This window comes from Mesorhizobium sp. WSM4833 (assembly GCF_055811095.1).
The window spans coordinates 1-115343 of record NZ_JBVVQG010000003.1; the positions used below are offsets into that span (position 1 = coordinate 1).

Annotated in this window: 102 protein-coding genes and 1 tRNA gene (1 of these 103 running past the window's edge); 62 read left to right on the forward strand and 41 right to left on the reverse strand. The window is 63.3% G+C overall.

What is annotated here, in order from left to right; translation table 11 throughout:
- Window positions 1-77 precede the first annotated feature (77 nt).
- From AC0L2D_RS05980 to AC0L2D_RS05995, 4 genes are all read right to left on the reverse strand, one after another.
- On the reverse strand, window positions 78-887 hold the full coding sequence (locus tag AC0L2D_RS05980; protein ID WP_473540588.1) for an ABC transporter permease: 810 nt from the start codon (window positions 885-887) through the stop codon (window positions 78-80).
- Window positions 887-1600: an ABC transporter permease gene (locus AC0L2D_RS05985; protein WP_196815384.1), complete on the reverse strand. Its 714-nt coding sequence runs from the start codon at window positions 1598-1600 to the stop codon at window positions 887-889. Before AC0L2D_RS05985 ends, AC0L2D_RS05980 begins: the two co-directional genes overlap by 1 nt.
- Before the next feature lie 155 nt (window positions 1601-1755).
- Window positions 1756-2556 (reverse strand): transporter substrate-binding domain-containing protein, encoded by an 801-nt coding sequence (locus AC0L2D_RS05990; protein ID WP_224618378.1) that lies wholly within the window; start codon window positions 2554-2556, stop codon window positions 1756-1758.
- A 53-nt stretch (window positions 2557-2609) separates the two neighbouring features.
- Window positions 2610-3425 (reverse strand): ABC transporter ATP-binding protein, encoded by an 816-nt coding sequence (locus tag AC0L2D_RS05995; protein WP_013528188.1) that lies wholly within the window; start codon window positions 3423-3425, stop codon window positions 2610-2612.
- Window positions 3426-3638: 213 nt separating this feature from the next.
- On the opposite strand from AC0L2D_RS05995, the gene AC0L2D_RS06000 reads away from it, so the two are divergent.
- The 4 genes from AC0L2D_RS06000 (at window position 3639) to AC0L2D_RS06015 (ending at window position 7606) form a co-directional block, all read left to right on the forward strand.
- Window positions 3639-4511, forward strand: a complete 873-nt coding sequence (locus tag AC0L2D_RS06000; protein WP_024501898.1) for a dimethylarginine dimethylaminohydrolase family protein — start codon at window positions 3639-3641, stop codon at window positions 4509-4511.
- Window positions 4508-5155, forward strand: a complete 648-nt coding sequence (locus AC0L2D_RS06005; protein ID WP_473540589.1) for a TetR family transcriptional regulator C-terminal domain-containing protein — start codon at window positions 4508-4510, stop codon at window positions 5153-5155. Before AC0L2D_RS06000 ends, AC0L2D_RS06005 begins: the two co-directional genes overlap by 4 nt.
- Entirely contained in the window at window positions 5152-6729 is a 1578-nt protein-coding gene (locus tag AC0L2D_RS06010) for a 5-guanidino-2-oxopentanoate decarboxylase (protein ID WP_473540590.1), read from the forward strand. Before AC0L2D_RS06005 ends, AC0L2D_RS06010 begins: the two co-directional genes overlap by 4 nt.
- Window positions 6730-6898: 169 nt before the next feature.
- Window positions 6899-7606 carry an SDR family NAD(P)-dependent oxidoreductase gene (locus AC0L2D_RS06015; RefSeq protein ID WP_063171055.1) on the forward strand — a complete coding sequence of 236 codons (708 nt, stop codon included), beginning with the start codon at window positions 6899-6901 and terminating at the stop codon, window positions 7604-7606.
- 97 nt (window positions 7607-7703) lie between these two features.
- On the opposite strand, the gene rpsA is transcribed toward AC0L2D_RS06015, so the two are convergent.
- The 3 genes from rpsA to aroA form a co-directional block, all read right to left on the reverse strand.
- Window positions 7704-9401, reverse strand: coding sequence for a 30S ribosomal protein S1 (gene rpsA, locus AC0L2D_RS06020; protein WP_013528183.1), 1698 nt, complete (start codon window positions 9399-9401; stop codon window positions 7704-7706).
- Window positions 9402-9616: 215 nt separating this feature from the next.
- Window positions 9617-10261, reverse strand: a complete 645-nt coding sequence (cmk, locus tag AC0L2D_RS06025) for a (d)CMP kinase (RefSeq protein WP_032898722.1) — start codon at window positions 10259-10261, stop codon at window positions 9617-9619.
- 67 nt (window positions 10262-10328) lie between these two features.
- Complete coding sequence (gene aroA / locus AC0L2D_RS06030) at window positions 10329-11687, reverse strand: 3-phosphoshikimate 1-carboxyvinyltransferase (RefSeq protein ID WP_027164217.1); 1359 nt, start codon at window positions 11685-11687, stop codon at window positions 10329-10331.
- Window positions 11688-11893: 206 nt separating this feature from the next.
- Here aroA and AC0L2D_RS06035 point away from each other — a divergent pair, with 206 nt between their 5' ends.
- Both AC0L2D_RS06035 and AC0L2D_RS06040 read left to right on the forward strand, forming a co-directional pair.
- Entirely contained in the window at window positions 11894-12283 is a 390-nt protein-coding gene (locus AC0L2D_RS06035) for a TIGR02300 family protein (RefSeq protein WP_013528180.1), read from the forward strand.
- A 172-nt stretch (window positions 12284-12455) separates the two neighbouring features.
- Window positions 12456-12531 (forward strand) — tRNA-Ala (locus AC0L2D_RS06040).
- A gap of 192 nt (window positions 12532-12723) precedes the next feature.
- Here the strand turns inward: AC0L2D_RS06040 and dgoD are convergent.
- Together dgoD and AC0L2D_RS06050 are read right to left on the reverse strand one after the other, a co-directional pair.
- Entirely contained in the window at window positions 12724-13872 is a 1149-nt protein-coding gene (gene dgoD, locus AC0L2D_RS06045; protein ID WP_024501895.1) for a galactonate dehydratase, read from the reverse strand.
- An 8-nt stretch (window positions 13873-13880) separates the two neighbouring features.
- Window positions 13881-14570: a FadR/GntR family transcriptional regulator gene (locus AC0L2D_RS06050; RefSeq protein WP_050596413.1), complete on the reverse strand. Its 690-nt coding sequence runs from the start codon at window positions 14568-14570 to the stop codon at window positions 13881-13883.
- 257 nt (window positions 14571-14827) lie between these two features.
- On the opposite strand from AC0L2D_RS06050, the gene AC0L2D_RS06055 reads away from it, so the two are divergent.
- The 7 genes from AC0L2D_RS06055 (at window position 14828) to AC0L2D_RS06085 (ending at window position 22680) form a co-directional block, all read left to right on the forward strand.
- Entirely contained in the window at window positions 14828-15817 is a 990-nt protein-coding gene (locus AC0L2D_RS06055; protein ID WP_024501894.1) for an arabinose ABC transporter substrate-binding protein, read from the forward strand.
- Window positions 15818-15887: 70 nt separating this feature from the next.
- Window positions 15888-17399 (forward strand): L-arabinose ABC transporter ATP-binding protein AraG, encoded by a 1512-nt coding sequence (gene araG / locus AC0L2D_RS06060; protein ID WP_027164219.1) that lies wholly within the window; start codon window positions 15888-15890, stop codon window positions 17397-17399.
- A gap of 11 nt (window positions 17400-17410) precedes the next feature.
- Entirely contained in the window at window positions 17411-18361 is a 951-nt protein-coding gene (gene araH / locus AC0L2D_RS06065) for an L-arabinose ABC transporter permease AraH (protein WP_063171058.1), read from the forward strand.
- A gap of 13 nt (window positions 18362-18374) precedes the next feature.
- A complete protein-coding gene (locus AC0L2D_RS06070; RefSeq protein ID WP_063171059.1) occupies window positions 18375-19265 on the forward strand; it encodes an aldose 1-epimerase in 891 nt (296 codons plus the stop codon).
- A complete protein-coding gene (locus tag AC0L2D_RS06075; RefSeq protein WP_473540591.1) occupies window positions 19258-20037 on the forward strand; it encodes an SDR family oxidoreductase in 780 nt (259 codons plus the stop codon). The genes AC0L2D_RS06070 and AC0L2D_RS06075 overlap by 8 nt, the downstream gene beginning before the upstream one ends.
- Window positions 20038-20050: 13 nt before the next feature.
- Window positions 20051-21763 carry an IlvD/Edd family dehydratase gene (locus tag AC0L2D_RS06080; RefSeq protein WP_127368307.1) on the forward strand — a complete coding sequence of 571 codons (1713 nt, stop codon included), beginning with the start codon at window positions 20051-20053 and terminating at the stop codon, window positions 21761-21763.
- An 11-nt stretch (window positions 21764-21774) separates the two neighbouring features.
- A complete protein-coding gene (locus AC0L2D_RS06085; RefSeq protein ID WP_473540592.1) occupies window positions 21775-22680 on the forward strand; it encodes a dihydrodipicolinate synthase family protein in 906 nt (301 codons plus the stop codon).
- 14 nt (window positions 22681-22694) lie between these two features.
- Here the strand turns inward: AC0L2D_RS06085 and AC0L2D_RS06090 are convergent, their stop codons facing one another.
- The 4 genes from AC0L2D_RS06090 to AC0L2D_RS06105 all read right to left on the reverse strand — a co-directional run bounded on the left by AC0L2D_RS06090 (window position 22695) and on the right by AC0L2D_RS06105 (window position 26235).
- Window positions 22695-23441 carry an SDR family NAD(P)-dependent oxidoreductase gene (locus AC0L2D_RS06090; protein WP_337123067.1) on the reverse strand — a complete coding sequence of 249 codons (747 nt, stop codon included), beginning with the start codon at window positions 23439-23441 and terminating at the stop codon, window positions 22695-22697.
- Window positions 23442-23507: 66 nt separating this feature from the next.
- The gene (locus tag AC0L2D_RS06095) at window positions 23508-25019 is read right to left on the reverse strand and encodes a UxaA family hydrolase (RefSeq protein WP_473540593.1); all 1512 of its coding nucleotides are present in this window, start codon (window positions 25017-25019) and stop codon (window positions 23508-23510) included.
- Window positions 25020-25211: 192 nt separating this feature from the next.
- The gene (locus tag AC0L2D_RS06100) at window positions 25212-25541 is read right to left on the reverse strand and encodes an L-rhamnose mutarotase (protein WP_063169853.1); all 330 of its coding nucleotides are present in this window, start codon (window positions 25539-25541) and stop codon (window positions 25212-25214) included.
- A 19-nt stretch (window positions 25542-25560) separates the two neighbouring features.
- Window positions 25561-26235, reverse strand: coding sequence for a GntR family transcriptional regulator (locus AC0L2D_RS06105; protein WP_013528167.1), 675 nt, complete (start codon window positions 26233-26235; stop codon window positions 25561-25563).
- 324 nt (window positions 26236-26559) lie between these two features.
- Here AC0L2D_RS06105 and AC0L2D_RS06110 point away from each other — a divergent pair, with 324 nt between their 5' ends.
- The 15 genes from AC0L2D_RS06110 to AC0L2D_RS06180 all read left to right on the forward strand — a co-directional run bounded on the left by AC0L2D_RS06110 (window position 26560) and on the right by AC0L2D_RS06180 (window position 42915).
- Complete coding sequence (locus tag AC0L2D_RS06110; protein WP_473540594.1) at window positions 26560-28062, forward strand: sugar ABC transporter ATP-binding protein; 1503 nt, start codon at window positions 26560-26562, stop codon at window positions 28060-28062.
- On the forward strand, window positions 28059-29057 hold the full coding sequence (locus AC0L2D_RS06115) for an ABC transporter permease (protein WP_245268583.1): 999 nt from the start codon (window positions 28059-28061) through the stop codon (window positions 29055-29057). Before AC0L2D_RS06110 ends, AC0L2D_RS06115 begins: the two co-directional genes overlap by 4 nt.
- Window positions 29057-30052, forward strand: a complete 996-nt coding sequence (locus tag AC0L2D_RS06120) for an ABC transporter permease (RefSeq protein ID WP_473540595.1) — start codon at window positions 29057-29059, stop codon at window positions 30050-30052. Before AC0L2D_RS06115 ends, AC0L2D_RS06120 begins: the two co-directional genes overlap by 1 nt.
- A gap of 14 nt (window positions 30053-30066) precedes the next feature.
- The gene (locus AC0L2D_RS06125; protein ID WP_013528163.1) at window positions 30067-31005 is read left to right on the forward strand and encodes a sugar ABC transporter substrate-binding protein; all 939 of its coding nucleotides are present in this window, start codon (window positions 30067-30069) and stop codon (window positions 31003-31005) included.
- Between the two features lie 241 nt (window positions 31006-31246).
- On the forward strand, window positions 31247-32419 hold the full coding sequence (gene ssuD, locus AC0L2D_RS06130) for an FMNH2-dependent alkanesulfonate monooxygenase (RefSeq protein ID WP_473540596.1): 1173 nt from the start codon (window positions 31247-31249) through the stop codon (window positions 32417-32419).
- On the forward strand, window positions 32416-33876 hold the full coding sequence (locus AC0L2D_RS06135) for an FAD/NAD(P)-binding protein (protein WP_473540597.1): 1461 nt from the start codon (window positions 32416-32418) through the stop codon (window positions 33874-33876). The genes ssuD and AC0L2D_RS06135 overlap by 4 nt, the downstream gene beginning before the upstream one ends.
- Before the next feature lie 161 nt (window positions 33877-34037).
- Entirely contained in the window at window positions 34038-35138 is a 1101-nt protein-coding gene (sfnG, locus tag AC0L2D_RS06140; protein WP_473540598.1) for a dimethylsulfone monooxygenase SfnG, read from the forward strand.
- Window positions 35139-35250: 112 nt separating this feature from the next.
- Window positions 35251-36186 carry an ABC transporter ATP-binding protein gene (locus AC0L2D_RS06145; RefSeq protein WP_473540599.1) on the forward strand — a complete coding sequence of 312 codons (936 nt, stop codon included), beginning with the start codon at window positions 35251-35253 and terminating at the stop codon, window positions 36184-36186.
- On the forward strand, window positions 36183-37082 hold the full coding sequence (locus AC0L2D_RS06150) for a branched-chain amino acid ABC transporter permease (protein ID WP_032898718.1): 900 nt from the start codon (window positions 36183-36185) through the stop codon (window positions 37080-37082). Before AC0L2D_RS06145 ends, AC0L2D_RS06150 begins: the two co-directional genes overlap by 4 nt.
- A 3-nt stretch (window positions 37083-37085) precedes the next feature.
- Window positions 37086-38126, forward strand: a complete 1041-nt coding sequence (locus AC0L2D_RS06155) for a branched-chain amino acid ABC transporter permease (RefSeq protein WP_473540600.1) — start codon at window positions 37086-37088, stop codon at window positions 38124-38126.
- 64 nt (window positions 38127-38190) lie between these two features.
- Window positions 38191-39528: an ABC transporter substrate-binding protein gene (locus AC0L2D_RS06160; protein WP_224618396.1), complete on the forward strand. Its 1338-nt coding sequence runs from the start codon at window positions 38191-38193 to the stop codon at window positions 39526-39528.
- Between the two features lie 79 nt (window positions 39529-39607).
- Window positions 39608-40414: an ABC transporter ATP-binding protein gene (locus AC0L2D_RS06165; RefSeq protein ID WP_473540601.1), complete on the forward strand. Its 807-nt coding sequence runs from the start codon at window positions 39608-39610 to the stop codon at window positions 40412-40414.
- A 24-nt stretch (window positions 40415-40438) separates the two neighbouring features.
- Window positions 40439-41686 (forward strand): SfnB family sulfur acquisition oxidoreductase, encoded by a 1248-nt coding sequence (locus tag AC0L2D_RS06170; protein WP_473540602.1) that lies wholly within the window; start codon window positions 40439-40441, stop codon window positions 41684-41686.
- A 64-nt stretch (window positions 41687-41750) separates the two neighbouring features.
- The gene (gene msuE, locus AC0L2D_RS06175; RefSeq protein WP_473540603.1) at window positions 41751-42311 is read left to right on the forward strand and encodes an FMN reductase; all 561 of its coding nucleotides are present in this window, start codon (window positions 41751-41753) and stop codon (window positions 42309-42311) included.
- A 118-nt stretch (window positions 42312-42429) separates the two neighbouring features.
- Complete coding sequence (locus AC0L2D_RS06180) at window positions 42430-42915, forward strand: hypothetical protein (RefSeq protein ID WP_013528152.1); 486 nt, start codon at window positions 42430-42432, stop codon at window positions 42913-42915.
- A gap of 14 nt (window positions 42916-42929) precedes the next feature.
- Here the strand turns inward: AC0L2D_RS06180 and AC0L2D_RS06185 are convergent, their stop codons facing one another.
- From AC0L2D_RS06185 to AC0L2D_RS06210, 6 genes are all read right to left on the reverse strand, one after another.
- Window positions 42930-43469, reverse strand: a complete 540-nt coding sequence (locus AC0L2D_RS06185; RefSeq protein ID WP_473540604.1) for a hypothetical protein — start codon at window positions 43467-43469, stop codon at window positions 42930-42932.
- Window positions 43462-46338, reverse strand: coding sequence for a sarcosine oxidase subunit alpha family protein (locus tag AC0L2D_RS06190; protein WP_473540605.1), 2877 nt, complete (start codon window positions 46336-46338; stop codon window positions 43462-43464). Before AC0L2D_RS06190 ends, AC0L2D_RS06185 begins: the two co-directional genes overlap by 8 nt.
- On the reverse strand, window positions 46335-46601 hold the full coding sequence (locus tag AC0L2D_RS06195; protein WP_013528149.1) for a sarcosine oxidase subunit delta: 267 nt from the start codon (window positions 46599-46601) through the stop codon (window positions 46335-46337). Before AC0L2D_RS06195 ends, AC0L2D_RS06190 begins: the two co-directional genes overlap by 4 nt.
- 69 nt (window positions 46602-46670) lie before the next feature.
- Entirely contained in the window at window positions 46671-47924 is a 1254-nt protein-coding gene (locus tag AC0L2D_RS06200; RefSeq protein WP_473540606.1) for a sarcosine oxidase subunit beta family protein, read from the reverse strand.
- Window positions 47925-48006: 82 nt separating this feature from the next.
- Window positions 48007-50418: a GcvT family protein gene (locus AC0L2D_RS06205; RefSeq protein ID WP_473540607.1), complete on the reverse strand. Its 2412-nt coding sequence runs from the start codon at window positions 50416-50418 to the stop codon at window positions 48007-48009.
- 211 nt (window positions 50419-50629) lie between these two features.
- Entirely contained in the window at window positions 50630-51289 is a 660-nt protein-coding gene (locus AC0L2D_RS06210) for a TetR/AcrR family transcriptional regulator (RefSeq protein ID WP_024501867.1), read from the reverse strand.
- A 269-nt stretch (window positions 51290-51558) separates the two neighbouring features.
- On the opposite strand from AC0L2D_RS06210, the gene AC0L2D_RS06215 reads away from it, so the two are divergent.
- The 3 genes from AC0L2D_RS06215 (at window position 51559) to AC0L2D_RS06225 (ending at window position 54852) form a co-directional block, all read left to right on the forward strand.
- A complete protein-coding gene (locus AC0L2D_RS06215; protein ID WP_473540609.1) occupies window positions 51559-52998 on the forward strand; it encodes an aldehyde dehydrogenase family protein in 1440 nt (479 codons plus the stop codon).
- Window positions 52999-53089: 91 nt separating this feature from the next.
- Window positions 53090-53665 carry a DUF1349 domain-containing protein gene (locus tag AC0L2D_RS06220; protein WP_013528144.1) on the forward strand — a complete coding sequence of 192 codons (576 nt, stop codon included), beginning with the start codon at window positions 53090-53092 and terminating at the stop codon, window positions 53663-53665.
- A 212-nt stretch (window positions 53666-53877) separates the two neighbouring features.
- Window positions 53878-54852, forward strand: coding sequence for a hypothetical protein (locus AC0L2D_RS06225; RefSeq protein WP_013528143.1), 975 nt, complete (start codon window positions 53878-53880; stop codon window positions 54850-54852).
- A 185-nt stretch (window positions 54853-55037) separates the two neighbouring features.
- Here the strand turns inward: AC0L2D_RS06225 and AC0L2D_RS06230 are convergent, their stop codons facing one another.
- The 4 genes from AC0L2D_RS06230 to AC0L2D_RS06245 form a co-directional block, all read right to left on the reverse strand.
- Window positions 55038-56570, reverse strand: a complete 1533-nt coding sequence (locus AC0L2D_RS06230; RefSeq protein ID WP_024501864.1) for a mercuric reductase — start codon at window positions 56568-56570, stop codon at window positions 55038-55040.
- Window positions 56560-57909 (reverse strand): glucoamylase family protein, encoded by a 1350-nt coding sequence (locus AC0L2D_RS06235; RefSeq protein ID WP_013528141.1) that lies wholly within the window; start codon window positions 57907-57909, stop codon window positions 56560-56562. The genes AC0L2D_RS06230 and AC0L2D_RS06235 overlap by 11 nt, the downstream gene beginning before the upstream one ends.
- Window positions 57910-58052: 143 nt before the next feature.
- Window positions 58053-58805: an SDR family NAD(P)-dependent oxidoreductase gene (locus AC0L2D_RS06240; protein WP_473540611.1), complete on the reverse strand. Its 753-nt coding sequence runs from the start codon at window positions 58803-58805 to the stop codon at window positions 58053-58055.
- 136 nt (window positions 58806-58941) lie between these two features.
- Complete coding sequence (locus AC0L2D_RS06245) at window positions 58942-59814, reverse strand: IclR family transcriptional regulator (protein ID WP_224673676.1); 873 nt, start codon at window positions 59812-59814, stop codon at window positions 58942-58944.
- A 123-nt stretch (window positions 59815-59937) separates the two neighbouring features.
- On the opposite strand from AC0L2D_RS06245, the gene AC0L2D_RS06250 reads away from it, so the two are divergent.
- From AC0L2D_RS06250 to AC0L2D_RS06270, 5 genes are read left to right on the forward strand one after another with little or no spacing between them, the layout of a single operon-like run.
- Window positions 59938-60951: an ABC transporter permease gene (locus tag AC0L2D_RS06250; RefSeq protein ID WP_063169870.1), complete on the forward strand. Its 1014-nt coding sequence runs from the start codon at window positions 59938-59940 to the stop codon at window positions 60949-60951.
- On the forward strand, window positions 60951-61793 hold the full coding sequence (locus AC0L2D_RS06255) for an ABC transporter permease (RefSeq protein ID WP_473540612.1): 843 nt from the start codon (window positions 60951-60953) through the stop codon (window positions 61791-61793). The genes AC0L2D_RS06250 and AC0L2D_RS06255 overlap by 1 nt, the downstream gene beginning before the upstream one ends.
- Before the next feature lie 3 nt (window positions 61794-61796).
- Window positions 61797-62873 carry an ABC transporter ATP-binding protein gene (locus tag AC0L2D_RS06260; protein WP_082826631.1) on the forward strand — a complete coding sequence of 359 codons (1077 nt, stop codon included), beginning with the start codon at window positions 61797-61799 and terminating at the stop codon, window positions 62871-62873.
- On the forward strand, window positions 62870-63901 hold the full coding sequence (locus AC0L2D_RS06265; RefSeq protein WP_027164250.1) for an ABC transporter ATP-binding protein: 1032 nt from the start codon (window positions 62870-62872) through the stop codon (window positions 63899-63901). The genes AC0L2D_RS06260 and AC0L2D_RS06265 overlap by 4 nt, the downstream gene beginning before the upstream one ends.
- Before the next feature lie 35 nt (window positions 63902-63936).
- Complete coding sequence (locus AC0L2D_RS06270) at window positions 63937-65208, forward strand: CaiB/BaiF CoA transferase family protein (RefSeq protein ID WP_473540613.1); 1272 nt, start codon at window positions 63937-63939, stop codon at window positions 65206-65208.
- Window positions 65209-65371: 163 nt separating this feature from the next.
- On the opposite strand, the gene AC0L2D_RS06275 is transcribed toward AC0L2D_RS06270, so the two are convergent.
- The gene (locus AC0L2D_RS06275) at window positions 65372-66010 is read right to left on the reverse strand and encodes a class II aldolase/adducin family protein (protein WP_027164251.1); all 639 of its coding nucleotides are present in this window, start codon (window positions 66008-66010) and stop codon (window positions 65372-65374) included.
- On the reverse strand, window positions 66010-67362 hold the full coding sequence (gene otnK / locus AC0L2D_RS06280; protein ID WP_050596412.1) for a 3-oxo-tetronate kinase: 1353 nt from the start codon (window positions 67360-67362) through the stop codon (window positions 66010-66012). Before otnK ends, AC0L2D_RS06275 begins: the two co-directional genes overlap by 1 nt.
- 131 nt (window positions 67363-67493) lie before the next feature.
- Here otnK and AC0L2D_RS06285 point away from each other — a divergent pair, with 131 nt between their 5' ends.
- Complete coding sequence (locus tag AC0L2D_RS06285; protein WP_473540615.1) at window positions 67494-68231, forward strand: GntR family transcriptional regulator; 738 nt, start codon at window positions 67494-67496, stop codon at window positions 68229-68231.
- A gap of 33 nt (window positions 68232-68264) precedes the next feature.
- Here the strand turns inward: AC0L2D_RS06285 and AC0L2D_RS06290 are convergent, their stop codons facing one another.
- From AC0L2D_RS06290 to AC0L2D_RS06305, 4 genes are all read right to left on the reverse strand, one after another.
- Window positions 68265-69494 (reverse strand): aminotransferase class III-fold pyridoxal phosphate-dependent enzyme, encoded by a 1230-nt coding sequence (locus AC0L2D_RS06290; RefSeq protein WP_275954166.1) that lies wholly within the window; start codon window positions 69492-69494, stop codon window positions 68265-68267.
- Window positions 69495-69613: 119 nt separating this feature from the next.
- Entirely contained in the window at window positions 69614-71176 is a 1563-nt protein-coding gene (locus AC0L2D_RS06295) for an ABC transporter substrate-binding protein (RefSeq protein ID WP_164747171.1), read from the reverse strand.
- Window positions 71177-71264: 88 nt separating this feature from the next.
- Window positions 71265-73439: a dehydrogenase E1 component subunit alpha/beta gene (locus tag AC0L2D_RS06300; protein ID WP_473540616.1), complete on the reverse strand. Its 2175-nt coding sequence runs from the start codon at window positions 73437-73439 to the stop codon at window positions 71265-71267.
- Window positions 73440-73726: 287 nt separating this feature from the next.
- A complete protein-coding gene (locus AC0L2D_RS06305; protein WP_063169873.1) occupies window positions 73727-74506 on the reverse strand; it encodes a helix-turn-helix transcriptional regulator in 780 nt (259 codons plus the stop codon).
- A 112-nt stretch (window positions 74507-74618) separates the two neighbouring features.
- Here AC0L2D_RS06305 and AC0L2D_RS06310 point away from each other — a divergent pair, with 112 nt between their 5' ends.
- The 5 genes from AC0L2D_RS06310 to AC0L2D_RS06330 all read left to right on the forward strand — a co-directional run bounded on the left by AC0L2D_RS06310 (window position 74619) and on the right by AC0L2D_RS06330 (window position 81917).
- On the forward strand, window positions 74619-76778 hold the full coding sequence (locus AC0L2D_RS06310; protein ID WP_127367910.1) for a hydantoinase/oxoprolinase family protein: 2160 nt from the start codon (window positions 74619-74621) through the stop codon (window positions 76776-76778).
- A gap of 12 nt (window positions 76779-76790) precedes the next feature.
- The gene (locus AC0L2D_RS06315; protein WP_127384626.1) at window positions 76791-78995 is read left to right on the forward strand and encodes a hydantoinase B/oxoprolinase family protein; all 2205 of its coding nucleotides are present in this window, start codon (window positions 76791-76793) and stop codon (window positions 78993-78995) included.
- A complete protein-coding gene (locus tag AC0L2D_RS06320) occupies window positions 78992-79486 on the forward strand; it encodes an acetone carboxylase subunit gamma (RefSeq protein ID WP_013528124.1) in 495 nt (164 codons plus the stop codon). Before AC0L2D_RS06315 ends, AC0L2D_RS06320 begins: the two co-directional genes overlap by 4 nt.
- Before the next feature lie 88 nt (window positions 79487-79574).
- Window positions 79575-80402 (forward strand): SDR family NAD(P)-dependent oxidoreductase, encoded by an 828-nt coding sequence (locus tag AC0L2D_RS06325; RefSeq protein WP_027164258.1) that lies wholly within the window; start codon window positions 79575-79577, stop codon window positions 80400-80402.
- A 201-nt stretch (window positions 80403-80603) separates the two neighbouring features.
- Complete coding sequence (locus AC0L2D_RS06330) at window positions 80604-81917, forward strand: O-antigen ligase family protein (RefSeq protein WP_473540619.1); 1314 nt, start codon at window positions 80604-80606, stop codon at window positions 81915-81917.
- 189 nt (window positions 81918-82106) lie between these two features.
- Here AC0L2D_RS06330 and AC0L2D_RS06335 read toward each other — a convergent pair whose 3' ends face one another.
- Window positions 82107-83372 carry a polysaccharide biosynthesis/export family protein gene (locus tag AC0L2D_RS06335; protein WP_473540783.1) on the reverse strand — a complete coding sequence of 422 codons (1266 nt, stop codon included), beginning with the start codon at window positions 83370-83372 and terminating at the stop codon, window positions 82107-82109.
- A gap of 100 nt (window positions 83373-83472) precedes the next feature.
- Window positions 83473-84150: a sugar transferase gene (locus tag AC0L2D_RS06340; protein WP_013528120.1), complete on the reverse strand. Its 678-nt coding sequence runs from the start codon at window positions 84148-84150 to the stop codon at window positions 83473-83475.
- 601 nt (window positions 84151-84751) lie between these two features.
- On the opposite strand from AC0L2D_RS06340, the gene AC0L2D_RS06345 reads away from it, so the two are divergent.
- The gene (locus AC0L2D_RS06345; RefSeq protein ID WP_013528119.1) at window positions 84752-85027 is read left to right on the forward strand and encodes an exopolysaccharide production repressor ExoX protein; all 276 of its coding nucleotides are present in this window, start codon (window positions 84752-84754) and stop codon (window positions 85025-85027) included.
- A gap of 109 nt (window positions 85028-85136) precedes the next feature.
- On the opposite strand, the gene AC0L2D_RS06350 is transcribed toward AC0L2D_RS06345, so the two are convergent.
- From AC0L2D_RS06350 to AC0L2D_RS06360, 3 genes are all read right to left on the reverse strand, one after another.
- The gene (locus tag AC0L2D_RS06350) at window positions 85137-86675 is read right to left on the reverse strand and encodes a lasso peptide biosynthesis B2 protein (RefSeq protein WP_473540621.1); all 1539 of its coding nucleotides are present in this window, start codon (window positions 86673-86675) and stop codon (window positions 85137-85139) included.
- 169 nt (window positions 86676-86844) lie between these two features.
- Window positions 86845-87159, reverse strand: coding sequence for a PqqD family protein (locus AC0L2D_RS06355; RefSeq protein ID WP_027164264.1), 315 nt, complete (start codon window positions 87157-87159; stop codon window positions 86845-86847).
- Between the two features lie 137 nt (window positions 87160-87296).
- A complete protein-coding gene (locus AC0L2D_RS06360; RefSeq protein WP_010913078.1) occupies window positions 87297-87449 on the reverse strand; it encodes a lasso peptide in 153 nt (50 codons plus the stop codon).
- Window positions 87450-87963: 514 nt separating this feature from the next.
- Here AC0L2D_RS06360 and AC0L2D_RS06365 point away from each other — a divergent pair.
- The 9 genes from AC0L2D_RS06365 to AC0L2D_RS06405 all read left to right on the forward strand — a co-directional run bounded on the left by AC0L2D_RS06365 (window position 87964) and on the right by AC0L2D_RS06405 (window position 96447).
- Window positions 87964-88239 carry a hypothetical protein gene (locus AC0L2D_RS06365; protein WP_473540622.1) on the forward strand — a complete coding sequence of 92 codons (276 nt, stop codon included), beginning with the start codon at window positions 87964-87966 and terminating at the stop codon, window positions 88237-88239.
- The gene (locus tag AC0L2D_RS06370) at window positions 88236-89087 is read left to right on the forward strand and encodes a nucleotidyltransferase family protein (RefSeq protein WP_473540623.1); all 852 of its coding nucleotides are present in this window, start codon (window positions 88236-88238) and stop codon (window positions 89085-89087) included. The genes AC0L2D_RS06365 and AC0L2D_RS06370 overlap by 4 nt, the downstream gene beginning before the upstream one ends.
- Window positions 89088-89178: 91 nt before the next feature.
- Window positions 89179-90201, forward strand: a complete 1023-nt coding sequence (locus AC0L2D_RS06375) for a glycosyltransferase family 2 protein (protein ID WP_013528112.1) — start codon at window positions 89179-89181, stop codon at window positions 90199-90201.
- Between the two features lie 290 nt (window positions 90202-90491).
- Entirely contained in the window at window positions 90492-90887 is a 396-nt protein-coding gene (locus AC0L2D_RS06380; RefSeq protein ID WP_473540624.1) for a single stranded DNA-binding domain-containing protein, read from the forward strand.
- Window positions 90888-91041: 154 nt separating this feature from the next.
- Window positions 91042-91896 carry an endo-1,3-1,4-beta-glycanase ExoK gene (gene exoK, locus AC0L2D_RS06385; protein WP_473540625.1) on the forward strand — a complete coding sequence of 285 codons (855 nt, stop codon included), beginning with the start codon at window positions 91042-91044 and terminating at the stop codon, window positions 91894-91896.
- A gap of 67 nt (window positions 91897-91963) precedes the next feature.
- Window positions 91964-93295, forward strand: coding sequence for a UDP-glucose dehydrogenase family protein (locus AC0L2D_RS06390; protein ID WP_013528109.1), 1332 nt, complete (start codon window positions 91964-91966; stop codon window positions 93293-93295).
- 92 nt (window positions 93296-93387) lie between these two features.
- Window positions 93388-94830, forward strand: a complete 1443-nt coding sequence (locus tag AC0L2D_RS06395; protein WP_473540626.1) for a GMC oxidoreductase — start codon at window positions 93388-93390, stop codon at window positions 94828-94830.
- A 13-nt stretch (window positions 94831-94843) separates the two neighbouring features.
- Window positions 94844-95293, forward strand: coding sequence for a hypothetical protein (locus AC0L2D_RS06400; RefSeq protein WP_473540627.1), 450 nt, complete (start codon window positions 94844-94846; stop codon window positions 95291-95293).
- A gap of 74 nt (window positions 95294-95367) precedes the next feature.
- Window positions 95368-96447, forward strand: a complete 1080-nt coding sequence (locus AC0L2D_RS06405) for a glycosyltransferase (protein WP_024501831.1) — start codon at window positions 95368-95370, stop codon at window positions 96445-96447.
- Between the two features lie 18 nt (window positions 96448-96465).
- Here AC0L2D_RS06405 and AC0L2D_RS06410 read toward each other — a convergent pair whose 3' ends face one another.
- Window positions 96466-97488, reverse strand: a complete 1023-nt coding sequence (locus AC0L2D_RS06410) for a phosphoribosyltransferase family protein (protein WP_013528105.1) — start codon at window positions 97486-97488, stop codon at window positions 96466-96468.
- 52 nt (window positions 97489-97540) lie between these two features.
- The gene (locus tag AC0L2D_RS06415) at window positions 97541-99037 is read right to left on the reverse strand and encodes a lipopolysaccharide biosynthesis protein (RefSeq protein WP_473540628.1); all 1497 of its coding nucleotides are present in this window, start codon (window positions 99035-99037) and stop codon (window positions 97541-97543) included.
- Between the two features lie 185 nt (window positions 99038-99222).
- Between AC0L2D_RS06415 and AC0L2D_RS06420 the strand changes: the two genes are divergently transcribed.
- The 6 genes from AC0L2D_RS06420 (at window position 99223) to AC0L2D_RS06445 (ending at window position 106932) form a co-directional block, all read left to right on the forward strand.
- Entirely contained in the window at window positions 99223-100395 is a 1173-nt protein-coding gene (locus tag AC0L2D_RS06420) for a glycosyltransferase family protein (protein WP_473540629.1), read from the forward strand.
- 40 nt (window positions 100396-100435) lie between these two features.
- Entirely contained in the window at window positions 100436-101431 is a 996-nt protein-coding gene (locus tag AC0L2D_RS06425; RefSeq protein ID WP_027164269.1) for a glycosyltransferase family 2 protein, read from the forward strand.
- Window positions 101431-102381 carry a glycosyltransferase family 2 protein gene (locus AC0L2D_RS06430; RefSeq protein WP_473540630.1) on the forward strand — a complete coding sequence of 317 codons (951 nt, stop codon included), beginning with the start codon at window positions 101431-101433 and terminating at the stop codon, window positions 102379-102381. Before AC0L2D_RS06425 ends, AC0L2D_RS06430 begins: the two co-directional genes overlap by 1 nt.
- Window positions 102371-103339: a glycosyltransferase family 2 protein gene (locus AC0L2D_RS06435; RefSeq protein WP_473540631.1), complete on the forward strand. Its 969-nt coding sequence runs from the start codon at window positions 102371-102373 to the stop codon at window positions 103337-103339. The genes AC0L2D_RS06430 and AC0L2D_RS06435 overlap by 11 nt, the downstream gene beginning before the upstream one ends.
- 74 nt (window positions 103340-103413) lie before the next feature.
- Window positions 103414-104310 carry a UTP--glucose-1-phosphate uridylyltransferase gene (locus AC0L2D_RS06440; protein WP_013528099.1) on the forward strand — a complete coding sequence of 299 codons (897 nt, stop codon included), beginning with the start codon at window positions 103414-103416 and terminating at the stop codon, window positions 104308-104310.
- A 234-nt stretch (window positions 104311-104544) separates the two neighbouring features.
- Window positions 104545-106932, forward strand: a complete 2388-nt coding sequence (locus AC0L2D_RS06445) for a polysaccharide biosynthesis tyrosine autokinase (RefSeq protein WP_473540632.1) — start codon at window positions 104545-104547, stop codon at window positions 106930-106932.
- Window positions 106933-107008: 76 nt separating this feature from the next.
- Here the strand turns inward: AC0L2D_RS06445 and AC0L2D_RS06450 are convergent, their stop codons facing one another.
- From AC0L2D_RS06450 to AC0L2D_RS06460, 3 genes are all read right to left on the reverse strand, one after another.
- Window positions 107009-107767 (reverse strand): metallophosphoesterase family protein, encoded by a 759-nt coding sequence (locus AC0L2D_RS06450; protein ID WP_013528097.1) that lies wholly within the window; start codon window positions 107765-107767, stop codon window positions 107009-107011.
- Between the two features lie 246 nt (window positions 107768-108013).
- Window positions 108014-109096, reverse strand: a complete 1083-nt coding sequence (locus tag AC0L2D_RS06455) for an acyltransferase family protein (protein ID WP_473540634.1) — start codon at window positions 109094-109096, stop codon at window positions 108014-108016.
- Between the two features lie 112 nt (window positions 109097-109208).
- Entirely contained in the window at window positions 109209-111116 is a 1908-nt protein-coding gene (locus tag AC0L2D_RS06460; protein WP_473540635.1) for a propionyl-CoA synthetase, read from the reverse strand.
- A gap of 143 nt (window positions 111117-111259) precedes the next feature.
- Between AC0L2D_RS06460 and AC0L2D_RS06465 the strand changes: the two genes are divergently transcribed.
- The 4 genes from AC0L2D_RS06465 (at window position 111260) to AC0L2D_RS06480 (ending at window position 114209) form a co-directional block, all read left to right on the forward strand.
- Window positions 111260-112072, forward strand: a complete 813-nt coding sequence (locus AC0L2D_RS06465; protein ID WP_473540636.1) for a DUF2259 domain-containing protein — start codon at window positions 111260-111262, stop codon at window positions 112070-112072.
- A 441-nt stretch (window positions 112073-112513) separates the two neighbouring features.
- Window positions 112514-112801, forward strand: a complete 288-nt coding sequence (locus tag AC0L2D_RS06470) for a PqqD family protein (RefSeq protein ID WP_064992959.1) — start codon at window positions 112514-112516, stop codon at window positions 112799-112801.
- Entirely contained in the window at window positions 112801-113235 is a 435-nt protein-coding gene (locus tag AC0L2D_RS06475; RefSeq protein ID WP_064992960.1) for a lasso peptide biosynthesis B2 protein, read from the forward strand. The genes AC0L2D_RS06470 and AC0L2D_RS06475 overlap by 1 nt, the downstream gene beginning before the upstream one ends.
- The gene (locus AC0L2D_RS06480; RefSeq protein WP_064992961.1) at window positions 113232-114209 is read left to right on the forward strand and encodes a phosphoenolpyruvate carboxykinase (ATP); all 978 of its coding nucleotides are present in this window, start codon (window positions 113232-113234) and stop codon (window positions 114207-114209) included. The genes AC0L2D_RS06475 and AC0L2D_RS06480 overlap by 4 nt, the downstream gene beginning before the upstream one ends.
- Before the next feature lie 7 nt (window positions 114210-114216).
- On the opposite strand, the gene AC0L2D_RS06485 is transcribed toward AC0L2D_RS06480, so the two are convergent.
- Window positions 114217-115233, reverse strand: coding sequence for a nucleotidyltransferase family protein (locus AC0L2D_RS06485; protein WP_024501819.1), 1017 nt, complete (start codon window positions 115231-115233; stop codon window positions 114217-114219).
- Window positions 115234-115297: 64 nt separating this feature from the next.
- Window positions 115298-115343: the 3' portion of a dihydroxyacetone kinase subunit DhaK gene (dhaK, locus tag AC0L2D_RS06490; RefSeq protein ID WP_024501818.1), read on the reverse strand. Its footprint extends 941 nt past the window's final position; only the last 46 of its 987 coding nucleotides appear in the window; its start codon lies off the right edge, out of view; the stop codon is at window positions 115298-115300.

Consider the following 115343-nt stretch of genomic DNA (forward strand, 5'->3'; position numbering starts at 1 on the left):
TCCATCCCCATTCGCTATTCACTGCCCACTGTCCCGTACTCCCCTATTTCCTTACTCCCCTACTCCCCTACTCCCCTCTAACCAATCTTGTTCGGGATCCTGGCCTCTATCCTGCTGAAGGCGAAGACCAGAATGCCGGTTATCGTCATGTAGATCAGCGCCAGCAGCAGCAAGGGCTCGTAGGTGAGGTAGGTGTCCTGCCGTACTTTGGACGAAACGGCGAAGATGTCGATGACGCTGATCGTCGCCACCAGCGGCGTCGACTTCAATTGCAGCACGGTCTCGCCGGTCAGCGTCGGCAGCGCCCGGTAGAAGGCTTGCGGCAGCCAGATCCGCCGGAACGCCTTCCAGCGGCTCATGCCGAAGGCGCGGGCGGCTTCGAGTTGCCCCTTGGGCACGCCGGCGAAGGCGCCGCGCATCACCTCGCCCTCATAACCGGCGAACGACAGGGTCAGCGCCAGCACGCCATAGGGCCAGGCTTGCCGCAGATATGGCCACATCCAGGATTCGCGGATCCACGGATATTGCGGGAACAGCGAGCCCAGGCCGTAATAGAGCAGCCAGAGCTGGATCAGCAGCGGCGTGCCCCGGATCACCGTGCAGAACACCTTGGCGGGTGCGGCGAACCAGAACGAGCCGGCAGCCTGCGCCAGGCCAAGCGGGACGGCCAGCAGGAAGCCCAGCACGCAGGTGACGGCCAGGATCCACAGCGAGCGCCAGAGGCCGATCAAGCCCATTTCATAATATTGCGGCAGCCAGTCCCAGCGCATGAAAAAGGCGGCCGACAAAACAAGGCCCAGTGCGATCAGGATCAGCACGATGCGGTGCGGCTGCAGCCACAGCGACGTTCGCGCGACGACGTCGATGATGGTCGCCTCGTTGGCCATCAGCGCGCCTCCTTGAGCGAAGGCATGCCGCGCCGCGACCAGGTCTCGACCCGGCCGATAACGAGGTTGGAAAACAGCGACAAAAGCAGATAGAGCACGCCCGCCGCGAAAAAGAAGGTGAAATAGGCCTTGGTGACGCCCGCTGCCTGCCGCGTTGCCAGCGCCAGCTCGTAGAAGCCGACAACAGCCAATAGCGCGGTGTCCTTGGTGGCGATCAGCCAGAGATTGGCGAGGCCCGGAATAGCGAAGGGCAGCATTGACGGCAAGGTGATGCGCCGCAACATCAGGCCCGGAGACATTCCATAGGCGCGGGCGGCTTCGATCTGGCCCTGCGGAATGGCCAGGATCGCGCCGCGTATCACCTCTGTCGAATAGGCGCCCTGGACGAAGCCGAGCACGGCGATGCCGGCGGCAAGGCCGCTCACGTCGACGCGCTGATAACCCATGGCCGTCAGCGCCTGATTGATCAGGTCGGTGCCGGCGTAATACAGCAGCAGGATCAGCACCAGTTCGGGCACGGCGCGCACGATGGTGGTGTAAACCGCCAGGAGATCGCGCACCACCGGCCCGCCATAAAGCTTGCCATAGGCGCCGCCAGTGCCGATCAGAAGGCCGAGGCACGTGGCGCCCAGCGCGATCTCGATCGAATGCAGCAGCCCAACCAGAAGCGCCCCGCCCCAGCCTGGCGGGTAGGGCGAGAGAAGCTCGGTGATGCCGGCCGCGGAGGCCGAAAGAAGTGCGTCGATCAGCGTCGCCCCCGAAGTGCTGACTAAGCGCCGACGGCTGCGTCGGCGGCAAACATGCCTGGGAAAGATCGAGCAGGTGGGGCATGGCGCGACGCCACACCCCACAGCTCATACGAGGATCGTCAGTTCGACTGCGCGCCGCCGCCGCCGTAAATGTCGAAATCGAAGTATTTCTTCGAGATCTCGTCATATTTGCCGTTGGCGCGGATCGCCTTGATGCCGGCGTTGATTTTGCCCTTCAGTTCGGTGTCTTCCTTGCGCACGCCGGCGCCGACGCCCGGTCCGAGCACTTCGTCATCGGGAGCGACCATGCCCTTCAGGTCGCAGCAGGCTTTGCCCTGGTCGGATTTGAGGAATTCGCCAAGCGCGATGGAATCGGCCTGCACCGCGTCGAGACGGCCGGCGGCCAGATCGTTGTTGGCCTCGTCCTGGGTCTGGTATTCCTTGATCTCGGAGGCTGTGCTGCCAAAGTGCTTCTTGGCGTAGACAGCGTGCACCGTCGACACTTGCACGCCGACGATCTTGCCCTTGAGGTCGTCCGGAGCGGAGCCGAATTTCTGGTCCTTCGGGCCGATGATCGCGGTCGGCGTGTTATAGTACTTGTCCGAGAAATCGATCGTCTTCGCGCGTTCGGCGGTGATCGACATCGAGGAGACGATGAGGTCGATCTTCTTGGTCGTCAGAGCCGGGATGATGCCGTCCCAGGCAACCGGGGTGATAACGCAATCGAGCTTCTCCTCGGCGCAGACGGCGTCGATGAAGTCGATCTCCCAGCCGATCCATTTGCCCGAAGCATCGGGCGAGGTGAAGGGCGGATAAGGCTCGGCGGCGACGCCGATCTTGACCGGATCGGCCTTGGCCACGCCCATGGCGGCGACGCCGAGCAGCAGCGCTGCGGCAAATGTCTTCAGAACGGTCTTCATTTCATGACTCCCAGTTTGTTGTTGGTTCCCGGTTTTCTTCCGTCCCGGCTTGCCTAGCCGATGTTGCGGATGAACTGCTTCAGCCTTTCGGATTTCGGTGCGCCGAAGATCTGCTCCGGCGGCCCTTCTTCCTCGACCAGCCCGTTGTAGAGGTAGACGACATGGGTCGCGACCTCGCGGGCGAACTTCATCTCGTGGGTGACCAGCACCATGGTGCGGCCTTCGCGCGCCAGGTCGCCGATCACCTTCAGCACCTCGCCGACCAGTTCGGGATCGAGCGCGGAGGTGGGCTCGTCGAACAGCATGACGCGCGGATTGATGGCCAGCGCCCGGGCGATCGCGGCGCGCTGCTGCTGGCCGCCCGACAGATAGGCCGGATAGACGTCGCGCTTTTCAGCCAGACCGACACGGGCGAGCAGCTTCTCGGCCTCGCCGATCGCCACATCGCGCTTGACGCCAAGCACATGCACCGGAACCTCGATGACGTTTTCGATCAGCGTCATGTGGCTCCACAGGTTGAAGTTTTGGAACACCATGCCGAGCTTGGAGCGGATGCGCTCGATCTGCTTGCGGTCGGCCGGAATGGTGTGGCCGTGGCTGTCGGCCTTGAGCTTGATCTCCTCGCCATTGACGCGAATGATGCCGCTGGTCGGGTTTTCCAGGCAGTTGATGCAGCGCAGCAGGGTCGATTTGCCGGAGCCCGAGCCGCCGATGATGGCGATGACCTCGCCGTCGCGCGCCGACAGCGAGACGCCCTTCAGCACATGCAGCTCACCGAACTTCTTGTGCAGGTTCTCGACATGGATGGCTTCGGCGGCGCCGTCCTGCGCCTTGCCGGATCGGACTGCGGCAGCTTCCACCACGCTCACCGGGTGACCTCTATCGGGTCGGCTGCGGTTCGTCGAACGTGTATCCGGCTAATTAACATATACGCTGTACTGCCCCGCTCCAGACTTCAGCATGGACCCAACGGCGAGAGCCCGTCAATCCTGCTTATTACGGCACTTGCGAGCTTGTTGTGCAAGTGTATAAATAGCCTTCCATGAAATTTTCTCGATTTTTTTCAGCGAAAAAGGACTTCGATGAGCGCTTTCGGATCACAGTCCATGGCGGCGCCGCTGCGCCGCGTGCTGATGCGGTCGGCGGCCAACGCCATGCGCAATGCCGACAGGGCTGCCTGGCACTATGGCCCGGGATTCAATCCGGCGAAAGCGGCATCGCAGCACGCGCTCCTTGCTGAACTGGTGGCGGCTTCCGGTGCCGAAATCGAATGGATCGAGGACACGGCGGATGGACTTTCGGACTCGGTGTTCACGCACGACCCGTCGCTGATGACCGATCGCGGCGCGCTGATTCTGTCCATGGGCAAGCCGTTGCGCGCCAGGGAGCCCTCGCTGCATGAGGAAACCTACCGAAGGCTGGGCATTCCAATCCTGGGCCGCGTCGAGGTTCCTGGCCAGGTCGAAGGCGGTGATTGCGTATGGCTCGATGCCCGTACGCTGGTGATCGGGCGCGGTGTCCGCTCCAACCAGGAAGGCATCCAGCAGGTTTCCAACCTGCTGACGCCGCTGGGCGTTTCCGTCTACGGCTTTGATCTTCCGCTGTGGCAAGGCGAAGAAGCGTGCCTGCATCTGATGTCGGTGATCAGCCCGCTGGCCGACGACCTCGCATTGGTCCATTCACCGCTTTTGCCGGCCCCATTCTATCAGATGCTGAAGGCGCGTAACATCCGGCTGGTCGAAGGCGACGCCGAAGAGTTCGCGGCTTCCAACGGCCTTAGCCTGAACGTGCTGCCGACCAGCCCACACAAGATCATTGCCGTCGCGGGCTTTCCAAAGACCAAAGCCGCGATGGAAGCCGCCGGCTGCACGGTCGAAATCTTCGAGGCGGATGCGCTCTGCATCGCCTGCGAGGGCGGGCCGACATGCCTGACGCGACCGATCCTGCGCCAATGAATATGCCATCCCGCCGCAGGTTCCGTCGCGAGGGCGAGGAGCGGCGGCGGCAGGATCTGATCGAGGCCACTCTGGACAGCGTGGCGGAACATGGCCTGCAGGGCGCCACCTTGCGCACCATCGCATTGCGTGCCGGCGTCACCGCCGGGCTGATCCGGCACTATTTTCCCGGCAAGGAAGAATTGCTGCAGGAAGCCTATGCAGCGCTGATGGGCCGCATGACCGAGCAGGCGAAAGCGGCTTTGGTCATGGAGAATGCCTCGCCTCGCCAGCGCCTTGCGGCTTTCGTCACCGCCAACCTCAATGCGCCGATTATCGACGCGCGGGTGTTTTCGCTCTGGGCAACCTTCATCGGCCGCGCCAGAGCGGATCCGACCTTGGCCCACGCCCACCGCGAAGGCTACCTTGGTTTTCGCAATGAGGTGGAAGCGGTTGTGGCCGAGGTGCTCGCCGCCGAACGGCGCAAATCGGGCGCAAGCCAATTGCGCCACCATGCCATCGCGATTAATGCGATCATCGACGGACTCTGGATCGAAGGCTGCCTGGCCGGCGAGATGTTCTCGCCCGGCGAATTGGCGGCGATCGGCATCAAGGCCGTCGAGGCCGAACTAGGCCTCGCGCCGGAAGGGGAGGAAAACCAATGACGACACTCGGCGAAGCGCTCATTTCGCTGCTCGAAGCCCATGGCGTCGACACGGTCTTCGGGATTCCCGGCGTCCACACGGTAGAACTCTACCGCGGGCTAGCGCGCTCCAAGATCCGCCACGTCACGCCGCGTCACGAACAGGGCGCCGGCTTCATGGCCGATGGCTATGCGCGCGCCAGCGGCAGGCCGGGCGTCGCCTTCGTCATCACCGGACCGGGGCTGACCAACACCATCACCGCCATGGGGCAGGCACGTGCCGATTCGGTGCCGATGCTGGTGATCTCAGGCGTCAACGCCACGCCGACGCTGGGCAAGGGGCTGGGCCATCTGCACGAATTGCCGGATCAGCGCGGCATGATGGAGAAGGTGGCGCTGTTTTCGCAGCGCGTTACCGAGGCTGGCGAATTGCCCGGCGCGCTGGCGCAGGCCTTCGCCCTGTTTTCATCGGCCCGGCCCGGCCCGGTACATATCGAGATCCCGACCGACGTCATGGTCAAGCCGGCGGATGGCATCGCTGCCATGCTGAGCAATGTGACGCCGCCCGTGCCGGAAGGTGTCGCAATTGCCAACGCGGCCAAACTCATCAGTGCAGCGCGCCGCCCGCTGATCCTGGTCGGCGGCGGCGCCAAACGCGCCGAAGCGCCACTGCGGCGTCTGGCCGAACGGCTGGGGGCGCCGGTCGTCCAGACCACCAATGCGCGCGGCCTGCTGCATGGTCATCCGCTTTGCGTGCCGGCCAGTCCCAGCCTGAAGACAGTACGGGCGCTGATGGCCGACGCCGACCTGGTCATTGCCGCCGGCACCGAATTCGGCCCGACCGACTATGACGGCTACAGCGATGGCGGCTTCGTCGTGCCCGCCAACCTGATCCGCATCGATATCGGCGCGGACCAGCTTGCCCGCCGCCCGGCGACGGTTTCGATCCAGGCCGATTGCGCCGAGGCGCTCGAAGCACTGCTTCTGGAAACCCGCCATGTCCGGGCAAGCGAGGGCGGTTCGTCGCGCGCCGCTACTACACGCAAAGCAGCCTTTGCCGAGCTCAATCCGACACTGCAGGGGCAGGTGCGCGCCGTCGAGATGATCCGCGACGCTTTGCCGGGCGCGCTCATCGTCGGCGATTCGACGCAGCCGATCTATGCGGCCAACCTCTATTACGACCATGATCGGCCAGGCGGTTGGTTCAATGCCGCCACCGGCTTCGGCGCGCTTGGCTACGGCCCGCCGGCCGCAATTGGCGCGGCCCTTGCGATACCCGATGCGCCGGTCGTCTGCCTCACGGGTGACGGCGGCTTCCAGTTCACGCTGCCGGAACTGGGCGCCGCGCTCGACGCGCGGGTACCGGTCATCTTCGTCGTCTGGAACAACAGAGGCTACCGCGAGATCGAAACCTCGATGCTCGATGTCGGCGTCGAGCCGGTTGGCGTATCGCCGGCGCCGCCGGATTTCTGCAAGCTGGCCGAGGCTTATGACATCGGCGCCGAACGGCTTGCCGATATCGACGCTCTCGCGGACGCGCTGAAGCGCGCCCGGGCCACCGGACTGCCGCGCGTCATCGAAATCACAGTTGACTGAAGCGCGGGTTTCCCGTTTTGGCGGGCCACGGCTGAAGTGTCGGACGCATGCAAAGACGCGACAACTGCCATGTCGAGATGTCAATTGAGTGATGGCGCAAAAGGCGCGACGCTTCGCGTCGGCGGCACAGAAACGACCTAACGATAAAAAAATGACAGGAGCGTCCAAGATGACGGAAACACTTGAAGGCAAGCATATCGTCGTGACTGGTGGGACCGGTGCGCTCGGCGGTGCGGTTGTCGGCAAACTGCTGAGCGACGGCGCGATCTGCCATGTGCCCAATGCTCATGCCGCCGCCCCTACGCATTTCCCCTTTACCTCGCATGACCGTGTCCAGCTGGTGCACAACGTCGATCTCTCGGACCCCGCGAAGGTCGAAGCGTTCTATAGCCAGGTTCCGGGCCTTTGGGGCTCGATCCATCTGGCTGGCGGCTTCACCTCGGCGCCTGTTGAAAAGATCGAGTCGGCGTCCTTTGCCGAGATGATGGACACCAATGCGCGCACCGCCTTCCTGTGCTGCCGCGCCGCGATCCGCTCGATGCTGTCGTCGGACACGGCGGGCCGCATCGTCAACGTCACCGCGCGCGCCGGGCTCGATCCGCGGCGCGGCGCCGGCATGGTCGCTTACGCCGCCAGCAAGGCGGCGGTGGCAGCCATGACGGTGGCGATGGCCGAAGAGCTGAAGCACAAGGGCATCCTGGTCAATGCCGTGGCGCCGTCGACGCTAGATACGCCGGCAAACCGCGCCGATATGCCGGATGCCGATGTCACAAGATGGGTCAGCCTCGAAGCCGCCGCCGAGGCCATCGCCTATCTCGCCTCGCCGGCCAATCAGGCGATGAGCGGCACGCTGGTGCCGCTTTACGGCAGGGCGTAACTTTCCAACCTTTACCTAGGTCAAAGAAAAACCCCGCCGGATCGCTCCGGCGGGGTTTTGTTTTGGAGCCTGTGCGAAGGCTTCGCGGTGCGAAGACTTAGCTGCCCTGCTTCTTCAGCGCGGCACCCAGGATGTCGCCCAGCGAAGCGCCGGAGTCGGTCGAGCCGTACTGAGCGACCGCTTCCTTCTCTTCGGCGATTTCCAGCGCCTTGATCGAGACCTGCAGCTTGCGGGTCTTCTTGTCGAAGGCGATGACGCGGGCATCGACCTTCTGGCCGACGGTGAAGCGCTCGGGGCGCTGCTCGTCGCGGTCACGGCTCAGGTCGGAGCGCTTGATGAAGGTTTCGATACCGCTGTCGACCAGCCGCACTTCCAGACCGCCATCCTTGACGCCGATGACTTCGCAGGTGACGACCGCGTTCTTGCGCAGTTCGCCTGAAGTCGCCGCTTCGCCGACCGTATCCTTGGCCAGCTGCTTGATGCCGAGCGAGATGCGCTCCTTGTCGATGTCGACGTCGAGCACCTGCGCCTTGACCATGTCGCCGCGATTGTACTCTTCGATGACCTGCTCGCCCGGACGGGTCCAGTCGAGGTCGGAAAGGTGCACCATGCCGTCCACGTCGCCTTCGAGGCCGATGAACAGGCCGAACTCGGTCTTGTTCTTGACCTCGCCCTCGACCTGGCTGCCGACCGGATGGCTAGAGGCGAAAGCCTGCCACGGATTCTCGAGCGTCTGCTTGAGGCCGAGCGAGATGCGGCGCTTGGCCGGATCGACTTCGAGCACCACCACGTCGACTTCCTGGGTCGTCGACAGGATCTTGCCTGGATGCACGTTCTTCTTCGTCCACGACATTTCCGAAACGTGGATGAGACCCTCGATGCCCGGCTCCAGCTCGACGAACGCGCCGTAGTCGGTGATGTTGGTGACGGTGCCCTTGATCTTCTTGCCGATCGGGAACTTGGTGCCGATCTCGGACCACGGATCGCTCTCGAGCTGCTTCATGCCGAGCGAGATACGGTGGGTTTCCTGGTTGATGCGGATGATCTGCACCTTGACCGTCTGACCGATGTTGAGGATTTCGGTCGGATGGTTGACGCGGCGCCATGCCATGTCGGTGACATGCAGCAGGCCGTCGATGCCGCCGAGGTCGACGAACGCACCGTAATCGGTGATGTTCTTGACGACGCCTTCGACAACCTGGCCTTCTTCGAGGTTCTGCACGATTTCCGAACGCTGTTCGGCGCGGCTCTCTTCGAGCACGGTACGGCGAGACACCACGATGTTGCCGCGGCGGCGATCCATCTTGAGGATCTCGAAGGGCTGCGGGTTGTGCATCAGCGGGGAGACGTCGCGGATCGGGCGGATATCGACCTGGCTGCGCGGCAGGAAGGCCACGGCGCCGTCGAGGTCGACCGTGAAGCCGCCCTTGACCTGGTTGAAGATGACGCCTTCGACGCGCTCACCCTTGGTGAACTTCTCTTCGAGACGGACCCAGCTCTCTTCGCGACGGGCCTTCTCACGGGAAAGCATCGCTTCGCCAAGCGCGTTTTCAATGCGCTCGACATAGACTTCGACGGTGTCACCAACCTTGAGGGTAGTGTCCTTGCCCTTGACGCCAAATTCCTTCAGCGGCACGCGGCCTTCGACCTTGAGGCCGACGTCGATGATGGCCATGTCCTTTTCGATCGCGGTGATCGTGCCCTTGACGACCTGGCCTTCGCCGGAATGGCCTGTTGTAAATGATTCTTCGAGCAGGCTCGCGAAATCATCGCGAGTGGGATTTGCAGCTGACATTGTTTCTCCTGGAGTGCCCCGCATCTGGAAGCGGGACGGGCGCCGTGGGTTAGCGTTGCGTTGGCCTGCCGGCGTTCCGGGCTACAAAAGCCCTGGGCCGCTCTTTAAGCGGCAATTCCGGCGCATGAAGAATGCTGGCAGGCTGGTTCGTGCCCGATATGGGTATTTTCTTCGCCTCCGACAACGGAAAGACGAGGGAAAAACCCGGATCAGACCTAGTCTCTCTTGGCCAAGACGTCATCGATGATCGCCATGGCTGCAAGAAACGCGGCTTCTATAGCCATTTCGCTGGTATCAAGCAAGTGCGCGTCGGCGGCCGGCTTCAAAGGTGAGTCGGCACGGCCCATGTCGCGCTGGTCGCGGCGCATGATATCGGCGAGGATCTCGGTAAAATCAGCGGTCCCGCCGATGCTCTCGATCTCGGCCAGCCGGCGCTGTGCTCGCACCTCGGCGCTCGCCGTCACATAGAGTTTGATGTCGGCGTCGGGGCACACCACGGTGCCGATGTCGCGCCCGTCGAGCACCGCACCCGGCGGCGTCTTGGCGAAGTCGCGCTGCTTTTCGACGAGGATGCGCCGCACGGTCGGGTACACCGCGACCTTGGAGGCCGCCTCGCCGACCGCATGCGCCGACAAGACCGTCCGGTCGAGCTTTGCCAGATCGACCTGGCGGGCAGCGGTTTCAGCCGCCGAGACATTGTCGAGCGGCAGCGCGTGCTGGATGAGCGCATAGGCCACGGCACGGTAGGTGAGGCCGGTGTCGAGCAGGTTGAGGCGGTAGTGGTCGGCCAGCCGGCGGGCGAGGGTGCCCTTGCCGGCGCCGGCGGGGCCGTCGATGGCGATGGTGAAGACGTGTGTCATTGGCAGACCGCCGAAAGGGTTGGGCGCTGGCCTGCCAACGTACCAAGGCTATTGGTTGCCACGACCGTCACCCGATCTCCGCGCCCAGCGCCGTCATCAGCCCCATGAACTCCGGAAAGCTGGTCGCGATCATGGCGGCGTCGTCAATGGTCACCGGCTTTTCCGTCGCCAGCCCCATGACCAGAAAGCTCATGGCGATGCGGTGATCGAGGTGGGTCTGCACGGTGGTGTCCTTGCCATTGGGATGGCCGCCAAGGCCCTTGCCGCCCGGTTTGCCGCGCACGGCAAGCGAAGCTTCGCCCTCGGTGCAGTCGACGCCGTTGAGCGTCAGCCCGTTGGCGACGGCCGACAGCCGGTCGGATTCCTTCACCCGCAACTCCTCCAGCCCCTGCATCAGCGTTTCGCCCTCGGCGAAGCTCGCAGCGACCGCCAGCACCGGATACTCGTCGATCATCGACGGCGCCCGCTCGGGCGGCACGATGACGCCCTTGAGCTCGGAGTAACGTACCCGCAGGTCGGCGACATCCTCGCCGCCGGCATTGCGCCGGTTGAGGATGTCGATCTTGCCGCCCATCTCCTGCAGCGTCAAAAGCAGGCCGGTGCGGGTCGGGTTCATCAGTACGTTTTCGATCGTGATGTCCGAACCCGGCACGATCAGGGCGGCCACCAGCGGGAAACCGGCCGAGGACGGGTCGCCCGGCACGGCGATGGTCTGGCCGGTCAGCTTGCCCTGGCCTTCGATGAAAATGTGGCGCACGCCACGCTCGTCGGTTTCGACCGACAGATTGGCGCCAAACCCCTTCAGCATCTTTTCGGTGTGGTCGCGTGTCATCACCGGCTCGATCACCGTGGTGATGCCGGGCGTGTTGAGGCCGGCGAGCAGCACTGCGGACTTCACCTGCGCCGAGGCCATCGGCACGCGATAGGTGATCGGTGCGGCATGCTTGGGTCCATGCAGTGTGATCGGCATGCGGTCGCCCGGCGTCGCCTTCAGCACCTGCACGCCCATCTGGCGCAAGGGTTCCAGCACACGGCCCATCGGCCGGCCCGACAGCGAGGCATCGCCGATGAAGGTCGTCTCCATGTCATAGGTGCCGACAAGGCCCATGGTCAGCCGCGAGCCGGTGCCGGCATTGCCGAAATCGAGCGGGCCTTCCGGCTGCAGCAGCGCGCCGTTGCCGGTGCCGCGGATCACCCACTCGTCGCCGTTCTTCTCGATATGCGCGCCCATTGCCTTCATGGCCGCGCCCGTGCGCATCACGTCCTCGCCTTCGAGCAGGCCGGTGATGCGGGTCTCGCCGGAGGCGAGGCCGCCGAACATGAAGGAACGGTGCGAGATCGACTTGTCGCCCGGCACGCGCGCGATGCCGGAAAGGGCTGGGGATTGGCGGGCGGTGGCCGGCTTGGGGGCGGCGGCGTGAGACATGGAATTTCCCTGGACGGAATGCCGGCGGGCCGGCGCTTTTCATTTGTTGCGGCGGTCTCGTACCACGGTGGGCCGAAATGGTCATCCCCATGGTCGTCACTTCACGCGAGGCCTTTCAATGCATGGTTTTGTGACGCCGGCTTTTCGCTTTGACAGCGCTGCAAACTGTGGTTAAGGGGACCACTCTTTTATTGACGAGGCTTGCCGTGGCAAAAACCGAACTTGGCACAAAACGTATCGACCCGGAGACGGGCCGAAAATTCTACGACCTGAACAAGGACCCGATCGTCTCGCCCTACACCGGCAAGACCTATCCGCGTTCCTATTTCGAGGAAGGCAAGATTGCCGCTCTCGAGGAGGAAGAGGAAGTGGCCGAGAAGGAAGTGGACGCCGAGGAAGAAGAAGGCGTTGAGGTCGTCTCGCTCGAAGAGGCTGATGAGGACGTCAAGGGCGACGACCTGCCGGATCTTGGCGACGACGAGGACGACGTCGATCTCGGCGACGACGAGGATGACACCTTCCTCGCCGACGAAGAGGAAGAAGATGACGACGTTGCCGACATGATCGGCGTCGGCGACGACGACGACGAGGTCTGATCGGCCTTGAAAGCGGGCGTTTGCGGGCTTTCGAGGCCTGTGAAGAAAAAGCGACTCTCGAAGGCTTGATATCTGAGAAGGGCGGGGTTAGAAGCCGCCTGCACTAACGGCGCGGTCTCCAACCCGCGCCGGATCTCTTCGCCGGAAACGGCGCCGGTTGACTGCCGGAAGTGGGGCCATAGCTCAGTTGGGAGAGCGCTTGAATGGCATTCAAGAGGTCGTCGGTTCGATCCCGATTGGCTCCACCAAACAGTCCCTCTGCAATTCGCAGCCGATGAATGTGCCGCACTGCGGTCATCTGCGTTTGATGGTCAATTCGGCAACGCCGCTGAAAGCCCCTCGATCAAACCGAACGAACGAGCCATTTCTCGAGAGCAACTGCTCGCCGGACAAAGTCTTCATTATTCCTGGAGTGCTTGGAGTCTGAAAGCCAGCCCGGATCACCACTCGGCGAAGGAACCGTCCTTGTGGCGCCAGATCGGGTTGCGCCAGCGGTGGCCTTCCCTGGCGCGTTCCTTGACATAATCCTCGTCGATCTCGACACCCAGGCCCGGGCCGTCGGGAATGGCGACATAACCATCCTCGTAGCGGAAGACATCCTTGTTGGCGGCATAGTCGAGCAGGTCGTTGGCGGCGTTGTAGTGGATGCCGAGGCTCTGCTCCTGGATGAAGCAGTTGTAGCTGACCGCGTCGAGCTGCAGGCACGCGGCAAGCGCGATCGGCCCGAGCGGGCAATGCGGCGCGACCGCGACATCATAGGCTTCCGCCATCGCCGCGATCTTGCGGCATTCTGTGATGCCGCCGGCATGCGACAGGTCGGGCTGGATGATGTCGACGACGCCTTCCTCGAACACGGACTTGAAGTCCCAGCGGCTATAGAGCCGCTCGCCGAGCGCGATCGGTGTCGAGCCAAGCGCGGCGATCTCCTTCAGCGCCTCGCGGTTTTCGCTGAGCACCGGCTCCTCGATGAACATCAGCCTATAGGGTTCGAGTTCCTTGACGAGCGCACGCGCCATCGGCCGGTGCACGCGGCCATGAAAATCGACAGCGATGCCGATGTTGGGCCCGACGGCCTCGCGCACCATGGCGACGCGTTCGACAGCGGCGTCGATCTTGTCATGGCTGTCGACGATCTGCAGTTCTTCGGTACCGTTCATCTTGAGCGCCAGGAAACCGCGCGCAACCATTTCCCTGGCGCCGGCCGCGACCTCCGCCGGGCGGTCGCCGCCGATCCAGGAATAGACCTTGATCGAGTCGCGCAGCTTGCCGCCGAGCAGTTCGTGCACGGGCACGCCGAGCGCCTTGCCCTTGATGTCCCACAGTGCCTGGTCGATGCCGGCAATGGCGCTCATCAGGATCGGGCCGCCGCGGTAGAAACCGCCGCGGTGCATCACCGTCCAGTGGTCCTCGATCAGGCGCGGATCCTTGCCGATGAGATAATCGCCAAGCTCCTTGACCGCCGCCTCGACGGTCAGCGCCCGGCCTTCGACGACCGGCTCGCCCCAGCCGGTGACGCCGGCATCGGTTTCGATCTTCAGGAACAGCCAGCGCGGCGGAACGATGTAGGTGGTGAGCGAGATGATTTTCATGCGCAGTCTCAGTTGCTCTTGAGTTTCTTGGCGCTGACGAGGTCGCGCGCCGCGAGGTCGAGGATCTTGTTTGCCGCGCCACGCGCGGCATCGGCATTGCGCATACGCAGCGCCTCGACCACCTCGCGGTGCGCCGCCACGGCCTCCATGCGCCGGTCGAGCGAAATCACCGCCGTCGCCTCCAGCGAGAATTTCAGCCCGGTGTCGATGAGATTGCCGATCTGGCGAAAGATCGGGTTATGGCTCGCGGCATAGACGATCTGGTGGAAAGCGATGTCACTGCGCGAGAAGGCGGCGAGATCCTCGCCGGCGCCGGCCATGCCGCGCCAGGTGGCTTCGAGATCGGCGATTTCCTGCAGCGTCGCGCGCGTGGCGGCGAGTTCGGCAACCAGCGGCTCGATGGCCCGGCGAGTCTCAAGAATGGCGTCGAAGAGCTTGTCGTCCAGTGCATGCGGCGCGTGCCAGGCCAGCACCTGCGGGTCGATGATGTTCCAGTCGTCCTCGTTGCAGACGATCGTGCCGACGCGTGGCCGCGACAGCACCAGCCCTTTTGCCGCCAACACTTTCAGGGCCTCACGGATGACGGTGCGGCTGACGCTGTATTCGACGCCGAGCTCGTTTTCGGTCGGCAGTGAGGAGCCGGCCGGATAGCGCCCGGAAAAGATGTCCGAGGCAATCGCCTTGGTCACGTCGGGCATGACACGCGGGCGGCGAGTGGTTGTGTCGCCTTGCGGTTTCTTCAAAGTCCCGGTCACCTCAGCCCTCCTCCAAGGCGGCGAACCGCTGGTTTCGCACAACCGGTCCGGCCTTAACGGATGCGGATCAATTGCGCCAGCGATCGCTGGTCAGAGCATGTACATTAATTATCATACCAGATCAATTGACGAGTATGATAAAAGCGATTAGAGACTCCGGCATCCGGGCTGAGCGCCCGGTCTATCGCTGGGAGGTAATCATGCGACTTTTGAAGACCGCGCTCGTCGCGGGCGCGCTTGCCGTGCTGTCCGTCACGACCATCGCTGCATATGCTCAGGACACCAAGATCGGCTTCATCGTCAAACAGCCCGAGGAGCCGTGGTTCCAGGACGAATGGAAGTTCGCTGACCAGGCCGCCAAGGAAAAGGGCTTTACCCTGGTCAAGATCGGCGCCGAAGACGGTGAGAAGCTGATGTCGGCCATCGACAATCTCGGCGCGCAGGGCGCGCAGGGTTTCATCGTCTGCACGCCCGACGTGAAGCTCGGCCCCGGCATCGTCGCCAAGGCCGCCGCCAACAATCTCAAGCTGATGACTGTCGATGACCGCCTGGTCGGCGCCGACGGCAAGGCGCTGGAAGACGTGCCGCATATGGGCATCTCGGCAACCAAGATCGGCGAGGCGGTTGGCCAGGCGATCGTCGACGAGATGAAGGCGCGCGGCTGGAAGGCCGACGAGGTCGGCGCCATCCGCGTCTCCTATGACCAACTGCCGACCGCCGTCGACCGCGTCGAAGGCGCCATCTCGGTGCTCAAGGCAAACGGCTTCAAGGCCGAGAACATTTTTGACGCCCCTCAGGCCAAGACCGATACGGAAGCTGCCCTCAATGCGGCGACCGTCGTGCTCAACGCCCATGCCGAGATCAAGAAGTGGGTTTCTTTCGGCCTCAACGACGAAGCGGTGCTGGGTGCGGTGCGTGCCTCCGAAAGCGTCGGCATCCCCGCTGATAGCGTGATCGGCGTTGGCATTGGCGGCGCGGATTCGGCGATCAACGAGTTCAAGAAGCCGACGGCCACCGGCTTCGTCGGCACCGTGATCATCTCGCCGAAGCGTCATGGCTACGAAACGGCGCTCAACATGTATGACTGGGTTGCCAGCAACAAGGAGCCGGAGAAGTTGATCCTGACTTCCGGTGCACTCGCCAAGCGCGACGACTACCAGAAGGTCCGCCAGGGCCTCGGCATCGAATAATCCTCCCTGTACAAACAGGCGGCGGCTCATCCCGCCGCCTGTTTGCCATTCCATAAGAGGATCGCTGCCCGTGTCCTTTCTCGACTTCTCGCACATCACCAAGACCTATCCGGGCGTCAAGGCGCTGTCGGACGTCTCGTTCGGCGTCGACAAAGGCGCCGTGCACGGCCTGATGGGCGAGAACGGCGCCGGCAAATCCACCCTGATCAAGATACTGTCCGGCGACCAGCATGCCGATCAGGGCGAGATCCGCATCGACGGCAGGGTTCAGGCCTATACGTCGACCCGGGATGCCTTCGACAATGGCGTCATCGTCATTCATCAGGAACTGCAGCTGGTTCCTGAACTCACCGTTGCCGAAAATCTCAGCCTCGGTCGTTTCCCTGCCAACGCCGGCATCATCGCCGGCCGCCGGATGCTGGACGACGTCGGCGCCAAGCTGAAATCGGCCGGCATCGACATCGACATGCGCCGCAAGGTCAAGACGCTGTCCATCGGCGAACGCCAGATGGTCGAGATCGCCAAGGCGATCATGCTCGACGCACGCGTTATCGCGCTGGACGAACCGACCTCGTCGCTGTCCTCGCGCGAAAGCGAAATCCTGTTTGCCCTGATCGACCGCCTGCGCGGCGAGGGCAAGGTCATCATCTACGTCTCGCACAGGCTCGACGAAGTGTTCCGGCTCTGCGACAGCCTGACCGTGCTGCGCGACGGCAAGCTGGCGGCGCACCATGCGTCGCTGAAAGGCGTCACCCGCGACCAGGTCGTCGCCGAAATGGTCGGCCGCGAGATTTCGGATATCTGGGGTTTTCGCGCACGAAAAACGGGCGATGTCCGCCTGAAGGTCGACGCTCTCAGCGGCCCCAAACTGAAGACGCCGGCCAGTTTCGAGGCGAGGGCAGGCGAGATCGTCGGCTTCTTCGGCCTGATCGGCGCCGGGCGCTCGGAACTGATGCGTCTGGTCTATGGCGCCGATCCGCGCTCGGGCGGCACCATCACCGTCGATGGCAAGCTGGTCCCTGCCACCGATCCGCGTGGTACGATCCGGGCCGGCATCGTGCTGTGTTCGGAGGACCGCAAGCATGACGGCATCATCCAGGGCCGCTCGGTCGAGGAGAACATCAACATCTCGTCGCGGCGCCATCACACGCGCTTCGGCGTGTTGAACCGCGCCAGCGAGATCGCCACCGCCGAAACCTTCATCAAGAAGCTCAAGGTGCGCACGCCGTCGCGCAAGCAGGACATCATCAACCTCTCCGGCGGCAACCAGCAGAAGGTCATTCTTGGCCGCTGGCTGTCCGAACAAGGGGTGCGGGTTCTCATTGTCGACGAGCCGACGCGCGGCATCGACGTCGGTGCCAAATCGGAAATCTATGAACTGCTCTACCAGCTTGCGCAGGACGGCATGGCGATCGTTGTCGTCTCGTCCGAACTGCCGGAGGTGATGGGCATCTGCGATCGCATTCTGGTGATGTGCGGCGGCCGCGTCAGCGCCGAGCTCACCCGCGACCAGTTCGCCGAAAGGGCGATCCTGGCCGCCGCTCTCCCCGATCAGAAAACCCCCGACGCGATCGCATCTTGAGGACTTTTGGCATGACCGACCAGTTGAAAAAAATCCTGCTCGGCGAACAGGGCCTCGTCGTCATCTTTGTCGTCGCCTTCGCGCTGGTCTCGGCTCTGGTGCCGAATTTCCTCACCGACCGCAACATGCTCGGCCTGCTGCAGTCGGTGGTCACCGTCGGTATCGTCGCCTGCACCATGATGTTCTGCCTTGCCGCACGCGACTTCGACCTGTCGGTCGGCTCCATCGTCGCCTTTGCCGGCATGGTCGCTGTGATGGCGTCGAATTACACCGGCTCGATCCTGCTTGGCCTCTTGGCGGCAATTGCCAGCGGCGCCTTCGTCGGCTTCATCAACGGCATCGTCATCGCCAAATTCCGCATCAACGCGCTGATCACGACGCTGGCCACCATGCAGATCGTGCGCGGGTTTGCGCTGATTGCTTCCGACGGCCGCGCCGTCGGCATCAACAGCCCGGATTTCTACCAGCTCGCGCTGTCCAAACTGCTCGGCATTCCGACGCCGGTCTGGGTGCTCGCCATCCTGTTTTGCATCTTCGGCTTCGTCCTCAACCGCACCGTCTTCGGCAAGAACACATTGGCCATCGGCGGCAATCCGGAGGCTTCGCGCCTTGCCGGCGTCAATGTCGACCGGACGCGCATCTGGATTTTTGCGCTGCAAGGCGTCGTCTGCGGCATCGCCGGCATCCTGCTGGCGTCGCGCATCACCTCGGGCCAGCCCAACGCGGCGGTCGGACTGGAACTCTCGGTCATCTCGGCCTGTGTGCTCGGCGGCGTCTCGCTTGCCGGCGGCCGCGCCACCATGTCGGGCGTCATCGTCGGCGTGCTGATCATGGGCATCGCCGAGAACGCCATGAACCTGCTCAACATCCCGGCCTTTTACCAGTACATCGTGCGCGGCGTTATTTTGCTCCTGGCCGTGCTGCTCGACAATCTGCGCTCGTCGGCTTTGGGCCGGCGTTGAGTCGGGGCAGGGCATGTCGGCTGGAATACTACTGGAAAGCAATCGGCTGTGCGTCGAGATCAGCCCCTCTGGCAGCGCAATCGTCAACGGCCATACGGCCGACGGGGTGCCATTCCTGCGTCCCTACCAAGGCGAGGCCGAGTTCGACGTTGTGCACTGCGCTTGCTTTCCGATGGTGCCGATCGGCAATCGCGTCGAGGGCAATGCGTTTTCCTGCGGCGGTCAAAACTTCACGCTGGCGCCCAACACGACTGATCCTTTCTATATTCACGGTGACGGCTGGCAGGCGAACTGGAAGGTCGAGGAGCATCGCGTCGACCGCCTCGATTTGGCCTTCGATCATCCGCGCGGCGTCGACTCGCCCTATGCCTACCATGCGCGACAGTCGTTCCGGCTCGCCGGCGCGCGGCTGGAACTCCGGCTTGCCGTCGAAAATACCGGCGTCATTCCACTGCCATTCGGCCTCGGTTTCCATCCATTCTTTCCGCGCACGCCGCGGACGACCTTGTTTGCGCCGGCCGAAACCTGGTGGACAGAGCGCGACGGGCACCTTCCAGCGTCCAGGAGCGCCATTGCCGACGATGTCGATTTCTCAACGCCGCGCCATTTGCCCGACCGTTGGCTGAACAATGGCTTCGAAGGGTGGAGCGGCATCGCGCGCATCATCTGGCCGGAGCATTGTCTGGGGATCGACATCGAGGCGGACGCGGAACTCGACCGCTACATGCTCTTTGCGCCGGACACGGACCGAAGCTTCTTCTGCCTCGAGCCGATGAGCCATACCCCAAATGCGTTGAAGCATTTCGATGCCGACCCAATGGGGATCAAGGTACTTTCCCCCGGCGAGGTTCTCAGAGCAAGATTCGCAATGACCGTCTTCGACTGGAGCGACAACCATGGCTGAGCGCCTTTCCGGCAAACGCATCTTCCTGACCGGCGCCGCGCAAGGCATCGGGCTGGCGATCGCCGGGGCCTGCCTTGCCGAAGGCGCAAGACTGTTCCTGGTCGACCGCGACGGCGCACTGCTGGACAAGACCGTCGCGGGCCTCGCCGTGCCGCGCGGCCTTGTCGGGCATGCGGCAGCCGACATCAGCGACGGTGCCGCAATTGCCGCTGCCGTCAGCCAAGCGGCCGCCGAGATCGGCCCCATCAACGCGCTGATCAACAATGCCGGGGTCAATGTGTTCTCGACGCCGCTCGAGGCGACCGAGGAGGAATGGAACCGCAACTTCGACGTCAACGTCAAGGGCGCCTGGAATTGCAGCAAGGCGGTGTTGCCGGGTATGATCGCGAGCGGCGGCGGCGCCATCCTCAACATCGCCTCGACACACAGCTTCACCATCATCCCACACACCTTTCCCTATCCGGTCGCCAAGCACGCGCTGCTCGGCCTGACTAAATCGCTGGCGCTCGAATATGCGGTGCAAGGCGTGCGCGTGAACGCGCTGGCGCCCGGCTATGTCGAAACCCAGAAGGCGATCGACTACTGGAACAGCTTTGCCGATCCGGCCACAGCACGCGCCAACACCATGGCGCTACATCCTGGCGGCCGCATCGCCACGGCGCGCGAGATTGCGCTGGCTGCGGTGTTCATGATTTCCGACGAGTGCCCGTTCATGAATGCGGCCACGCTCGTCGTAGATGGTGGGCTGAGCCAGCTCCAGCATCCAGCCTGAATTCCGGGAAATCATGACCAAGAGACGATCGCAGCACTGGTTCGGCGGGCAGGGCAAGGACGCCTTCATTCACCGCAGCTGGATGAAGAACAACGGCCTGCCCGACGATGCCTTCGACGGCCGCCCGGTGATCGGCATCTGCAACACCTTCTCCGAATTCACGCCTTGTCACGTGCATTTCCGTGGCCTGATCGAGCACATCAAGGCGGGCGTGCTGGAAGCCGGCGGCCTGCCGCTGGAATTCCCGGTCTTCTCCTGCGGCGAATCCAATCTGCGCCCGACGGCGATGCTGTTCCGCAATCTCGCCTCGATGGATGTCGAGGAAGCGATCCGCGGCAATCCGATGGACGGTGTCGTGCTGATGGCAGGCTGCGACAAGACCACCCCGTCGCTGGTCATGGGCGCGGCCTCCTGCGACCTGCCGTCGATCGTCATTTCCGGCGGGCCGATGCTCAATGGCCGTTTCCAGGGCCGCGAGATAGGTTCCGGCACCGATGTCTGGAAATTCTCCGAGGATGTCCGCGCCGGCGTGATGAGCGAGCAGGATTTCGCTAATGCCGAGAGTGCCATGTCACGCTCGCCGGGTCATTGCATGACCATGGGCACGGCCTCGACCATGGCCTCGATGGTCGAAGCGCTCGGCTTGGCGCTGCCGGGCAACGCTGCCTATCCGGCGGTCGACGCGCGCCGCAGCCGCATCGCCCGCATGACGGGGCGGCGCATCGTCGAGATGGTCAATGAGAATCTCCGCCCGTCCGCCATCCTCAAGAAAGAAGCTTTCGCCAACGCCATCCGTGTCAATGGTGCCATCGGCGGCTCGACCAATGCGGTCGTGCATCTGCTGGCGATTGCCGGCCGCGTCGGCACCGAACTGACACTGGACGATTGGGATCGGTATGGCCGCGATGTACCGACCATCCTCGACCTGATGCCGTCAGGCCGCTTCCTGATGGAGGACTTCTGCTACGCAGGCGGCATTCCGGCGGTCATGAAGGAGATCGGCGATCTGCTCGATCTCGACGTGCTGACCGTCACCGGCAAGACCGTGCGCGACAACATCCGTGACGCTGAAAACTACAATCCCGAGGTGATCCGCCCGCGCGACAAGGCGCTTACTCCCAATGGCGGTATCGCGGTGCTGCGTGGCAATCTGGCGCCCGACGGCGCCATCATCAAGCCGTCAGCCGCGTCACCGGCCCTGATGAAGCATCGCGGCCGCGCCGTCGTCTTCGAGGACATCGACGACTACAAGGCGCGCGTCGACGATCCCGCGCTCGACGTCGACGAAGCGTCGATCATGGTGCTGAAGAATTGCGGCCCCAAGGGCTATCCGGGGATGGCCGAGGTCGGCAACATGGCGCTGCCCCGGAAGCTGCTGAAGCAGGGTGTCCGCGACATGATCCGCATCTCCGATGCCCGCATGTCCGGCACCGCCTTCGGCACCGTCGTGCTGCATGCCGCACCCGAAGCCGCCATCGGCGGCCCGCTGGCGCTGGTCAGGAGCGGCGACTTCATCGAGCTCGACGTCGAAGCAAGGAAGCTGCATCTCGACGTGTCGGCACAGGAGTTGGCGCGGCGTCGTGAATCCTGGCTACCGCCCGTCCCGGCGATGCGCGGCGGCTATCAGGGCCTCTACGTCGACCGTGTCCTGCAGGCGGACCGCGGCGCCGATCTCGACTTTCTCGTCGGATGCCGTGGCCACGCCATTCCACGCGAAAGCCATTGAGGCCGACCAGCATGCCTAATTTCCGGCCTGACGATTTCCACGGCATTCACGCCATTCTCTACGCGCTCTTTGACGCGAACGAACAACTGGACCGCGCGGCGATGCGTCGGCAAGTCGAGATCTGCCTGGCGACGGGCGTGCACGGCATGGCGGCGCTCGGCCTGGCGACGGAAGTCGCCAAGCTGACCGAGGCCGAGCGCCGGACGATCATGGACTGGACGGCGGAAGATACGGCTGGAAAAGTGCCGCTTGCCTTCACCATCTTCGGCGCTTCGGTGGCTGAGCAGGTGGCACAGCTTCGCCATGCTGAAAGCGTGGGAGCGGATTGGGTGATCCTGCAGCCGCCGCCGGTCGGATCCTATGGTGCGCTGGAATACACCAGGTTCTTCGGCCGCGTCGCCGAGGCAACCGACCTGCCGGTGGCGATCCAGAACGCGCCGGCGTTTTTCGGGCGCGGCCTGTCATCGGACGAGATCCGCGAACTCGTCACGCTTCATCCCAACATAAGGCTGATCAAGGGCGAAGGCCCGGTCACCGACATTGCCGGATTGATCGAACGCACCGAAGGCCGGATACCCGTTTTCAACGGACGCGGCGGCCTTGAACTGATCGACAATTTCCGCATCGGTTGCCGCGGCATGATCCTGGCGCCTGATGGCATCGACCTCGCCGTGCGCGCCTACAATGCGTTTCGGATCGGTGACGAAGCGACGGCCGAGGCCGAGTACGCAAGAATGCTGCCGGCAGCGGTCTTCGCCATGCAGGGCATCGAGAACCTGATCTGCTACGGCAAGCGGCTGTTCGGCGCCCGCGCAGGCATCACGATACACAACCGGGCTCCGGCGATGCGGCCCAACGAGACCGGCGTGGCGATGGTGGCGCGCTTTGCGGCTGGCCTCGGTCGGTTGCCTGGCTGAACGGCAACTGCCCTTCAATAGGTCGTCCGCCCACCCGACAGGTCGAACGTGGAGGCGGTCGTGAAACTGTTCTCCTTGGAGACGAGCCAGGCGACCATCGCCGCGGCTTCGTCGACCTCCAGCAAGCGGCCGCGCGGAATGCGCGAGCGCATATATTCGATGTGCTCCGGCGTCAGCTGTTCGAGAATGCGCGTCTGTGCCGTGGCCGGCGAGATGCAGTTCACGGCGATGTCGTACTGCGCCAGTTCCTTGCCGAGCGACTTGGTCAAGCCGATGACCGCCGCCTTCGAGGCTGAATAGGCGGAGGCGTTGGGGTTGCCCTCCTTGCCGGCGACCGAAGCGATATTGACGATCCGTCCGTAATTGCGCTCCTTCATTCCGGGAACCACGGCGCGATTGACGTAGAACGTACCGTTTACGTTGACGTCGATGACCTTCTTCCACGTCTCGATGTCGTAGACGTCGAGCGGGGCGGCAGGGCCGGCAATTCCGGCGGAATTGACCAGAATGGAAATCTTGCCGGCCAGATCTTCGGTCCTGGCGCGCGCCGCGTCCACCGACGTCCAATCGGCGACGTCCACGATCTCTGTCGTGGCAGCGTTGCCGAGTTCCTTCTTGGCGGTTTCGAGGCGGGCCTCATCGAGATCCCACAAGGTGACCGTCGCGCCGGAGGCGACGAAACGCCTGGCCATCGCAAAGCCGAGGCCTTGGGCGCCACCGGTGACCACAGCGTGCTGGCCGTCAAGATCGATCCTGTTCATGTCGAGCGGTTCTTTCCGTTTGAGCTACTTCCGGGATAAAGGCCGGCCTGTGCAGGCGGGCGATCGCTACATGGTCGCGCCAAGGCTCCATGGCACGAACTCGTTGTCGCCATAGCCGAGCGCTTCCGACCTGGTGCGCCCGCCGGAAGCGACGCGCAGGATCTCGGCAAAGATCTCCTCGCCCTTCTCGGCCAGCGAGACGCCGTCCAGTATGTCTCCGCAATTGATATCCATGTCCTCGCGCATCTGCTCGAAGATGAAGCTGTTGGAGGCAAGCTTGATCGAGGGCGTCGGCTTGCAGCCAAAGGCCGAACCGCGGCCGGTGGTGAAGCACAATATGTTGGCGCCGCCGGCGACCTGCCCGGTGGCCGAGACCGGGTCGTAGCCGGGCGTATCCATGAAGATGAGGCCGCGCTCGTTGATCGGCTCGGCATATTCCAGCACCGCGCGCAGATTGGTGGTGCCGCCCTTGGCGGAAGCGCCGAGCGATTTCTCCAGGATGGTCGTCAACCCACCCAGCTTGTTGCCGGGCGAAGGGTTGTTGTTCATCTCCATGTCGTGCCTGGCGGTATAATCCTCCCACCAGCGGATGCGTTCGATCAGCTTTTCGCCCACCGCGCGGCTCTCGGCGCGCAAGGCGAGGAGATGTTCGGCGCCATAGATCTCCGGCGTCTCCGAGAGCACCGCCGTACCGCCTTGCCCGACAAGCAGGTCCACCGCAGCACCTAGTGCCGGATTGGCGCTGATGCCGGAGTAACCGTCCGATCCGCCGCATTGCAGCGCAAGCACCAGTTCGGAGGCTGGTTGCGGCGTCCTTTCGGCGGCGTTCACCGTAGGCAGCATGTCGACGATCGCCTTCACGCCAGCCTCGACCGTCTTTCGCGTACCGCCGGTTTCCTGGATGGTCATCGTGCGGAAAATCGTGCTCTCCTCGATGTTGTACGACTGCATCCAGCGTGGGATCTGGAACGCTTCGCAGCCGAGTCCGACCATCAGCACGCCGCCGACATTGGGGTTCGTGGCAAAGCCCCATTGCGTCCTTTTCAACAGGTCGTAAGCGGGACCCTTGGTGTCGATGCCGCAGCCAGTGCCGTGGACGAGTGCGATGATACCGTCGACATTGGGATAGTCGCGCAGGATGCCAGACCGGTTGACCTCGTCGGTGATGAACCGGGCGACGCTGGCAGAGCAGTTCACCGAGGTCAGGACGGCAATGAAGTTGCGCGTGCCCACCTTGCCGCTCGGCCGGCGGTAACCCATGAAAGTAGCGCGCTCGGCCTCGGCAACGATCTCGGTTTGCCTGGTATTCGTGCCGAAGACGTAGTCGCGTTCGAAATTTCGCAGATACACATTGTGCTCGTGAACCCAGTCGCCGGCGACGATTGGTTCCCGCGCAAAACCGATGGTCTGGCCGTATTTCACGATCGGCTGGTCCGAGCCGATGTCGCGCAAGGCCATTTTGTGCCCGCGCGGTATGCGTGCCCTGGCAGCCACGTCACCGGCTTTTTCGCCGATCTTCAACGGATCGACCGCCAGAAGAATGTTGTCGGCCCCCGAAAGCTTGATGAACCGCGCCATGACCCCATACTCTGAAAAAGTTCTCCGCGACAGGAGGTCGAGAGACAAGAAATGATTTGGAATACTAATATAATAGAATGTCAGAGGTCAAGGAGGTCAAGGCCGGAGACTGGATGAGGTCGTCATGAAAGACGGACCGGTCGCCACGTCGTTGGGGCATATCCGGGAAGCGACTGCCCGATAACGTTCTGGTCAATCGAGATGGAAGACCTCTCCCATGGCCGCCCACCATTCGCCGTCGGCGCGCGTCGGCAGCGGCGTCTGCATGGGGTCGCACAGTTCCCACCATTTGCGCATGGCCGGCGACTCGCTCATCCGCGCTGCATCCCTGGCGAAGTCGCTGCCGTGATACTCCCAGCAGGCGAACAGAAGGTTCTCCGGTTCGCGCAGGAAGATCGAATAGTTGCGGATGTTGGCGCGGCTGATGACGTCGAGCACTTCGGGCCAGACGGCGGCGTGGACGCGCTTATAGTCCGCGATCGCCTCGGCTTTCACGCCGATACAAAGTCCCATTCTTTGCATGCTGGTTGCTCGCGGGGCTTCAGCCGAGAAGGTCGGCGGCGACTTCGAGCGTGTTGCGGAACGACGTCTCGAGATGATGTTCCATGGCCCGTGCCGCACCCTCGGCGTCGTGGCGCTTCAGCGCGTCGAAAATGGCCTCGTGCTGCTCGATCGTCTGTTCGCCATAACCCGGTCTTGGGATAGCGAGATAGCGCCCGCGATCCATCTGTGCCTTCGAGATGTCGACGGCTCTCCAGATCATCGGCAGGCCGCAGATCTCGGCTATGGTGCGGTGGAAGACATCGTCGAGTTGTATCGCGGTGGCATATCTGCCGCGGGATATGGCAAGCCGGTGCGCCGCCATGTTGTCTTCCAGCAATTCGCTGGCTGCCGCCGTGAACTTGGCGGCCGCGCGTCGGGCGCTTTCCATCTCCAGTGCCCGCCGGATGACATAGGCTTCTTCCAGGTCGGCCCGGCTGATCGGAGCAACATAGGTGCCGGTCTGCGCCAGGATCTTGACCAGGCCCTCGTCGCTGATGCGCTTGACCGCTTCGCGAACGGGGGTGCGAGACACCCCCAGGGCCTCCGCGATGGCGACCTCGTTGATGACCTCTCCCGGCTTCAACTGCCCGACGACGATCAGGTTGCGGATCTTGTGGTAGATCTGATCGCGGAGCGGAAGAGCCCGATTGAGCGTCGAAGGATCCAGGTCCATTGCAAATCCGTGTCTTCGTTCACCAGAAATGGCCAGATAATACTAGAATGTCAATTGGAACGCATCCAATACAAGCGTGGGGGCCGGTGACGCACGACGTCATGACGACCCGCCGGAATCCAGCTTGCCAGAACTGTTATATTAGTGCAATAGTGAGGATGAACGATAGAAAATTCAGTCCGGGACTGAGGCCTGGATCTTCAACAGCGCAGGCCATTCAAGCTTGTTCGAAGAAGCCCGAACTGCGTTTGCAGCGCTATTATACTAACATATCGAAGGCCGATGTAGCGCACCGGCCGGCCGCCAGGAGGAACCTAGCCAGATATGACCGTCGCCGCCGATTGCGCCTTGGATATGCGAGGCATCAGCAAGAACTTTCCAGGCGTGAAGGCTCTGTCCAACGTCAATTTTGCCGTGAAATTCGGCACCGTTCATGCGGTCGTGGGTGAGAACGGCGCCGGCAAATCGACGCTCATGAAGATCCTCAACGGATCCTACGCGCCCACCAGCGGCACGATCAAAGTCGGTGGCGCCGAGGTGCGCATGCGCCGGCCCGCCGACGCCCAGGCGCTCGGCATCCGCATGGTGCACCAGGAAATCAATCTGGTCCCCGACCTGACCGTCGCCGAGAACGTCTATCTCGGCCGCATGCCCGGCAAATGGACCTTTCTGCGCAAGCGCGAGATGGTCAGGGCGGCGGCTGCCGTCCTCGACGAGCTCGGAGCGGCCATTAATCCGCGTGAACGGCTCGGCAACCTTTCTATCAGCCAGCAGCAGCTCGTCGAGATCGCCAAGGCCTATGCGGCGCAGCCGAGGATCATCGTGCTGGACGAGCCGACATCCAGCCTCAGCGAGCATGAGACGGCGGCGCTGTTCCGGATCCTGCGCAAGATGCGCGATGACGGCATCGCCATCGTCTACATCAGCCATCGGCTGAAGGAGGTGCTCGAAATCGCCGATGAGGTGACGGTGCTGCGCGATGGCTCAATGATCGAGACGCGTCCGATCAAGGGCATAAAGGCTGCCGATATGATCAGGCTGATGGTCGGTCGCGAAGTTAGCAATGTCTTCCCGAAAAGTCCGGCCGCGATCGGCAAGTCCGTGTTGCGCGTGGAGCATATCAGCGACGGACAGCGCTTCCGCGATGTCAGCTTCGAAGTGCGCGCCGGCGAGATACTGGGCTTGACCGGCTTGGTGGGCGCTGGCCGCACCGAGGTTGCCCGCGCAATCTTCGGCCTGTCGCGGCTTGTCGAGGGCACGGTCAGCGTCAACGGACGCGAGGTCTCGATCAACTCGCCATCCCAGGCGGTCAGGGCAGGCATTGCCTATGTTCCGGAAGATCGCAAGGGCGATGGCGTCGTGCCTGGAATGTCGGTCCGGGAAAACATCAGCCTGCCCATCCTGCGCCGCCTGACCCGTTTCGGGCGCATCAGCCGCAGCGCCGATCGCGCGCTTGCCCGGGATTCGGTCAAGCAGTTTTCGATTTCACCGCCCGACGGCGAACGGCGCATCAGCCTTCTGTCGGGCGGCAACCAGCAGAAGGCGGTCATCGCCAAATGGCTTGCCGCCAAACCTTCGGCCTTGATCCTCGACGAGCCGACGCGGGGCGTCGACGTCGGCGCCAAGGCCGAGATCCACCACATCATCGGCCAACTCGTCGCCGGCGGCATGGCGGTCGTGATGATCTCGTCGGAACTGCCCGAAATCCTCGGAGTCTGCGACCGCGTGGTGGTGATGCGCGATGGCTATGCCTCCGAGCCTCTCTTGCGCAGCGAATTGAGCGAGGAGCGCATCATGGCGCTGGCCACCGGGGAGAAGATGGCTTGAGCGAAGCGGCCATGGAGATCGGTGGCGTGAACCGCAACGACCGCTTTACGCGTGGCAGCAGGCTTGTCGATGTCCTGTCGAAGGCGGGGCTCGCCTTCGCCATCGTCGCCGTGATGCTCTACGGCTCCCTCGTCAGCCCCGCCTTCTTCACGTCAGGCAATTTGCTCAACGTCCTGACCTCGATGTCTATCGTTGGCATCGTCGTCGTCGGCATGACCTTCGTGCTCGTGGTCGGCGGCCTGGCCGACCTGTCGGTGCCGGCCACCATCGCCTGCGGCGCCATCCTGTCGCTCGGGCTGCAGCCGATGATCGGGCCGCTGCCGGCGTTCCTGCTGGCGGTGGGTCTCGCGGGCCTCATAGGCCTGCTCAACGGGGGCCTGGTCGGATATGTCGGCATCAATCCCATCATTGCCACGCTCGGCGTTGGCACGATCGGACTGGGCATCGTCCAAGCGGCTGTCGGCGGGGTCATCGTCTATGGCAGCAATCCCGCCTCAGCCGAATTCGCCAAGGGCCGGCTGTTCGGCATTCCGGTCGTGGTGTTGATCTTCCTGGTCATCGCCCTTGTCGGCCATTTCGTCCTGTCCCGCTCCTTCTGGGGTAGATGGACGCTCGCCACCGGCGGCAATTACAGCGCCGCCGAGGCTAGTGCGGTTCCGGTGCGGGCCGTGAAGGCTGGCGCCTTCGTGATCACCGCACTGGCTTCCGGCATCAGCGGCGGCCTGCTCGGACTGACGCTGCAGAGCGCGCGGCCGCTCATCGGCGGCGGCTACGAATTCAGCGCCATCACGGCGGTGGTGGTCGGCGGCGTGTCGATCGTCGGCGGCTTCGGATCGGTGCCGCGGGCCATTGCCGGCCTCATCTTCGTGCAACTGCTGACCAACGTCATGGTGCTCGACGGTGTGCGCACGCCAATCCAGGGTTTCCTGCTCGGCATCCTGATCGTCGGTGCCGTCGGCATGGATGCGGCATTGCGCAAGCGGGGCGTGGCGTGATGCGTTTTCTTTCGCTTGTCTCGCAGCATCGCGTCGTCATCATTCTCGGCCTGACGCTCGTCATTTCCGCGCTGTTGGTCCCCGGCTACCTCTCGGCATCGACGCTCGGCCTCGGTCTCGACCGGGCGGCGACGATCGGCCTGATCGCGGTCGGCCTGACGGTGCTTTTGATATCGGGCCAGATCGACCTCTCCGGTGGCGCCGTGTTTGCCCTGGCCGGCATCGTATCGGTCATCCTGCAGCGAGAGATCGGCATCCTGCCTGCCGCGATCGTCGGCATCCTGGTCGGTACCCTGGCAGGCGCCATCAACGGCATGCTGGTCGTCGGCCTGAAGGTGAATTCGCTCGTGCTGACGCTCGCGACGATGCTGATCTTCCGCTCACTCGCGCACTGGATCACCAACAGCCAGCCGGTGACCGGAACCGACATCATGCTCTCCCTGGCGCTGGCCAAGATCTATCTCGATGTCTTCACCCTCCGCAGCGTGCTGTTCATCGCCCTGATCGTGCTGCTGCATTTCTGGCTGACGCGCACCATACCTGGGCGCAACGTCTTTGCGGTGGGGTCCAACCCGGCGGCTGCCAAGGAAAGCGGTATCGCCTCGGACCGTACCGTCTTTCTCGGCTTTGTCTTTGCCGGCACGCTTGCCGGCCTGGCGGGGATTCTCCAGAGCCTCGTCACCAACACCGGCTCGCCTGTCTTCGGCTCGGAACTGACGGTCGCCGTCATTGCCGCGGTCGTTGTCGGCGGGACTCGTCTCGAAGGCGGCAAGGGATCCGCGCTCGGCACGCTCGGCGGCGTGCTGACGATCGGCTCGCTGACCATCGCGATGGAGTTCCAGTCCGTTCCCGCATACGTCCAGCAGGTCGTGTCCGGGCTTATCCTGATCCTGCTCGTCGTGCTCGATCGGGCCGTTACCACCAAGGGGAGGGCTCCGGGCACGCGCCCGGCGCTCGTTCGCGACAATCCAATCACTCAAGGAGGAACCACATGATTGGGAGGAAACACATGATTGGCAAGAAAAGCATGCTTCACGTCGCCGCCATGGCGGCTGTGCTGGCATCGACGGGCTGGGCCAGCGCCAAGACGGTCTGCTACGTGACGGCAGCGGATTCGCATGCCTACGCGACGCCGGCCAACAAGGCGCTTCAGGCGCGCGCTGCGGAACTCGGCATCGAGATCCTGAGCCTCAGCCAGGATTTTGATGTCCAGAAAGGCACCGAGCAGCTCAACACCTGCGTTGCGCGCAAGGTCGACGGCATCATCCTGTGGCCGCTCGACCCGCAGGCATACATACCGGGGCTGGCGCGCGCGCAGCAGGCGAACATTCCGGCGATCCTCATCAATTCGCCGATGAGCGACGATGCCAAGCCGTTCATCAAGTCGTTCACCGGGCCTGATGTCTATGAGGAAGGCAAGCTGGCGGCGGACTCGCTGAGCAAGGCGCTGGGCGGCAAGGGCTCCGTCGTCATCATCGCCGGCCAGGCCGGCAACGGCACCACGATCGGCCGCGTCAGCGGCTTCACCGACCGTCTCAAGGAAACCAATGCCGAGATCAACGTGCTCGACACGGTCAACGCCGACTTCGACCAGCAAAAGGCGCTGGTGGTGAGCCGCGATCTGATCACACGCTTCGGCGACCAGATCAGCGGTGTCTACGCCAATGACGACACGATGGCCCGCGGCTTCATCGACGCATGGAAAGAGGCGAACCCCTCCAAGGCCGCACCGCCGATCGTCGGCATCAATGGCCAGAAGGATGCGTTCGAATCGATCCGCACCAATGAGATGTACTCGACCATCGTCCAGTCGCCCGTCGAGGATGGCCGCCTGGCGATCAACACGATGGCCGAGATCATCGAGGGCAAGGAGGTCAAGGACCGGCTGCCGATCCCGCTGACAGTCGTCACCAAGGACAACGTCAACGCGGTCGAACCAGCGTTCTGATGCAGGAAGGGCGGCCCGCTGCACTCGGGTCGGCCTCGCCGCCGATTTCTTGGGGAGAGAAATTCTAATAGCGGCAACAAAATTGGAATAAACTAACTCTACAGAGTTTGTGGAATAAGCAATCTGCACTGGCGATCTGGTTTCCACCCGGACAGGACCACGCCATGCCTACCTTTTTGCGCTCGCCGTCAACCAAAGCAGGCATCTCCGGCCGCCTCCGTCGGGCGACGGGAGACAGGCCATGAGCAAGCACATTCCAGACCGTATCAAGGTGCTCTGGTTTCTGCCGACGCATGGCGACAGCCGCTATCTCGGCACGGCCGAGGGCGGCAGATCGGTCGATCTGCCCTATCTGACGCAAGTGGCGAAGGCGGCCGACACGCTCGGCTACTATGGCGTGCTGTTGCCGACCGGCCGCTCGTGCGAGGATTCCTGGGTGATCGCATCGGCTCTTGTGCCGATGACCGAACGCTTGCGTTTCCTTGTCGCCGTGCGGCCCGGTTTGCAGTCGCCGACGCTGGCCGCGCGCATGACTGCGACGCTGGACCGCATCTCCAATGGCCGCCTGCTGATCAACGTCGTCACCGGCGGCGATCCGCTGGAGAACAAGGGCGACGGCATTTTCCTGTCGCATGCCGAACGCTATGAGGTGACGCAGGAGTTCCTGCGCATATACAAGCGGGTGCTGAGCGGCGAGACGGTCGAGCATGACGGCAAGCATTTCCACATCGAGGACGGAAGGCTGCTGTTTCCGCCGGTGCAGACGCCTTACCCGCCGCTGTATTTCGGCGGTTCGTCCGATGCCGGGTCGACGGTGGCGGCGCAGGAGATCGACAAATATTTGACCTGGGGCGAGCCGCCTGCCGATGTCGAGCGCAAGCTGGACAGGGTGCGTGAACTGGCGCAGAAGGCCGGCCGCAAGCTCTCTTTCGGCATTAGGCTGCATGTCATCGCCCGCGAAACCACCGAGGAGGCCTGGGCCGCTGCCGACAGGCTGATCAGCCGCCTCGACGACACGACGATCGCCTCGGCCCAAAAAGTCTTTGCGCGCATGGATTCGGTCGGGCAGGCGCGGATGAGCGCATTGCATGGCGGCGATCGTGCCAAGCTCGAGATCGCGCCCAATTTGTGGGCAGGCGTCGGCCTGGTGCGCGGCGGTGCCGGTACTGCCCTTGTCGGCGACCCCGACACGATCGCCGAGCGCATCGACGAGTACCGGCGCCTCGGCATCGATACCTTCATCCTGTCCGGCTATCCGCATCTGGAAGAAGCCTATCGCTTCGGCGAACTGGTGCTGCCGAAACTGCCGACCGACCATCCGGTAAAAGCCGCCGGCTCGTCCGTCAACACCGGTCCGTTCGGCGAGACCATCGCCGGCGACCACCGGCCGAAATCGCTCGCCAGCGCCTCGTGAACGCGCTCCCTCCGGCCCGCCGGTTGCGCGTCGCCATCCTTGGCGGCGGCTTTTCCGGCGCGGCGGTGGCCTGGCATCTGGCGCGGGCACCTCAATCGAAGCGCCTGTCGATTTCCGTCATCGAGCCGCGACCAGCGCTCGGCGGCGGCCTGGCCTATTCCAGCGAGGAACCGTCGCACCGGGTCAATGTCCCCGCAGTCAGGATGAGCATGGCTCCCGATGATCCGCAGCATTTTGCACGCTGGTTGGCTGGCAGCGGAGAACTCGAACACGACCCGGATGCCATCTGGAAGAACGGCGACGCTTTTCCGCGCCGTCGCGTGTTCGGCCACTACGTCGCCGAGCATCTGGCGCCGTATCTCGGTTCCGGCCTTGTCCATCATGTCGAAGGTTCCGCCACACGCGTGACACGCGATGCCAGTGGCGCGGGCTGGACCGTGCACACCTCTGCCGGACCGGTCGTCGCCGATATCCTCGTCCTGGCAGCGACGCATCCGCGGCCCGGAATTCCCAACGCGCTGGCCTCGCTGACGGAAGCGCCAGGTTTCGTCGCCGATCCGTACGCTTCCGCCGCGCTTTCAGGGATCGGGCCGGAGGCGTCGGTGCTGATCGTCGGCTCCGGGTTGACCTCGGCCGACATGGTCGCCGAACTCGACCGCCGTGGCCATCGCGGCCGTATCCTCGCGCTGTCGCGCCGCGGCCTGCGCTCGCGCGGCCACCCGGATATCAGGGGCGAGCCTTTTGGCGACTTTGCATCCGCGCCGGCCACGACGGCGCTAGGCCTGCTCAAGACCATTCGCGCGACGCTGGCGGCCGCGCGCGCCGCCAATGTCAACTGGCAGTCGGTCTTCGATCAGCTGCGCCTCCAGGGGCCGGTGCTATGGGCTGCACTTGCGCCGCCGGAGCGGGCAAGGCTGGTGCGCCAGCTGCGCGTGTTCTGGGACGTGCATCGCTTCAGGATCGCGCCGCAGGTCGCCGCCGTGCTCGACCGGCGTCATGCCGCCGGTACAGTCGACACCATTGCCGCCAGGCTTGTCGCGTCGAACGACGAGGACGGCAGCCTGGCTGTCAGCTTTCAACGGCGCGGGCAGACCCGGATCGAGACGATGCGCTTCGCTGCCGTCATCAACACCACCGGTCCGGCCCATGGGCAGGCGCTGCAGCTGAACCCGGCGCTAAGCTCGCTGGCGGAAGCCGGCTTGATCAGGACGGACCAATATGGGCTTGGCATCGAGACAGGTCCCGACAGCCGCGCGATCGGCCGGGACGGCGCGGCGGTCGCGACACTCCTGGTCGCCGGCCCGCTGGCAAGAGGGACTTTCGGCGAGCTCATGGGTCTGCCGGAAGTCGCCCGCCATGCCCAGACGGTCGCGGTTGAAATAGCCAGGCTGCTGGTAACGCTGCCGTCAGCGCAGGCCATTGGCGTCAATGCCGCGCACCGTCCACACGTGGGCTGACACCTGCGGGCCGGGTTCGGCAGCGAAAATTGGTATTTCCGTCCCAAGAGCGCCCCAAAAACGGAAAATCCTTCTTTGTATATATATTCTATAAACATAATAAATATCGGAGCCGGCGCGACCGGAGCGATCAACGACACGGCCTGAATGGGAGACAGTTCATGGCACATGCAGAAGCCGATCCGATCAAATTCGCCTACTGGGTGCCGAATGTTTCGGGCGGCCTGGTGATTTCCAACATCGAGCAGCGCACCAACCATTCTGCCGAGTACAATCGCAAGCTGGCGCAGATCGCCGAGAAGGCCGGCTTCGACTACGCGCTTAGCCAGATACGTTTCACGGCCGGCTACGGCGCCGACGAACAGCATGAATCGGTGGCGTTCAGCCATGATCTGCTGGCGGCGACCACGACGCTCAAGGTCATCGCAGCGATCCTGCCAGGACCATGGAACCCGGCGCTGGCGGCCAAGCAGATCGCCACCATCAGCTACCTGACCAACGGCCGCGTCGCGATCAACCTTGTCTCCGGCTGGTTCCGCGGCGAGTTCCACGCCATCGGCGAGCATTGGCTCGACCATGACGAGCGCTACCGCCGCTCGGAGGAATTCATCCGTGCGCTGCGCGGAATATGGACTGAAGACAGCTTCACCTTCCGTGGCGATTTCTACCGCTTCAATGAGTATTCGCTGAAGCCGAAACCGCCGCAAATACCCGAAATCTTCCAGGGCGGCTCGTCGCGCGCCGCGCGCGACATGGCATCGCGCGTCTCGGACTGGTACTTCACCAACGGCAACACGCCGGCCGAGATCGCCAAGCAGGTCGATGATATCAGGGTCAAGGCGAAGGCCAATAACCATTCCGTCAAAGTTGGCGTCAACGCCTTCGCGGTCGTTCGCGAGACCGAGGACGAGGCCAGGGCGGTGCTCGCCGAAATCATCGCCGAGGCCAATCCCGACGCGGTCAATGCTTTTGGCCATGAGGTCAAGAATGCCGGCAAGGCCTCGCCGGAAGGTGAGGGCAATTGGGCGAAATCGTCCTTCGACGATCTGGTCCAGTACAATGACGGTTTCCGCTCGAACCTGATCGGCACCCCCAGGCAGGTCGCTCAACGCGTCGTCGACCTGAAGCGCGCGGGTGCGGATCTCATCCTGCTCGGTTTCCTGCACTTCCAGGAAGAGGTCGAGTATTTCGGCAAGCATGTCATCCCGCTCGTTCGCGAACTGGAAGACGCCGAGGCGGCGGCGTCGCTGGCGGCGGAATAGTCACCCCATAGGCACGCCGGACACGCGCCGGCCTGCACACATGGAGCTTGCCCGGCGCGCTGATCCGTCGGGCGGCAATAGGTCTTTGCGCGCCTAATCGAGGACGATTGGAATGCCGTTGCCCAGTTATACGCTCGGAGTGATGGAGGCTTCCGCCTATGCACCGGAGGTCTTTGCGCGCGGCCTGCCGTCAGGCCCACGGCCGGAGCAGTCGTTCGAAGATGTCGCCAAGCCGGCAGGGGCCGTTGCCGGCGATGCCTCAGCGTTGCTTTCGCTTCAGGGCATCAGCCTGTCCTTTGGCGGCGTCGTGGCACTGGCCGATATCGACCTATCGGTCCGCCAAGGCGAGATCCGTGCCATCATCGGCCCGAACGGCGCCGGCAAGAGTTCGCTGATCAACGTCATCAGCGGCGTCTACCGGCCGGATCGCGGCCATGTCCAGCTCGACGGTACCTCCTATGCCCAGGTCCCGACGCAGCGGCTGGCCCATCTCGGCGTCGCCAGAACCTTCCAGAATCTCGCACTGTTCAAGGGCCTAAGCGTCCTCGACAATGTCGCCTCTGGCCTTGCCTACAAGGTTCGCTCCAACTTTGCCGGCCAGGTGCTCGGCATCGGCCGCTCGCGTGGCGAGCAGCGCGATTCACGCAGTCGTGCCGAACAGATCCTCGAATTCCTCCATCTCACCGCCATTCGCGACCGTCTTGTCGGCACCTTGCCTTACGGGCTGCAGAAGCGTGTCGAACTGGCCCGCGCGCTGGTGGCCGCGCCGCGCCTGCTTTTGCTCGACGAGCCGATGGCCGGCATGACAGCGAGCGAAAAGAGCGAGATGGCGTCTTTCGTCCGTGCCGCGCGCGATCGTTTCGCCACCACCGTGGTGTTGATCGAGCACGATGTCGGCGTCGTCATGGGTCTGTCCGATCGCATCGCCGTTCTCGACTACGGCCGCAAGATCGCCGACGCCACGCCCGATGAAGTCAGGAACGACCAACGCGTCGTCGATGCCTATCTCGGCGTCGCCTCGGACAATGAGGACGGGGCAGGCATATGATCGCCGATTTCGACTACCAATTCTTCATCGAAGTGCTCGTCGGGGGCCTGCTCTCAGGCGTCATGTATTCGCTTGTCGCGATCGGCTTCGTGCTCATCTACAAGACCTCGGGCGTGCTCAATTTCGCGCAAGGCGCGATGCTGCTGTTTGCGGCACTCACCTTCGTCAGCCTCGTCGAGCGCGGTATTCCGTTCGCGCTGGCGCTGGCGGTCACCTTCGCCATCATGGTTGCGATGGGTGTCGCCATCGAGCGCACGGTGCTGCGGCCACTGACCAACAAGCCGCCGATCACACTGTTCATGGCGACGCTCGGCCTGTCCTACATCATCGAGGGCGCCGCCCAGCTGATCTGGGGCACGCAGGTCCACGGCCTCGATCTCGGCATCGAGGACGTGCCGCTGGAAATCGGCGGCGTGCTGATCAGCCAGTTCGACATTTTTGCCGCGGTGGTTGCCGCCGGCATGGTCCTCCTGCTGTCGCTGTTCTTCCGCTACACCCGCATCGGCCTCTCCTTCCGCGCCGTTGCCGACGACCAGTTCGCGGCCCTCGCGGTCGGCCTCAGGCTGCCCTTGATCTGGGCCACCGTGTGGGCTGCCGCCGGCCTTGTCGCCCTGGTGGCGGGACTGCTCTGGGGCGCACGCCTTGGCGTGCAGTTCTCGCTGTCGCTGGTGGTGCTCAAGGCGCTGCCGGTGCTGGTGCTCGGCGGCTTCGATTCCATCCTCGGCGCCATCGTCGGCGGGCTTCTGATCGGCGCCAGTGAGAAGCTCGCCGAGGTCTATATCGGCGATTATTTCGGCGGCGGCATCGAGAGCTGGTTTGCCTATGTCGTCGCGCTCGTCTTCCTGCTGATCCGCCCTTCCGGCCTGTTCGGCCAGAAGCTCGTTGAGAGGATCTGAACGATGACCGCGATAACAAGCGATTTCGCCGCCGCGCCGGTGCTGCCGAAATGGGTCGTACCGGTCCTGCTGCTCGCCTTCGCCTATGGTGTCGTGCCGCTGATCGGCTCAAGCTATCTGTTCGAGGCCATCCTGCTGCCGTTCCTGGCGCTCAGCCTCGCCGGCGTGGGCTTGAACATTCTCACCGGCTATGCCGGCCAGGTCTCGCTGGGCAGTGCCGCCTTCATGGCGGCGGGCGCCTTCGCCGCCTATAATTTCGACCTGCGCGTCGAGGGCCTGCCGCTGATCGGCAGCATCTTCCTGGCCGGCATCGTCGCCGCCGCGATCGGCATCGTCTTTGGCCTGCCCAGCCTGCGGCTGAGGGGTTTTTATCTCGCAGTATCGACGCTTGCCGCGCAGTTCTTCGTGCAATGGGCGCTGACCAAGTTCAGCTGGTTCTCCAACAACTCGGCGTCAGGCGTCATCGACGCGCCGAGACTGTCGATCTCAGGTTTCGCGCTCGACGGCGCCATCGGTCGCTATCTCTTTGCACTGACCATCGTCACCGTCCTGACCTTCCTTGCCCATCGGCTGGTCTCGTCGCAGACCGGGCGCAACTTCATCGCCATCCGCGACAATGAAACCGCCGCCCGCATCATCGGCATCCCGGTGCTGAAGACCAAGCTGCTGGCCTTCGCCATCTCGTCCTTCATCATCGGCGTCGCAGGCGTCATCTGGGCCTTCGCCTACCTGAGGACCGTCGAGCCGGACGGCTTCGATCTCGATCGGTCGTTCCAAATCCTGTTCATCATCATCGTCGGCGGGCTGGCTTCGATCCGCGGCGCGTTTTTCGGCGCCGCCCTCATCGTGGTTTTCCCGCTCGCTCTGTCGCGCCTCGGCGGCTTCCTGCTCGGCGATCTCTTCGATTCGGGCGTGCTCGACATGAGCCAGCGCATCGTTCTGGGCGCGCTCATCATCCTGTTTCTGATCCTTGAACCCGACGGGCTGGTGGCGCTGTGGGACAGGGTCCGAAGACGGCTCCTGTTCGCCTGGCAGTCGACTTGAGCTGATGCATCCGAAAATGAACAAGGGGCCGAACAAGACGGCCCATACCGGGAGTACCTCGACCATGACTTTCCTCAGCACAATTAAGGCGGCGGCGTTGTCCGCGGCGATGATCGTGTCGGTGGCCTTGCCCGCCGCGCACGCCGACGAACAATATTTCCCGCTGCAAAGCTATCGCGTCGGGCCTTACGCGGCCGGCGGCACCGGCTTCTTCGGCGGCTTCATCGACTATCTCAACCTCATCAACATCCGCGACGGCGGCGTCAACGGCGTCAAGCTGACCTGGGACGAATGCGAGACCCAGTACGAGGTCGAGCGCGGCGTCGAATGCTACGAGCGGCAGAAGAGCCATGCCGGCGCCGCCGCCTGGAACCCGCTCTCGGTCGGCATCGCCTATGCCATGATTGACCGCATCACCGCCGACAAGGTGCCGCTGATCACCGTCAACCACGGCCGCACCGATTCCACCGACGGGCGTGTCTTCCCCTACGTCTTCCCGCTGCTGCTCAATCCCTACAGCGAGACATCAGGCATCGTGAACTACATCGCCTCCAAGGAAGGCGGCATCGACAAGCTGAAGGGCAAGAAGATCGTCGTGCTCTATCACGGCTCGCCCTACGGCAAGGAGACCATCCCGATCTATGAGCTGCTGGCGCAGAAATACGGCTTCACCGTGCAGCAGATCGAGGTGCCGCATCCCGGCAACGAGCAGCAGTCGCAGTGGCTGACCATCCGCCGCGCCAAGCCGGATTTCGTCGTCCTGCGCGGCTGGGGTGTGATGAACCCGGTGGCGCTGAAGACGGCGGTCAAGGTCGGCTATCCCGTCGATCACATCGTCGGCAATGTCTGGTCGAATTCTGAAGAGGATGTCATCCCTGCCGGCGACGCCGCCAAGGGTTACACCGCCATCACCACGCAGGCTTCCGGCAACTCCTACCCGGTGGTTCAGGAGATCGTGAAGACGGTCTACGGCGCCGGCAAGGGTAACCTTGAAGACAAGGCGCGCATCGGCTCGGTCTACCACAATCTCGGCATCGTCAACGGCATCCTCAATGTCGAGGCGATCCGGGTCGCGCAGGAGAAGTTCGGCCACCGCACGCTGACCGGCGACGAGGTCCGCTGGGGCTTCGAGCATCTCAAGCTTGATCCGGCCAAGGTCGAGGCGCTCGGCGCCAAGGACCTGTTCCACTCGATCAATGTCAGCTGGGACAACCATGAAGGCGAAGGCTACGTGACCTTCCAGCAGTGGGACGGCAAGAAGTGGAACGTCGTCTCCGACTGGATCGCGCCGGACTGGGCGCTTCTGCGGCCAATCATCGAGAAGTCCGCCGAGGCCTACGCCGCCGAGAAGGGCATCAAGCTGCGCACCGCCGACGATGCCAATGCTGTGACCACCAACTGATCAGTCAGTGCCGGGCGTCGCGGACCAAGTTTCCGTGGCGCCCGACCTGTTCGGTTTTCGAACCGCGAAAGAACAGCCTATGCCGAACGATGACGTCATTCTTGCTGTGGACACGGTCCATGCCACCTACAACCACGCCATCACCGCGCTGCATGGTGTCAGTTTCGAGCTCAGGCGCGGCCAGATACTGGCATTGCTCGGTGCCAATGGCGCCGGCAAGACCACGACGCTGAAGGCCGTCTCCAAGCTGCTGCCGGCCGAACGCGGCCAGGTCAATGCCGGCACCATCCGCTATGACGGCTCGGATGTCTCGCGCCGCAAACCGGGTGATCTGGTGCGCGCCGGGCTGGTTCAGGTGCTGGAAGGCCGCCACTGCTTCAAAAGCCTCACCGTCGAGGAGAATCTGATCGCCGGCGGCATCGGCCGCAGCGGCAGCCGCGCCGAGATCAACGGGGACCTCGAACGGATCTACGGCTATTTCCCGAGGCTTCGGGAAAAACGCCGGACATTGTCCGGCCTGACTTCCGGCGGCGAACAGCAGATGACCGCCATCGGCAGGGCGCTGATGTCGCGGCCGCGGCTGCTCGTCCTGGACGAACCGTCGATGGGGCTCGCGCCAATCATCGTCCAGGACATCTTCCAGAGCTTGAAAAAACTCACCCGCGAGACTGGCCTATCCATCCTGGTCGCCGAGCAGAACTCCGCAGTGGCGCTGCGATATGCCGACCATGCCACGGTGCTGGAGAACGGCGTTTCCGTTCTCGCCGGCGCGGCCCCCGAGCTTCGCCAGCGCGAGGACATCAGGGCCTTCTATCTCGGTCAATCGAACCCCGGGCAACAGGCGTCACCCGCCACCAAGCCCGCCCATCTCCACGCCGTTGCCTGAATCGAAATCCCAAGGAGCAGTGAAATGACCGTTTCGACCGTCAAGACCGACAAGGCTTCCGCCGCCGTGCCGCCAGTCGCAAGGCCGACCGCCCCGGCGCACATCATCAAGGACGACGCCGAGGCGATTGCGGTTGCCCATGCGCTCGCCGCCGAATTCGTCAAGGACTCCTCCCGGCGCGACCGTGAACGGATCTGGCCGGTCGCCGAACTCGATGCCTTTTCGCAAAGCGGCCTGTGGTCGATCAATGTACCCAAGGCATTCGGTGGGCCGGAGGTGTCCTATGCGACGCTGGCGAAGGTGATCGAGATCATCTCGGCGGCGGATTCCTCGATTGGCCAGGTTGCGCAGAATCATCTCGGTGTTGTAGCCGCCGTCCGCACCGTGTCCGACGCCGATCAGCAGAAGCTGCTGTTCGCCGAAGCGCTGAAGGGCACCCGGTTCGGCAACGCCTTTTCCGAGTTCGGCTCCAAGCGCGCCGCCGATTTTGAGACCCGCTTCACCGATGCCGGCGATCATGTGGTTGTCAACGGCCGGAAATTCTATTCGTCTGGCGCGCTGCTCGCCCATCTGGTGCCGATCGTGGCGCTCGATGACGAGGGCCGCGCCTGGTATGCGATCGCCGACCGCGGCGCACCCGGCCTGACCGTCATCGACGACTGGTCGAGCTTCGGCCAGCGCACGACCCTGTCCGGCACCGTCATCATCGACAACGTCAAGGTGCCGAAGACGCATCTGGTACCCGGCTACAAGGGCTACGACAAACCGACCGCCGACGGCGCCATCTTCCAGATCATCCAGGTGGCCGTGGACACCGGCATCGCCCAGGCGGCGATCGACGAGACGGTCGATTTCGTCAGGACCAAAAGCCGCGCCTGGATCGACAGCGGCGTCGACAACGCCTGGGACGATCCCTACACTATTCAGGCCATCGGCGACCTGACGCTGCGCCTGCACGCGGCGCAGGCGCTGCTCGAAAAGGCCGGTCATGCAATCGACCGGGCAGTGGCCGAGCCGACAGCCGAGACGGTGGCGCACGCCCAGATCGTCACTGCTGAAGCCAAGATCTTGTCGACAGAGATCGCCATCGCCGCCACCAACAAGCTGTTCGAACTGGCAGGGACCCGCTCAACCCTGGCCGAGCACAATCTCGACCGGCATTGGCGCAACGCTCGCACGCACACGCTGCACGATCCGGTGCGTTGGAAATACTCGATCCTCGGCAAATATTTCCTCAACGGCGAAAATCCGCCGCTGCACGCCTGGAGCTGATTTTCCACCGGCGGGCTGGCGGCCCGCCACGTCAAACCTTCGACCATTCAAGAGGCCCACTGCCATGTCAAACCCAACAGTCGTCGGCTTTTCCGGCAACATCACCAGGCCGTCAAAGACGCGCGCCTTCGTCGATCTGGTCACCAGGGACATTGCCGCCAGCCACGGCCTGTCGGCGAGCACCTATGATATCGAGGATCTCGGGCCGTCGCTGGGAACGGCGAAATGGGCCCGCGATCTCGACGGCCAGGCGCACGCGATCCTGGAACAAATCCTCGCCGCCGACGTGTTTGTCGTGGGCTCGCCGACCTACAAGGGCAGCTATACCGGCCTGTTCAAGCATTTCTTCGATCTGATCGATCCGGCGGCATTGCGGGGAAAGCCCATCGTGCTGACGGCGACCGGCGGTGGCGAGCGCCATGCCTTGATCGTCGAGCATCAGCTGCGGCCGCTGTTCGGCTTCTTCGAGGCCTTTGCGCTGCCCACCGCCGTCTACGCCACCGACAAGGATTTCACCGACGGCGTGCTGCGCTCCGAGGCGATCCTTAAGCGTGCGGCGCAGGCGGTCGACGAGGTCGGCTTTGTGCTGGCCAATCGTTCGGCAGGCCGGATCGCCGCTGAATAGCCTGTCGTCAGCCAGATTGAACTGAACGAAATCCGTGAGGGCAGCGCCCCCGCTTACGCGCAATTTACGACCGACCGCTAAAACCGTTCCTGTCTGATTCGTCTGGGACAGGAACGTCATGAGCAAAGCCCTCACATCCTTCGCATTGGTCGCCGTGCTGACCGCCTTGCTCATGGCTTTGAGCCTGGCTGTCGCCAGGCACGGCTATCCCTATGGCGCGATCGGCGTCAGGCGCCTTGACGGCATTGCCGACGCCGGCGTGTTCATCCCGATTGCCGCCGTCTATTTCTTCAGCGCGATGCTGATGATGATCCTGCCGATAAGGGCGGCCGGTATCGTCCTGACCCATGCCGCCGATGCCCTTTTCTGGACCGTGATCGCACTGTTTGCGACCATCGTCGGCTGTCTGGTCGCCAGATGGGCGTTCGGGCAGGGCAGCGCCGTGTGGACATTGCTGAACTGGCGGTTCCTGTTTGCCGCGGCGATCGTCGGTTGTCACTTTGTCATGAACGAGCTGCGCCGCAACGTGCTGCTGCGCAGCCTGTTCTTCGTCGTCTTTGCCGCCGCGACGCTGGCCTGCCTGTTCTGGTCGTTCACACTCTGACCAGCCGTAACCGGCTACTTCGCTGATCCTGCGGCGATGTTGCCGGCGGCAATTTCCATCCATGTCCAGAGATAGGCGGCAAGACCGCGATCGACATGGATGCGCAGCTTGGCGTCATGGCGATAGACGACGGCGCTGATGTCGGCGAAGGACAGCGCTGCACTGGCGCTCGCTTGGCTGGGATCGAGCGTCGTTCCACGCGCGATGAAAGCGTCGAGCGCCGTGCCCTCGGCCTCGAACATTTGCAACCCGGCGCTGATCGCCGTCACCGCGAACCCGTCTATGTGCCAGCCCGAGGCGATGGCAAGCGGGCTGTTCGAGACGACGAGCAGCCGGTCGCGCGCCAGTCGCGCCGCATAGCGGTCACCTTGTGCGGTGCCAAAGGCTCCGACTCCGTTCCCGTCGGCGCTCGAAGCCCGCGCCCACGCGTCGAGGTCGCCGCTGACCAGCAACTTGTTGAGGCCGCAGACCGCGCGTACCACAAGGCCGGGCACCTTGATCACCGCCGATTGCCAATCCGGTGCAACAGACCATTTTTCCGCGAGATCACGCATGCAGCCGGTCTCCTGCCGGGTCGAAGGCGCAAGGGGCGGTAATTGTCGCCTTGCTGATCTTGCCGAGATGCTGGATGTCGATCGTCTCGCCGTGCCGCGTCGCGCCGCGCTCTATCAGCCCAAGCGCAACCGGGCGGCCAAGCGTCGGGCTCTGGTAGCTCGAGGTGACAAAGCCCTGGCTGCGCAATCTGCCGTCGATCCGTTTGATGCCATGCGCGCCGGTCGGCAGCGGTGCTTCGCCTTGCGGCACTGCCAGCCCGACAAGCTGCATGCGATTGTCACGCGACGCCTCCTCGGTGAACAATGAGCGGCGGCCGACGAACTCGGTCTTGCGTTTGGCCCGCGGACCGTGGACGCCGAGATCATGCGGCAATGTGGTGCCGTCGGTGTCCTTGCCGATGACGATAAAACCCTTTTCGGCACGCAGGATCATCAGCGCCTCCAGGCCGATGACGATGGCGTCGAGCGCCTGGCCGGCCTCGCGCAGATGCGCCCATAGCGGCTCGGCGTGGTCGGCCCGGATCGAAATCTCGTAGCTCCTGTCGCCGGTGAAACTGACGCGGGCGATGCGGACTTCGTCGCCGGCATAAGTGCCATGACCGATCGCCATATGCGGCAGGTCGGCATCGTCGAGCGAGAGGCCAAGATGCAGCTTTTCCAGCAGCTTGCGGGCATTTGGCCCCGAAACGGTCAGTGTCGCCATGTCCGGTGTGGCGTTGTGGATGTAGACGGCGCCGCGGCCAAAACGGTCCTGGCGCCATTCCTCCAGCCGCGCATGGACGGCGGCGACATGCGAGGACGAGCACGACACGACGAAGCGATGCTCGTCCAGCCGCACCAGCACGCCGTCGTCGAAGACCACGCCGTTCTCAGACAGCATGAAGCCATAGCGGCAGCGGCCCGGTTTCAGTGTTGACATGGTGTTGTAGTAGAGAAAATCGACGAACGCCGCCGCCTGCGGCCCGATCACCTCGATCTTGCCGAGCGTCGAACCATCGAACAGCGCGACCGACTGGCGCGCACGTCGCGCCTCGTCCGCGATCGAACGTTCCGCATCCGCGTTGCCGCCATAGTGGGCAGGCCGCAGCCAGCCGCCATATTCCTGGAACACAGCGCCGCTGGCGCGATGGACGTTTTCGAGCGGCAGCCGCCGTACCGGCGCCATCAATTCACCGACGCGCGCGCCGGCAAAGCTTGCCAGCGGCACCGGCGTGAACGGCGGCCGGTAGGTGGTGGCGCCGACCTCCGGCACGGTGCGGCCGGTAATCCCTGCCATCAGCGCCAGGCCGGGCAGGTTGGAGGTCTTGCCCTGGTCGGTCGCCATGCCGAGCGTGGTGTAGCGCTTCAGATGTTCGACCGAGACGAAGTTTTCACGCGCCGCAAGCTCGACGTCCTTCACCGTCACGTCGTTCTGGTAGTCGATCCAGATGCGGCCTTTCGAGCCCGGCATCGGCCAGGCCGGGAGAATGCCGTCCGTCGCCTCCGGCCCGGTGCTGCGTGGTGTTGCCGCGTTCTCCTTGCCGGCGAATGCCTTTTCCACGCCGGCAAACACCTCCGACAAGGAGACCGCGCCGGCTGCGGCGCCGACCACGGCGATACCGCCGACCGGTTCGCCCGGCAGGAAGGCCGCGCGCGCATCGCTCCAGGCGAGCTTGCCCTTGGCCTGGCCGAAGAGATGAATGGTCGGCGTCCAGCCGCCCGAGACCACAACGCAATCGGCATCGAACCTCGTGCCGTCGTCGAGCGTCACGCCGTCGACGCGCAGCTTGCCGCTGGCGGAAGCCAGCGCACGGCCTTTGATCAGGCGCACATTGGCCGGCGCGGCAGGCGTGCCGTCACGCCGGATATCGACAAGCCTGACTTCGGCGCCGGCCTCGGCAAGCGCCCCCGCGACCTCATAGGCGCTGTCATTGTTGGTGGCGACGATGATGCGGCGGCCGACCAGCACAGCGTGGCGCCGGAGATAGGCGAACGCCGCATCCGCCGACATGATGCCCGGCAGATCGTTGTTGGCGAAAGGCAGCGGCCGCTCGATGGCGCCGGTCGCCAGCACGATCTGGCGCGGCCTGACCCGCCACAGCGTATCCGGCCGGCCGTCGAGATGACGCTGGTTCAGCCCGACCAGATTGTGGTCGTAAATGCCGAAGGCGGTGGTCGAAGGCAGGATGAGGTGACCGCCAGCGGCAAGCTCGGCAATCGTCTCCTTGACCCATACGGCCGCCGGCTTGCCGTCGATCTCCGCGGCACGATGGCCGAGCGATCCGCCGGGACTCTGCTGGTCGTCGACCAGTGCGACGGTCAGGCCAGCACCGGACGCCAGCCCTGCCGCCGCCAGCCCGGCCGGTCCCGCGCCTACAACCAGCACATCGCAATGATGGTTGATCTGGTCAGCCTTGCCGGGCGAGGTCCAGTCGGCGTCGACTGTGCCCAATCCCGCCATGGCGCGGATGCGCGGCTCGAACCTGTGCCAGTCCGGCCACATGAAGGTCTTGTAGTAGAACGCCGCTGGAATGAAGCGCGCGAAACGGTCGAGGAAGGCGTTGCGGTCGGCCAGTGCGCTGGGCGTGGCGTTGACGCTTTTCGCCACCAGTCCGTCCCGCGCCGGCTCGGTCGTGGCGCGGGTGTTCGGCGTTGCCCGCGTGCCGCCGAGATCGACCAGCGCATTTGGCTCCTCGACGCCGGCGCCCCATATGCCGCGCGGCCGGTGGTATTTGAAGCTGCGGCCGACGACCGCGACGTCACCCGCCAGCAGCGCCGAGGCGATGGTGTCGCCGGCAAAGCCTTGCACGATGGTGCCGTCGAAGCTGAAGCGGATCGGGCGCGAGCGGTCGATGGCGCTGCCGCCGGTGGCAAGGCGCGAGGCGGTCACGCGACGTGCTCCCCGCCGAGTGCGGCCGAGGACAGCACCTTGTGGGTGACGGTGTCGCGCTCCATGACGAAGAACTCGCCGCAGTTCATGTGAACCCAGATTTCGCGCGCCGTGCCTTTCGGATTGGTGCGCAGATAGAGGTAATCAGCCCAGCGATCGATCGGCACATCGGCGCCATCCGGCCGCGCATTTCCGGCATCGCCGCCATAGTGGAATTCGGTTTCGTCGCGCGGGCCGCAGAATGGGCAAGGGAAAAGCTGCATAAAATCCTCAATCTTCGTCTTTATGCATGTCGTTCTCCCAAAACCGCTGCGTACTTTGGGCGACATGCATCAGTGCGCGATGCCGGAGCCGGCCGCTTCGTCGATCAGCCGCCCGCTGGCGAAGCGATCAAGGTCGAATGGACGGCTGATGTGGTTGTGTTCGCCAGTCGCCAGCAGGTTCGCCAGCAGCGTGCCGCCTGCGGGAAGGGCCTTGAAGCCACCCGTGCCCCAGCCGCAATTGAGGAACAGGCCGGGCAGCGGCGAGGGGCCGATGATCGGCGAGGAGTCCGGCACGACATCGACGATCCCAGCCCATTGCCGCATCAGCTTGAGCTGGCCGAAGATCGGGAACATCTCCAAAAGGCCGGCGATCACCCCCTCCAGCGTCGGCAGATTGCCGCGCTGCGCGTAGGAGGGGATGCGGTCGAGCCCGCCGCCGATGACGATCTCGCCCTTGTCCGACTGGCTGACATAGACGCCGCAGCCGGGCGACAGCACCACCGTGTCGAGGATCGGCTTGACCGGCTCGGAAACGCAGGCCTGCAGCGCATAGGAATTGATCGGCAGGCGGAAGCCGGCCTTGGCCGCCAGCACCGAAGAATGCCCGGCCACCGCCATGCCGATACGCTCGGCACGGATCGCGCCACGCGAGGTCTGGACGCCACGGCAGCGGCCGCCCTCGATGATGAAATCGGTGATCTCGCAGTTCTGGATGATGTCGACGCCGAGTCGGCTTGCGGCCCGCGCATAGCCCCAGGCGACCGCGTCATGGCGTGCCGTTCCGGCCCTGCCTTGCCAGATACCGCCGAACACCGGGAAGCGTGCGTCCGGTGAAAAATTGTAGATCGGCGCCACCCGGCGCACATCGTCAGGCGAAAACAGCTCCGCATCGATGCCGTTGATCTGCATGGCGTTGACGGTGCGGGCGCCGATCTCCATCTCGCCGGTCGAGTGGCAGAGATTGACCATGCCGCGTTGCGACAGCATGACGTTGTAGTTGAGCTCTTTCGACAATCCCTCATAGAGCCGGTGCGCCAGCCCGTAGAGCTCGATGCTCTCCGGATAATAGTAGTTGGAGCGCACCACGGTGGTGTTGCGGCCGGTGTTGCCGCCGCCGATCCAGCCTTTTTCCAGCACCGCTACGCTGGTGATGTTGTGGTTCTTGGCCAGGTAATAGGCCGTTGCCAGCCCATGGCCGCCGCCACCGATGACGATCACATCATAGGACAGTTTCGGCTCGGGCGAGCGCCACGCCGGTTGCCAGCCGGTTTGGCCGGCCAGGCCCTCCTTGAACAGCGAAAAGGCGGAATAGCGTGTGGTCATGACGTGCCGGACAGGCCTGATTTTCGGAAAGAAACGTGGATCATCGCATGGTCTTCCGCACCGACGTCACCGGTTCGATCGGTCATGCCCGCATCGCCTTGCCCAGTGGATCGTATGGCGACGAGGCGATGACGCGCGCACCTCTTTCGACGCCGACGATGTGGGTTGTCAACTGCGTATCGATATCAGCCACCTCGCGCTCGACCAGCGCCATGGCGAGGCTCTTGCCGACCGTATGGCCGTAGCCGCCCGAGGTGACGAAGCCAGCAAGCTTGCCTCTATACCAGACCGGCTCGTAACCGCTGGCATCGGCGTCCACCGCGTCGATTTCGAGCGTCACCAGCGTGCGCCTCGATGAAGCCTTCAGCTCCTTCCGGGCCGCCTCGCGGCCGATGAAATCGCCCTTGTCGAAAGCGATCCAGCGGTCCATCCCGGTCTCATCGGGCGTATAGTCCTGCGTGAACTCGCGCGACCAGATACCAAAGCTCTTTTCGAGCCGCAGCGAATTGACCGCGCCGAAGCCGTATTCGGTGACGCCCAGATCGCTGCCTGCGGCAAGCAGCGCGCGGCGCAGGCCTGCGTGCTCATTGGCCTGGCAATGGATCTCGTAGCCGAGTTCGCCGATGACCGAGAGCCGCCCGACTTTGGCCCGCACCAGCCCGACATCCAATGTCTTGCAGGCTAGAAAGCCAAAGGCCTCGTGCGAAACGTCCTGATGTGTGAGGCGCTCAAGCAGCATTCGCGCATTGGGACCAGCCAGCGAGAAACCGACGACCGCGTCTGAAATGTCGCGGACGGTGACGCCGTCGCTCATATGCTGCTCGAACCAGCGCATATGCCACTGCCGCAGATAGTAGGATCCCATGATCCACCAGGAGCCATCGCCCCAGTTGAAGACGGTGAGGTCGCCCTTGAGCTTGCCGTTTTCGCCGAGCATAGGCGCGAGCTTGGCGCGACCCGGATTGGGCAGCGCACAGGCAAGCAGCCGGTCGAGCCAAGCTTCCGCCTGCGGCCCGGCGATTTCGTAGCGTGAGAAGGCAGTGATATCGAGCAGACCGACGCCCTCGCGCACCTTGCGGCACTCCTGTGCGACGATGTCGAAGGCGTTGGAGCGCTTCAGCGTCGGTGTCTCGACGAAGCCATGCGGCGCGAAATAGAGCGGCACTTCCATGCCCCATGAATTGCCCCAGCGCGCGCCGGCGGCATCCATCGCGTCATGCGCGCCGGCTGTCTTCAAGGGCCGCCCCGCCGGCAACTGCTCGTTGGAATAGCTCATGACAAAGCGGCGCGAATAGAACTGCCCGGTGGTCTGCCTGATGTATTCGCGGTTGGAGGCGAAATCGCCATAGCGGGCGATGTCCATGCCGTAGACATCGGCTTCCGGCTCGCCATGGATCATCCATTCGGCAAGCGACTTGCCGACCCCGCCGCCTTGCAGGAAACCGGCCATGACGCCGCACGCCACCCAGTAGTTGGGAACCCCGCGCACCGGGCCGACCAGCGGATTGCCGTCCGGCGAGAAGGTGAAAGCGCCGTTCACCCAGCGCTTGATGCCGGCATTCTCCAGGCAGGGGTATCGGCTGAAGCCGAGGGCCAACTCGTCGGCGATGCGGTCGGTGTCTTCCTGGATCAGTTCAATGCCGTAATCCCACGGCGCCCCATCCATGTTCCAGTGCTTGTGGTTGATCTCGTAGATGCCGAGCAGCAGGCCCTTCTGTTCCTGGCGCATGTAGGTGAAGCCTTCGAGATCGACGATCAGCGGCAATTCCTTGTCCAGCGCCTGGATTTCGGGCAGCGCCTCGGTGACGAGATAATGGTGCTCCATCGGCGACACCGGCAGGTCGATGCCGGCCATCCGGCCGACCTGCTTGGCCCACAGCCCGCCGGCATTGACGACGTGTTCGGCAATCACCGTGCCCTTCTCGGCGACTACGTCCCAGCCGCCGTCCGCGCGGCGGTTGAGTGCCAGCACGCGGTTGTGCTCGATGATATCGGCGCCGCGCAGCCTGGCTGCCTTGGCATAGGCGTGCACGACGCCCGAGGGATCGATATGGCCTTCGCGCGCAGCATAGAGTCCACCCAGCATGCCGTCGGTGTTGAGGATCGGGCAGCGCTGCTTGATCTCATCGACTCCGACCAGGTGGACATCGTCGATGCCCATGGTCTGGAAGATGCGGTATGACGCTTTCAACCATTCCCAGCGCTCCGGCGCCGAGGCGACCGAGATGCCACCGGTCATGTGCATGCCGATGCTCTGGCCCGATTCCTTCTCGACCTCGGAGAGCAGGTCGATCGTGTAGGCCTGCAGGGCGGCGATGTTGGGATCGGCGTTCAGCGCATGGAACCCGCCGGCCGCATGCCAACTCGACCCTGCGGTCAGCACCTCGCGTTCGATCAGCGCGACGTCGCTCCAGCCGAACTTCGCCAGGTGATAGAGCACCGAGGCTCCAACCACGCCGCCGCCGATGACGATCGCCCGATATTGGGATTTCATCCTGTCGCACTCCACCCAGCCAGTGTGGAGTACCCTATCGGTATTGTACATATGTGTCTAGAGGTTGGCGGGTAGCGGAATGAGCGCCCGTGACGCCGCTCTGCGCCGATACGGCAGAGGGCTCCTCTGCTGCTGTCGGCAGCAACCGTGCTTGCTATTGGGCCGATGCGCGAAGCGAAATCGTCAGGCCGCGGCGACCGGGCGGGCCGTACTATCGGTTGCGCGAAAGCGTCTTCTCGACATAGCGCGAGAAGTCCTCGACATCCTCCGCCGGAGGCTCCTGGCCGGTGAAGCTGCGCAGATAACCGGCGACGTGAGGCAGGCGGCTGCTCATCGGCTCGTTGAGCTCAAGCGAGTAATAGCCGATCTGCATGAAATACAGCACGCGGGCCCGCACGAAGGCGTCCTCCTCGTCGTAGCCGTGACGCATGAACATGTCGCGTATGGCGTTGACACGCTCCTCGTCGGCCTCGTCTAAGGCGCGCCTGATGGCGGGCGAACGACGGGCCCAGGCCCTGATCGCGAAATCCAGTTGGGGGTCGAACAGCCTTTCGTCCACCCAGCATTCGAAAATGCTCATTACCCCGCGTATGACGGTGGCGGAAGGCCGCCTGGCGCGTTCCACGATGAATTTGGTATTCGTCTGTCGCCAGTAATCCAGCAACTGATCGAGCAGATCCTGCCGGCTCTTGAAATACCAGTAGAAGCTGGAGCGCGACACATCGAGCTTCTGGCCAAGCGTCAGCACGCGGACGCGTTCGACTCCGTCAGAGATCAACGTTTCAAGCGCAAGCTTCAGCCAGTCTTCGCGAGTGGCCTTGATGTTGCCGGTGGCGCCGGCGCGCTGAATCGTCGTTTCGAGAGCTGCCATCGACACGACGCATGACATGCTGCCTCAGGCAAATCAAGGCTATGGACATAAGTGTACAGGATGAATCGGCCCAAGCCGATTGATGCACGATGGAGGTTGGCTGCATCGAGGCTCGATGGGGAATCGTCGTCGCCCGCCATCCGCGCGGCGCAGGCACGGGGATTTTTGTCGCGGCTGGCGGTTCACTGTTTGCTTTCCCGCGAGGCAATTGTCTGGCAAATACCAGTTCAGACAGATGCCCGCGCGGCCAACAAGCAGGAACACACGATATGACGCTGTTTCGAAAGAACCTCATCGATGGCGAGTGGGTCGGCGATGCCGGTTCGCGCAACATCAACCCCTCGGATATCGGCGACATCGTCGGCGACTATGCATCGGCGGGTGTCGAACAGGCCCAGCAGGCGATCGCTGCGGCCAAGGCAGCGTTCCCGGCTTGGTCCCGCTCCGGTCCGCTGGCGCGTCACGCGGTGTTGAAAAAGGCCTCCGACGAGATTCTGGCGCGCAAGGACGAGATCGGCCGCAATCTGGCGCGAGAGGAAGGCAAGACGCTGGCCGAAGGCATCGGCGAGACAATTCGCGCCGCCCAGATATTCGACTTCTTTGCCGGCGAAACGTTGCGTTTGACCGGAGAGGTCGTGCCGAGCGTGCGGCCGGGCGTCGGCGTCGAGATGACGCGCGAGGCGGTCGGCGTGGTCGGCATCATCACGCCGTGGAATTTTCCGATCGCTATTCCGGCCTGGAAGATCGCCCCGGCGCTGACACACGGCAACACCGTCGTCTTCAAGCCTGCGGAGCTGGTTCCCGAGAGCGCCTGGACCATCGTCGACATCCTGCATCGCGCCGGCCTGCCGAAGGGCGTGCTCAATCTCGTCATGGGCAAGGGCTCGGTCGTAGGTCAGGCGATGCTCGACAGTCCCGATGTCAACGCCATCAGCTTCACCGGCTCGGTCGGCACCGGCAAGCGCGTCGCTGCGGCAAGCATCGAACACATGCGCAAGTTCCAGCTTGAAATGGGTGGCAAGAACCCGCTGGTCGTGCTCGACGATGCCGACCTCGCGATCGCCGTCGATTGCGCGCTCAATGGTGCCTTCTTCTCGACCGGCCAGCGCTGCACCGCCTCGTCCAGGCTGATTGTGGCTGACGGCATTCACGACCGCTTCGTCGACGCCCTCAAGGATCGCATGAGCAAACTGGTCATCGGCGATGCGCTCGACGCGCAGACCCATATCGGTCCTGTCGTCGACGCGACGCAGCTGAAGCAGGACGAGGACTATATCGCCATCGGCGTCAGGGAAGGTGCCACGCTCGCCTTCGGTGGCGAGCGGCTCGACCGCAAGACGCCGGGCTTCTACCTGCAGCCGGCGTTGCTGACCGAGGCGACCAACGCCATGCGCAGTTCGCGCGAGGAGATTTTCGGGCCTGTCGCCAGCGTCATTCGCGTCAAGGACTATGACGAGGCGCTTTCCGTTGCCAACGACACGCCCTTCGGCTTGACCTCCGGCATCTGCACCTCGAGCCTCAAGCATGCCACGCACTTCAAGCGCAATTCGGAGGCCGGCATGGTGATGGTCAACCTGCCGACGGCGGGTGTCGATTTCCATGTTCCCTTCGGCGGCCGCAAGGGTTCGAGCTATGGGCCGCGCGAGCAGGGCCACTATGCGGCGGAGTTCTACACCACGGTGAAGACGGCCTATACATTCGCAGGCTGATCGGTCGTCGACCGATCAGCCGGGCTGATCGGTCACTGCCGACCACGCCGGCAACCCCGCCATGCACATCTGGATTGGAGCGGCGCGAAGGATGACAGTGCAGGACCTGACCTGGCTTAACCCGCCGCCGCACCATTCTATCGACGGCGACAGCGTTCGTGTGCGCACCGGCAAGGAGACCGATTTCTGGCGCGAGACCTTCTACGGTTTCTGGCGCGACAATGGCCACTTCCTGCACCGGCCCGTCGAAGGCGATTTCACCGCCGAGGTCACCGTCAAAGGCGACTACGAGGTGCTTTATGATCAGGCAGGGCTGATGGTCCGGCTCAGCGAAACCCATTGGATCAAGGCCGGTATCGAGTACACCGACGGCCTTGCCTATTTCTCCGTCGTGGTCACCAACGACACGTCAGACTGGTCGCTGGTCGCCATTCATGCCGGTCCGGGCGGCGTCAGGATCCGGCTGACCCGTTACGCCGAAACGATCCGTGTCCAGTATCTCGATGCTTCCGACGGCCACTGGAAGCCTGTGCGGCTCGCCTACTTTCCGATCTCCAGGACGGTCGATGTCGGCATGATGTGCTGTTCGCCGCAACGCGAGGGCTTCGAGGTCACATTCTCCGGCTTTTCGGTGGGGCCGCCGATATCGCGGGAATTGCACGATTGAGACGTGCGGCCTTGCGCCGACCGCAAGCCCTTCGACCTTTGTCATAATCAAGTCTGTAGATCGATCCTCGCCGGCGGCTGCGCCTGTCGTAAGTTGGGTTCTCCGGAGCCGGAAGGGGTATTGCGGGGAAACTTTTGGCCTTTGTTCCGCTCAAGGCGAATATGTCGGGCAGCACGTTGCAACGGTATTGGCATCCGCGCTAGGAGTTGCCCATGGGCAGGTTGCGAAGGGCAGTCAAAAGAGCCGTCTATTCCAGGGCGCTGAGATTTCTTGGCGTTCCGCCCGTGCTGTGGTCGCAGGGGATCGGACATTTCTGCGATTTCGCCGGGCCGCGCTGGTATCGCAACGCGTCAACCGCATCGACACAGAGCGAGGCATTTTTCCGCCAGCATTACAGCGGCGCACATGGCATCGTCTGGCTGCGTCTGAGCACCTTGTCCAGGGATGCGCAAACCTGTGATCTCGACACGTTCGTCAGGATCGTGTTGCCGACGATCACGGCACCGTTCACGCTGCTGACGACCGATGGCGATGCTTCGGTGCCGTCGGATCTGGCGAAGGACACCGTCGACCAGCTTCTCGCCAACCCCTTCCTGGTCTCCTGGTACAGCCAGAATTGTGACGGCACTCACCCCAGGGTCAAGCCTTTCCCGATCGGGCTCGATCTTCACACGCCTCGGTCCTTCGCCACGCCGGAAGGGCTTGTGAAGCAACTGGAAATCATACGCGCCCGGCAGGATCATGTGGACCGCCGCCCGCCCAGACTGTTCTCTGATTTCAGCATCAGCAATGGCTCGAGACAGCGCCGGGAACTGCTTGATGCCCTGCGCGGATGTCCGCATGTCGATTTCCTGACGAAACGCGTCTCGCAGCGCTCGATCTGGCAACTGTACTCGCAATACCCGCTTGTGCTGTCCACCGAAGGCAACGGCCTGGACTGCCATAGGACATGGGAGCTGTTTTATCTCGGCTGCATCGTCGTCACCAAGACCTCGCCGCTCGACCCGCTCTATCAGGGTCTGCCGGTCATTATCGTCGACGACTGGCATGAGGTCAGGGACCCTGATGCGCCGAGGCGCTGGATAGAGCAGGTTAAGCACCTGACCGAGCGCGACCATGTTTGGGGACGCTTGCATCCGCAAACCTATCTCGAGCCCATTCGGCAAGAACTTCTGCACGCACCCTGACAGGGCAGCCACGAAATTGGAGTCGCGGTCGGCAGGGCCCGCAGGACCCGCGGAAATATAGAGCCGGCTAACCTCTGGATGGCACCGACGTTTGGCGGATATCCGAGATGGTCGACGAGGCTTTCGTCAAGCGCCGCATCGTCGCCGAATGTCCGACGCACCAGCTGCGGCAGGCTGCCGGAATGTCACCATCGCCTGGACCACGCCAACCAGCGGCCCGCCAGATGCTTCCATGATGAGGTGAGCCTTGTCCGCCGATAGGCGTCGCCGGCCATCTTTATGCCTAGCGCCTGCGTCGGGAAGGGATGGATGACGTCGGCCAGCGCACGCAATCCCATGCCCGATTTGATGGCCAGCGACACCGCATTGATCATCTCACCGGCATGGCTGGCGACGACCGTGGCGCCCAGGATGCGGTCGGACCCTTCCCTGACGTGGATTTTGACGAAACCCTCCTCCTCGCCGTCCATGACCGCCCGGGCGACATCGTGCATCAGCACCGTATAAGTCTTGACCGGGATGCCGTTCTGGCGCGCCTCCGCCGGATAGAGGCCGACATGGGCGATCTCCGGATCGGTGTAGGTGCACCACGGAATGACCAGCTCGCTCAGTTTCCTGCGTCCGAGAAACAGGGCATTGCGCACGACCATGCGAGCTGTGGCCTCGGCGGTGTGGGTGAATTTGTAGGCGAGGCAGACATCGCCCGCCGCATAGATGTGCGGATTTGTGGTGCGGAGATAATCGTCCACCTTGATACCGTCGGCATCGTATGCCACCCCGGCGTTTTCCAGGTCGAGGCCGTCGACATTGGGCGATCGGCCGATGCCGGTGATGATCTCGTCGACGGAAATCGTTGTCGTGATGTCGTCGCACACCAGGTCGGCGAGCTTCTTGCCGCCTTCCGTTCGCACCGCTACCACCTCGGTGTTGAGGCGAACCTCGACACCTTCGCGCGCCAGCGCGTCCGAAAGGATCTGGGCGGCGTCGCGTTCCTCGCCGGGCAGGAACATCGGTTCCCGTTGCGCCAGGATGACCTTGGCACCGAGCAGGCAGAAGGCCTGCGCCGCCTCGCAGCCGAGCGGTCCGCCGCCAATGACCAGAAGCCGCTTCGGGCACTCCGTGAGCTCGAACATGGTCTCGTTGCTGAGATAGCCGGCCTCGGCAAGGCCTGGAATCGTCGGCAGCCTCGGGCGCGCGCCTGTCGCGATCAGCGCCTTCCTGAAACGCAAGGTTTGTCCGGCGACCGTGACAGCGTCCGGTCCGGAAAACAGCGCTTCGCCGAAATAAAGGTCGATGCCTTCGGAAACAAGCCTATCGGCGGCATCCGCGCGGCTGATCCGCTGCCGGATCTGCCGCATCCGCGTCATGGCGCGCGGAAAGTCGACGTGAAGACGGTCCGGCATGTCGCCGCCGAAATTCTCGGCATCGCGCATGTCGGCATAAAGCCTTGCGGTGCGGATGATCGACTTGGACGGGATGCAACCGACATTGACGCAAGTTCCGCCGATCAGATTGCGCTCGATGAGCGCGACCTTTGCGCCGAGGCCGGCCGCTTCGTAGGCGGCAGTCAGCCCAGCCGGCCCGGCACCGATGACGACGAGGTTGTAGGGACCGTCCGGCTGCGGGTTCTTCCAGTGCGGCGGATGGGCGCTCGCGATCAGACTGATGTCGTTGCTGTCGACGGGGAAGGCGGTGGTCCTGGTCCGGTCACGCGACATTGCCGCCACCTGACGCCGGGCTTGCCGGCTGAGACAGCCAGCCGCCATTGAATCCGGCCTTGTGCAGGCCGCGACGGATATGCTGATTGGACCGCATCAGCTTCCAGATCAGCCCTGACCGATGGTTCTCGATCATCATCACCACGATACCCTGATCCAGCCCATAGTGGCCTTCCGACACCCAGCCGTGCCTCCCGAATTTACGCCGGTTCGCCAATGTCGGATTGAAGCCGCTCGGCAGCCGGAAATTGTCGATCACCTCGGGGTAGCGATCACCGAGATGGCGCAGCGCCGCCAGGCAGATCTCCGGCGCGAAAGGCAGTGATGCCGGATAGGACCAAGGGGCGATCGTCCCGTCATCGGGCCCGAACGGAGCGCCGCGCGCGGCATAGCCGGAAAACCGCCGGCGCTGTCGCTCCACGCTGGTGCGGAAGCCGCCCGGCCCGTCGCCCGCCGAAAGTCCCCAAAGGTTCTCTTCATAGCCGTCATAGCCGTAAGGGTTGTGGCGCGCATAGTCGCGATGCAGATAGGTCGAGCGGCGGCTGTTTTCGAAATAGTCCGAGTTCTTCTCGCGCATGAAGGCGTCGCGGATGCCGGCGAAATCGATCCAGGCATGCGAGAACTGGTGCATGAACAATGGGCCGCCATACAGCACGTCGTAGCCGTAGATGTTTTCCCACTGATAGGTCGCCGTCCAGCCCTCGTAGCTGTTATCCGAGGTTGGACTGTCAGGCGAGGCCATCGACAGCACGTAGAGGATCGTCGCTTCGTTGTAGCCCTCCCAGCCATAGTGCAGAAAGCCGCTCTTTGGCTTCCAGCCTTGCCGCAGGGTCGGGCTTGAACCTTGTGCCCACCGCCAGTCGACGCGCCGGTAGAGCGCCTCGGCCAGTTGGCGGATTTCGGCTTCCTCGTCATCGTCACCGGAGAAATAAGCGCTCGCCACCAGCATGCCTGATATCAGCAACGCCGTATCCACCATCGACAGTTCGCAGCGCCAGACGCGCAGGCCGGTCCGCATATCGAGGAAGTGGTAGTAAAAACCCTTATGGCCGGTGACGTCGTCGCTATTGCCTTGCCGGCTGGTCGAGAAGAAACGCAGCGCGGCCAGCGTCAGCTTCGCGGCGGCATCGCGCGTCATCCAACCGCGCTCGACGCCGATCGGATAGCTGGACAGCGCGAAGCCGACGACAGCGATGCTGGCCGGCGAATTTGGCCGCGATGTGTCGGCGACCAATCCGTTTTCGGGGTTCACGTTATCGAGGAAGTAATCGAAGGCGGCGCGCTGATAGCGGTCCAGAAGCTCATCGTCGGACAGTGCGGCAGATTCGGCTCTAAGCAAAAGTAGCAAACTCCCGCCTGACGGCTGCATTCCGTGTCATGGTTCCCGCTACCTTGTCGCGACTTGTCGATTCGAGGCGTCCAACTATACGCCCGCATGCTCCATCCGTTGCACCGTCACGTGGAATTGAGATTCGTTCTGCCTCAGTAGGTGGCGCGGCCGCCGGAAACGTCGAACACGGCGGCCGTCGTGAACGAACACTCTTCCGAGGCGATCCAGCAGATCAGCGCCGCCACCTCGTCGACCTCGCCAAAGCGCGCCATCGGTATCTTGGACAGCATGAAGTCGATGTGCTCCTGGCTCATCTGCTTGAAGATCGCGGTGCGCACGGCCGCCGGCGTGACGCAATTGACCGTCACCCCGGTCTTGGCCAGTTCCTTGCCGAGCGACTTGGTCAGGCCGATTACCGCGGCCTTGGACGTGCTGTAGGCGGAGGCGTTGGGATTGCCTTCCTTGCCGGCGATCGAGGCGATGTTGACGATGCGGCCATAGTTGCGCTCGAGCATGTGCGGAACGAGCGCCTTGTTGCAGTAGAAGACGCCGTTGATGTTGATGTCGATGACCTTCTGCCAATCTTCCGCCGAATAGCTCCAGGTCGTCATGTTCGGCCCGGTGATCGCCGCGCTGGTGACCAGGATATCGACACCGCCAAGCGCTTCGAGCGTTGACCGGGCAGCGCGCTCCACGCCTGCGGCATCGGCAACGTCGATAGCGATGCCGTGAAGACTGGGGATGACGGCCTTGGCCTGTTCGATCTGGGCGGGATCGCGATCCCAGACCGAAACCCGTCCGCCTTCTTCGACAATCCTCTGCGCCACCGCCAGACCAATGCCCGATGCGCCACCGGTGATGACCGCCACCCGGTCGCTGAACCGTCCTGCAAAATTCATCGGCATCCGATCTCCCCCCGTCACCCGAACCCGATGGACTGACAACGCGAGCGCCATGCCATCGGCGGCGACTGTGCTGCCACCACCAGGGAAGTTCAAGCCGGCATGCAGCCCGATCGTCTGGGCCAATCCCGTGCCGGGATTACACGGGAATTCCCTCGAGTTGGTCGCCCAGTGCTTTCACCATCGCCACCAGCGCCGGTCCGATCTCGGCATGCGCGCGGTCCTCGGTGATGATCTCGCCGATGCCGCCGCAGGTGATGGCAACCAGCGGCGAGCCGTCACGCGGGCGGAACGGCACGCCGACTGCATGGATGTAGCTGTGCCAGGCGCCGAACGACGTCACATAGCCCTGGCGTGCATATTGGGCGATCGCATCGTCGATCGCCGCCGCGATCATCGCTGCCTTGTCCGGCTCCGCCTCCTGCAAAGCCCGTACAAGTCTGACGCGCTCCTCGGGTGAAAGGGCCGCCGCATAGGCCAGCCCCATCGATGTCTTCCAGATCGGCAGATAGGAGCCCGGGTTGAGCCGCAGCGTGACAAGGCTCTCCGACCGGCAATTGGCTAGATACACCATGTTGAGGCTGTCGCGCGTGCCGAGCGCCACCGCCGCCCCCGTCAAATCGGCCAGCGGCTGCATCAGCGGCCGGGCGACGTGCACGACGGCGCTTGAACTGAGCGCCGAATAGCCGAGCGCCACGGTAGCCGACCCCAGGCTGTAGCGGCCGAGATCCTTGTCGTACAGGAGGTAGCCGAGCGCGCTCAGCGTATAGGTGATGCGCGACACCGTGGCTTTGGGCAGGCCGGTGCGGGCAATGATGTCCTGGTTGCCGAGCGAGGCGTCGCCCGGCCGGAAGGCGCGCAGGATGCCGAGCCCGCGCACCAGCGACGACGAAAGTTGTGCGCCTTCGCCTTCAAGCTCCGTCTCGTCCCTGGTGGCTCGCTTGCGCACGCTGAGGTCTTTCTGGCGTCGTCGTCCGCCTGTCGGGCCGGTGACGTCGGCACTGTCGATCAAAAATGAAATTAAATTCCATTTATATTGACAGCGGCTTTCGCGGGCTGTCAATATGTTTCCGTCGATGGCATGTCCCAGCGCCTTGTGCCATCTTACGAAGCCCCTCCTTGTGAAGGTAGCCACGTGTCTCGCTATATTTTGCGCCGGCTTATCGCAATGCCGTTTCTGGTGCTCGGCATCGTCACCATCGCCTTCCTGATCACCACGGTGACCAAGGGGGATCCGCTGACCGCGATTGTCGCCGAACAGCAGATGAGCAACCCCGAAGTGGTGGCCGCCGCCAAGACGCGTTGGGGTCTCGATCGTCCTTTGCCGGAACGCTATATGATATATCTTGGTAATCTGCTGAGCGGCGATCTTGGCACCTCGTTCATCACCAAGCGCAATGTCGGCACCGACATTCTCTACCGCTTGCCGGCAACGCTCGAACTGGTTTTCGCCGCGATGATCTTCGGCACCACGCTCGGCATCGTGCTTGGTGTGCTGGCCGCCTATTTCCGCAACAGCCTGATCGACCATGGCGCGCGGCTGTTCGCCTTGTTCGGCTCTTCGCTGCCGGTGTTCTGGTCGGGGCTCGGCCTGTTGTTCATCTTCTCCGTCATGCTGAACTGGCTGCCGGGGCCGGGCAGGGTCGATGCCCGCTTGGCATTGCCGCCCGGCATCACCGGCTTCCTGACCATCGATTCGCTTCTGGCTGGCGACTGGACCGTCCTCAAGGACGCGCTCTGGCACCTGCTTCTGCCGGCCTTCGTCCTCGGCTGGACGGTTTCCGGCACCATATCGCGGCTGGTGCGCGCCAACATGCTTGATGTGATGAGCCGCGAGTTCGTGCTCACCGCGCGCGCTAAGGGGGCGAGCGAATTCCGCGTCGTCATCGTCCACGCGTTGCGCAACACCATGGTGCCGACCCTGACCGTCATCGGCTATTCCTTCGCCTATCTGATCACTGGCGCGGTGCTGACCGAGACCATCTTTTCCTGGCCGGGCATGGGATCCTATGCCGTGGAGGCAGCGCGTGCGCTCGACTTCCCGGCGATCATCGGCGTCACCATCGTCGGCGGCCTTGCCTTCCTGGTCACCAATCTTATCACCGACATACTCTATGTCGTGGCCAATCCGCGCGTGAGGTTGAGCTGATGGCGGTCGTCGTCACCAAGTCCCGCTCCTCGACGGTTCCCGAATGGCTGACCGCGCCATTGGTCATCGGCACGGTCGTCATCCTGTTCTGGCTGTTCATGACCGTATTCCCCAACCTGGTCGTGCAGTTCGATCCGCTCGAAATGGTCGCACGCCGGCTTCAGGCGCCAAGCTGGGCGCATTGGCTGGGTACCGACGCACTCGGCCGCGATGTGCTGGCCCGCACTCTGCACGGGGCCGCGCATTCGCTGCCGATCGCGGTTCTGGTCGTCGTCTCTGCAGTGATCATAGGCTCGCTGCTCGGCGCCATTTCCGGCTTCGTCGGCGGATTGACCGGCGCGGCGATCATGCGGCTTGTCGACGTCACTCTGTCCTTTCCGCCGATGCTGCTGGCCATGGCCGTCGCGGCGTCGCTCGGACCAGGCCTCGGCAATGCCGCCATCGCCATGGTGCTCGTCTGGTGGCCCGTCTACGCCCGGCTGATGCGGGCGCAGGTATTGGAAGTGAAGGAGCGCGAGCATGTCGAGGCGGCAATCGCCGCCGGCGCCAGGCCGCGGCGCGTGCTGTTCACGCACATATTGCCGCTTTGCTGGACCCCGGTGCTGATCAGCGCGACAATGGATTTGGGCCAGGTCGTGCTGCTTGCCGCGTCGCTCAGCTTCATCGGCCTCGGCGCCACGCCGCCGACACCCGAATGGGGCTCGATGATCTCCGATGGCGCCGTTCATTTCTATCAATGGTGGATCGCCTTCGGTCCCGGCGTCGCCATCCTCACCATCGTGCTCGGCTTTAACTTCATAGGCGACGGCTTGCGCGACATTCTCGATCCAAGGTCGGACTAGGCGATGAGCGCACAGATTTCCTCAGCGCCACCGGGCGCAGTCGACAAGGTGGGCGAGCGCGAGCCGCTGCTGTCCATACGCGGTCTGCGGGTCGGATTCCGCAAGGCCGGCAGTCAGTTCGAAGCGGTTCGCGGGATCGACCTCGACGTCGCCAAGGGCGAAGTGGTCGGCATTGTCGGTGAGTCCGGCTCGGGCAAGTCCGTCGGCATGCTCGCCGCGCTCGGCCTCACGTCAAAGAACGCGGTGGTCACCGGCTCGGTCCGCTTCAACGGCGACGAACTGGTCGGCAAACCGGCGCGCGAGATGCGCAAGATCAGGGGCGCGCGCATCGCCATGATTTTTCAGGACCCGCTGTCCTCGCTCAATCCGGTGATGACCGTCGGCGCCCAGATTGCCGAGGCGGTCAGGCTGCATCAGCGCGTGACACGCAAACAGGCGATGACGCGCGCGGTCGAATTGCTCCATCTGGTGGCGATCCCGCAGCCGGAGCGCCGGGTCAACCAGTATCCGCATGAATTCTCCGGCGGCATGCGCCAACGCGCGGTTATCGCCATGGCCGTCGCCAACGATCCTGACCTGTTGATTGCCGACGAACCGACCACGGCGCTCGATGTCACGGTGCAGGCACAGATCCTGGCCGTGCTGCGCTCGCTGCAGGAACGGCTCGGCCTCGGCCTGGTGCTGATCACCCATGATCTCGGCGTCGTCGCCGGCCATGCCGACCGCGTCGCGGTCGTCTATTCCGGCCGTGTCGTCGAACAGGCAGGCGTATCCGAGCTGTTCGCCGATCCGCGCCATCCTTACACGCGTGGCCTGATCGCCTCGATCCCCAACCTCGAGGAAAGCCGCGAGCGGCTGTTCTCGATCGACGGTTCGCCGCCCGCACTTGGGCGCTTGCCCGGCGGCTGCGCCTTCCATCCGCGCTGCATTTATGCCGCGGCACGCTGCCGGACCGAGGACCCGCCTTTGCACGATGTCGGCGGCCGGTTCTCGGCCTGTCATTTCGCGACGACCTTGCCGCCCTTCCACAGTGCTGTGCTGGCGGCGGCGAGCCTGGACAGTGGAGACGTGGCCTCATGAGCGCAGCGGAGCAACTCCAGGCGGAAACCAAACCGGCGGCTGCGCTTTCTGTTCGCCATCTCGTCAAGGACTTTCCGGTTCGCGGCGGCCTCGTCTTCGACCGTGCCGTTGCCCATGTCCGTGCGGTCGCCGATGTCTCGTTCGACGTAGCACCGGGCGAAACGCTGGGTCTGGTCGGTGAATCCGGTTGCGGCAAGTCGACCCTCGGGCGCTGCCTGATGCGGCTGATCGAGCCGACCAGCGGCGAAAGCTGGTTCCGTGGCCAGAACCTGCTCGCGCTCAATCACGAAGACATGCGCCTGATGCGGCGCTACATCCAGCTCGTCTTCCAGGATCCCTACGGGTCGCTGCATCCGCGCATGCGCATTGCCGACAACATCGCCGAGCCGCTGCGCATGAGCGACATGTCGGCGGCCGACCGCCGCGCGCGCGTCGCCGAATTGCTCGAACTGGTGCGGCTCAATCCCGAGCATGGCAAGCGCTATCCGCACGAACTGTCCGGCGGCCAGCGCCAGCGCGTCGTCATTGCCCGCGCGCTGGCACTCAATCCGCAAGTGGTGATCCTCGACGAGCCGGTTTCGGCCCTCGACGTTTCGGTGCAGGCCGGCGTGCTCAATTTGCTCAAGGACATCCAGCAATCCTTCGGCACCTCCTATCTGTTCATCGCGCATGATCTGTCCGTCGTGCGCCACATCTCGCATCAGGTGGCGGTGATGTATCTCGGCAAGATCGTCGAGATCGCGCCGGCGGCCGAACTCTATTCGAGGGCGCTGCATCCCTACACCCAGGCGCTGCTGTCGGCGGTGCCGCTCGCCAATCCCGAGAAGGAGCGCAAGCGCGAGCGCATCGTGCTGAGCGGCGATGTGCCGAGCCCGCTCAACCCGCCATCCGGCTGCCGCTTCCGCACGCGCTGCTTCAAGGCGCAGGCGATCTGCGCTGCCGTCGAACCGCCGCTCGATCCGGCCGGTGGTTCGCATCGGGTCGCCTGCCATTTCCCGGAGCCGGTCAACACTTTCAGGGCTGTCTGAGTGGCTTGCCGAATTCACCCGAAGGAATTTTGATCGTGACTGAGGACCATTCCGCGAATGCCGGTACGGCAGAACCCGCGCGCTTGCCGCTCGAAGGCATCAAGGTTCTCGATCTCTCGCGTGTGCTGGCCGGGCCGTGGGCAACGATGAGCCTTGCCGATCTCGGCGCCGAGATCTGGAAGATCGAGAACATCGACGGCGGCGACGACACCAGGGCGTGGTCGGTGCCGAGCTACAAGGGTGTCTCGACCTACTATCTCTGCGCCAATCGCGGCAAGCAGAGCATCGCGCTCGACATGAAAAGCCCGCAGGGGCTGACGATCGTGCGCGAGCTGGCGGCCAAGGCCGACATCGTCGTCGAGAATTTCCGCTCAGGTACCGCCGATAGGCTCGGCGTCGGGTTCAAGGAGCTGAGCGCGTCAAACCCGCGCCTGATCTACTGTTCGATCTCCGGCTACGGCCAGACCGGACCCGATGCCGGACGGCCCGGCTATGATTTCGTCATGCAGGCCGAAAGCGGCCTGATGGCCATCACCGGCGAGAGCAATGGCGAGCCGATGCGCGTCGGCGTCGCCATCACCGACATCGTCTGCGGCATGGTCGCCACTCAGTCCATCCTGGCAGCGCTTTTCGAGCGCGCGACGACCGGCAAGGGCCAGTTCCTCGACCTGTCGCTGATCGACTGCGCGGTCAGCCTGCTGATCAATGTCGGCAGCGGTTACCTTAACACCGGCCAAGAGGTCGCCCGCTACGGCAATGCCCATCCGACGGTCGTTCCCTATCAGATATTCGAAGCCTCCGATGGCAGCTTTGCGCTGGCGGTCGGCAATGACCGCCAGTTCGCGGCGCTGTGCGAGAAGGTCGTTGATCTGCCACATCTGGCTGGGGATGCGCGCTTCATCAAAGCAGGGGCGCGCGCCACCAACCGTGAGGCGCTGATCCCGCAACTAGCCGCCGTCTTCAAGACCAAGCCACGTGACCACTGGATGGCCACCTGTGCCGCCGCCAGCGTGCCGGCCGGCACGGTAAAATCGATACCGGAAGTCTTCGACAGTCCCAATGTGCGCGAGCGTGGCCTCGTCCAGACCTTGCCGCATCCGCATCTCGGCTCCGTCGCCATGGTGCGCCCGGCGCAGGGACTTGCCGCGCAGCTGACCGCGGACTTCACCGCGCCGCCGATGCTGGGCCAGGACACAGCTGCGGTGCTGGCCGACGTGCTCGGCTATAGCGCCGAGATCATCGACCAGCTGATCGGCACCGGCGCCATCGGCGTCTATACGCCGGCCGCCGAACCGATCCCCGCCTGATCTTCATGGAGCCTGACGGGCCTTCGTCTCGCATTTGCAGGTCGACTGAATGGTTCTTCAAGAGGGCGAAGCGCCGTTCCTTGTTTTGGCGCAATCCCCTGGAGAGAGCGCTATGCGCTTTTCCCGGGAAACCGCTTCACCTTTTCTGGAATTGCTCGGCCGGCTACTTCTGCTGGCCGTAATTCTTGTAGCGCCCGCGAATGGCGGGGATCTCGCTGCCCTCGATGAGCACCGGCGTGCCGGCGCTGCGCGCCAAAAGGTACTGCCGCGCCAGGGTTTCCAGCTTGATGGTGCGGATGAGCGCCGTGTCGAGATCGCCGCCGAAGGCGATCATGCCATGATTGGCGAGCAGGCAAGCCGTGCGGTCCTTGAGCGCGACGACGGCAACCTTGGCCAGTTCGCTTGACGCGAAAAGCGCATAGTCCGAGCAGCGCACATCATCGCCGCCGAAGCCCGCCACCATGTAGTGGAACAGCGGCAGCGGTTCACGCAGGCACGACAGCGCCACGCAATGGTCGGGATGGGCATGCACGACGGCGCCGGCCTCGGGAAACGCCTTGTAGATCTCGGCGTGCATCTCCCATTCGCTCGACGGCCGGAACGCACCGTCCCAGGATCCATCGAGCTGCATCGCCACCATCTGCTCCGGCCGCAAGGCGCTTGTGGCTATTCCCGTCGGCGTGATCAGCATGCCGCCTGTCGTGCGCACGCTGATGTTTCCGGTGGTGCCGACATTCATCCCGCTGGCGTCCAGCGTCTGCGTCGCGGTGATCAGGCTCGTGCGTTCGATTTCGAGTTCCATCACGATGCTCTCCTTGCCGGTGGCCATGTGTCGATCGCCGGCGCAATAGTGCTCGGCCGTGTCATGTCTTGCAGAACGTCGGTGAAGATATCGGGGCCGCCGAGCTTTCCCGATTTCAGCATCAGCGCCAGCGGATCGGAGGGCCGGCCGGGGAGGTGAGCGATGGCGCGCGACAGTCCGGGGCCCTCATAGGCGCCCATGGCGATCCGGTCGATGCCGAGCGCCTTCACCACCGAACCGGCGGTCTCGCCGCCGGCGACGACGAGCCGGCGGACGCCGAGTTCGCGCACCAGAATCTGGGCAATCCCGGCCAGGATCTCTTCCGCCCTTGCCGCCACCATATCGCGGCCGTGCGCCTGCTGCAGCGCTTCGACGGTCGCTTGCGGCGCTGTCGTAGCAATGGCGATCATCGCGCCGGGCAAATGCCGTTGGGCGAAGGTACGCGCTTCGGCCATGACATCGGCGCCGGCAAAGGCGCTGGCAAGGTCAATCGTCAGCAGTGGATTGTTTTGCGCAAAACGCTCGAGCTGTTCGATGGTGCGGTCGGCGACGCTGCCGGCCAGCACCGCTGCCGGCCCTTCGACGGCCGGCAGGCTGGCGGCAACGAGATCGCCTGAATCCAGCAGCCCATGCGTGAGCCAGGCCGGTGGCAGATGCGCGGCGACTGAGGAATTACCGGTCATCAGCGGCAGGTCGAAGGTGGCTTCCGCGATCGCCGCCAGATCGCGCTCGCGGATGGTGTCGGTGACCAGCAGCGTCTCGCCACGCGCGCTGTGTGCTCGTATAGCGCTTCGGATGGCTCCAGCGCCGGCGTCGACGACGAGATAGGGCACCAGCCCGACCTTGCCCCTGCTCTGCGCCTGCAGCACGCGAACCAGATTGGAATCGGTCATCGGCGTCAGCGGATCGAAGCGCTTGGGCGACTCAGCAAGCAGCTGGGGACCGCCGAACATATGCCCCTGATAGACGGTGCGCCCAGTCTCACACAGCGCAGGGGCGAACAGTGTGACGCCGCCGCCAAGGCGCTCGAGCAGCGCTTCGGCGCAAGGACCGATATTGCCCGCGGGCGTCGAATCGAAGGTGGCGCAATATTTGAAGAAGATCTGCCGCGCGCCAGCTTCGACCAGCCGGTCCGCGGCCTCCAGCACCTGGCGCACCGCATCGCTGGCTGCGATGACGCGGGTCTTCAGCAGAATCACATGGGCAAGATTGCCTGATGGGATCGGCGCGTCCAGCCCGACCGTGCATCCCGTCGGAATGCCGCGCGCGACCAGCATCGACGCCAGCTCGGTGCCGCCGGTCAGATCGTCGGCAATGGCGCCGAACAGCAAGGAAGGCATCGACGCGGTCATGCGGCCCGTCTCATGTCTGCCGGTTTCGGGGCGGCTTGTCTCATGTCGGTGGTCAGGCCATTCGTGGTATCATATACACAGCCCACGCGACGCAGGCGACGCTTGCGCTGTTGCAAGAACGGAGAGCGGATGTGACTGCTTCTATCGCGCCGATCGCGCGCGACAATCTGACGACGCGTGTCTATGAGGAGCTTCGCCGTGCCATGATGGAAGGCCGTTTCTGGCCGGGCCATCGCTTCAAGATCCGCGACCTTGCCGCCAGCCTTCAGGTGTCTGAGACGCCGGTGCGCGAGGCGCTGATCCAGTTGGTGCGCGAAAAAGGCCTGGAGATGGAGGCCGGCCGTTCGATCACCGTCGCCCAGCTGTCGCTGGCTCAGTATCTGGAACTGCGCAGCATCAGGTTGCATCTCGAAGGCATGGCGGGTGCCGCGGCAACGACGCGCATCGAGCCGCGCGAGATCGACCGTCTGGCGGCGGTGCATGAGAAACTCATTGCCAACGAGGACAATGGCCGCTGGTTCGAAGCCGTCCGCGACAATTGGGAATTCCATCACTCGATCTACCAGGCGGCGCAAATGCCGGAGCTGCTGGCCATCATCGAGGGAATCTGGCTGCGCAACGGACCGCTGGTGAACTACCAGTACCCGCACGCCCGGCCGACCTATGACGGCCGCCACCGGCATCTCGACATTCTTGAAGCGCTGCGGGCGCGCGACGAGAACGGTGTGCGCAAGGGCATTCAGCAGGACATGATCGAAGGCGGCCGCCTGCTGGTCAACGTTCTCGAACGGCTGAACGACGGCGCGGTCACGCCGGAGGAACTGCGCCGCGCTGCGCAGAACGGCCGACTGGTGTCGGCCACCGGCTGAACAGTTTGTTCCTTTCCACCGCATTGGCGCCGGTCACGCCACCTGCGCCGCGGCGGCCATGCCCGCATCGGCAGCCTGCAGGGCGAGATCTATATCTTTTGCGGTGTGCGCAGCACTCAGGAACATGTTGTGCCGGGGATGGAAATAAGCGCCTTCGCGCAAGGCGGCCGAGCAGAATGCGTTGGCTAGCTTGAATTCGGCATCGCCGTCGAACAGCACCATCGGCATCGACACCGGACCTGTCTGTCGCAGCGAAAGACCATGCTTCTTCGCTGCAGCATCGAGGCCTGAGCGCAGCCTGTCGCCGGCCTGTGTCATGTGGGTGACGGCGTCGGTATCGCGCAGCGTGCTGATGGTGGCGATCGCCGCGGCCATTGCGACGGCGCCGTACCAGAAAGAACCCGTCACATAGACCTTGGTCGCGGCTTCGCGAAACCGGTCGGTGCCTGCGATGGCGGCCAGCGGATAGCCATTGGCGATCGCCTTCGAGAAGGCGGACAGGTCCGGCCGTACGCCGAGCGGCTCCCAGCTACCGGCGAGGTCGATGCGGAAGCCGGCGCGCACATCGTCGACGATCAATGCCGCATCGGCAGCGGTGGTGAGTTCGCGCGCCCGTTTGGCGAAGGCGGCGGTCGGCAGTTCCTGGTCGCGGGCGATGTCGTGCCGGAAGGCAGTGACGACGACAGCAGCGAGATCGTTGCCGGCCTGCTCGACGGCCGCTTCGAGGCTGGCGACGTCATTGTAGTCGAAATGGATCAGATGGGCGCGGTCCTCGGCGGTGACGCCGGCCAGCGATGGCGTGCACCACGGCACGGCGCCGTGATAGGAGCCGCGCGCGACCAGCACCTTGCGTCGGCCGGTGCCGGCGCGCGCGATCGTCACGCAGGCCGTGGTGGCGTCGGTGCCGTTCTTCTGCAGCATTGCCCAGTCGGCATGCGCGACCGTCTTGACCAGCAGCTCCGCCAGTTCGACCAATACCTCGCCGGGGCCGTTCATCGCATCGCCGAGGCGACGCTGCCGGGCGGCAGCCTCTTCGACTGCTTGATGATGGTGGCCGAGAATGTTGGGCCCCCAACTGCACATCAGGTCGATGTATTCGTGCCCGTCGACGTCCCAGACCCGGCAGCCGTCGGCGCGTTCGAAGAATTGTGGATAGGCGGAGCCGAGATAGCGCGTCGCCATGTGTCCCCACATGCCGCCCGGAATGACCGAGGCCGCACGCTCGCGCAGCAACTGGTCCTTGGAGTTGATCAGGGAAGGCATGACGAGGTCTCCGCTCATTGATATATCATATATTGAATTTGATGTTGGAAGAACAGGATTTGCTGGCCTTCCGGGATGGAGAACAGGGAGGCGACTGTCGCCTCCCCGTATTGTTTTGCTCAGTGGCTGAGTTCTGCCAGCGGCAGGTTGCAGCAGGCGCTGTAGCGCACGCCCTTGACGTCCGACTTGTAGGCCAGGATCAGGTTCGGGCTGATCAGCGGCAGGATGATCCTGTCCTTGATCATCTCCTCGCCGGCCTGGTGCCACAGCTTGGCGGCCTCGTCGCCGCTTGCCGCAAGGGCTGCCTTGTAGATATCCGCTTCCTTCGGGTTGAGCACCGACGGGTCGCGCTCCGCGCCGGCACGGCGCGACCAAGGGCTGCCCTTCGTCATGGCGAAATAGTCGATGTATTGCGAGGTGCCGTAATAGTCCGGCGCGTAGAACACCGCCGTCATTGGGATGCCGTCGCCATTGACGCGCTCGCGCCAATTGGCGAAGGGGATCGGCTGCAGGTCGAGCTTGATGTTGATCTTGGCCAAATCCTGCTGAACCTTCTGCATCAAGAGCGAGAGATCGACGCCGTAGACGTTCATGCCGGGGAACGCTGCCTCCATCTCGAAGCCGTCGGCGTGTCCGGCCTTGGCCAGAAGTTCCTTTGCCTTGGCAACGTCATAGGGCTGCGCCTCGAAGCCCGAACCGCCGGGGAAGCCGAGCGGGATCGGCGCGCTGATCAGCTGACCCTCGGAGCCGATGGTGAAGTCGAGGATAGCAGGACGGTCGAGACCGAGCGAAATGGCCTCGCGCACTTCGGGCGTCAGCGGCACCTTGTTGGCCTTGGCGCCGGGCGACAGCGCCACATAGATGAAGTTGTAGGACGGCACGGTCTCGATCTTGACGTCGCTGCCGGTCATCGTCTTGGCCGTGTCCGGGTCGATCTGCATGGCGATATCGGCGGTGCCGCTCTGCAGCATCTGCGCCTGCGCCACCGCATCCTTGGTCTGGCGTATGACGACTTCGCTCAGCGCCGGCGCCGTGCGCCAGTACTTGTCGTTGCGCGCCAGCCGCAGTTCCGAATTGGGCTCATAGGATTTCAGCACGAACGGCGCGCTGCCGGCCGAATGGGCCAGGAACCAGGCCTCGGCATTGTCTGTCGTCGAGGCGTCCGCATCGGCCTTGGCGCCGGCTTCGGAAGCAACCTTGCTATTGACGACCGCTGCGTAGGGCGCCGCCGCGATGTTGAGGAATTCGGAGCTCGGCGCGACCATCTTGACGACGACCGTATGCGCGTCCGGAGTCTCGATCGAGGCGACATTGTCCATCAGGAACGAGGCGCTGCCCTTGAGGTTCTTCAGCCGCTCCCAGGACCATTTGACGTCCTTGGCTTCGACAGGCGAACCGTCCGAGAATTTGGCGGCCGGGTCGAGCGTGAAGGTGAAGCTGCTCTGGTCGGCATTGCCTTCCCACTTCGAGGCGAGCAGCGGGATCAGCTTGTTGTCCTTGTCCAGCGTCAGCAGCGATTCGTAGACGCTGGAATTGTAGATCTGGCAGGTGTCGCAGAAGGCGCGGTGCGGATCGAGCGAATTGAGGTCGATGTTACGCGCGATGACCAGCGGCTTGCTGTCCTGCGCGAAGGTGGCAGGCGCCCAGAAGGCGCTGGTGGCCAGCAGCACGGCCGCCAGCATCGTCGCCCTGGTCTTGGCTCTTGGTAGGATCGTCATGTCCATTTCATTCTCCCATTTTCTTGTCAGATCTTTGTGGCAATGCGTTGCTCTATCCACCCACGGCAATGAGGGATTGAAGCGCGGCCTTGAGCTTATCAGCGCCGCCCAGTGCGGCGCGGTTGAGCGGGGCCGATACGACGGGAGCCGAGAGGCTTCCCGTCACATGCAGGATCTCGTGATCGAGATAGTCGAACACGCGATCCTGAATCTCTTGTGTCAGCCGTCCGCCAAGCGACAGTCCACGCTGCACCTGCTCGACGACGGCCACCCGGTTGGTCTTGCGGATCGAGGCCTCCACCAGCGGCCAGTCGAGCCCGGTCGGGTCGAGGCTGCGCAGATCGATGATCTCGGCATCGACGCCGGTCTCCTCGACCACCTGCTTGGCGACGGCGACCATGCTGGCACTGGTGAGCAAGGTGCAGGCACTGCCCGGCCTGACGGTTTTCGCCTTGCCGAGTCGCACGCAATAATCGCGGTCATCCGCAGGCACAGGCCCTTCGCTCGGGAACAGTTCGACATGCTCGATGACGACGACCGGATCGTCGCATTTCAGCGCCGAATTCATCAGGCCGATATAGTCGAAGGGCGTCGTCGGGGCGACGATGCGCCAGCCGGGAAACAGCGCGAACAGGCCGGACGGATCGCCCGAATGCTGCGAGCCGTAGCCGGTGTGCGGCGAGACGCGCGCCCGGACCACGATCGGCACCGGGAAGCCGCCGCCGAACATGTGGCGCACCTTGCTGACCGCGTTGAACAGCTGGTCGGCTGCAACCAGGCAGAAATCGCCGAACATGATCTCGACGATCGGCCGCAGGCCGCAAAGCGCTGCACCCAGCGCCACGCCGACAAAACCATTCTCGGCGATGGGCATTGCCAGTACACGCTCCGGCCAGCGTTCCAGCGCACCCTTTGTGGCGCCCGAAACGCCGCCGCGCAGCCGGTGCACATCCTCGCCCATGATAATGATGCGCGAATCCTTTTCCATGGCGCGCGCAATCACCTCGGACGCGGCAACCATGAACTTGACCGGCCTGGTGTCGGCTGGCGGCATATCCTCGATCTCGAGGAAACGCTCGCCCTTCAGTTCGGAAAGATCACCGCGTATCTGGTTGTCGACGCCGCCTGGGTCCGGCCACAGATGGTCGGGAATGCGCAGCGCGTTGCCACTCATTTCGGTGAGCGAATCGGCAGCGGTGTTGACCACCTCCATGACGCGCTGGTCGAGTGTGCCGAGGTCGGAAGCGTTCAAAATGCCCATCGTCTTCAGGCGAGCCGCCATCGTGACCAGCGGATCGCGCGCTTTCCAGGCGTCTTCCTCGGCCCGCGTGCGGTAGCCGAATTCGCTACCCGGGCGCGCGCCGCTCTGATGCAGGAAGCGGTAGCAAAGCGCCTCGACCAGCACCGGGCCGCCGTCTTCCTCGATCGCCCGGCGCGCCTCGCGCATGGCACGGTGGACCGCCACCACATCCATGCCGTCGCATTCGATGCCGCGAAAGCCGAGCATAGGTCCGCGCGAGGCCAGCCGCGTCTCGCGCGTCTGTTCGTTGATGTGCGTCGAGACGGCATAGAGATTGTTTTCCGCGAAAAAAATCACCGGCAGCCGGTAGAGCGCGGCGATGTTCATCGCCTCATAGGCCGGCCCCGCCATCATCGTGCCGTCGCCGAAAAAGGCGACCGAGATGTTGCCGGTACCGAGCAGCTTGTCGGCCAGCGCATAGCCGGCCGCATGCGGCAGGTTGCCGCCAATGATCGCGCTGGTGCCAGGGATGCCGGAGGCATCGTCGCGCATATGCATCGAGCCGCCACGGCCGCCGCAATAGCCTGACTTGAGGCCCATGATCTCGGCCATCAAGCCGCGCACCGAGCCCTGCATGTCCGGGTTGAAAGCGTCATGCAACGGGTCGAATCCGCCGGGCGTCTGCGCGTTGACAAGCTTGGCCAAGACCTGGTGATGGGCGCGGTGGGTGCCGTTGATGCGGTCGCCCGTACCGAGCACGGACATGGCGCCGACCGCCGTCGCCTCTTGTCCGATGCTGGCATGCGCCGGACCATGCACCAGCCCGGCATTGGCGAGATCGAGCACTTTTTCCTCGAAACGGCGGATGAGCAGCATCTGCTGATACCAGCGCACCAGGCTCGAAACCTCGGCGTCGTTCCAGTCCGAATCGTCGACGTCGAGCCGCAACCAGGGCGCCGATGGCTGGATCGATGTCTGCTGGACCATGTCAGCTATTTCCGTTCTGGTAGATGATATATCAAATATTTTCTCAGTCGATTGCGTCCGGGCACTTTTCCTGGGCACTGCACTGGCTTGCGGGCACCGCACAAATGGAATTAAATTTCATTTTCTGTGCGAAGCCGAGACTAAGCCGGGACGGCGGCGTTCCGCAAGAGGAATTTTGAAGCCAGTTTTCGAGCCATTCCGGCGACAAGCCCCCTGCACCAATTCACGGAGGGAGCGGCTCTGCAAATCAGGCATTCGGCTGGCGGATCGGCTGGGTAAGCGAGCGGCTAGCGATCGGCCTGATGCTGGAAGAACTGCAAAAACAATTCCCGCTCGGTGGTGATGTCGAGCTTCTCGTAGATGCGCCGGCGATGGTTCTTGACCGTGCCGACGGTGATGCCGAGGCGCTCGGCGATGTTGGCCGTCGGGTGGCCGGCGAGGATCAACTGAACCAATTCCCGCTCGCGCAGCGACAGCTCCGGCCACAGACTGGCCGGGATCGTCGGCTCCTGCCGGGGCGAGGCGCCGGGGCCTGTCGGCGCCGACGTGCGGGAGAATTTGGTTCCGCGCGCCTTGATGTCGAGCGCATGCAGCGCCTCGAATACAGGCAACCGCTCGTCCAGCAAAGCGATCTCGCTCTCCTTGAACGACGTGGTCGAGCGGTCGAGGAAGATGCCGAGGCACCAGTCGCCGCCATCGGCAAGCATGATGCCGACCTCGTCGCAGATCTCCGACTGCGCCAGGAAGCCGGCAATGTACTGGCCGCGCTTGGCCTCGTCGTCGGCGAGCCGTTTCAGCGGCATGATGCCCAACCTGCGCTCGCGCCGCCACGAGGCATAGAACGGGTCGAACACGTAGTAATTGTGGAGATAGCGCCGGACCATCTCATCCGAGAAGCGCCGGTGCTTGATGAATTCGGGTGTCTGCGTCGCCGAATAGCGCGTCACCGTGACGAGGTCGTGGTCGATGTCGGCGCCGATCAGGTCGATCAGGCAGTCGACATGCCTGTCCGTGCCGATGGCGGCGATCGCTTTGGCGAGCGGCGCCCAGATATTGCCCATGCCCATGCCCTTTTCTCCGCGATGTCAGCCCAACCGTCATTGTGTCTTTAGGCATATGGCGCGAGGCCATCCAATGAATCTAGCCTGGCGTCAACCTAGACCAGATCCCGAGGCGACCGTGACCCAACCCAATCTCACCGCCCCCATTGTCGGCAACCCAATCGTCATCGGCATCGACGCCGGCGGCACCATGACCGACACGATCCTTGTCGATCAGGACGGCCACTTCAAGATCGGCAAGTCGGCGACCACGCCGAAGAACGAAGCCGAGGGTTTTCTGGCCTCGGCCGAGGACGCGGCGGATGCCTGGGGCATCTCGCTGGAATCATTGTTTTCAGGCGTCAACGTCGTGCTCTATTCCGGCACCGGCATGCTGAACACGCTGTTGTCGCGCACCGGCCGCCGGCTCGGCCTGATCACCACCAAGGGCCTCGAGGACATGATCCTGATGGGCCGCGGGCTGCAGGCCTGGGCCGATTATTCCTACGCCGACCGGCTGCATGCGGTCACCCACCATCATCCCGATCCGCTGGTGCCGCGCCGCCGCACCCATGGCGTCACCGAGCGGATCGACCAGTTCGGCGACGTCGTGCTGCCGCTCTATGAGCACGAGGTTTCTGCAGCCGCAAAAAAACTGATCGCCGACGAGGTCGAAGCGATCTGCATCATGACCATCTTCTCGCACGTCAATCCGGTGCACGAGAAGCGCATCGCGGAAATCTGCCGCGAAGAGGTCGACAAGGCCGGCGCCGACATCATCGTCTACACCAGCCACGAGGTCCGCCCGGTCATCCGCGAGCAGTCGCGGCTGAACTCGGTCCTGATCGAGGCCTACGCCACCTCGCGCGGCCGCAAGCAGCTTAGGGGTATCGAGGACGTCTCGAAGAAATACGGCTTCAAATATGGCGTGCAGACGCTGCTCTCCTTCGGCGGCCTGACCTCGATCAACCATCCGCGCCTGCATGAAACCATGATCTCCGGCCCGATCGGCGGCATCCTCGGTGCTGCCTATGTCGGCAAGCTGATCGGCAATGATTCGCTGATCTGCTCGGACATGGGCGGCACCTCCTTCGACATGGGCGTTATCACGCGCGGCCAGACGCGGATCGAGAACGAGCCGCTGATGGATCGCTTCAAGCTCAACGTGCCGACGCTGCACCTCGATACGATCGGTGCCGGCGCCGGCATGATCCTCAAGGTCGATCCGCTGACCAAGAAAGTCTCGCTTGGACCGGAAAGCGCCGGCTCCGATCCAGGTCCGATTTGCTTCGCCAGGGGCGGCACCGAACCGACCATTGCCGATTGCGATGCGATTCTCGGCCGGCTCAACCCGCACTATTTCCTCGGCGGCAAGGTCGTGCTGCAGGTCGAAAAGGCCCGCCGCGCCTTCCAGGAGAAATGCTCCGACATCCTGGGCGTCGGGCTGGAGGAAGCCGCCGAAGGCATGATCGACATGCTGGAGGCCGACGCCAACAACGCGCTGCGCCGCGTCATTTCGGGCCAGGGCATCCATCCCTCCGAGTTCACGCTGCTGTCCTATGGCGGCTCTGGCCCGCTGCACCTGGCCGGCTGTTCCAGGGGCATCGGCTTCAAGGACATCATCACCTTCCAGTTTGCGGCCGCCTTCTCCGCCTTCGGCTGCACCACGGCTGATTTCATGCGCCGGCATTCGGTGTCGACGCAGCACGACATCCCGTCACGCGCCGATGAGGCGACGCTGGCCGCCTTCGGCGTCAAGGTCACCACGGTCTGGAACGATCTGACCAAGGCCGCGGTCGACGAGATGATCGCCGACGGCCATGCGCGCGAGAAGATCAGGACCGTGCCGTTCCTGATGATGCGCTACACCGGCCAGCTCGAGGATGTCGAAGTCATGGCGCCGCTGGCTGAGGTCAACTCGGCCGACGACATGCGCAGTGTTATCGACGAGTTCGAGGCGGTCTACGCCAAGGTCAATCATCGCGTGTCGCGCTACGGCGAGGCCGGCTTCACCATCACCGAACTCGGGCTGATCGCCACCGCCGACAAGGTCAAACCGGTGCTGCTCAAGCGTCCGCTTGGCAAGTCGGATCCGGCTTCCGCGCACAAGGGCGTGCGTGAGGCCTATATCGGCGGACGCTGGCACAAGGCCAATCTCTACGAGATGGACCTGCTGCAGCCCGGTCACGAAGTCATCGGTCCGGCCATCATCGAACACCCCGCCACCACGCTCGTCGTTCATCCGCAGGACCGCGTCCATGTCGATGAATGGACGCTGCTGCACTACACCCACGCTTGAGAGGGCACCGCCATGTTGGACAAACCTGCCTCGGCCCTGCGCCTTCGCGAAAGACTGCTCGATTCCGAGCGGCTGATGGAAGAGACCGGCTGCTATGACGGCATCACGGAACTCACGCTGCGCAACCAGGATCCGCTGAAGTTCGAGACGCTGCACACCAAGCTGCGCGCCTATTGCGTCTCGGCTCGCGAAATGGCCCGCCGCATCTCGGCCTCGCCCGGCGTGCGCGAAGTCGGCGAGATGGTGGTCGCCATCTATACGCCCGAAGGCGACGCCATCGCGCTCTCCAACGGCATCATGGTGCATGTCCATACGATGAGCCGCTTCATCAAATGGATGATCAAGAACAATTACGAGGAAAACCCGAAAATCCGTGAAGGCGATATCTTCGCCAACAACGACGCCTTCATCGGCACCGTGCAGGTGCCTGATGTCATGGATGTGGTGCCGATCTTCCATGAAGGCACGCTGGTCGGCTGGGCCGGTGCCGTCTGCCACGAACTGGAAGCCGGCGGCATCACGCCGGGCGGCGATGTCTGCCTGGCGCAGGAGCGCTTCACCGAAGGCCTGTTCGTCTGCGCCGAGAAGATCGGCGAGAATGACGAGATCCGGCGCGACTACGTCATCCGCTGCGAGCGCAATCTGCGCATGCCGATCTACTGGGTGCTCGACGAGAAGGCCAAGGTCGCCTCCTGCATCGACATGCGCGAAAGCGTCAAGCAGCTGATCTCCGAGATCGGCCTCGACTACTGGATGAAGGTGTCGAAGGAGTTCATCGAGGAAGGCCGTCGCGCCCAGCTCGCCCGCACCCGCCAGCTCACCGTGCCCGGCATCTACCGCGGCCACACGTTCTACGGCCATGTCACGGCGGGAAAGCCCGGCTTCCAGCTGCTCGGCGATCCCGACTGGCTCTACAACATCCCGATCGAGATGGAGATCACGTCAGACGGCAAGATCACCATGGACTTCGAGGGCACGCAGCCCTGGGGCTACCATTCGATGAACTGCACGCCGGCCGGCATGGATGGCGGCATGTTCGTGACGCTGACCCAGCACATGAATTTCGAAGGCCTGGTCAATGACGGTGCCTGGATGGCGACCGAACTGAAACTGCCGCACGGCACCTGGACCAACCCCGACAACGAGATGGTGGCCACCGCCACCTCATGGGCGCTGCTGCTGCCGGCCTACGGCGTTTTCCAGCGGCTTTTGTCGCGCAGTTTTGTCGCGCGCGGCTTCGTCGAGGAGGCCTTTGTCGGCCAGGTCAACAGCCCGATGATCGAGATGGGCGGCGAAAGCCAATACGGCACGCCGTTCGGCATGGCGCATTTCGAGTGCGCTGCCGCCGGGTCCGGGGCGCTCGCCATCAAGGACGGTCTCGACACCGCCTATGTCGGCTGGAACCCGGAATCCGACATGGGCAACATCGAGGTCTGGGAACAGTCGATGCCGATGGTCTATATCGGCCGTTCGATCGTGCCGAATTCCGGCGGCGCCGGCAAATATCGCGGTGGCTGTTCCTTCGTCTCGACCTGGCTGATCAACAAGACCTCACATCTGCGGCTCCACACCTCCGAGCACTCCTCGCGCGTGTTCGACAATGGCGGCATGTGCGGTGGTTATCCGGCGCCGACCTGCCAGAAGCATCGCGCGGTGCGCAACTCAGACATTCACGAACTGGCAGCAAAAGGCGAACCGCTGGCGCATGCGCCCGGCATCGACCCTGACGTCTCCGACTACGAGAAGAACATCGGCGGTGACCATGTCGTGGTCGAAGGCCCCTACATCACCTCGCCGCACAAATCCGGCGACATCTTCAGCCATTCCTACAATGGCGGTGGCGGCTATGGCGACGTGCTGGAGCGCGATCCGATCAAGACGGCATGGGATGTCGAGAACGGCTTTCTCACCCGTGAAGCGGCGGACCAGGTTTTCGGCATTGTGCTGAAGGACGATGAAGACGGTTATCCCGTCGCCGATATCGACGCCACGGTCGAACGCCGCGCCGCCATGCGCAAAGAGCGCCTGGCTAACGCGATTCCGGTGGCGGATTGGATCGCCAAGGAGCGTGGCCGCGTCGGAAAGGCCGACTTCGCGCCCGAAGTGAAGAAAATGTACGCCAGCGCGATCAAGCTGTCGTCGCGCTTCACCAAGGAATTCAGCGATTTCTGGAACGTCGACGCCAAATCGATCTTCACGCCGGGAGCCAAGCCATGACCTCATACAGCAAGGAAGTTCTGGGCGATCTGGCCGCCGGCAAGCTGCCCTGGCCGCAGACAAGGCGCATCATGAGTGCCTACAAGGATGACGACCGTTTCTTCAAGATGGTTGCCGTCTATCAGGATCGTGTCGCCTGGAAGGACCCGATCCTGCTGCCGGTCTCGGACCATCTGTTCATCTGCCAGAGCGGCGATGAGCGCATTACCCGCTGCGAATGCGGCCACTCCTTCGGCGACTATCGGAAGAACTGGAAGCTCAACGCCGCGATTAACGTGCGCAACACCGAGGAGGCTTTGCGCGAGATCTATCCCAACAGCGATCTCCCTGATCCCGAATGGATGGAAATCCGGGAGTTCATCTGCCCGGAGTGCGGGACGCTGCATGAGGTCGAGGCGGCGGCACCCGGTTATCCCATCGTGCATGATTTCGAACCCGACCTCGAAGGCTTTTATCGCGAATGGCTGGGCAGACCGCTTCAGGGGTCCTGAACGCTCGTCGATGGAGGGCTGCGCCGCTGTGATTGCCAAATCCGGTCAGGACTGATTGCCTGCCCAAACGAAGCGGAGACCGTGCGCCATGAACAACCTTTCCGGCCGTAGCGCCATCGTGACCGGCGGTTTCTCGGGCATGGGCTTCGCCATTGCCACGGCTTTGGCCGAGGCTGGGGCCAATGTCGCCGTCGGCTCCTACATCGCGCCTGCCGGCGCCGACAGATCCGATGCCGCCTACTATCCGGCCGCCGACGAGATCGAGCGCGTGCGCTCGGCCCTTGCCGCCCATGGAACGAAAGTTCACGCCGCACACCTTGACGTTCGCGACAGCGACGTCACCAACCGTTTCGCGGCTGACGCCGAGACGGCCATCGGCCCCGCCGACATTCTGGTCAACGCCGCCGGCACCACCGCCGAGCAGCCGGTCTGCGGCCATTCCGACGCGCTTTGGGACAAGATCGTCGACACCAACCTGACCGGCGCCTTCCGCGTCACGCGTGCCGTGCTGCCGGGTATGATCGAGCGCGGCTGGGGCCGCATCGTCAACATTGGCTCGACGGCCGCCTTGGTCGGGTGGAAGGACAACCCGGCCTACTGCGCGTCCAAGGCCGGCCTGCTGGGTCTCACCCGCTGCGTGGCGCTGGAAGGGGCGGCGCATGGCGTCACCTGCGTTATGATCAGCCCGACCTGGGTCGAGACCGAACTGATGCGCCGCAATGTGGCGCAGGTCGTCGAGCGCGAAGGCAAGGGGCGCACGCCAGAGGAAGCGATGGCCGAGATCGCCAGGGGCAACCCGCAGCAGCGCCTGCTGCAGCCGCAGGAGATTGCCGCTCTGGCCGTCTTCCTGTGCTCGGATCTCGCCAAGGGCATCACCATGGAAAACATCCAGATCACCGGCGGAGCGCTTTGGTAGCGTCTCGGACACGCAACCGGCTGATCTCTCCGCAGATGCCTCGCTGTAAGACAAGGTGACCGGATTTGCCATTGAGCGCCGGGCGCAATAGGTTATATTGCACTGCACAATGGAGACGCCGTTTATTGCACGCCCATGTCTGCGAAGATTCCGGCCGGCTCATGGCTTGCCGGCCCTGGGTCGTGTCGGCGGGACTCTGAGATGAAGATTCCAAAGTCCCTGCTGATCGATCCCGAGAAGAATTCGGTCTATGGCGCCTTTGCCGTAGCCGTTTCGATCTGGGCGTTTTCTTATTCGGTCATCTTCGGCCAGATATTGATCCTGGCCTACTATGCGGTCTGGCTCCCGCTCATCCTGGTCGACTACCGGCGGTTTGTGAGGCATCTGTCCAGCGCCTGGCTGCCGCTGCTGTTTGCTGCCTATGTCTGCTTCTCGGTTTTCTGGTCGCAGGCTCCCGGCGTCACCGCAAGGACGTCGGTCCAGTACTTTTCCCATATTGCCTGCGCCTACGTAGCTGCGCGCACCGTCAGCGTGCGCACGCTGACCATAGGGGCGCTGATCGGGATATTCGTCGTCCTCATCTATTCGCTGAAGGTCGGGAATTATTCCGAGGACGTTCTTGACGGCACCGTCAACTTCGTCGGCGCCTTCGCCTCCAAGAACCAGATCGGCTTTGTCGGCTCGCTCGGCATCTATTTCTGCGTCGTCTTCCTTGCGTTCTACAGGCGCGGCCGGCTGAGCTTCATCCTGGCGGTGCCCGTCGTGCTGCTGTCGGCCTATGTCCTGGTCGCCTCGCATTCCGCCACCTCGATGGCCTCGATACCCGCGGTTCTGGCGCTGGTGGCGCTTCTTGCGATGAGCAAACTTCTGTCACGACGCTATCGCCGGGTCATCTTCCTGATCGGCGCCGGCCTGCTGGTCGTGACGGCCTTCGTCGCCTTGAATCTCGGGTTGATGGACTTCGTCCTCGGCCTCTTCGGCAAGGATTCGACGCTCACCGGGCGAACCTATCTGTGGGAGCAAGGCTGGAACACGGTCCAGAAATCGCCGATTCTCGGCGTCGGCTATGCCGCCTATTGGGTGCAGGGTTTCGCTGAAGCCGAGCGGCTGTGGAACGAATTCTACATCACCACCCGCACCGGCTTCCACTTCCACAACACCTATATCGAGGCCCTCGTCGAACTCGGCTTCGTCGGAGCGACGCTGGTGTCGCTGATCATGCTGCGCACGCTATACGGCCACGTCTCGGCGGTGATCTTCAAGGCATGGCAGGCGGACTCGGTGATCCTTTTCGGCGTGATGGTCCTGCTGCTGATCCGCTCCTTCGTCGAGGTCGAGATACTCAACCCCTACATCATGGGTTCTTTCCTGATGTATTTCAGCTTCTTCAAGCTGGCGCGGCTGCCCGTTACCCGCAGGCGGCGGTCACCGGCTCTGGAGCCGGCTGACGGGGCCGGGGGCGAGACTGACTGGCCTCGGTATGCCGGCCATCCGGCGGGCGCCGGTCCCTCATAAATTATCATCTCGCGGGCTGAAGGGAGCGGCCTTCCTTTTTGAGCAAGCATGTGCTCGGACGGGAAGCGTCGATCCCGAGACGGCTATTATAGTTTCCGCAGGGAGATGTTCAAACAACTGAGCCAGAGCCTCATCCCGGTTTGTCGGGTGAGGCTCTGGCTCGAAACACCGGATCTGTTGGAAGTTGGTCTACTGGCTGGCCAGCGGCGCCAGCTTGATCTTGATCACATCGCCAGGCAGCACCGGGGTTTCTTCCTTGGCGGCTATTTCGCTGGTCTTGCCGTCGACATTGCGCACCAGCGAATAGAGCAGGGTCGGCTGCTGATCATTTGTCATAGCGGCCGCCATCGCGGGATCGCTGGCCTGGGCTATCAGGCCTTTCTGCATGTTCACCTTCAACGCGGCCTCGTTCAGGTCGGCTTCGGTCTGCTGCCGGTCAGTGGCGAGACTTGAACTCAAGGTGTTCTGGGCATCGATAGCATCCTGCTTCGCCTTGCTGATCGCCTGCTTGGCGGTGAGGATGGCGGTTTCGTAGTCCAGGATCTTGCCCTGCAGGTCGGCAACCGACTGGCGCGAATCCAGCAGTCGGGCGTTGGCGATCAGGCCTTTCTGCGCCAGCGGGCCGATGCTGGCGAGCTGCTGCTGCGCCAAGTCGACCTGCTGCTGCTGGTTGACGATCTTCTTCTGCAGCGATTCGATCTCGGATTCCAAAACCCCTTTGAGATCGTCGAGCGCTTCAAGCTTCAGCTTCAGCGCCTTTTGGTCCGCTGTCAGGATCGTCATCTCGTCCGCCACGATGGCTGGCAGTCTCGGATCGCCCTCGACCTCCTTCGGCACGTCGAAACTCGCCTTTCCGGCCATATCCGCATCGATGCGGGCGCGCCTTACGATCAGTCGGATGCGCTGGTCGTCGGAGATGTCGAACATGCCCTTGGCGGTGACCAGGTCCTTGCCGAGCTGGGGGCCGTAGTCGGCGTTTCGCCGGATGCCTCCGGCGACGCTGATGGCCTTCAACACCGTCAGGTCGGGCACATAAGGAAACTGGCCGGGGTTCTGGACTTCGCCCGAAATGTAGAATGGCCGGAACTGCGCCATCTCGACCGAGGCTTCCGGTCTGTCTGACAAAGCGAGCTTTTTCTGCAAAGCCTCGCCGATCGCCGTTGCGATTTCGGACGTGGTCTTGCCGGAGGCCGGCAGTTCGCCGGCGAACGGCACCGACAGCGTGCCGGATGGACCGACCGTGTACTCGCCATTCACCGCCGACCAGTCACGGAATGTGCCTTCCACGGTCTGCCATTCGGCGACGCGGATGGTGAGCTTGTCCTGCGAGCCGAGGCGATAGTCGCCGGCGGCGGCGATGTGCGGGACGACGAGGGCCATGGCAAGGCATGTGGCCAGCAAACGCGCCCGCCGCAGCCGGCCGGAATCCGGGCCGCTGCGAAAGGTTTCGAACAAATCTGTTTTCAACTCAACGTTCCGATCCGCTATAGCCCCATCGCCCGATGAGCTTGCGTCGAATGGCCGACGCCAATGTCTGGCATTGGCCACCGGCCGGTCAGTAAGAACCGCGCGACATCCAGACGGCCGGGACGGTCTTGATGATGATGCGAACGTCCTCGAACAGCGACCAGTTCTCGACATAGTGACGGTCGAAGGCGACGCGGCTGTCATAGGACACATCGTTGCGGCCGCTGACCTGCCACAGGCCGGTCAGGCCCGGACGCGATTTCAGGTAGTAGACGGCGGATGTGCCATAGATCTCTAGTTCGTCGCGCACAACCGGACGCGGACCGACAAGGCTCATATCGCCCTGCAGGATGTTGATGATCTGCGGCAACTCATCGAGGCTGAGTTTCCTCAGCACCGCTCCAACGCGGGTGACGCGCGGGTCGTTCTTCAGCTTGCGGGTCGCGATCCATTCCGCGTTGGCGTCCGGGTTGGTGGCGAGATAGGCTGCCAGCACCTTGTCGCCGTCCGGAACCATGGTGCGGAACTTCAGGCACGGAAAAATCCGTCCGCCCCGCCCGATTCGCCTGTGGCCGTAGAAAATCGAGCCGCCGTCGGAAAACTTGACGAGCAGCGCTATCATGACAAATAGCGGGCTGAGGGCGATCAAGCCAATCAATGAACCGGTGATATCGAAGCTGCGTTTGAGCAGGCCGCCGATCGGCGGCGGAAAATCGATGTCAGCCTGCGAAAAGCTCGCGGTGGCCGACTTGGCAACGTCCCTCATGCCGTAAACTCCATGCGTTGAACGAATGGTTCACCACACGATACCCAAAAAATGTTGCAGCGCAACACACAATTTACCACCCCGTTGAAATAGTCACGTCATGAAATGACTAAATAATAAGCTTGCCATGCACAAATTTCGGCATATTTAGCACATTTGTGACAATAAATGGGCACAGCCGAAAAAATAGAGGCCTTTGTGGGGCGGTTTTTAGGCGGACCTACCTATTTGCCAAGGCGAGGTACAAATTAGTGCTTCATCATGCCGTGATGCTTGGTCAAAACCGTATAAAATACTACTTAATATTGCCAATTTTACTAAAAAATATCGACGAGAGGATATCGGCCTAGCTCCCGTTGCGTGCATTGCAACATGGCAGAGTCGATCGCAAAAGCTCGATCAAAAATAACCGAAGTTGCCCTTGCCGCCTATTGCTCGCCTTAATAGAATTGCAAATTATACCTGTCACGGTGACGACAGGTGGAAAAGGCCGGAAGCAACCGGTCGAGAGTGGGCGACCTTAACAAGCCCACATGACAAGGGACGGCGCTCGGGTGGGGCAATCGCGATAATACCCGAGCCGGTTTATGGGCTGTTGGGTATGGCACTTCCAAAATTCATCCTCGGGATGATTTTCGCTCTGGCGATCGTCGTCGGCTGGTCCTGGCTGGGCGGTGCGTCGATAGGCACGATATTGGTGCGTGTCATCATCTGCGCCGTGACCATTCAGGCCGGCTATTTCGTGCTCATCTACACCATGATCGCCAGGAGCGCGCCGACGCCTGCCGACATAGCTCGTGACGCCGAGCGCAAACTGAACGCACCCGAGGTCGCCGAAAGCGAGAAGCTGGGCGGTGCCAGGCGCGGCCTGCATTGATGCAGACTGCTCAAACGTGGCCCGGTTTGGCGGCAACGACATGCTTCGAGACAAAGGGACCAAAGCGCCCCGTGAATCCGTCTCGGCGCGACGCGTCTTGGTCGCCGGCTCACGCCACATCAGCGGGTTCGCTCTCCGACTGTTCCCCCGACAGCATCCTCGACAACCGGCTGCCGGTTTTTTCCTTCAGCCGCTGATATTGGCCGACCTCGACGATACGGCCGTTTTCCATCGCCACCACCCAGTCGGCGAAGGCGATCATCGACGGCCGGTGCGCGATGGTCAGGATCGTCATCGTACCGCGTAATCCATCGATCGACCTGGCGATCAGCGACTGGTTCTGCCAGTCGAGCGCGCTGGTCGCCTCGTCGAGGATGAGCAGCGACGGCTTGCGCAGCAGCGCGCGCGCGAGCGCGATGCGCTGGCGTTCGCCGCCCGAGAGCCGCACGCCGCGATCGCCGACCACCGTATCGAGCCTGAGGTCGAGCCGTTCGACAAACTCGCCGGCGTGCGCCTGACGCAGCGCTGCCCACAGATCGCCATCGCTGGCCCGGGGCGCGGCGAGGCGCAGGTTCGCCGCGATCGTGTCGTGCAGGAGGAACACGTCCTGCGGCACATAGGCCACCTGGTCGCGCCAGCGACGGCGATTGCTGGCGTCGATCTCGACGCCATCGACAAGCATCTTGCCGGTGGTGGGCTCCAGCAGGCCAAGCAGCATGTCGGCGATCGTGCTCTTGCCCGATCCGGACGGCCCGATCAGGGCGGTGACCTTGCCGGCCGGCAGGCCGAAGGTGATGCCGCTCACCACCGCCTTGTCGACAGCATCTCCGTAGGCGAAGGACACGCCGCGAATATTCAATCCCGTATTGAAGGAGAGCGTCCCGGCGTCGGCGAACTCGGTATGGCCGGGTTCGCGTTCGGCGTCGAAACGTGCCTGCAGGCTGCGCATTGCCGTAAAGGCGGGCAGGTTGATCAGCACTTGCTGGGCCTGCGTCTGCATGTCCATGAAGCGCGGCGCGATACGCATGAAGACCAGGAGCAGGACGACGATCTCGGCCAGCGACAGGTTGAAGCGGACCAAAGCCACATAGATGAACAGGCTCAGGCCCACGACGCTCGCCACCTGGAATACAGCAGTGCCGATGGTGCTGTTGCGCACATAGTCGATGTTGTCGGCCTTCATCCTCTCAAGCGTCGACCGCAGCTGCGCGAAATAGCTGTCCTCGACGTTCAGGCTCTTGGCCACCTTGATGCCGCCGAGAAATTCCGAGACCGTCCGGTACTGGTCCTGGCGATTGGCGGTTAGCACACGGCCGAAGGCAGTGGCCCGTGCCCGGAAGGGCCGCAGCGCCACGAACATCAGGATGCCGATGACTGTGCCACGTTCGATGCCGATGCGTATCGTCGATTCATTGCCTTGGCGGGCGAGAATATACTGGCCGGAGAGCGCCTGGGTCAGGCACGTGGCGTAAGGGACGAAACGGGCCGCGGCGGCAACGCCCCAGGCGACACGCCGCAGTTCGCCCATTGAGGCGCACTGCCGCGCGTCGAGGCGCGTCACCAGGCAGCGTACACGATTGTAGGACAACAGCGTCAGCCCCAGCCGAACTGTCGCCACCACCAGCAGGCAATGGCCAAGGAAGATCATTTCCGAGCCAGTCAGGGAGAAAATCCTGACCAGCCCGCGCCGGCTTCCCCCGCGCTTCGTCTGCTTGACGTTTGTTTCTCTCGCCGGTTCCTGCCGTAAAGCCGTGGCCCGCGAAGCCAGGGCCCGCGAAGCCAGGGCCCGTGAAACCAGGGACTTGTGCTGGACCGGCTTAGACAAGTGCCTCATGATGCCGTCTCGCAAGCCCATTATCGGCCAGGCCCTTCAGCAATGCGTCGACATCGGCCTGGCAGCGCACCGGGTCGACATTGTAGCGCGCAAGCACGGCGCTGCGGATGTCGCCGATCGACCGGGGTTCCTGGATCAAATCCCAGATGAAGGCGCCGACGCCATTCAGGCTGTAGTAGACATTGGATTTGAGATTGAGCAGCGCCAAGCCATCTCCGAACTCGCAAGCCACGGCATCCTTGGTCGCGCACACGCTATCGTGGTCGCCCAGATCACGGTCGGATAGCTCCCCGTTCATCCCCAAACCTCGCTGACAAAACGCTGCGACATCTCCAGGTGGCGCAGGAGAAATCGGGAGGCTGGCCCCCCGACCCCTCTTACGTCTGCTTTTGAATCCAGAGTCCCAACATGTCACTCTGGAATCGGCTGTAAGTCTCAGGAGAACGTCAGGTCGCCAATCGGCGTATGCGCGGGGAACGATGCGTCGATCGCCGTGCTGCCGCCGCCGCCCTGGGTGATGGTCTCAATCGAACCATGGACCGTCAGGCTTGGCGTTTCATATTCATGCTTTTCAACATTCTGTTCCATTTTACTCTCCGATTTAGGACTGGAAACGGCCTGTCGAGTGCCGTCAGCACTTTTATGCTGCAATGCAATAGCTGCACGGCAGCATTTATGAGTCAAGACTGTTTTACTTTCTGTTAATCAATTACGGTTGCTGGCGTCGTCACATGAGCGGCATGCCTAAAACTTGTCATTTTGTAGCCGATTCCTTGTGCACGACGATCGCGCCTGTGCTGATTCTTTAAGCATTTGATTTTGCTTGCATAAGCCGTTTGCGTTGTGCCTATATTTAGGCCTCTCTAATGAAAAGAATTTCCTTTTGAGAAATCGTCCGGAGATTGCCTAAGCCGACGTGGCAAGGGACATTTCAACCGCGGTTTTCACTGCTTTCCGATGCCACCTCGATAGACGCTTTGGTGGCAAAAATTCGCACCGCAGAAGGAAAGGCTTTACGGCATCGAGGTTTTTGGTGATGCTTGCTTCGCACTTGCAGCATAAGTGTCGGCGCGAAACGCTTTCTTGGGAGACTGTGCGCTAAATGGCCTTGCCGGATGGCTCATACGAACGATTGCGCGCCGCCGGCTGTGCCGGCGAGGTGGCCTGTGTGCAGGCTTGCCTGCGATTGTTTTTCGCCGGCCCGGGCGCGGGCGACGTTTCGATGCGCCATCTTGACGGTGAAAAAATTGCCGAGATTGCCAGGCTGAACAAGGTCGCCGTCTTTGTCCTCAAGGCGCTTTCGCGCGCACCCGCGCTTCAGAGGCCAACTAAGCTTTCCAATGGCTCGACACCTACCGCAGGAAAACGGTTTCGATGAACGCGTCCTGCATCATGGATTCGATGGCGATCCAGGACGTGCTGCGCGCCAGCGAGATCGATTTCGTTTTTCTGAAGGGTCCGTTCCAGCAGCAACTTCTCTACGACGACCATTTTATGAAGCCCTCGGGCGATGTCGACATCCTGGTTTCGCCGCTCGGATTTTTCAGGGCGCGTGATGCGCTTCGCAAGATCGGCTATGAGGTATCAGGCAAGTCGAGCTCCGTCTGGTGGGTCCGCTTCCTCGGCGAACAGCACATGACCCGGGACGACGGGCCGAGGTCGTCCACCGTCGATCTCCACTACCGCCTCCAGCAGCCCGGCTCGCCAAGCCCGCGCGACGCGGACGGGTTCCTGCGGCGCAAGCGACAGGTCGAAATCGCCGGTGCGACGGTGCCGTTCACCTCGGTGGCCGATACATTGCTTTTGTCCTGCATCAGCGTCGCCAAGGCACTTTTCAACCGGGAACCCTGCGCCGGATACGTCTGTGATATCGGCGCCAGCGCCGGCCGCCTCGACGAGGCGGATCAGCAGCGTTTGCTCGATGCCGCTACCGCGCAAGGTCTGGACGACACGCTGCTGCTTGGCCTGCGCGCCGCCGACGTGCTACTCGGCGGTGCCGGCACGCTGCTGTCGCAGCGCGCGACCAGGATCCTGCCGCGCATCGGCAATGAGGATCTGCTCGGCATGGTCATCGCGCCGTGGCTGCCGTCGCTGCGGTGGCCGCAGCGGCGAACGGTGCTTTGGGAACTGTGCGGCCGCGCGCCGGTCCGCTATCTGGCCGAAGCAGGCTGGGCGGCGTCCGCCGATATCAGCCGCCGCATCTTCGAGCGGCCGGCGAGTCGCTGAAGGTAAATTGGATGCTGATGGCAATTCTGTAGTGCATCGAACGAGTACGGGGCGAGGGCAAATCGATATTACCTGTACGAGAGGCAAATCCATGTCGATGACGAAATCCGAGGTCTGCGTGATCATCGCGGCAAAAAACGCCGCAGCGACAATCGCCGTCGCCATCGCATCCGCATTGCGCGAACCGGAAGTGGCGGAGGTCGTGGTCGTCGACGATGCCTCCACCGACGACACCGCCGGTGTCGCACGATCCGCCGATGATGGCAGCGGGCGGCTCTCCGTGATGCGCCTCGATGTCAATCGCGGCCCCTCCTTTGCCCGCAACGCAGCCATCGCCGGCTCGAAATCGCCGTTCATCAGCATTCTCGATGCCGACGATTTCTTCCTCGAAGGCCGGTTTCGCAACTTGTTTGCCGGCGCCGATTGGGATTTCGCCGCCGACAACATCATGCTGATCAGGGATGATGCGACAGGCGACGCGACGAAAATCGTCGCGCCGCAATTTGCCGCCGATCCGGAATTCCTCGATTTCGAGCGTTTCGTCGAAGGCAACATCTCCAGGCGCCGCGTGCAGAGGGGCGAACTGGGCTTTTTGAAGCCGGTGATCAGCCGTGCCTTCCTCGACCGCCATGGGTTGAGCTACGACGAGAGCCTGCGGCTGGGCGAGGACTATGAACTCTACGCCCGCGCGGTCGCATGCGGGGCGCGGTTCAAGGTCATTCGCTCCTGCGGCTACGGCGCCATCGTCCGCGCCGATTCCCTGAGCGGCCGCCACAAGACCCAGGACTTGAAGCGTTTGGCCGATGCGGATCTGGCGCTGCTGGCGATCGACAGCCTGCCGGAAGGCTCGAAGGCGGTGCTGCGGCGGCATGAACGGCACGTGCGCGACAAATATCGGCTGCGTAATTTCCTTGACGTCAAGGCCGAGCGGGGGCTGGGCTCGGCTGCGGCTTACGCCTTCGCCAGCCTGTCCAACCTCGTCCCCATCGTCCAGGGCGTGGCTTCCGACAAGCTCGAGGCGCTGTTTCGTCGTGTCGGCCTTGTGTCCAGCCAAAAGCCTGTGCCGCCGCTGCGCTTTCTGATGGCCGGAACCAGCACGGGCAAGGAACGCTGAGAGCGGTCCCGATGCAGCGATTTGTCCACTCGCGGCATGTCATCACGTAAACCATTTCGGCCGGATTTATGAGTTTACGAATTGGGTGGTTGCCTCGCGGCTCCGACGATGGCAGTCTATGTTGCGGTGCAGCATAGTGGACGACCAGCCGAACTTGGCCCCCGATCGGATTGGTCTGATGTCTCTCCCTCAAAAGGAGCACGACAACGCAACACGAGTTTTTGAGCCCCGGCTGCGGGGATCGGCCAGAAGCCCGGCCCACAAGCCGGCGATGACGGGAACCTGAGTTCATGGCCTCGATATTCGGTTTCAGATCAAGGGATCCGGCCCGCGACCGTCAGGCCGATGTTTCACGTCTTGATCGTCTGGCAAAGCTGTTCGAGCAGATTGCGGCCGAGATCGAGGCCGAGAGAGCCGGGCTTGAGAATCGCTACCGGACGACGTCGACCAACGCCGCCTTTCTGGTCGAAGCGATGGAAAACGGCTCTGCTTCCGACAAGCGGTCTTCGGAAGTCAGCGCCCTGACACAGTCGATCCTGAATTGCGAGCGCCGCATCGCGGCGCTGTCGCGCCAGGACGGCATGATGAAAGAGCTCCGTCATTCGCTGGATATGGTCTTTGACGAGGATGCCTCCTCGGCCACCGCGGCGGAATTCGCCTGGCCGGCAGGCGCCGGCAGAGGTTGAACGTGAAGGCTCGGAACTGTTGCAACAGATTTGATGCAAGGCGGGAAGCAGAAGCAATCGAGAGGGTCACAAGGAAGGTCAAGGTTGGCCCGTGCAGGAGCGGTTCGAACGTCGACTTTGGGTTGGGGACACACAGCGCAAAGGTGAGTTTGGTATGAATTGGAATCCGAAACCTACGACGGCAATTGACGCACCGCCTCTCGCATATCGGACCGGACAAGCCGCCCGGCGGCTGGGGTCGCTCGGTGCGTTGCTGCTGGCTGCTCTTGGCGGTTTCCTGGCAACCCCTTCCCATGCCCAGGACATTCCGACATCGCCGTCCTTTGTCGATGATTTCAAAAGCTTCGACCGCACGCGCTGGTATGTTTCCGACGGCTGGAACAACGGCAGCCATCAGAATTGCACCTGGTCGAAAAATATGGTCGAACTGTCGAATGGTGTGCTGTCGCTCGGCTTCGAAAAGCAGACGCTGAAGGATCGCGACTACGTCTGCGGCGAGATCCAGACCAGGCAGCGCTTCGGCTATGGCACCTATGAGGCACGGCTGAAGACCGATACCGGCTCCGGCCTCAACGCCGCGTTCTTCACCTATATCGGTCCAAGCGACAAGCAGCCCTGGGACGAGATCGACTTCGAGGTCCTGACCAAGGACACCTCCAAGGTGCAGGTCAACGCCTATATCGCGGGCAAGGGCAAGAACGAGAAACTGGTCGACGTGCCGGGCGGCACGGAGAAGGCCTTCAACGACTACGCCTTCGTCTGGCAGAAGGACAGCTTGCGATGGTACGTCAACGGCCAACTGGTGAACACGATTACCGACCCGGCGAAGCTGCCCAGCCATGCACAGAAGATATTCTTCAGCTTTTGGGGCAGCGATACGATGAAGGGCTGGATGGGAGCGTTCGCGGATCCGGGCCGCAAGCTTTCCCTGCAGGTCGAGCGGGTCGCCTTCACGGCGCTCGGCGAACCCTGTCAATTTCCGGAATCGCTGGCATGCAGTGTAAAGTAGTTGGGAAAGTCGATTTGAACCGGCGGGACCGAAAACGGTCCGCTGCCTTGCATGGGAATGAAACCGAATGAATTTGACGGTGTTTGGAATTGGCTATGTCGGCCTCGTGCAGGCGGCGGTGCTTGCCGAAGTCGGGCACCAGGTGGTGTGCGTCGACATCGACGCCGCCAAGGTCGAGCGGCTCAACCAGGGCCTGGTTCCCATTTTCGAACCCGGTTTGGAAAACCTCGTTAAGGAGAACCATGCCGCCGGCCGCATCAAGTTCACAACGGATGCCGCCGCCGCTGTCAGGCATGGCGAGATCCAGATGATCGCGGTCGGCACGCCGCCGGGTGAGGACGGCTCGGCCGACCTCAAATATGTGCTGGCAGTCGCCGAGACCATCGGCCGCGAAATGGACAAACCCAAGATCGTCGTCGGCAAGTCGACTGTGCCGGTCGGCACCTGCGAAAAGGTGAAGGCCAGGATCGCCGACACGCTGAAGAAAAGAGGCCGCGAGGACCTGGCTTTCGATGTCGCTTCAAATCCGGAATTCCTCAAGGAAGGGTCCGCGGTTGCCGACTGCATGAAGCCGGACCGCATCATCGTCGGCACCGACAGCGAGGACACCGAGGCTGTGATGCGCGAACTCTACGCGCCGTTCAATCGCAACCATGAGAAGATGATCGTGATGGACGTGCGCAGCGCAGAATTCACCAAATATGCCGCCAACTGCATGCTGGCGACCAAGATCAGCTTCATGAACGAGATGGCCAATCTGGCCGAACAACTCGGCGCCGACATCGAGGAGGTCCGCAAGGGCATCGGCAGCGATCCGCGCATCGGCTACCATTTCATCTATCCGGGCCTCGGCTATGGCGGCTCGTGCTTCCCGAAGGATGTGCGGGCGCTGATCAAGACCGCCGAAGGCGTCAAGTTCGACGCCAAGCTGCTGCGCGCCGTTGAGGAGCGCAACAACGCACAGAAATCGGTTCTCTTCGACAAGGTGGACCGCTATTTCAAGGGCAACCTCAAAGGCAGGACCTTTGCGCTCTGGGGTCTGGCCTTCAAGCCCAACACCGACGACATGCGTGAGGCGCCGGCGCGCGTCCTGATGGAGGCGCTCTGGAAGGCCGGCGCCAATGTGCAGGCCTATGATCCCGAGGCGATGCAGGAATGCCAGGCCATCTACGGGCTGCGCGACGACCTGCTTCTGTGCGGCACCAAGGAGGCGGCGCTGCGCGGCGCCGATGCGCTGCTGATCGCCACAGAATGGAAGAGCTTTCGCGCGCCGTCCTTCGACGCGGTGAAGGACGCGCTGACCACGCCGGTCATCTTCGACGGCCGCAACCTCTATGACCCCAAGGTCATCGCCCGCCACGGCATCGAATATCACTCGATCGGCAGAATGGCGGCATGAGACCGGGCCCTGGCAGCCGGATGCAAGACCGGTCCGCACACGGCCTGCGGGCGCTGGGGTTGAGCGCGTATTTCTGTGTGGAGTTGTAGCTGATGGTGCTGGACGTAAAGCCGGAGCAAATCACCAAGAATCATTTCGATCTCGTCGCGATCGGTTCCGGCTTCGGTTCGGCCTTCTTCCTGCATGAGTTCGCCAGGCGCCGAAAGGCGCGCATTCTGGTGCTGGAGTGGGGACGCCACAACACCCATGAATGGCAGCTCGAACAGAACGTCAACACCGACATCGAAGACGAGACGACCTACAAGACCAATTCCGACAAGCCGTGGAACTACACGATCGGACTGGGTGGCGGGACGAACTGCTGGTTCGCGCAGACGCCAAGATTTCATCCCAATGATTTCCGGCTGAAAAGCACCTACGGCATCGGCAATGACTGGCCGATCAGTTATGACGACGTCGAGCCGTTCTACTGCGACGCGGAAGACATCATGTCGATCTCCGGCGACCCCGACATGGCGGCGATGCTGCCCCGCTCGAAGCCGTTTCCGCAACCGCCGCATCGCATGTCGACACCGGACAGGATGATGAAGGCGGCGCAGCCCGACCAGCACTTCGTCATGCCAACCGCGCGGGCTCGCGTGCCGACCGCGCAGCGCAGCTCGTGCTGTGCCAATCTGCGTTGCTGGCTGTGCCCGGTCGACGCCAAATTCACCGTCAACAACGGGTTGATGCACGTCTTCGAGCATCCCGACATCTCGGTCTGCCTCGGTGCGGAAGTGCGCCGGCTCGATCACGTCGGCGGTGCTGTCCGTTCGGTCACGTTCAGCCATGACGGCAAGGAATACCAGGTCAGCGGCGATCTCTTCATTCTCGGCGCCAATGCCATCCAGAGTGCGGCGATCATGCTGCGATCCGGCCTGGGCGGCGAATTTGTCGGCAGCGGCCTGCATGAATCCTACGGCTGGAATTTCGAGGTCTATCTCGACGGCGTCGACAATTTCGACGGCAGCACCATCACAACCGGCCTGAATTTCGGCCTCTATGATGGTCCTCACCGATCGGAGCATGCGGCGGCACTGGTCTATTTCGAGAACCGCTGGCAGCACGGAATGCGTGCCGAAAAGGGGCGGCTACGCCAGGCGCTGCCGTTGGTCGTGGTCACCGAGAACCTGCTCGACCCCGAGAACTACGTCACGCTTGACGCGGATGAGAATGCCTTCGTCAGCTTCAAGGCGCCATCGGACTACGCGGTGAAGGGCATGGCGCGCGCTCTGGAGAAATTGCCTGACCTTCTGGCGCCGCTGCCGGTCGAAAAGCTCTTAGACCGCGGCATTCGGCCGACCGAATCGCACGTCCAGGGCACGCTGAGGATGGGCACCGGCCCGGCCGATTCTGTGGTCGACAGCGGCATGATCCACCATCAGCTCAGAAACCTGGTCGTCGTCGGCACCAGCACCTATCCGAGCTGCTCCTGCGCCAACCCGAGCCTGACCGCGGCAGCGCTGTCCTTGCGGGCGGCGAGCCGGATCGCGTGAAAGGAGGTATCGCATGATCGAGATTTCCAGACGCTCGGCCCTGGCCGTCTTGGCTGGCGGAGTGGTTTCGACAGGGGTCGCCTACGCCACCGTTTCCTCCTTCTCGGACGAGGATCTGGTGCGCGTCACGCTGGAAAAATATCTTGGCAAGTTGAACATCCGCATCGAGCATCTGCAGCAGTTCGTGCTGGCGTTCCGCGACAGGAATCCATGGAATTTCCCAAGCGAAAAACTGAGTGATGCCGTCACCCTGGTGGAGGAGCTCAAACTGGGCGCCGCGCGTCGCTTGCTGCCCCAGCGGAAGCGGGAAGATCTGCTGCATTTCGACCGCTGGGTCGTCGCCGAATTCCATATGCTGACGGACTACGCCTGGCGCAGTTCGCCCAACGACCCGATCCGGTTTACCGGCTGGCAATCCTGTACCAATCCCTTCGCCAATCTGGAGCCGCCGAAACTTGCCTGACGTCGAAAGCGAGGCGGCGGCCTTTGCCTGTTGTCTCCGAGCAAGGAATACGAGATGCGACAAGGAGCCCGATCATGAAAGTTCTCTTTGCAGGCGGCAACGGCTACCCGCCCGAGTTCAGTGGCGGCGTTCAGTCGAGCACGCATCATCTGGCCGAACAGTTGATCGAGCACGGTCATGAAGCGGCTGTGCTCGCCGCCCTGTTCGGTGACGGTGTCTTCGGCTTCAAGGCACGCGCCAAGATGAAGCTGTTGCGGCAGCCGGCGGTTGTCGACAGCTATCCCGGCTATCCGGTGGTGCGGGCCTGGTTTCCCTGGGAAGCGGCGGGTTATGCCGTCGACAGGCTGAAGCCCGATGTCGCCGTGGTCCAGTGTCACAAATCGGTTCCGATCGGCAAGGCGCTGCAGGCGGAGGGCGTGCCTCTGGTCGTTTATCTCCGCAATGTCGAGTTCCATGAACTGGGCGGCGATCTGCGCGAATTGCATTCGGCGCTTTACATTGCCAATTCGGATTTCACCGCGCGAACCTACAAAAAAGAATTCGGCATCGAGGCAGCGGTGATCCCGCCAACCATCAACCCGGCGCATTACTCGACGCCGACGACGGGCCAGTTCGTCACGCTGATCAACCCCTATGAGGAAAAGGGATTTGAGCTCGCGGTGCGGATTGCCGGCGCCTGCCGCGAAATTCCATTCCTGTTCGTCGAAAGCTGGAAGCTCGACGACGATCACCGGGCGCGGATCGAACAGACGATCGCTCCCTTGGGCAATGTCGTCCTGGAGAGCCGCACCAGCGACATGAAGACGGTCTATGGTCGCACGAAGATCCTGCTTGCTCCCAGCAAGTGGGAAGAGGCGTGGGGCCGCGTCGCTTCGGAGGCCCATTGCAGCGGAATCCCCGTTATCGGTTCGCGGCGCGGCGGTCTGCCCGAGGCTGTCGGCTCCGGTGGCGTGGTGCTGGATTACGATGCTCCGCTGGCCGATTGGGTCGCGGCCGTCAGGCGGCTGTGGAACGACAACCAGGAATATGACCGGCTTTCCAGTCTCGCTCGCAGCTTCGCCGGGCGCCCGGAACTCGATCCCGATCGCCAGTTCATCACCTTCTTCTCGATACTGGACAGGGCCATGCAGCAGCGCGCGCGACAGGCGGCCTGACGACGCCGCCTGAGCAGGTCAGGCTGGACGCTTGACCCGGCTTTTCAGCGTCTCGTAGCCGCGGGCGCCAAGCAGTGCGCGGGCAATGGTCTTGGCGGCGCTCTTGCGGCCCTCTTGCGACTTGATCTGCCGCAGCCTTGCCGGCAGGTTGCGGGCCGCCTGGCCAAGTGCCGGCAGCGACAGCGCGTCGGGGAAGCTGACCATATGCGTTTCGACGCACAGCACCGGCTTGCCTGACAGTTCGGTGATCTTCAGCGCCTGTTCGTGCTCGCTCTCGATGAACAGGATGGCATCGGACTTGCGGTAGAAATCGGCCTTGAAGCTGCCATGCGCGCCGAGTCGTTGCCGTTCCGCCTTGCTCGGCAGATCGAGCATGATCAGCTGGTCGTATTTGATCTCATGCTTGGCGAGCCATGCCTCGGTGAGCGCGCGGTATTTCTCCAGCCGGCTGGTGACCAGCCAGCCGATCCTGTGGGTCGCGACATGGAGCGGCCGCGCTTCGCTGAGGAATTTCTCATAGGCCGGGCCGTCGTCGTTTTCCGCCTCTGTCGGGTCGAGGCACAGCACGCCGTCAATGTCGACGCAGCATTGCGCCAGGAATTTGTGATGCATGAAGTTCCACTGGAACATGCGCGGATGCGGCACGACCTCGAAGACGAGGTCGGTTTCCTGGTGCAGGGGCTCAAGGCCGAACACGGCGGCAAAGGTGAAGTCCGCCTCGATGCCCGCAGCCTGGATGCGGGCGCGTGCGTCGCGCATGGCGTTGCCGCCGGCGACGCTGTCGTCGATCACCAGCACCTTGCGCATCTCGGAAACCTTGCGGTCGAGAGCGGCCCGGCGCTTGGTGACGCCTGATGTGTAGATTCGCCCAGCCAGGAAGCTGTCGAGATCGGTCATCGGGATGTTCGCGGCAAGGCTGACCAGCGTCGCTGCCAAAACGCCGCTTCTCGGCACACCGACGACCAGGTCGATGTCGCGCGGCAGCCGGTGCAGGCCCCTGACGATGGCGTCGTTCATATCGGAGATCGATCGGTAGTGCATGGTTCAGACCTGGTCCTGGAGGAGATGTCCGTAGCAGTCGAAGACGCCCAAATTATTGCGCTTCGCGCGGCGCTGCCGCAGGCAGCCTTGCCGGCAGCATCCTGAGTGCCTCGCGCAAGGCTTCGCGGCCGGAGGCGAATGCCAGTGCGATGATGATCGTGATGAGGTAGGCGAACACGGCGCTGCTGGCCAGGGCGACGACATGCTGCTGCGGCAGCGCTGGCTTGACGAACCAGATCGCGGCCAGCGCCAGATGGGCGCCAAGCACGAACGGCGTTGCCGCGCGCAGCACATGATGCGCCTGCAGCGGTCCGCTCTTGCCGACATAGAGCCATAGGAAAGGCGTCCGCAGATATTCGCTGATCGCATAGGCGATCGCCACGCCCAGCGCGCCATAGGGCAGGCCGAGCATGAAAGCCAGCACCGACGTCACGGCCGTTATGATGCCCCAGCGCATGAAATCGCCGGAGCGGCCCTGGCTGACGAAAAGCCACCCCGCCGGATTGTTGAGCGGCTGCAGCAGCCCGGCAAAGCCGAGCGCCAGGAAAATCGAGGCGCTTGCGCGCCATTGCTCGCCGAGCACGAAGGGGATCAGCACATCCGACATCGCGGTGGCGAAGGCGACACCGGGAAGCGCCACCAGCAGGATCAGCGGCATGACGCGCAGATAGGCGCTGCGGTAGCGATCCGGCTCGTCCTTCAGCCTGGAAAGTGCTGGAACCATCACCTTCGACAAGGGGTTGGTGATCTGGCTCAGCGGAAACAGAAGCAGCTTGTAGGCGCGGTCATAGAGGCCGAGCTGCGCCTCGCCCCAATATTTGCCGATCAGCACGTTGTCGAGGTTGCGGGCAAAGAAATTGGCGAAGTTGAAGCCGGTGATGCCGGCGCCGAAATTGATCAGCTCGCCGATGCCGGCGACCTTGCGCGGCAGGCCCGGACGCCAGCGCGAACTCGCCCAGTAGCAGAGCGTCGGCAGCACGCCACCGGTCAGCGTGCCGGCAAACAGGGCCCAATAGGAGCGATCGATGAAGGTCCAGGCGATCGACACGGCAAGCCCGGCGATTGCGCTGGCGACGTCGATGACGGCCAGCCGGCCGAACTGCATACGGCGCGTCAAGAGCGCCAGATGCTGGGCGCCAAGCCCATAGGCCATGATCTGCAGCCCGAACGCAGCCACCAGACCTGTCACGCGCGGCTCGCCGTAGAAAGCAGCAACCAGCGGCGCCGCACCCGCAAGCACGCAAGCCAGGATCGCGCTGACGGCGACATTGATCCAGAAGAGGTAGTTCACCTCCTCATGCCGGATGCCTGATTTCTGGATCGTTGCCTGGGTCAGGCCGAAATCCTGGAACAGTGCGATAAAGGCAAGCACCGGCGCGCACATCGCCACGACACCGAAATCCTGTGGCGACAACAACCGCGACAGCACGATAACCGACAGAATCTGTGTCGCGACCCGCACCGATTGCGCCATGGCCGTGACAACCGCGCCGCGCCCAACCGATTTGCGCAAGGAGCCTTCTGGCGGATCGAATGCATTGGCTTCCAAATTCAGGATTCCTGATTTTTTACGTGGATTTTCGGGCCCGAAAATCCACGACCGCCGCCGACCACAAACTACGGCAATAATTTTGCAGTGCAACAGAAAACGTCGATTGGTGCAGCAAGAATGTTGCGATGCAGCAAGAGCTGTACTAGCATTCCCTTGGGTGGGCCAACAGCGGTCGAGTTTTTATGCTGCATGTCTTGTACCTAGTGCACGACGTTTCCGACCCGGCGGTGCGCCGGCGGATCACGATGCTCAGGGCAGGTGGGGCCCAGGTCACCTTGGCCGGCTTCCGTCGCACCGCGAATCCGATTGCGGATATCGAGGGACTGCGCCCGATCGACCTCGGCGGGACGCGTGACGGGCGATTCGGCCAACGCCTCGCGGCCGTAGCCAAAGCAGCCGTTTCGATAGGCTCGAAGCTGGGCGGAATGCCAAAGCCGGATGTCATCGTCGCGCGCAACCTGGAAATGCTGGCGCTTGCCCGCCGCGCCAGGTCAGCCTTCGGTGCATCGGCTCCGATCGTATACGAGTGCCTCGACATTCATCGGCTTGTGCTGCGCAACGATGTCCTGGGCAAGGCGCTGCGTGCCACCGAACGATTTCTGGCCAGGGATGTGAAGCTGCTGGTGACCAGTTCGCCTGCCTTCATCGCCAATTATTTCAAGCCGTTCGGCCAGGTCGCGGCACCCATCGAGCTGGTCGAAAACAAATATTTCGAGGCCGCGACGATTGTGCCCGGCGCTCCGGAGGCTGAAGAGAGCCCGGTCGGCCCGCCATGGCGGATCGGCTGGTTCGGCGCGCTGCGCTGCCGCCGCTCGCTCGAGTTGCTGGCTGATTTCTCCCGCCGCATGGAGGGCCGCTTCGAGATCGTGCTGCGCGGCCGTCCGGCTTTGTCGGAATTCCCTGACTTTCACGGCTTTGTCGAGGCCGAGCCATGGCTGTCGTTTCTCGGGCCCTACCGCAATCCGGAAGACATGGCGGCGATCTACAACGATGTCCATTTTTCCTGGGCGATCGATTTCTTCGAAGCGGGGCAGAACTCCGAATGGCTTCTGCCCAACCGGCTCTATGAGGGTTGCCGTTTCGGCGCGGTGCCGATCTCGATGGGCAATACCGAGACCGGGCGGTTCCTCAAGCAGCAGGATATCGGCGTGCTGTTGCCGCAAGCGTCGCCCGAAGCGCTCGAAGCCGCGCTAGGCAAGATGGAGGAGCATCGCTTCGCCAGGCTGAAGGGGCGTGTTCTGGCGCGCAACCCGAGAACCTGGAGCTACGATCGCAGCGATTGCCGTGCGCTTGTCGAGCGGCTGCGCAGCCTGACGGCCGTGCCCGGTTCGTTTGCCGCCGAGGCATTGGCATAGGATGGCAGGGGATGGACAGAGGCAAGATGGACAGAGGTTGATGACGCAGACGGAAAAACCCTCATCCAGCCTGATCGTTATCCCATGCCTGAACGAAGCCGCCCATATCGGTGCGCTGCTCGATCAATTGCGGCCCGCGGCCGCCCGGCTTGGCGCCCGGATCATCGTCGCCGACGGCGGCAGCACCGACGGCACGCTTTCCATCCTAGAGGACGTCATTGCGAGGGACCCGCGGGTTATCCTGCTCCACAACAAGCGGCGCATCCAGAGCGCGGCGATCAATCTCGCCGTCGGTACCTTCGGCGATGGTGCCGACTATCTCATCCGCATCGATGCGCATGGCGGTTATCCCGACGATTATTGCGACCGGCTGGTCGAGGAAGCGCTGGCTACATCAGCGGATTCGGTTGTCGTTTCGATGCTGACCAGCGGCAGCGGTGCCGTGCAGAAGGCGGCGGCCGCGGCGCAGAACTCCAAGCTCGGCACCGGCGGCTCGAAGCATAGGCATCTTTCGCAGGGACAGTGGATCGATCACGGCCATCATGCACTGATGCGGATATCGGCGTTCGGTGCCGTCGGCGGCTATGACGAAACGTTCAGCCACAACGAGGACGCCGAGCTCGATTATCGCTTGCGTAAGGCCGGCTACAAGATCTGGATGAGCGGCAAGACGCAGATGGTCTACTACCCGCGCGCCTCGCTCTCAGGCCTCTATTTCCAGTATCTCGGCTACGGTCGCGGGCGTGCCAAGAATGTGCTGAAGCATCGCGTCATCCCGAAGGTGAGGCAGATGGTGCCGCTGCTGGTGTTTCCGGTGGTGCTGCTGGCGGCCTTCTCCTTCGTGCACTGGCTGGCGGCGGTGCCGCTGCTGCTGTGGGCGTCGGTTTGCCTGGGCTACGGGCTAGTGACGGCTATCCGCCAGCGCAAGGCCGACGTTGCGCTGGCCGGTGTCTCGGCCATGGTCATGCATCTTGGCTGGTCGGTCGGCTTCTGGCTGCAGCTTCTCGGCCTCGGCTCGCGACGAGGAGTGGCCTGATGGCGGTGTCGGTAAAGAACCGCAGCATCGACATCGGCGTCTGCACGTTCCGCCGGCCGGAACTGGCCGACACGCTGCGCTCGCTCGACGCCATGGAGATGCCGGTGGGATTCGATGTCCGCATCGTCGTCGCCGACAATGACGACACCCCATCGGCCTGTGACCTGGTGGCGGCACTGTCGCGGGAATTGACGGTGCCGATCCACTATCAGCACGCCCCGGCGCGCAACATCTCGATCGCCCGCAACGCCTGCCTCGATGCGAGCACCGCGGATTTCGTCGCCTTCATCGATGACGACGAGACGGCCACGACGCCATGGCTTGCCGAACTGGTCGCGATGGCGCAGCAAAGCGGTGCCGCCGCCGTGCTCGGCCCGGTCAGGGCGCGCTATCGCCCGGACGCGCCGGACTGGATGCGGCGCGGCGATTTCCATTCGACCTTGCCCGTCTGGGTGCGCGGCGAGATCCAGACCGGCTACACCTGCAACGTTCTGCTGCGGATGGGCTCGGACAGCCTGCGCGGCCGCCGCTTCAGCCTGGCGCGTGGCCAGACCGGCGGCGAGGACACCGAATTCTTCGACCAGATGCACAAGGCAGGCGGCCGCATCGCCTTCTCGCCCGAGGCATGGGTCGACGAGGTGGTGCCGCGCTCCAGGGCGGCATTCGATTGGCTCGGCCGCCGCCGCTTCCGCGCCGGCCAGACGCATGGCCATCTCCTGGGCAGCAGCGCCAGCGGAATCGGCCTGGCCAAGCAGGTCGGCCTGGCCTCGGCAAAGGCCATCTATTGCTTCGCCTCGGCACTTCCGGTCGTCGTCAGTCCGGTACGCAGGAACCGCAGCGTGCTGCGCGGCATTATGCATGTTGGTGTCGTCAGCGGCCTCGTCGGCATCCGCGAAATCCGCCTCTATGGCCACCCGTCGCCACAGGAGGGAGGCAAGCGTGCAGCCTGACGTCAGATCTATCCCCGATGTTTCCTTCGTTATTGCCGCCTACAATGCCGAGACGACCCTTGATCGGGCGATCGCCAGCGCCATCGCCCAGAAGGGTGTCTGCGTCGAAATCATCGTCGTCGACGACAAGTCGCGCGATGCGACGCTCGATGTTGCGCGGGCCTATCCCGGGGATATCGTCCGTGTCATCGCCCTGCCAAGCAATCGCGGCCCGGGCGGCGCCAGGAATGCCGGCCTCGATGCCGCCCGCGGCAGATGGATCGCGGTTCTCGATTCCGACGACGCGGTCTTTCCCGGCCGGCTCGCCAGGATGATCGCGCGTGCCGAAAGCGCGGATGCCCAGATCGCCGTCGACAATCTGCAGGTCGTTCGCGAGGACGGCGTTATCGAGGACGCGATGTTTCCGCGGCAATATCTGGAAGGCTTGCGCGAGATTTCGCTGGCCACCTACATCGCCGGCAACGTCGTCTTCGAATCCAAGTTCAACCTCGGCTACCTCAAGCCGATCTTCCAGCGCGAGTTCCTGAACGAAAACCGGCTTCGCTATGACGAGAAGCTGAGGATCGGCGAAGACTACATCCTCTTTGCCGCCGCCCTGGCCAAGGGCGGAAAATGCGTCGTCGAGCCCGATATCGGCTATGCCTACCATATTCGCAGCGCCTCCATTTCGCGCGTGCTCGAGCTTCACCACGTCGAAGCCATGCGCAGGGCGGATGCCGTGTTCGCTCAAACCCATCGGATGGATGAGGCCGCGCAGGCCGCGTTCGCGCGGCGTGGCCGCAGCCTGCGCAAGGCGGCATCGTTTCTGTCACTGGTACAGCACATCAAGGCGCGGTCCCCGCTCAAGGCGATCCGGACTGCGCTCAGCGACCCGGCGGCGGTCAGGCATATGGGCATGCCGATCGCCGTGCGGTTGCGAAGAATGGCGGCACAATTTGCCGTCGGGGCGGGGAGGTGAAGATGCAGGCACATGGAGGGAATTTTCGTGGCCTGTGAACGGATTGAAGTCGATCTCCTCAGAAGGAATTTGCGATGAAGAAAATCAGGAAGGCCGTGATACCGGTGGCGGGGCTTGGAACGCGGTTCCTGCCGGCGACCAAGTCGATGCCGAAGGAAATGCTTCCCGTCGTCGACAGGCCCGTCGTCCAATATGCGGTGGACGAGGCCTTCGAGGCGGGCATCGAACACATCGTCTTCGTGACCGGTCGCAACAAGGCGGTGATCGAGGACTATTTCGACCTGCATCCGGAATTGATCGGCACCCTGGAGCAGACCGGCAAGAAGACCCAGCTGGAGGCGCTCGAAAGCATGCTGCCTGTGGCCGGCGCCACCAGCTTCATCCGCCAGCAATCCCCGCAAGGCCTCGGCCATGCCGTCTGGTGCGCGCGCGAGGTTATCGGCAACGAGCCCTTCGCCTTGCTGCTGCCGGACATGGTGTCCTTCGGCGGTCGCGGATGCCTCGCCGAAACCGTCGAGCTTTATGAGCGCACGGGCGGCAACGTAATCGCCGTCGAGCGTTGCGAACCCAGCGAGACCAACAAATATGGCATCGTTGGCCGTGGCGCCGAGATCGGCGGCGGTTTCGAGGTGACGGCCATGGTCGAGAAGCCGGCGCCGGCCAATGCGCCTTCGAATTTCTACATCAACGGCCGCTACATCCTGCAGCCGGAGATTTTCGCGCTCCTGGGCAATCAGCAGCGCGGCGCCGGCAACGAGATTCAACTGACGGATGCCATGGTTCGTCTGTCGAAGGATCAGCCGTTCTTCGCCCAGCCTTTCCTCGGCCGCATGTTCGACTGTGGTTCCAAGGAAGGGTTCATCCAGGCCAACATCGCCTTCGCGCTGGCGCGCGACGACATGAAGGGTCCGGTTTTCGAGATGCTTCAGGAGTTCGTCCGGTCGCATGAACGCCAGGAAGAAGCCGCATAATGCCCATCTTTCGGGAGTATCGTCAGATGGCCGGCGAAGAGGGGCCGGCAGGTTCTCTCCGTCTGGCACGACGCTTGCATTGCTCTGGCGATGCTCCCGATCTTCGAGGCGCCTGCAAGCCAAGGCATGATCCCTGAAAGTGGGTCCCGGTTTCCGGAAAAGATCATGTTGAAACAGTAGATAGAGCCAATTGCGATCAATCGGAATAGGACCGGCTCTAGAATTGGACCGAAGATGAATTATGCCAACTTTCCTCTCGACAAGAGGATGCCATTGCCGAATTCGGACGCAGGAGACGGCGAAGACTTCATCGATATCGAGCGGCTGCTTGGCATGGCCGCACGGCAGGCCAAGGTGGTTGCCGTGTGTGCCGTCATCGGTCTCTTCCTGGGCCTGCTCTATTTGCAGACAACGCCGCCCAAATATCAGTCGATCGCCAGCGTGCTGATCGACGAGGGCTTGAACAAGATCGTCGACGACATTTCGGCGACGTCGACAACCATGCAGACCGATTCCGCCATCCTGAGCCAGATCGAGATCCTGACCTCGACGCGGCTTGCCGCCGTGGTCGTCGACAAGCTGAAGCTCGACCAGAACGACACGTTCATGAATCCGCCCCAGTCGGCGCTTGCCCAAGGCATAGGCCTCATCCGCAGCCTGATCCAGTATGTCCGCCCCAGCTCTTCCATGCCGGGTGGCGCTGACTTCAGCAAGCTCGACCCGGCCGCCCGCGATGCGCTGATCGCCACGTCGCGCCGCGACTACGCGATCCTCAAGCTGCAGAACGAGATCCGGGCGGAACGCGTCGGCCGAAGCTACGTCATCGCGCTCGGCTATCAGGCGACGGATCCGGCCTTGGCAAACGCCATCACCAAGGCCTATGCCGATGCCTATCTCGCCGATCAGCTCGATGCCAGCTTCGATGCCACCGAGCGGGCTGCGGTCTGGCTGCAGGGCCGGTTGACGGAGCTGCGCCAGAGCTCGCAGGCAGCTTCGCTCGCGGTTGAGAAATTCAGGGCTGAACATGGGCTGGCGGCCAACAGCGATGGCCAGCTGATGAGCGACAAGCAGCTTTCCGACCTCAACGCCCAGCTTATCGTGGCGCAGGCCGATACCGCACGCGCCAGCGCCCGCTACCAGCAGTACAAGGCCATCGTCGACAGCGGCTCCGAAAACGCTTTCAAGGATGCCGCCATATCGAGCGACCAGCCAAGCAGCTCGGTCATATCGGCGCTCAAGACCCGCTACCTCACGGTGGCCAAGCGGCTGCAGGACGTCGAGGCGAATTTCGGCCCCGAGCACCCGCAGGCGGTGGCTCTCTCCAAGGAGAAGGCCGACATATCGACGCAGATTTTCGGCGAGCTGAAGCAGCTGACCGAAAGCTATCGCAACGAATATGAGGTGGCGCAGGCACGCGAGACCGCGCTCAGGGCCAATGTCGCGGCCGCGCAAGGCAAGAGTTCCGTCGACAACCAGACGCAAGTCAAGCTGCGTGAACTCGATCAGCAGGCGACGGCGCTCACCACGCTCTATCAGACATTCCTGGGTCGTTACGAGGAAGCCGCGCAGCAGCAATCCTTCCCGGTCGGCAAGATCCGCATCATCTCCGACGCGTCGATGCCGATGGCGGCCTCAAGCCCGCGCACCATCGTCGTGCTCGGACTTTCGCTGGTGCTTGGCCTGCTGATGGGCGCCGGCTTTGGTGGCCTGAACGAGTTCAACGAACGCTTCTTCAGGACCGGCGAGGACGTGCGCGACCGCGTCAACCTCAAATTCCTCGGCTACCTGCCGACGATCGGCGGCAAGCTCGGCAAGGAAGAAAAGCCGGGCGAGACCCAGGTGGACGCCAAGACCACCCAATCGCTGTCTTCAGCCGAAAAGCGGGCGCGCATGCGGGTCAGCATCGATTCTCCAGCCTCGATGTTCTCCGAAACGCTGCGCAGCGCCAAGATCGCCTTCGACGTCGTGATGGAAGGGCAAGGCAGCCGCGTCATCGGCATCATCTCGGTGCTTCCCGGCGAGGGCAAGTCGACGGTCGCGGCAAATCTCGCCGGCTTGCTTGCCGCCAATGGCTCCAAGACGCTGCTGATCGACGGCGACTTGCGCAATCCCGGCCTCAGCCGAGGCCTTGGCATGGAAACCGAGCAGGGCTTGATGGAAGCGGTGGTCGGCGGCCAGACCTGGCAGTCCGTCGGCAAGATCGACAGGCAGACGAAGCTGGCGATCATCCCGGCGGTGCTGCGCGGTCACTTCTCGCATACCAGCGAACTTCTCTCCTCGGCCGGCATGCGGCGCTTCATCGAGAACGCCAAGGAGACGTTCGAATACATCGTCGTCGATCTGCCGCCGCTCGGACCGGTGGTCGACGCCAAGGCCTTCGCGCCATTGGTCGACGGTTTTGTACTGGTCACCGAGTGGGGGCGCACCCCGCGCGCGATGGTCAGGTCGATGCTGGAATCCGAACCCTATGTCGCTAACAAGATCGTCGGCGCGGTGCTGAACAAGGTCGATTTGAAGAAACTGGCCAAATACGGCTCGTTCGGCGGCTCGGAAAAATTCTTCGATAAATATTCGAGCTACTATCTGGAAAAGTCGGAAGTGCGCGGCAAGGCGCCGGTCTGACGTCGACCGTTGCGCGAGTGGGTCCACTCTGAAGTGTATCGATCTTCAGGCCAGCACACCTGAATATCGTTGCGCGTCAGGAGAAGATCAGCCTGCCTTGCTTGTCGGCGATCCTGACGGCGGTCAGGCGTCCGCTCTGGAAGGCGGCCGTGTCGATGCCGAGCCGGCGCCCTTCGAGCTTCGGGACATCCACCGGCGTATGCCCGTGCACCACCCAGCGGTCGAGCAGGTGCGTTGCCTCGAAGAAGTCCGAACGGATGTTGATCAGGTCATGGTCGGTTTGCGCCGCAAGGTCGACGCCGGGCCTGATGCCGGCGTGGACAAACACGAACTTCCGCGAACGGACCATGATCGGCAGCCCGCGCAGGAAGCTGACGTGATCGTCCGGAATGATCTCCCTTATGCGCCGGTCGATCTGCGCGCTGCTCCCGTAGAGGCTGGTGAGGCGCGCCGGATCGATGCCATAGGAAAACAGGGTTTGCAGGCCGCCCGTCGCCAGCCAGGGTTCGCGGGACAGATTTCCGTCGAGATAGTTCAGCATTGCCACTTCGTGGTTGCCCGCAAGACAAATGCGCTGAAATCCTTTCGGCGGCGGCGCCAGGAGGTGATCGAGCACCCGCGCCGACTGAAACCCCCGGTCGATGTAGTCGCCAAGCATGACGATGATCTTGCGGCTCTGGAAGCGCAGCGAATCGAGCAGGATCTTCTGCTCCAGCGCGCGGAGTTCCTTGTAGCAGCCATGCACGTCGCCGATCGCATAGACGACAGCGTCCTGCATATCGATATCGAGGCGCGGACGCGCCGCGATGCGGGGTTTTCGCTGGAACAGGGTCACGTGCCGGGCGTCTCGAGGCAAGCTCTCATGCCGAAGGCATAAGTGCCTGTTATCATGCCCGAAACGAAGAATTCCGCAATCGTGGAAAATGTAGCTGCGCCGGGTCGGCACCGCCAATGCATGTCGCTCGGAAGTGAGCTCCGTTTTGGGAGAGCGATCCGTGGAACAAAGGCCTGGAGTGGGCCTGAATCCGCTCAGGCGCGACATGCTTTAGGTCGGCGGACGGGCCGGTCTGCCGGACCGTCGTCAGGCTGCCTTAAGCCGATAACGGAAAACGGTATGGTCGAGCAGCAGCCGGATGCGTGGTTCGGCCTCGGTCGCCACTAGCCAGCTTGCCGCGATCATCGTCGCGCCGACGACCGCCATCGAGAACAGATGCGGCAGACCGGCGCGGACCAGGATGCCGAGCAGGGCCGCGCCGACGACATCGTGCAGCAGGTAGAGCGGATAGGTCATCAGCCCGATCCGGCGCCAGCCGCTCCAGGAGAGGTCGAGCCGCAGCGACCACGCCATCAGCGCGATGCCTATGAGGAAGATGAGGATCGGCGGGGCGAAGGGCATATCACGCCCGACCTTCAGGATATGAACGTCGACCGAACTGGCGATCTGCAGCACACCACCGGCCAGGAACAGGGCGCAGAAGGCTAGGCGGGCGGCTGTCACCGCCTTGAAGCGCATCAGCCACAGCATGACGCCGGTGGCGAAGAACACGCCGTGATGCACCAGAAGCAGGTCGAGCGTGCGTGTTTCGGCAAGGTCGGCCCAGTCGAGCGGGTAGTAGAGGCACCAGAACAGCGCGCTGACCAGGCCGATGGCGAGCGCCACAATTTCCATTAGATGGAAGCGGCCGAGCCGCAGCAAGGTCCAGACGACGGCATAGAAGGCGATCTCGATGCCGAGCGTCCAGTAGACGCTGTCCACCCATGGCGCGTAAGGGGCGAACAGGCCGGTGCGGACGAGCCTGACGACGGCATCGGTCGGCCAGCTGAGGCCGACGATCAAAAGCACCGCCGCAGTGACAGGCGCACAGATCCACACGGCCGGCGCCAGCCGTTTCACCCTGCCTTCGAAAAACCGCAGGGGTGTCGACCTTTCGGCGCTGAAGGCGATGACGAAGCCGCTGATGACGAAGAAGATCTGGACGCCGACCCAGCCGGATTCGACCCAGGCGCCTATTGCCGGCTGCGGGGGAACGCCGCCCGTGGCGCGCGCCGAAACACCGTCAGGATACGCCCACACCCAGAAGCCATAGTGGTAGACCATGACCATGACGGCGGCGAGAAAGCGCAGGATGTCGACGCCGCCAAATGTAATCTTCTGCTGAGCCATGCGACCTTTGTCGATGGCCCCCCGCGAACGACTTTAGGGTGCATTGCTGCGTCGCACAATAAAAGTATTGCTTGCCGATCGAAAAGGTCGTCCGCGGCCCACCTTCAGTGGCTCAAAGGCCGATCCCACGTTCCTTCAGCGCCGCAGTGATCTCGTCGAGGATGACCGGATCGTCGATGGTTGCCGGCATGGCCCATTCCTCCTTGTCGGCGATCTTCTGCATGGTGCCGCGCAGGATCTTGCCCGATCGCGTCTTGGGCAGGCGCTTGATCGTCACCACCGTCTTGAAGGCGGCGACCGGGCCGATGCGTTCGCGCACCAGGCCGACCACCTCGTTCTCGATGGAGCCGATATCGCGGGTCACACCCGCATTCAGCACCACGAAGCCCAGCGGAACCTGGCCCTTCATGGCGTCGGCAATGCCGATGACCGCGCATTCGGCGACATCGGGATGGGCCGAAAGCACTTCTTCCATGGCGCCGGTTGACAGCCGGTGGCCGGCGACATTGATGATGTCGTCGGTGCGGGCCATGACGTAGAGATAGCCGTCCTCGTCGACCATGCCGGCATCCGCCGTCTTGTAGAAGCCGGGGAACTCGTCGAGATAGGCTTGGCGGAACCGTTGATCGGCATTCCACAGCGTTGGCAGGCAGCCGGCCGGCAGCGGCAGTTTGATCACCACATTGCCCAGCGTGCCGCGCTTCACCTCATGGCCAGCATCGTCGAGCACGCGGATGTCGTAGCCGGGCATAGGCACGCCAGGCGAGCCGTATTTCACCGGCAGCAGGCCAAGGCCGGCGGGATTGATCGTCATCGGCGAGCCGGTCTCTGTCTGCCACCAATGGTCGACCACAGGCACATTCAGCTTCTGCTCCGCCCATTTGATGGTTTCCGGGTCGGCGCGCTCGCCGGCAAGAAACAGCGTGCGGAACTTCGAGAGGTCGTGTTTGGCAATGAACTCGCCCTTCGGGTCCTGCCCCTTGATGGCGCGGAATGCGGTCGGCGCGGTGAACAGCGCGACCACGCCATGCTCCGCTATCACCCGCCAGTAGGTGCCGGCATCGGGCGTGCCGACAGGCTTGCCCTCGAACAGGATGCTGGTGCAGCCATGCAGCAGCGGTCCGTAGACGATGTAGGAATGGCCGACCACCCAGCCGACATCGGATGCCGCCCAGAACACCTCGCCCGGCTTGACGCCGAACTCGTTTTCCATCGTCCATTTCAGCGCGACCATATGGCCGCCATTGTCGCGCACGATGCCCTTGGGCTGCCCGGTCGTGCCCGATGTGTAGATGATGTAGAGCGGATCGGTGGCAAGCACCGGAACGCAATCGACATTGGCGCCCGCTGCCCGTTCGCGGGCGACCGCATCGGCGTAGTCGATGTCGAAATGCTCCTTCAACTCGCATCGCAACTGGTCGCGCTGCAGGATCAGGCAGGCGTCCGGCTTGTGGCGGGAGATCTCGATCGCCTTGTCGAGCAACGGCTTGTAGGCAACGACGCGGCCTGGCTCCAGGCCACAGGATGCCGAAATGATCAGCTTCGGCCTGGCATCGTCGATGCGGGTGGCAAGCTCATGCGAGGCGAAGCCGCCGAAGACCACCGAATGCACCGCGCCGATGCGGGCGCAGGCGAGCATGGCGATGGCCGCCTCGGCCACCATCGGCATGTAGATGATGACGCGGTCACCCTTGCCGATGCTGCGGTTCTTCAGCACCGAAGTCAGCGCGACGACCTCGCGCTTCAGCTCGGCATAAGTGAACTTTTTCACGGTTCCGGCAATCGCACTGTCATGGATCAGCGCGATCTGGTCGGCGCGGCCGCCGGCGACGTGGCGGTCGATGGCATTGTAGCAGGTGTTGCAGGTGGCGCCGGTGAACCAGCGGCCATAGACACCGGCATTGGCGTCGAACACCTTGTCCCAGGGCGAATACCAGTCGATGGCGCCGGCCGCTTCCGCCCAGAATTGTTCCGGATCGCGTTTCCAGCCTTCATAGACCTCGTGATAGCGTGAAGCCATCCATACCTCCCCGGGAAATGTTTTTCTTCCTTCCAGATAGCGCGCTCTACCCTTGGCCGCAAATCCACGCCATTGTGACGACGGCATCGACCTGGCGCTTGGGGGCAAGCAGCTATGACATGCGAGACGGGACTGGGGTGGTGATGTCTGCTGCTGTTCGGATCATCGGGCGCTTTTCGCTATCGTCGGTCATGGGCGCCGTACTTGCTATGTCCACCGGAACCGCTGAAGCCGGCGATGCCGCGGCACGGCACATCATCGGCTTTTCGCCGGATGGCGCTTATTTCGCCTTCGAGCGATATGGAACGCTCGACGCCGGCGCCTCGGACTCCGGCTGGTCTGAGATCGACATCATCGATACCCGTACGGATCGGTTCGTTGGCGGTAAGCCGATCCTCGTCGTCGATGAGACGGAGGAGGCGACACTGACGCTGGAGCAGGCGAGGGCGCAGGCCGCCGCTCAGGCGGCGCCCATTCTCGCCCATTATGCAATCACATCCCCAGCCGAGCAGACAGCGTCCGACAAATTCACCTTTCCGGGTGAAATGGTTGCCTACAACGACATCTCCCGCCTCGAACAGGTCTCGCAGAAATGGCTGTCGCCGCTCCATGGCGAAACGGGCGTTTCGACCATCCAGCTCGACGAGATCCTGGCAGCCAGCACGAGCGATTGTTCGGCGAGTTTCGCAACGACGGAGCAGCGCGACACATCTGGCAAGGCACTCGGCTTCCGGCTGACGCTGCAAGGCCAGGACGGCAAGCCGTTCAAGATCCTGCACGAGGACAAGACCGTGCCGGGCTCAAGAAACTGCCCGACCTCCTACAGCCTGTCGGAATCCTACGAACTTACCCCGGCCGGCAAGCCGGCGGTGATCGTTGTGTTGGTGCAGCGTTTCAGCCAGGGTTTCGAGGGGCGCGATCGCCGCTTCCTCGCGGTGACCGGGGAGCCACGCTGAGAGGTCACGCCCAAGCGCCGGCGGCCGCTCTGTCTGAAGGTTGTTTCTAGATCGGCAGGGCCACAAGCATGAGGCCAATGCCGCCAGCGATCAAAATGGCTGTCGCCAGCGCTTTTCTATGACGTTCGAAGCTCGTCGGAGCTCGCTCCCAATTGTAACGCATACGCTATCTCCCCAATACCCAGGCAGGTTTTACCTTACTTAGGGGAAGAAATGCAACGTCCGCTGCCGGCAGCCCGCTGTTTGTCACGTTTCACCGATGACTATTTCTGGGCCGAATGCGGCCGGGAAGACGCAACCGAGCAGGTTCTAACGCGACTGGCGCGGAGAATCTGTCAGCAAGGCCGTTGGTCCGCGCACCGGGCTCCCGTGATCGGCTGATAGACAGCGCTCCACCTCCGCGCTATCTGATTTCCGGGATGAGCATGGCTTGGAGGGGGCGTGGTGGAAATAGTCTCTGGAACCGTTCTGCGGCTGGCCGAGGATGCCTCGGTGCAGCATGTGGGCGATGGCGCAGTCGTGCTTTTGGCGCGCAGCGGCCAGCTCTATACATGCAACGGCACGACCGAAGCCTTTCTCGACAAGGTGGACGGCGCGCGCAACCTCGACCAGATCGTCGACCTGCTTTGCGAGGAGTTCGAGGTCGACAAGGGGACGCTCGATCAGGACATGGCGGCACTGGCCACGGATCTGATCTCGGAAGGTATCCTCGCCGCGTCAGGTGCTTGATGGCTGACGGCCCGCTCCTGCGCGCTCTTTTTCGCTGCCATCTCTGGGCGAGCGCGCGGCTGATGCCGGTCCTTGTCACCAACCGGAGCTTCGAGGAGGTGCTCAAATGGGCGCCGCTCGCCTCGTCGACGCCCTATCGCGGTCTGGCGTCCGCCTACATCGTCGCGAGCGTCAACCGCACGGTCCGCCATCCCTGGCTGATGCGTGACCGCAGGTGCTTGAGGGAAGGTCTGCTCGGTCATCGTTTCCTGCGACTAGCCGGCTTCGATCCGGACCTGCGCTTCGGCGTCGATCCGCAGTCCATGCAAGCGCAGCGTCTATCGGCGCATTGCTGGGTCTGCCTCGACGGCAAGCCGGTGGTCAGCGACAAGCTTCCCGGCATGGTCGAGATCTATCGTCATCATGCCGATGCCGTAAAGGCGCGTCCCGCTTGACCAGACCTTCAGCCTGCTATGGCCTCAACGGCCTGATCCTTGGCATATCGGCCGAGCGCTCCGAGCTGTGGCAGGATTTCGACCGGATGCTGGGCAGCCTGCGCATAGAGGAACCCGTCGCGCCGGACTTTCGTCTTGAGATCACCGAGACAGACACGCTGGACGAGACACCCAATGGATCCCTGGTCTTCGATGGCGAGGTGCCGGAGGATGGTCCCTGCCGGATGATCGAGGATGGCGGCATTGTCCATCTGGTCTTTCCCGGGCGCCAAACCGTTGCGATCAATGGTGGGGAAAGTTGGGCCGAACTCCGGATTCGTACCGGTACGAAAGCCGCCTGGACGCCGTCGATGTTGGTTCTGGATGCCGCGCTCGACGCCGGTGGCCAGCATATGCTGCATACGGCCGGGCTGACCTTGCCTGACCGCGATGCGGTGGTGCTGATCCATGCGCCGAGCGGCACCGGCAAGACCACGACGTCGTTGGCGCTGGCAACACAGGGCTTTGGCCTCTGCTCCGACGACGCCATGATCCTGAATGTCGCTTCGGGCAAGGTCGTGGCCTGGGGCTTGCCGCGCGCCGTCAAGATCCACCGGAAGACTGCCGAAATGATCCCGCAGGTGGCGCCATGCCTTGGCCAGACGTGGGATCGCAACGGCGAACAGCCGGTCTCGTTAGAACGGTTAGAGGGTATCATCCGGGTGGAAAACGCATCCGCCCGGCCGGTGGCGGCGCTTCTGCATCTGGCGCGTTCCGCCGACGGCCAGACCCGGCTCGTCGCCATGGCCAGGACCGACGCGATGGTGGCGCTGGCAGTAGACAATGTCCGCACCGGCATGACCGGGCTGCTGCCGATGCAGAAGCGCAGGCTGGCGACCATCGCCGGGCTGGTCAATGCGGTGCCGACCTTCCAGCTCGAAGTAGGCGGGCGCCCCGCTGACGCGGCGGCGCTGATCCGCGCTACCCTGGATTGACGTCAAGTCAGGCTACTTGCGGCCTGGCCTTGGCCAATCTCTGAATCCACCGGAAGGCGTCGCGGCGCAGGCGCGAGCCCAGTCTGTCCCTGGAATTGACGCCAAGCAGCGTATTCGTTGTGATCAGCCGCCTGGCCAGCCGTATGGAGAGGTCGGGCTTGATGCGGCCGGCGAGTTCGAGCGCGCGGCTCTCGTCGAACAGCTGGCCGGTCACATTGAGCACGATTGCCAACTCCAGTTCGATGCCGGTCATGCGGGCAGCGTCGAACAGGCGTGCTTCCGCTTCGGGTGATTGCAGCGCCCGCACGCCTTGCAGCACGTCCACGCAAAGCTGCAGGCGGTGGAATTTGTGGCCGCCGGCGGCGTGCACGATGGCGATCGTTAGAAGAGCCGCCGGCGTGTCCGTGGCTTCGCCGTCGATGGCGCGCAATTCAGGGAAACCCAGCGACAGGCGCCGCCGCATGCCGGTGTCATGCACGAGGTCGCCATGCAGTTCGACCAGCAGGCTGGAATTCTCTTTTTCCAGCCATTTGAATTCCTGCAATTCGTAGGATTCGGCCTCGTTGCTGCCAAGCTCGAAGCCGCATGCCGCGATCACCTGGTTTGCCCTGGCCAGATTGGCGGGTTCGACCAGGATGTCGATGTCGGTGAAGGGCCTGTCGGCGACGTTGCGGTAGAGCTTTCGCGCGAAGACGGGTCCCTTGACGATCCGCGCCGGAATATTGTCCGCCGCCAGTCCCTTCATGATGCGGTCGCCATGATACTTCAACAGCATCGACTGGCCGGTGGCGATCGTTGCCTTCTGGCGCAGATCCTCCAGCTTGCCGTGCAGGTCGGCATCCGCTGGCAGCCGCGCGTCCCCGCTGAGCTTGCGCAACATAATCGGCAGCACGCCGTGAAACTCGGCATTGTCGAGCAGCGCCGTCAGCGTCTTTGCCGACAAATCTTCGCCGCCTGCCGCCGCCTCGGGGTCAGCGAAGCGCAGCAAGAGTCTTTCTTCGGCGGAAGTAAGCGGTGGCAGCATCAACCCAGCTAGCATTGCGAGCAAGTCAGGAATGGTTGCAGAAAAGCCTAATGTAAGCCAGCTTTTACATGCCCCAGCGCAGCGCCGCAGTGTGTACCGGCGCGTCCCAG

Bases quoted from the DNA above. Each gene is read 5' to 3' on its own strand.
- AC0L2D_RS06225 (WP_013528143.1), top strand. From the start codon at position 53,878: ATGGGCAGGTTGCGAAGGGCAGTCAAAAGAGCCGTCTATTCCAGGGCG.
- AC0L2D_RS06430 (WP_473540630.1), top strand. From the start codon at position 101,431: ATGGCGGTGTCGGTAAAGAACCGCAGCATCGACATCGGCGTCTGCACG.
- aroA (WP_027164217.1), bottom strand. From the start codon at position 11,687: ATGTCTCACGCCGCCGCCCCCAAGCCGGCCACCGCCCGCCAATCCCCA.
- AC0L2D_RS06105 (WP_013528167.1), bottom strand. From the start codon at position 26,235: ATGGACCTGGATCCTTCGACGCTCAATCGGGCTCTTCCGCTCCGCGAT.
- AC0L2D_RS06195 (WP_013528149.1), bottom strand. From the start codon at position 46,601: ATGCAGCTTTTCCCTTGCCCATTCTGCGGCCCGCGCGACGAAACCGAA.
- msuE (WP_473540603.1), top strand. From the start codon at position 41,751: ATGTCAAACCCAACAGTCGTCGGCTTTTCCGGCAACATCACCAGGCCG.
- AC0L2D_RS06370 (WP_473540623.1), top strand. From the start codon at position 88,236: ATGAACGCGTCCTGCATCATGGATTCGATGGCGATCCAGGACGTGCTG.
- AC0L2D_RS06170 (WP_473540602.1), top strand. From the start codon at position 40,439: ATGACCGTTTCGACCGTCAAGACCGACAAGGCTTCCGCCGCCGTGCCG.
- AC0L2D_RS06300 (WP_473540616.1), bottom strand. From the start codon at position 73,439: ATGGTCCAGCAGACATCGATCCAGCCATCGGCGCCCTGGTTGCGGCTC.
- AC0L2D_RS06015 (WP_063171055.1), top strand. From the start codon at position 6,899: ATGACGGAAACACTTGAAGGCAAGCATATCGTCGTGACTGGTGGGACC.
- AC0L2D_RS06320 (WP_013528124.1), top strand. From the start codon at position 78,992: ATGACCTCATACAGCAAGGAAGTTCTGGGCGATCTGGCCGCCGGCAAG.
- AC0L2D_RS06210 (WP_024501867.1), bottom strand. From the start codon at position 51,289: ATGGCAGCTCTCGAAACGACGATTCAGCGCGCCGGCGCCACCGGCAAC.
- AC0L2D_RS06230 (WP_024501864.1), bottom strand. From the start codon at position 56,570: ATGTCGCGTGACCGGACCAGGACCACCGCCTTCCCCGTCGACAGCAAC.
- AC0L2D_RS06200 (WP_473540606.1), bottom strand. From the start codon at position 47,924: ATGACCACACGCTATTCCGCCTTTTCGCTGTTCAAGGAGGGCCTGGCC.
- AC0L2D_RS06000 (WP_024501898.1), top strand. From the start codon at position 3,639: ATGAGCGCTTTCGGATCACAGTCCATGGCGGCGCCGCTGCGCCGCGTG.
- AC0L2D_RS06460 (WP_473540635.1), bottom strand. From the start codon at position 111,116: ATGGCTTCACGCTATCACGAGGTCTATGAAGGCTGGAAACGCGATCCG.
- AC0L2D_RS06295 (WP_164747171.1), bottom strand. From the start codon at position 71,176: ATGCTGGCGGCCGTGCTGCTGGCCACCAGCGCCTTCTGGGCGCCTGCC.
- AC0L2D_RS06125 (WP_013528163.1), top strand. From the start codon at position 30,067: ATGATTGGCAAGAAAAGCATGCTTCACGTCGCCGCCATGGCGGCTGTG.
- AC0L2D_RS06260 (WP_082826631.1), top strand. From the start codon at position 61,797: ATGAGCGCACAGATTTCCTCAGCGCCACCGGGCGCAGTCGACAAGGTG.
- AC0L2D_RS06440 (WP_013528099.1), top strand. From the start codon at position 103,414: ATGAAGAAAATCAGGAAGGCCGTGATACCGGTGGCGGGGCTTGGAACG.
- AC0L2D_RS06395 (WP_473540626.1), top strand. From the start codon at position 93,388: ATGGTGCTGGACGTAAAGCCGGAGCAAATCACCAAGAATCATTTCGAT.
- AC0L2D_RS05980 (WP_473540588.1), bottom strand. From the start codon at position 887: ATGGCCAACGAGGCGACCATCATCGACGTCGTCGCGCGAACGTCGCTG.
- AC0L2D_RS06275 (WP_027164251.1), bottom strand. From the start codon at position 66,010: ATGGAACTCGAAATCGAACGCACGAGCCTGATCACCGCGACGCAGACG.
- AC0L2D_RS06005 (WP_473540589.1), top strand. From the start codon at position 4,508: ATGAATATGCCATCCCGCCGCAGGTTCCGTCGCGAGGGCGAGGAGCGG.
- AC0L2D_RS06360 (WP_010913078.1), bottom strand. From the start codon at position 87,449: ATGGAACAGAATGTTGAAAAGCATGAATATGAAACGCCAAGCCTGACG.
- AC0L2D_RS06425 (WP_027164269.1), top strand. From the start codon at position 100,436: ATGACGCAGACGGAAAAACCCTCATCCAGCCTGATCGTTATCCCATGC.
- AC0L2D_RS06465 (WP_473540636.1), top strand. From the start codon at position 111,260: ATGTCTGCTGCTGTTCGGATCATCGGGCGCTTTTCGCTATCGTCGGTC.
- AC0L2D_RS06345 (WP_013528119.1), top strand. From the start codon at position 84,752: ATGGCACTTCCAAAATTCATCCTCGGGATGATTTTCGCTCTGGCGATC.
- AC0L2D_RS06340 (WP_013528120.1), bottom strand. From the start codon at position 84,150: ATGAGGGACGTTGCCAAGTCGGCCACCGCGAGCTTTTCGCAGGCTGAC.
- AC0L2D_RS06050 (WP_050596413.1), bottom strand. From the start codon at position 14,570: ATGCCCGACGTGACCAAGGCGATTGCCTCGGACATCTTTTCCGGGCGC.
- AC0L2D_RS06375 (WP_013528112.1), top strand. From the start codon at position 89,179: ATGTCGATGACGAAATCCGAGGTCTGCGTGATCATCGCGGCAAAAAAC.
- AC0L2D_RS06185 (WP_473540604.1), bottom strand. From the start codon at position 43,469: ATGCGTGATCTCGCGGAAAAATGGTCTGTTGCACCGGATTGGCAATCG.
- exoK (WP_473540625.1), top strand. From the start codon at position 91,042: ATGAATTGGAATCCGAAACCTACGACGGCAATTGACGCACCGCCTCTC.
- AC0L2D_RS06155 (WP_473540600.1), top strand. From the start codon at position 37,086: ATGACCGCGATAACAAGCGATTTCGCCGCCGCGCCGGTGCTGCCGAAA.
- AC0L2D_RS06055 (WP_024501894.1), top strand. From the start codon at position 14,828: ATGCGACTTTTGAAGACCGCGCTCGTCGCGGGCGCGCTTGCCGTGCTG.
- AC0L2D_RS06240 (WP_473540611.1), bottom strand. From the start codon at position 58,805: ATGCCGATGAATTTTGCAGGACGGTTCAGCGACCGGGTGGCGGTCATC.
- AC0L2D_RS06315 (WP_127384626.1), top strand. From the start codon at position 76,791: ATGTTGGACAAACCTGCCTCGGCCCTGCGCCTTCGCGAAAGACTGCTC.
- AC0L2D_RS06390 (WP_013528109.1), top strand. From the start codon at position 91,964: ATGAATTTGACGGTGTTTGGAATTGGCTATGTCGGCCTCGTGCAGGCG.
- AC0L2D_RS06420 (WP_473540629.1), top strand. From the start codon at position 99,223: ATGCTGCATGTCTTGTACCTAGTGCACGACGTTTCCGACCCGGCGGTG.
- rpsA (WP_013528183.1), bottom strand. From the start codon at position 9,401: ATGTCAGCTGCAAATCCCACTCGCGATGATTTCGCGAGCCTGCTCGAA.
- AC0L2D_RS06410 (WP_013528105.1), bottom strand. From the start codon at position 97,488: ATGCACTACCGATCGATCTCCGATATGAACGACGCCATCGTCAGGGGC.
- AC0L2D_RS06265 (WP_027164250.1), top strand. From the start codon at position 62,870: ATGAGCGCAGCGGAGCAACTCCAGGCGGAAACCAAACCGGCGGCTGCG.
- AC0L2D_RS06365 (WP_473540622.1), top strand. From the start codon at position 87,964: ATGGCCTTGCCGGATGGCTCATACGAACGATTGCGCGCCGCCGGCTGT.
- AC0L2D_RS06455 (WP_473540634.1), bottom strand. From the start codon at position 109,096: ATGGCTCAGCAGAAGATTACATTTGGCGGCGTCGACATCCTGCGCTTT.
- AC0L2D_RS06110 (WP_473540594.1), top strand. From the start codon at position 26,560: ATGACCGTCGCCGCCGATTGCGCCTTGGATATGCGAGGCATCAGCAAG.
- AC0L2D_RS06010 (WP_473540590.1), top strand. From the start codon at position 5,152: ATGACGACACTCGGCGAAGCGCTCATTTCGCTGCTCGAAGCCCATGGC.
- AC0L2D_RS06355 (WP_027164264.1), bottom strand. From the start codon at position 87,159: ATGAACGGGGAGCTATCCGACCGTGATCTGGGCGACCACGATAGCGTG.
- AC0L2D_RS06085 (WP_473540592.1), top strand. From the start codon at position 21,775: ATGCCTAATTTCCGGCCTGACGATTTCCACGGCATTCACGCCATTCTC.
- AC0L2D_RS06305 (WP_063169873.1), bottom strand. From the start codon at position 74,506: ATGGGCATGGGCAATATCTGGGCGCCGCTCGCCAAAGCGATCGCCGCC.
- AC0L2D_RS06485 (WP_024501819.1), bottom strand. From the start codon at position 115,233: ATGCTGCCACCGCTTACTTCCGCCGAAGAAAGACTCTTGCTGCGCTTC.
- AC0L2D_RS06160 (WP_224618396.1), top strand. From the start codon at position 38,191: ATGACTTTCCTCAGCACAATTAAGGCGGCGGCGTTGTCCGCGGCGATG.
- araH (WP_063171058.1), top strand. From the start codon at position 17,411: ATGACCGACCAGTTGAAAAAAATCCTGCTCGGCGAACAGGGCCTCGTC.
- AC0L2D_RS06325 (WP_027164258.1), top strand. From the start codon at position 79,575: ATGAACAACCTTTCCGGCCGTAGCGCCATCGTGACCGGCGGTTTCTCG.
- AC0L2D_RS06070 (WP_063171059.1), top strand. From the start codon at position 18,375: ATGTCGGCTGGAATACTACTGGAAAGCAATCGGCTGTGCGTCGAGATC.
- AC0L2D_RS06075 (WP_473540591.1), top strand. From the start codon at position 19,258: ATGGCTGAGCGCCTTTCCGGCAAACGCATCTTCCTGACCGGCGCCGCG.
- AC0L2D_RS06150 (WP_032898718.1), top strand. From the start codon at position 36,183: ATGATCGCCGATTTCGACTACCAATTCTTCATCGAAGTGCTCGTCGGG.
- AC0L2D_RS06445 (WP_473540632.1), top strand. From the start codon at position 104,545: ATGAATTATGCCAACTTTCCTCTCGACAAGAGGATGCCATTGCCGAAT.
- ssuD (WP_473540596.1), top strand. From the start codon at position 31,247: ATGAGCAAGCACATTCCAGACCGTATCAAGGTGCTCTGGTTTCTGCCG.
- AC0L2D_RS06290 (WP_275954166.1), bottom strand. From the start codon at position 69,494: ATGCCTTCCCTGATCAACTCCAAGGACCAGTTGCTGCGCGAGCGTGCG.
- AC0L2D_RS06255 (WP_473540612.1), top strand. From the start codon at position 60,951: ATGGCGGTCGTCGTCACCAAGTCCCGCTCCTCGACGGTTCCCGAATGG.
- AC0L2D_RS06405 (WP_024501831.1), top strand. From the start codon at position 95,368: ATGAAAGTTCTCTTTGCAGGCGGCAACGGCTACCCGCCCGAGTTCAGT.
- AC0L2D_RS06330 (WP_473540619.1), top strand. From the start codon at position 80,604: ATGAAGATTCCAAAGTCCCTGCTGATCGATCCCGAGAAGAATTCGGTC.
- sfnG (WP_473540598.1), top strand. From the start codon at position 34,038: ATGGCACATGCAGAAGCCGATCCGATCAAATTCGCCTACTGGGTGCCG.
- AC0L2D_RS06080 (WP_127368307.1), top strand. From the start codon at position 20,051: ATGACCAAGAGACGATCGCAGCACTGGTTCGGCGGGCAGGGCAAGGAC.
- AC0L2D_RS06180 (WP_013528152.1), top strand. From the start codon at position 42,430: ATGAGCAAAGCCCTCACATCCTTCGCATTGGTCGCCGTGCTGACCGCC.
- AC0L2D_RS06205 (WP_473540607.1), bottom strand. From the start codon at position 50,418: ATGAAATCCCAATATCGGGCGATCGTCATCGGCGGCGGCGTGGTTGGA.
- AC0L2D_RS06380 (WP_473540624.1), top strand. From the start codon at position 90,492: ATGGCCTCGATATTCGGTTTCAGATCAAGGGATCCGGCCCGCGACCGT.
- AC0L2D_RS05990 (WP_224618378.1), bottom strand. From the start codon at position 2,556: ATGAAGACCGTTCTGAAGACATTTGCCGCAGCGCTGCTGCTCGGCGTC.
- AC0L2D_RS06215 (WP_473540609.1), top strand. From the start codon at position 51,559: ATGACGCTGTTTCGAAAGAACCTCATCGATGGCGAGTGGGTCGGCGAT.
- cmk (WP_032898722.1), bottom strand. From the start codon at position 10,261: ATGACACACGTCTTCACCATCGCCATCGACGGCCCCGCCGGCGCCGGC.
- AC0L2D_RS06400 (WP_473540627.1), top strand. From the start codon at position 94,844: ATGATCGAGATTTCCAGACGCTCGGCCCTGGCCGTCTTGGCTGGCGGA.
- dgoD (WP_024501895.1), bottom strand. From the start codon at position 13,872: ATGAAAATCATCTCGCTCACCACCTACATCGTTCCGCCGCGCTGGCTG.
- AC0L2D_RS06220 (WP_013528144.1), top strand. From the start codon at position 53,090: ATGACAGTGCAGGACCTGACCTGGCTTAACCCGCCGCCGCACCATTCT.
- AC0L2D_RS06145 (WP_473540599.1), top strand. From the start codon at position 35,251: ATGCCGTTGCCCAGTTATACGCTCGGAGTGATGGAGGCTTCCGCCTAT.
- AC0L2D_RS06475 (WP_064992960.1), top strand. From the start codon at position 112,801: ATGGCTGACGGCCCGCTCCTGCGCGCTCTTTTTCGCTGCCATCTCTGG.
- AC0L2D_RS06095 (WP_473540593.1), bottom strand. From the start codon at position 25,019: ATGGCGCGGTTCATCAAGCTTTCGGGGGCCGACAACATTCTTCTGGCG.
- AC0L2D_RS06090 (WP_337123067.1), bottom strand. From the start codon at position 23,441: ATGAACAGGATCGATCTTGACGGCCAGCACGCTGTGGTCACCGGTGGC.
- AC0L2D_RS06120 (WP_473540595.1), top strand. From the start codon at position 29,057: ATGCGTTTTCTTTCGCTTGTCTCGCAGCATCGCGTCGTCATCATTCTC.
- AC0L2D_RS06100 (WP_063169853.1), bottom strand. From the start codon at position 25,541: ATGCAAAGAATGGGACTTTGTATCGGCGTGAAAGCCGAGGCGATCGCG.
- otnK (WP_050596412.1), bottom strand. From the start codon at position 67,362: ATGACCGCGTCGATGCCTTCCTTGCTGTTCGGCGCCATTGCCGACGAT.
- AC0L2D_RS06350 (WP_473540621.1), bottom strand. From the start codon at position 86,675: ATGATCTTCCTTGGCCATTGCCTGCTGGTGGTGGCGACAGTTCGGCTG.
- AC0L2D_RS06165 (WP_473540601.1), top strand. From the start codon at position 39,608: ATGCCGAACGATGACGTCATTCTTGCTGTGGACACGGTCCATGCCACC.